This window comes from Streptomyces sp. HUAS TT11 (genome assembly GCF_051553595.1).
Lineage (GTDB): Bacteria > Actinomycetota > Actinomycetes > Streptomycetales > Streptomycetaceae > Streptomyces.
Window position 1 is genome coordinate 5,017,595 of sequence record NZ_CP196184.1, and the last position, 112,584, is coordinate 5,130,178.

At 72.0% G+C, this 112,584-nt stretch carries 103 protein-coding genes, 1 tRNA gene, 1 pseudogene and 1 riboswitch (2 of these 106 only partly in view); of the genes and pseudogenes, 59 read left to right on the plus strand and 46 right to left on the minus strand.

Annotation, left to right across the window (positions count from 1 at the left end; translation table 11 throughout):
- The 3 genes from cysS to ACSHXN_RS22505 form a co-directional block, all read left to right on the plus strand.
- On the plus strand, positions 1–1,140 hold the 3' portion of the coding sequence (gene cysS, locus ACSHXN_RS22495; RefSeq protein ID WP_355132054.1) for a cysteine--tRNA ligase. 261 nt of this gene lie to the left of the window's left edge; the window shows 1,140 of its 1,401 coding nt (coding positions 262–1,401); its start codon lies off the left edge, out of view; its stop codon occupies positions 1,138–1,140.
- Between the two features lie 95 nt (positions 1,141–1,235).
- Positions 1,236–2,177, plus strand: coding sequence for a 23S rRNA (guanosine(2251)-2'-O)-methyltransferase RlmB (gene rlmB, locus ACSHXN_RS22500; RefSeq protein ID WP_355132053.1), 942 nt, complete (start codon positions 1,236–1,238; stop codon positions 2,175–2,177).
- A 138-nt stretch (positions 2,178–2,315) separates the two neighbouring features.
- Entirely contained in the window at positions 2,316–4,061 is a 1,746-nt protein-coding gene (locus ACSHXN_RS22505; protein WP_355132052.1) for a DoxX family protein, read from the plus strand.
- Positions 4,062–4,159: 98 nt separating this feature from the next.
- Here ACSHXN_RS22505 and ACSHXN_RS22510 read toward each other — a convergent pair whose 3' ends face one another.
- The 3 genes from ACSHXN_RS22510 to ACSHXN_RS22520 form a co-directional block, all read right to left on the minus strand.
- Positions 4,160–4,891, minus strand: a complete 732-nt coding sequence (locus ACSHXN_RS22510) for a nucleotidyltransferase family protein (protein WP_355132051.1) — start codon at positions 4,889–4,891, stop codon at positions 4,160–4,162.
- 52 nt (positions 4,892–4,943) lie between these two features.
- Positions 4,944–5,390, minus strand: a complete 447-nt coding sequence (locus tag ACSHXN_RS22515; RefSeq protein WP_355132050.1) for a hypothetical protein — start codon at positions 5,388–5,390, stop codon at positions 4,944–4,946.
- 237 nt (positions 5,391–5,627) lie between these two features.
- Positions 5,628–6,764: an ABC transporter ATP-binding protein gene (locus ACSHXN_RS22520; RefSeq protein WP_355132049.1), complete on the minus strand. Its 1,137-nt coding sequence runs from the start codon at positions 6,762–6,764 to the stop codon at positions 5,628–5,630.
- A 227-nt stretch (positions 6,765–6,991) separates the two neighbouring features.
- Here ACSHXN_RS22520 and ACSHXN_RS22525 point away from each other — a divergent pair.
- A tRNA-Thr gene (locus ACSHXN_RS22525) sits at positions 6,992–7,065 on the plus strand.
- Positions 7,066–7,398: 333 nt separating this feature from the next.
- Here ACSHXN_RS22525 and ACSHXN_RS22530 read toward each other — a convergent pair.
- Positions 7,399–8,157 carry a GNAT family N-acetyltransferase gene (locus ACSHXN_RS22530; RefSeq protein WP_438303601.1) on the minus strand — a complete coding sequence of 253 codons (759 nt, stop codon included), beginning with the start codon at positions 8,155–8,157 and terminating at the stop codon, positions 7,399–7,401.
- 137 nt (positions 8,158–8,294) lie between these two features.
- Between ACSHXN_RS22530 and ACSHXN_RS22535 the strand changes: the two genes are divergently transcribed.
- On the plus strand, positions 8,295–8,537 hold the full coding sequence (locus ACSHXN_RS22535; protein WP_355132047.1) for a CPCC family cysteine-rich protein: 243 nt from the start codon (positions 8,295–8,297) through the stop codon (positions 8,535–8,537).
- Positions 8,538–8,590: 53 nt separating this feature from the next.
- On the opposite strand, the gene ACSHXN_RS22540 is transcribed toward ACSHXN_RS22535, so the two are convergent.
- The 5 genes from ACSHXN_RS22540 to ACSHXN_RS22560 form a co-directional block, all read right to left on the minus strand.
- Positions 8,591–9,163 (minus strand): DUF6368 family protein, encoded by a 573-nt coding sequence (locus ACSHXN_RS22540; RefSeq protein ID WP_355132046.1) that lies wholly within the window; start codon positions 9,161–9,163, stop codon positions 8,591–8,593.
- Between the two features lie 156 nt (positions 9,164–9,319).
- Entirely contained in the window at positions 9,320–9,646 is a 327-nt protein-coding gene (locus ACSHXN_RS22545) for a hypothetical protein (protein WP_355132045.1), read from the minus strand.
- 426 nt (positions 9,647–10,072) lie between these two features.
- Positions 10,073–10,648 (minus strand): hypothetical protein, encoded by a 576-nt coding sequence (locus tag ACSHXN_RS22550; RefSeq protein ID WP_438303602.1) that lies wholly within the window; start codon positions 10,646–10,648, stop codon positions 10,073–10,075.
- A complete protein-coding gene (locus ACSHXN_RS22555; RefSeq protein WP_355132043.1) occupies positions 10,641–11,159 on the minus strand; it encodes a SigE family RNA polymerase sigma factor in 519 nt (172 codons plus the stop codon). Before ACSHXN_RS22555 ends, ACSHXN_RS22550 begins: the two co-directional genes overlap by 8 nt.
- Before the next feature lie 183 nt (positions 11,160–11,342).
- Entirely contained in the window at positions 11,343–13,010 is a 1,668-nt protein-coding gene (locus tag ACSHXN_RS22560; protein WP_438303603.1) for an FAD-dependent oxidoreductase, read from the minus strand.
- A gap of 204 nt (positions 13,011–13,214) precedes the next feature.
- On the opposite strand from ACSHXN_RS22560, the gene ACSHXN_RS22565 reads away from it, so the two are divergent.
- The 7 genes from ACSHXN_RS22565 (at position 13,215) to ACSHXN_RS22595 (ending at position 18,582) form a co-directional block, all read left to right on the plus strand.
- On the plus strand, positions 13,215–14,357 hold the full coding sequence (locus ACSHXN_RS22565) for a SchA/CurD-like domain-containing protein (protein ID WP_355132041.1): 1,143 nt from the start codon (positions 13,215–13,217) through the stop codon (positions 14,355–14,357).
- 64 nt (positions 14,358–14,421) lie between these two features.
- Complete coding sequence (locus ACSHXN_RS22570; protein ID WP_355132040.1) at positions 14,422–14,889, plus strand: cupin domain-containing protein; 468 nt, start codon at positions 14,422–14,424, stop codon at positions 14,887–14,889.
- A complete protein-coding gene (locus ACSHXN_RS22575; protein ID WP_355132039.1) occupies positions 14,886–16,154 on the plus strand; it encodes a beta-ketoacyl-[acyl-carrier-protein] synthase family protein in 1,269 nt (422 codons plus the stop codon). The genes ACSHXN_RS22570 and ACSHXN_RS22575 overlap by 4 nt, the downstream gene beginning before the upstream one ends.
- On the plus strand, positions 16,151–17,395 hold the full coding sequence (locus ACSHXN_RS22580) for a ketosynthase chain-length factor (RefSeq protein ID WP_355132038.1): 1,245 nt from the start codon (positions 16,151–16,153) through the stop codon (positions 17,393–17,395). Before ACSHXN_RS22575 ends, ACSHXN_RS22580 begins: the two co-directional genes overlap by 4 nt.
- A 98-nt stretch (positions 17,396–17,493) precedes the next feature.
- Entirely contained in the window at positions 17,494–17,748 is a 255-nt protein-coding gene (locus ACSHXN_RS22585) for an acyl carrier protein (RefSeq protein WP_059126999.1), read from the plus strand.
- Between the two features lies 1 nt (position 17,749).
- Positions 17,750–18,229: an SRPBCC family protein gene (locus tag ACSHXN_RS22590; RefSeq protein WP_355132037.1), complete on the plus strand. Its 480-nt coding sequence runs from the start codon at positions 17,750–17,752 to the stop codon at positions 18,227–18,229.
- A gap of 20 nt (positions 18,230–18,249) precedes the next feature.
- Entirely contained in the window at positions 18,250–18,582 is a 333-nt protein-coding gene (locus ACSHXN_RS22595) for a TcmI family type II polyketide cyclase (protein WP_059127001.1), read from the plus strand.
- Between the two features lie 90 nt (positions 18,583–18,672).
- Here the strand turns inward: ACSHXN_RS22595 and ACSHXN_RS22600 are convergent, their stop codons facing one another.
- The 3 genes from ACSHXN_RS22600 to ACSHXN_RS22610 form a co-directional block, all read right to left on the minus strand.
- Entirely contained in the window at positions 18,673–19,725 is a 1,053-nt protein-coding gene (locus tag ACSHXN_RS22600) for a methyltransferase (protein ID WP_355797660.1), read from the minus strand.
- 32 nt (positions 19,726–19,757) lie between these two features.
- Positions 19,758–20,816 carry a right-handed parallel beta-helix repeat-containing protein gene (locus ACSHXN_RS22605; RefSeq protein ID WP_438303605.1) on the minus strand — a complete coding sequence of 353 codons (1,059 nt, stop codon included), beginning with the start codon at positions 20,814–20,816 and terminating at the stop codon, positions 19,758–19,760.
- Between the two features lie 204 nt (positions 20,817–21,020).
- Positions 21,021–21,911, minus strand: a complete 891-nt coding sequence (locus ACSHXN_RS22610) for an aminoglycoside phosphotransferase family protein (RefSeq protein WP_383351767.1) — start codon at positions 21,909–21,911, stop codon at positions 21,021–21,023.
- A gap of 10 nt (positions 21,912–21,921) precedes the next feature.
- Here ACSHXN_RS22610 and ACSHXN_RS22615 point away from each other — a divergent pair, with 10 nt between their 5' ends.
- The 3 genes from ACSHXN_RS22615 (at position 21,922) to ACSHXN_RS22625 (ending at position 24,587) form a co-directional block, all read left to right on the plus strand.
- On the plus strand, positions 21,922–22,587 hold the full coding sequence (locus ACSHXN_RS22615) for a rhomboid-like protein (RefSeq protein ID WP_355132033.1): 666 nt from the start codon (positions 21,922–21,924) through the stop codon (positions 22,585–22,587).
- A gap of 10 nt (positions 22,588–22,597) precedes the next feature.
- A complete protein-coding gene (locus ACSHXN_RS22620; protein WP_355132032.1) occupies positions 22,598–24,004 on the plus strand; it encodes an NAD(P)/FAD-dependent oxidoreductase in 1,407 nt (468 codons plus the stop codon).
- Positions 24,005–24,074: 70 nt separating this feature from the next.
- Positions 24,075–24,587 (plus strand): GNAT family N-acetyltransferase, encoded by a 513-nt coding sequence (locus ACSHXN_RS22625; RefSeq protein WP_355132031.1) that lies wholly within the window; start codon positions 24,075–24,077, stop codon positions 24,585–24,587.
- 91 nt (positions 24,588–24,678) lie between these two features.
- Here the strand turns inward: ACSHXN_RS22625 and ACSHXN_RS22630 are convergent, their stop codons facing one another.
- Positions 24,679–25,362: a pentapeptide repeat-containing protein gene (locus ACSHXN_RS22630; protein WP_438303607.1), complete on the minus strand. Its 684-nt coding sequence runs from the start codon at positions 25,360–25,362 to the stop codon at positions 24,679–24,681.
- 159 nt (positions 25,363–25,521) lie between these two features.
- Here ACSHXN_RS22630 and ACSHXN_RS22635 point away from each other — a divergent pair, with 159 nt between their 5' ends.
- The 4 genes from ACSHXN_RS22635 to ACSHXN_RS22650 all read left to right on the plus strand — a co-directional run bounded on the left by ACSHXN_RS22635 (position 25,522) and on the right by ACSHXN_RS22650 (position 28,614).
- Positions 25,522–26,682, plus strand: a complete 1,161-nt coding sequence (locus ACSHXN_RS22635; RefSeq protein WP_355132029.1) for an NAD(P)-binding protein — start codon at positions 25,522–25,524, stop codon at positions 26,680–26,682.
- Between the two features lie 45 nt (positions 26,683–26,727).
- Positions 26,728–27,702, plus strand: coding sequence for a zinc-binding dehydrogenase (locus tag ACSHXN_RS22640; protein WP_355797649.1), 975 nt, complete (start codon positions 26,728–26,730; stop codon positions 27,700–27,702).
- Between the two features lie 109 nt (positions 27,703–27,811).
- Entirely contained in the window at positions 27,812–28,135 is a 324-nt protein-coding gene (locus tag ACSHXN_RS22645) for an ArsR/SmtB family transcription factor (protein WP_355132027.1), read from the plus strand.
- A complete protein-coding gene (locus tag ACSHXN_RS22650; RefSeq protein WP_355132026.1) occupies positions 28,132–28,614 on the plus strand; it encodes an SRPBCC family protein in 483 nt (160 codons plus the stop codon). The genes ACSHXN_RS22645 and ACSHXN_RS22650 overlap by 4 nt, the downstream gene beginning before the upstream one ends.
- A gap of 114 nt (positions 28,615–28,728) precedes the next feature.
- On the opposite strand, the gene ACSHXN_RS22655 is transcribed toward ACSHXN_RS22650, so the two are convergent.
- Positions 28,729–29,241, minus strand: a complete 513-nt coding sequence (locus ACSHXN_RS22655) for a hypothetical protein (protein WP_355132025.1) — start codon at positions 29,239–29,241, stop codon at positions 28,729–28,731.
- A gap of 65 nt (positions 29,242–29,306) precedes the next feature.
- On the opposite strand from ACSHXN_RS22655, the gene ACSHXN_RS22660 reads away from it, so the two are divergent.
- Positions 29,307–30,707 carry a M1 family metallopeptidase gene (locus ACSHXN_RS22660; protein WP_438303608.1) on the plus strand — a complete coding sequence of 467 codons (1,401 nt, stop codon included), beginning with the start codon at positions 29,307–29,309 and terminating at the stop codon, positions 30,705–30,707.
- Here the strand turns inward: ACSHXN_RS22660 and ACSHXN_RS22665 are convergent.
- Both ACSHXN_RS22665 and ACSHXN_RS22670 read right to left on the minus strand, forming a co-directional pair.
- Positions 30,677–31,237: a GNAT family N-acetyltransferase gene (locus ACSHXN_RS22665; RefSeq protein WP_356108559.1), complete on the minus strand. Its 561-nt coding sequence runs from the start codon at positions 31,235–31,237 to the stop codon at positions 30,677–30,679. The two genes, ACSHXN_RS22660 and ACSHXN_RS22665, sit on opposite strands and share 31 nt — an antisense overlap.
- Positions 31,238–31,362: 125 nt before the next feature.
- Positions 31,363–31,938 carry a TerD family protein gene (locus ACSHXN_RS22670; RefSeq protein WP_059127012.1) on the minus strand — a complete coding sequence of 192 codons (576 nt, stop codon included), beginning with the start codon at positions 31,936–31,938 and terminating at the stop codon, positions 31,363–31,365.
- A gap of 205 nt (positions 31,939–32,143) precedes the next feature.
- Here ACSHXN_RS22670 and arfB point away from each other — a divergent pair, with 205 nt between their 5' ends.
- The gene (gene arfB / locus ACSHXN_RS22675) at positions 32,144–32,572 is read left to right on the plus strand and encodes an alternative ribosome rescue aminoacyl-tRNA hydrolase ArfB (RefSeq protein WP_355132022.1); all 429 of its coding nucleotides are present in this window, start codon (positions 32,144–32,146) and stop codon (positions 32,570–32,572) included.
- A gap of 576 nt (positions 32,573–33,148) precedes the next feature.
- Here arfB and ACSHXN_RS22680 read toward each other — a convergent pair.
- A complete protein-coding gene (locus tag ACSHXN_RS22680) occupies positions 33,149–33,787 on the minus strand; it encodes a flavin reductase family protein (protein WP_355132021.1) in 639 nt (212 codons plus the stop codon).
- Between the two features lie 471 nt (positions 33,788–34,258).
- Between ACSHXN_RS22680 and cdgB the strand changes: the two genes are divergently transcribed.
- Complete coding sequence (cdgB, locus tag ACSHXN_RS22685) at positions 34,259–35,929, plus strand: diguanylate cyclase CdgB (protein WP_355132020.1); 1,671 nt, start codon at positions 34,259–34,261, stop codon at positions 35,927–35,929.
- Positions 35,930–36,045: 116 nt separating this feature from the next.
- Positions 36,046–36,987, plus strand: a complete 942-nt coding sequence (locus ACSHXN_RS22690) for a CBM35 domain-containing protein (RefSeq protein ID WP_355132019.1) — start codon at positions 36,046–36,048, stop codon at positions 36,985–36,987.
- Between the two features lie 37 nt (positions 36,988–37,024).
- On the opposite strand, the gene ACSHXN_RS22695 is transcribed toward ACSHXN_RS22690, so the two are convergent.
- The 3 genes from ACSHXN_RS22695 to ACSHXN_RS22705 all read right to left on the minus strand — a co-directional run bounded on the left by ACSHXN_RS22695 (position 37,025) and on the right by ACSHXN_RS22705 (position 40,198).
- Positions 37,025–37,954: a 1-phosphofructokinase family hexose kinase gene (locus ACSHXN_RS22695; protein WP_438303611.1), complete on the minus strand. Its 930-nt coding sequence runs from the start codon at positions 37,952–37,954 to the stop codon at positions 37,025–37,027.
- A gap of 157 nt (positions 37,955–38,111) precedes the next feature.
- Entirely contained in the window at positions 38,112–39,254 is a 1,143-nt protein-coding gene (nagA, locus tag ACSHXN_RS22700; protein WP_438303612.1) for an N-acetylglucosamine-6-phosphate deacetylase, read from the minus strand.
- Positions 39,254–40,198 (minus strand): ROK family protein, encoded by a 945-nt coding sequence (locus ACSHXN_RS22705; protein WP_355132016.1) that lies wholly within the window; start codon positions 40,196–40,198, stop codon positions 39,254–39,256. The genes nagA and ACSHXN_RS22705 overlap by 1 nt, the downstream gene beginning before the upstream one ends.
- A gap of 168 nt (positions 40,199–40,366) precedes the next feature.
- Between ACSHXN_RS22705 and ACSHXN_RS22710 the strand changes: the two genes are divergently transcribed.
- From ACSHXN_RS22710 to otsB, 3 genes are all read left to right on the plus strand, one after another.
- Positions 40,367–41,593, plus strand: coding sequence for an ABC transporter substrate-binding protein (locus ACSHXN_RS22710; protein WP_361155685.1), 1,227 nt, complete (start codon positions 40,367–40,369; stop codon positions 41,591–41,593).
- 36 nt (positions 41,594–41,629) lie between these two features.
- Positions 41,630–41,857 carry a DUF3263 domain-containing protein gene (locus ACSHXN_RS22715; protein ID WP_355132014.1) on the plus strand — a complete coding sequence of 76 codons (228 nt, stop codon included), beginning with the start codon at positions 41,630–41,632 and terminating at the stop codon, positions 41,855–41,857.
- 61 nt (positions 41,858–41,918) lie between these two features.
- Positions 41,919–42,764, plus strand: coding sequence for a trehalose-phosphatase (otsB, locus tag ACSHXN_RS22720; protein ID WP_356108546.1), 846 nt, complete (start codon positions 41,919–41,921; stop codon positions 42,762–42,764).
- Positions 42,765–42,789: 25 nt separating this feature from the next.
- On the opposite strand, the gene ACSHXN_RS22725 is transcribed toward otsB, so the two are convergent.
- Together ACSHXN_RS22725 and ACSHXN_RS22730 are read right to left on the minus strand one after the other, a co-directional pair.
- A complete protein-coding gene (locus tag ACSHXN_RS22725; protein ID WP_355797631.1) occupies positions 42,790–44,220 on the minus strand; it encodes an alpha,alpha-trehalose-phosphate synthase (UDP-forming) in 1,431 nt (476 codons plus the stop codon).
- Between the two features lie 114 nt (positions 44,221–44,334).
- Positions 44,335–45,279, minus strand: coding sequence for a glucosyl-3-phosphoglycerate synthase (locus tag ACSHXN_RS22730; protein WP_355132011.1), 945 nt, complete (start codon positions 45,277–45,279; stop codon positions 44,335–44,337).
- 206 nt (positions 45,280–45,485) lie between these two features.
- A riboswitch (SAM riboswitch) is annotated at positions 45,486–45,640 on the plus strand.
- Positions 45,641–45,658: 18 nt separating this feature from the next.
- Between ACSHXN_RS22730 and thrC the strand changes: the two genes are divergently transcribed.
- The 6 genes from thrC to ACSHXN_RS22760 all read left to right on the plus strand — a co-directional run bounded on the left by thrC (position 45,659) and on the right by ACSHXN_RS22760 (position 52,822).
- Complete coding sequence (gene thrC / locus ACSHXN_RS22735; protein WP_355797627.1) at positions 45,659–46,939, plus strand: threonine synthase; 1,281 nt, start codon at positions 45,659–45,661, stop codon at positions 46,937–46,939.
- A 44-nt stretch (positions 46,940–46,983) separates the two neighbouring features.
- The gene (locus tag ACSHXN_RS22740; RefSeq protein WP_355132009.1) at positions 46,984–47,259 is read left to right on the plus strand and encodes a MoaD/ThiS family protein; all 276 of its coding nucleotides are present in this window, start codon (positions 46,984–46,986) and stop codon (positions 47,257–47,259) included.
- A gap of 449 nt (positions 47,260–47,708) precedes the next feature.
- Complete coding sequence (locus ACSHXN_RS22745; RefSeq protein WP_009339379.1) at positions 47,709–47,912, plus strand: cold-shock protein; 204 nt, start codon at positions 47,709–47,711, stop codon at positions 47,910–47,912.
- Between the two features lie 311 nt (positions 47,913–48,223).
- Positions 48,224–49,846 (plus strand): chaperonin GroEL, encoded by a 1,623-nt coding sequence (gene groL / locus ACSHXN_RS22750; RefSeq protein ID WP_329507133.1) that lies wholly within the window; start codon positions 48,224–48,226, stop codon positions 49,844–49,846.
- A gap of 184 nt (positions 49,847–50,030) precedes the next feature.
- Positions 50,031–51,155, plus strand: coding sequence for an NADH:flavin oxidoreductase (locus tag ACSHXN_RS22755; RefSeq protein ID WP_355132008.1), 1,125 nt, complete (start codon positions 50,031–50,033; stop codon positions 51,153–51,155).
- A 173-nt stretch (positions 51,156–51,328) separates the two neighbouring features.
- Entirely contained in the window at positions 51,329–52,822 is a 1,494-nt protein-coding gene (locus tag ACSHXN_RS22760; protein WP_355132007.1) for an MFS transporter, read from the plus strand.
- A 92-nt stretch (positions 52,823–52,914) separates the two neighbouring features.
- Here the strand turns inward: ACSHXN_RS22760 and murQ are convergent, their stop codons facing one another.
- Together murQ and ACSHXN_RS22770 are read right to left on the minus strand one after the other, a co-directional pair.
- Positions 52,915–53,850: an N-acetylmuramic acid 6-phosphate etherase gene (gene murQ / locus ACSHXN_RS22765; protein WP_438303614.1), complete on the minus strand. Its 936-nt coding sequence runs from the start codon at positions 53,848–53,850 to the stop codon at positions 52,915–52,917.
- A gap of 52 nt (positions 53,851–53,902) precedes the next feature.
- Positions 53,903–54,841, minus strand: a complete 939-nt coding sequence (locus ACSHXN_RS22770; RefSeq protein WP_355132005.1) for a MurR/RpiR family transcriptional regulator — start codon at positions 54,839–54,841, stop codon at positions 53,903–53,905.
- Positions 54,842–54,897: 56 nt separating this feature from the next.
- Here ACSHXN_RS22770 and ACSHXN_RS22775 point away from each other — a divergent pair, with 56 nt between their 5' ends.
- Complete coding sequence (locus ACSHXN_RS22775) at positions 54,898–55,281, plus strand: hypothetical protein (protein ID WP_355132004.1); 384 nt, start codon at positions 54,898–54,900, stop codon at positions 55,279–55,281.
- Positions 55,278–55,598 (plus strand): DUF4031 domain-containing protein, encoded by a 321-nt coding sequence (locus ACSHXN_RS22780; protein ID WP_355132003.1) that lies wholly within the window; start codon positions 55,278–55,280, stop codon positions 55,596–55,598. The genes ACSHXN_RS22775 and ACSHXN_RS22780 overlap by 4 nt, the downstream gene beginning before the upstream one ends.
- Here ACSHXN_RS22780 and ACSHXN_RS22785 read toward each other — a convergent pair.
- Entirely contained in the window at positions 55,546–56,613 is a 1,068-nt protein-coding gene (locus ACSHXN_RS22785) for a GNAT family N-acetyltransferase (protein WP_356108536.1), read from the minus strand. The genes ACSHXN_RS22780 and ACSHXN_RS22785 overlap by 53 nt on opposite strands.
- A gap of 115 nt (positions 56,614–56,728) precedes the next feature.
- Positions 56,729–57,373, minus strand: coding sequence for an HD domain-containing protein (locus tag ACSHXN_RS22790; RefSeq protein WP_355132001.1), 645 nt, complete (start codon positions 57,371–57,373; stop codon positions 56,729–56,731).
- Between the two features lie 46 nt (positions 57,374–57,419).
- Here ACSHXN_RS22790 and ACSHXN_RS22795 point away from each other — a divergent pair, with 46 nt between their 5' ends.
- Together ACSHXN_RS22795 and ACSHXN_RS22800 are read left to right on the plus strand one after the other, a co-directional pair.
- Positions 57,420–58,097 carry a maleylpyruvate isomerase family mycothiol-dependent enzyme gene (locus ACSHXN_RS22795; RefSeq protein ID WP_355132000.1) on the plus strand — a complete coding sequence of 226 codons (678 nt, stop codon included), beginning with the start codon at positions 57,420–57,422 and terminating at the stop codon, positions 58,095–58,097.
- A gap of 106 nt (positions 58,098–58,203) precedes the next feature.
- The gene (locus ACSHXN_RS22800; RefSeq protein WP_356291304.1) at positions 58,204–58,893 is read left to right on the plus strand and encodes a copper homeostasis protein CutC; all 690 of its coding nucleotides are present in this window, start codon (positions 58,204–58,206) and stop codon (positions 58,891–58,893) included.
- Positions 58,894–59,640: 747 nt separating this feature from the next.
- Here the strand turns inward: ACSHXN_RS22800 and ACSHXN_RS22805 are convergent.
- Positions 59,641–61,605, minus strand: coding sequence for a HelD family protein (locus tag ACSHXN_RS22805; RefSeq protein WP_438306490.1), 1,965 nt, complete (start codon positions 61,603–61,605; stop codon positions 59,641–59,643).
- A gap of 485 nt (positions 61,606–62,090) precedes the next feature.
- Here ACSHXN_RS22805 and ACSHXN_RS22810 point away from each other — a divergent pair, with 485 nt between their 5' ends.
- A complete protein-coding gene (locus ACSHXN_RS22810) occupies positions 62,091–62,279 on the plus strand; it encodes a hypothetical protein (protein ID WP_059127037.1) in 189 nt (62 codons plus the stop codon).
- A 128-nt stretch (positions 62,280–62,407) separates the two neighbouring features.
- Here the strand turns inward: ACSHXN_RS22810 and ACSHXN_RS22815 are convergent, their stop codons facing one another.
- Positions 62,408–64,051, minus strand: coding sequence for a DNA repair helicase XPB (locus tag ACSHXN_RS22815; RefSeq protein WP_355131997.1), 1,644 nt, complete (start codon positions 64,049–64,051; stop codon positions 62,408–62,410).
- A gap of 67 nt (positions 64,052–64,118) precedes the next feature.
- A complete protein-coding gene (locus tag ACSHXN_RS22820; RefSeq protein WP_438303615.1) occupies positions 64,119–66,740 on the minus strand; it encodes a helicase-associated domain-containing protein in 2,622 nt (873 codons plus the stop codon).
- 229 nt (positions 66,741–66,969) lie between these two features.
- Here ACSHXN_RS22820 and ACSHXN_RS22825 point away from each other — a divergent pair, with 229 nt between their 5' ends.
- Both ACSHXN_RS22825 and ACSHXN_RS22830 read left to right on the plus strand, forming a co-directional pair.
- Positions 66,970–67,956 carry a hypothetical protein gene (locus ACSHXN_RS22825; RefSeq protein ID WP_356108528.1) on the plus strand — a complete coding sequence of 329 codons (987 nt, stop codon included), beginning with the start codon at positions 66,970–66,972 and terminating at the stop codon, positions 67,954–67,956.
- A 73-nt stretch (positions 67,957–68,029) separates the two neighbouring features.
- Positions 68,030–68,665 (plus strand): HAD family hydrolase, encoded by a 636-nt coding sequence (locus ACSHXN_RS22830; protein ID WP_355131994.1) that lies wholly within the window; start codon positions 68,030–68,032, stop codon positions 68,663–68,665.
- 3 nt (positions 68,666–68,668) lie between these two features.
- On the opposite strand, the gene ACSHXN_RS22835 is transcribed toward ACSHXN_RS22830, so the two are convergent.
- Positions 68,669–68,920 carry a hypothetical protein gene (locus ACSHXN_RS22835; RefSeq protein WP_355131993.1) on the minus strand — a complete coding sequence of 84 codons (252 nt, stop codon included), beginning with the start codon at positions 68,918–68,920 and terminating at the stop codon, positions 68,669–68,671.
- 175 nt (positions 68,921–69,095) lie between these two features.
- On the opposite strand from ACSHXN_RS22835, the gene ACSHXN_RS22840 reads away from it, so the two are divergent.
- Positions 69,096–69,479 (plus strand): cold-shock protein, encoded by a 384-nt coding sequence (locus tag ACSHXN_RS22840; RefSeq protein ID WP_059127043.1) that lies wholly within the window; start codon positions 69,096–69,098, stop codon positions 69,477–69,479.
- Between the two features lie 6 nt (positions 69,480–69,485).
- On the opposite strand, the gene ACSHXN_RS22845 is transcribed toward ACSHXN_RS22840, so the two are convergent.
- The 4 genes from ACSHXN_RS22845 to ACSHXN_RS22860 form a co-directional block, all read right to left on the minus strand.
- Positions 69,486–70,340, minus strand: a complete 855-nt coding sequence (locus tag ACSHXN_RS22845) for a 1,4-dihydroxy-6-naphthoate synthase (protein ID WP_355131992.1) — start codon at positions 70,338–70,340, stop codon at positions 69,486–69,488.
- Positions 70,324–71,076 carry a futalosine hydrolase gene (locus ACSHXN_RS22850; protein ID WP_355131991.1) on the minus strand — a complete coding sequence of 251 codons (753 nt, stop codon included), beginning with the start codon at positions 71,074–71,076 and terminating at the stop codon, positions 70,324–70,326. Before ACSHXN_RS22850 ends, ACSHXN_RS22845 begins: the two co-directional genes overlap by 17 nt.
- Positions 71,046–71,513: a DUF2771 domain-containing protein gene (locus ACSHXN_RS22855; RefSeq protein ID WP_355131990.1), complete on the minus strand. Its 468-nt coding sequence runs from the start codon at positions 71,511–71,513 to the stop codon at positions 71,046–71,048. The genes ACSHXN_RS22850 and ACSHXN_RS22855 overlap by 31 nt, the downstream gene beginning before the upstream one ends.
- Positions 71,514–71,607: 94 nt before the next feature.
- A complete protein-coding gene (locus ACSHXN_RS22860; RefSeq protein ID WP_355131989.1) occupies positions 71,608–73,035 on the minus strand; it encodes an MFS transporter in 1,428 nt (475 codons plus the stop codon).
- A 451-nt stretch (positions 73,036–73,486) separates the two neighbouring features.
- Here ACSHXN_RS22860 and ACSHXN_RS22865 point away from each other — a divergent pair, with 451 nt between their 5' ends.
- The 3 genes from ACSHXN_RS22865 to ACSHXN_RS22875 all read left to right on the plus strand — a co-directional run bounded on the left by ACSHXN_RS22865 (position 73,487) and on the right by ACSHXN_RS22875 (position 78,676).
- Positions 73,487–74,413: a DUF3027 domain-containing protein gene (locus ACSHXN_RS22865; RefSeq protein ID WP_355131988.1), complete on the plus strand. Its 927-nt coding sequence runs from the start codon at positions 73,487–73,489 to the stop codon at positions 74,411–74,413.
- 120 nt (positions 74,414–74,533) lie between these two features.
- Entirely contained in the window at positions 74,534–77,653 is a 3,120-nt protein-coding gene (locus ACSHXN_RS22870) for a sacsin N-terminal ATP-binding-like domain-containing protein (RefSeq protein WP_438303616.1), read from the plus strand.
- 234 nt (positions 77,654–77,887) lie between these two features.
- A complete protein-coding gene (locus ACSHXN_RS22875) occupies positions 77,888–78,676 on the plus strand; it encodes a hypothetical protein (RefSeq protein WP_355131986.1) in 789 nt (262 codons plus the stop codon).
- Between the two features lie 93 nt (positions 78,677–78,769).
- Here ACSHXN_RS22875 and ACSHXN_RS22880 read toward each other — a convergent pair whose 3' ends face one another.
- The gene (locus ACSHXN_RS22880) at positions 78,770–81,163 is read right to left on the minus strand and encodes an HAD-IC family P-type ATPase (protein ID WP_355131985.1); all 2,394 of its coding nucleotides are present in this window, start codon (positions 81,161–81,163) and stop codon (positions 78,770–78,772) included.
- A 105-nt stretch (positions 81,164–81,268) separates the two neighbouring features.
- Positions 81,269–81,520 (minus strand): DUF2530 domain-containing protein, encoded by a 252-nt coding sequence (locus tag ACSHXN_RS22885; RefSeq protein ID WP_355131984.1) that lies wholly within the window; start codon positions 81,518–81,520, stop codon positions 81,269–81,271.
- A gap of 253 nt (positions 81,521–81,773) precedes the next feature.
- On the opposite strand from ACSHXN_RS22885, the gene ACSHXN_RS22890 reads away from it, so the two are divergent.
- A complete protein-coding gene (locus ACSHXN_RS22890) occupies positions 81,774–83,225 on the plus strand; it encodes an NCS2 family permease (RefSeq protein ID WP_355132084.1) in 1,452 nt (483 codons plus the stop codon).
- Between the two features lie 42 nt (positions 83,226–83,267).
- Here the strand turns inward: ACSHXN_RS22890 and ACSHXN_RS22895 are convergent, their stop codons facing one another.
- The gene (locus ACSHXN_RS22895) at positions 83,268–83,456 is read right to left on the minus strand and encodes a ribbon-helix-helix protein, CopG family (protein ID WP_355131983.1); all 189 of its coding nucleotides are present in this window, start codon (positions 83,454–83,456) and stop codon (positions 83,268–83,270) included.
- A gap of 187 nt (positions 83,457–83,643) precedes the next feature.
- Between ACSHXN_RS22895 and ACSHXN_RS22900 the strand changes: the two genes are divergently transcribed.
- Both ACSHXN_RS22900 and ACSHXN_RS22905 read left to right on the plus strand, forming a co-directional pair.
- On the plus strand, positions 83,644–84,081 hold the full coding sequence (locus ACSHXN_RS22900) for a MarR family winged helix-turn-helix transcriptional regulator (RefSeq protein WP_059127055.1): 438 nt from the start codon (positions 83,644–83,646) through the stop codon (positions 84,079–84,081).
- Positions 84,082–84,296: 215 nt separating this feature from the next.
- Entirely contained in the window at positions 84,297–85,574 is a 1,278-nt protein-coding gene (locus ACSHXN_RS22905) for an MFS transporter (protein WP_383351770.1), read from the plus strand.
- A 36-nt stretch (positions 85,575–85,610) separates the two neighbouring features.
- Here the strand turns inward: ACSHXN_RS22905 and ACSHXN_RS22910 are convergent, their stop codons facing one another.
- The gene (locus tag ACSHXN_RS22910) at positions 85,611–86,117 is read right to left on the minus strand and encodes a GNAT family N-acetyltransferase (RefSeq protein WP_355131981.1); all 507 of its coding nucleotides are present in this window, start codon (positions 86,115–86,117) and stop codon (positions 85,611–85,613) included.
- Positions 86,118–86,168: 51 nt separating this feature from the next.
- Here ACSHXN_RS22910 and thpR point away from each other — a divergent pair, with 51 nt between their 5' ends.
- Positions 86,169–86,741 (plus strand): RNA 2',3'-cyclic phosphodiesterase, encoded by a 573-nt coding sequence (gene thpR / locus ACSHXN_RS22915; protein WP_383351357.1) that lies wholly within the window; start codon positions 86,169–86,171, stop codon positions 86,739–86,741.
- Between the two features lie 238 nt (positions 86,742–86,979).
- Here the strand turns inward: thpR and ACSHXN_RS22920 are convergent, their stop codons facing one another.
- Entirely contained in the window at positions 86,980–87,969 is a 990-nt protein-coding gene (locus ACSHXN_RS22920; RefSeq protein ID WP_355131979.1) for an aldo/keto reductase, read from the minus strand.
- Between the two features lie 150 nt (positions 87,970–88,119).
- Entirely contained in the window at positions 88,120–88,803 is a 684-nt protein-coding gene (locus ACSHXN_RS22925) for a GDSL-type esterase/lipase family protein (RefSeq protein WP_356108630.1), read from the minus strand.
- A gap of 141 nt (positions 88,804–88,944) precedes the next feature.
- Between ACSHXN_RS22925 and ACSHXN_RS22930 the strand changes: the two genes are divergently transcribed.
- Positions 88,945–89,934 carry a WD40 repeat domain-containing protein gene (locus tag ACSHXN_RS22930; RefSeq protein ID WP_438303617.1) on the plus strand — a complete coding sequence of 330 codons (990 nt, stop codon included), beginning with the start codon at positions 88,945–88,947 and terminating at the stop codon, positions 89,932–89,934.
- A 72-nt stretch (positions 89,935–90,006) separates the two neighbouring features.
- Here the strand turns inward: ACSHXN_RS22930 and serC are convergent, their stop codons facing one another.
- Together serC and ACSHXN_RS22940 are read right to left on the minus strand one after the other, a co-directional pair.
- A complete protein-coding gene (gene serC / locus ACSHXN_RS22935) occupies positions 90,007–91,125 on the minus strand; it encodes a phosphoserine transaminase (protein ID WP_355131977.1) in 1,119 nt (372 codons plus the stop codon).
- Between the two features lie 128 nt (positions 91,126–91,253).
- Positions 91,254–92,470: pseudogene (locus tag ACSHXN_RS22940) on the minus strand (cytochrome P450 family protein).
- A 108-nt stretch (positions 92,471–92,578) separates the two neighbouring features.
- Here ACSHXN_RS22940 and ACSHXN_RS22945 point away from each other — a divergent pair.
- Together ACSHXN_RS22945 and ACSHXN_RS22950 are read left to right on the plus strand one after the other, a co-directional pair.
- Complete coding sequence (locus ACSHXN_RS22945) at positions 92,579–95,506, plus strand: FAD-binding and (Fe-S)-binding domain-containing protein (RefSeq protein WP_438303618.1); 2,928 nt, start codon at positions 92,579–92,581, stop codon at positions 95,504–95,506.
- A 187-nt stretch (positions 95,507–95,693) separates the two neighbouring features.
- The gene (locus tag ACSHXN_RS22950) at positions 95,694–96,821 is read left to right on the plus strand and encodes a lipid II:glycine glycyltransferase FemX (RefSeq protein ID WP_355131974.1); all 1,128 of its coding nucleotides are present in this window, start codon (positions 95,694–95,696) and stop codon (positions 96,819–96,821) included.
- A 3-nt stretch (positions 96,822–96,824) separates the two neighbouring features.
- Here ACSHXN_RS22950 and ACSHXN_RS22955 read toward each other — a convergent pair whose 3' ends face one another.
- From ACSHXN_RS22955 to ACSHXN_RS22965, 3 genes are all read right to left on the minus strand, one after another.
- Positions 96,825–97,775 (minus strand): EamA family transporter, encoded by a 951-nt coding sequence (locus tag ACSHXN_RS22955; RefSeq protein ID WP_355131973.1) that lies wholly within the window; start codon positions 97,773–97,775, stop codon positions 96,825–96,827.
- Positions 97,776–97,897: 122 nt separating this feature from the next.
- Positions 97,898–99,964 carry an ABC transporter ATP-binding protein gene (locus ACSHXN_RS22960; protein WP_355131972.1) on the minus strand — a complete coding sequence of 689 codons (2,067 nt, stop codon included), beginning with the start codon at positions 99,962–99,964 and terminating at the stop codon, positions 97,898–97,900.
- 140 nt (positions 99,965–100,104) lie between these two features.
- Positions 100,105–100,227: a hypothetical protein gene (locus tag ACSHXN_RS22965; RefSeq protein WP_355131971.1), complete on the minus strand. Its 123-nt coding sequence runs from the start codon at positions 100,225–100,227 to the stop codon at positions 100,105–100,107.
- A gap of 334 nt (positions 100,228–100,561) precedes the next feature.
- On the opposite strand from ACSHXN_RS22965, the gene ACSHXN_RS22970 reads away from it, so the two are divergent.
- From ACSHXN_RS22970 to ACSHXN_RS23010, 9 genes are all read left to right on the plus strand, one after another.
- Positions 100,562–101,359, plus strand: coding sequence for a TIGR03084 family metal-binding protein (locus ACSHXN_RS22970; RefSeq protein ID WP_356108510.1), 798 nt, complete (start codon positions 100,562–100,564; stop codon positions 101,357–101,359).
- Positions 101,356–103,092 carry an acyclic terpene utilization AtuA family protein gene (locus tag ACSHXN_RS22975; protein WP_356108507.1) on the plus strand — a complete coding sequence of 579 codons (1,737 nt, stop codon included), beginning with the start codon at positions 101,356–101,358 and terminating at the stop codon, positions 103,090–103,092. The genes ACSHXN_RS22970 and ACSHXN_RS22975 overlap by 4 nt, the downstream gene beginning before the upstream one ends.
- A gap of 37 nt (positions 103,093–103,129) precedes the next feature.
- On the plus strand, positions 103,130–104,728 hold the full coding sequence (locus ACSHXN_RS22980) for an acyl-CoA carboxylase subunit beta (protein WP_356108504.1): 1,599 nt from the start codon (positions 103,130–103,132) through the stop codon (positions 104,726–104,728).
- A 5-nt stretch (positions 104,729–104,733) separates the two neighbouring features.
- Entirely contained in the window at positions 104,734–106,575 is a 1,842-nt protein-coding gene (locus tag ACSHXN_RS22985) for an acetyl/propionyl/methylcrotonyl-CoA carboxylase subunit alpha (protein ID WP_355131967.1), read from the plus strand.
- A 55-nt stretch (positions 106,576–106,630) separates the two neighbouring features.
- A complete protein-coding gene (locus ACSHXN_RS22990; RefSeq protein WP_355131966.1) occupies positions 106,631–107,791 on the plus strand; it encodes an acyl-CoA dehydrogenase family protein in 1,161 nt (386 codons plus the stop codon).
- Between the two features lie 46 nt (positions 107,792–107,837).
- Positions 107,838–109,403, plus strand: a complete 1,566-nt coding sequence (locus ACSHXN_RS22995; RefSeq protein WP_355131965.1) for a 4-coumarate--CoA ligase family protein — start codon at positions 107,838–107,840, stop codon at positions 109,401–109,403.
- Positions 109,400–110,137, plus strand: coding sequence for an enoyl-CoA hydratase family protein (locus ACSHXN_RS23000; protein ID WP_355131964.1), 738 nt, complete (start codon positions 109,400–109,402; stop codon positions 110,135–110,137). The genes ACSHXN_RS22995 and ACSHXN_RS23000 overlap by 4 nt, the downstream gene beginning before the upstream one ends.
- Complete coding sequence (locus ACSHXN_RS23005) at positions 110,125–110,724, plus strand: TetR/AcrR family transcriptional regulator (RefSeq protein WP_355131963.1); 600 nt, start codon at positions 110,125–110,127, stop codon at positions 110,722–110,724. Before ACSHXN_RS23000 ends, ACSHXN_RS23005 begins: the two co-directional genes overlap by 13 nt.
- A gap of 241 nt (positions 110,725–110,965) precedes the next feature.
- Positions 110,966–111,982, plus strand: a complete 1,017-nt coding sequence (locus ACSHXN_RS23010) for an isopenicillin N synthase family dioxygenase (protein ID WP_356108496.1) — start codon at positions 110,966–110,968, stop codon at positions 111,980–111,982.
- Positions 111,983–112,065: 83 nt separating this feature from the next.
- On the opposite strand, the gene ACSHXN_RS23015 is transcribed toward ACSHXN_RS23010, so the two are convergent.
- On the minus strand, positions 112,066–112,584 hold the 3' portion of the coding sequence (locus tag ACSHXN_RS23015) for a citrate synthase 2 (RefSeq protein ID WP_355797574.1). 582 nt of this gene lie beyond the right edge of the window; the window shows 519 of its 1,101 coding nt (coding positions 583–1,101); its start codon lies beyond the right edge, outside the window; it ends in the stop codon at positions 112,066–112,068.

A 112,584-nucleotide genomic window follows, 5' to 3' on the forward strand; every position in this document is an offset into this window, starting at 1 on the left:
GCGATCGGGTACGAGAACGAGCGCGCGTTCAACGATGCCTATCGTGCGCTCGGTTGCCTTCCGCCGACCTACGAGCCCCGCGCCACCGGGCATGTGCCCGAGATGGTCGAGATGATGCGCGGGCTCATCGAGCGCGGACACGCCTACGAGGCCGACGGCAACGTCTACTTCGACGTGCGCTCCCTGCCGGGTTATCTGTCGCTGTCGAAGCAGGACCTCGACGATCTGCGCCAGCCCGCCGACGAGGGCGAGACCGGCAAGCGCGACCCGCGTGACTTCGCCATGTGGAAGGCGGTGAAGCCGGGCGAGCCCAGCTGGGAGACGCCTTGGGGACGCGGCCGTCCGGGCTGGCACCTGGAGTGCTCGGCGATGGCCCACAAATACCTGGGGTCCGCCTTCGACATCCACGGCGGCGGCATCGACCTGATCTTCCCGCACCACGAGAACGAGATCGCCCAGGCCAAGGGCTTCGGTGACGCGTTCGCCCAGTACTGGCTGCACAACGCCTGGGTCACCATCGCGGGCGAGAAGATGGCCAAGTCCCTCGGCAACTCGGTGCTGGTCTCCGAGATGGTCAAGCAGTGGCGGCCCATCGTCCTGCGCTACTACCTCGGCACCCCGCACTACCGCTCGATGATCGAGTACAGCGAGGAGTCCCTACGCGAGGCGGAGTCGGCGTTCGCCCGCATCGAGGGCTTCATGCAGCGTGTCGTCGAGAAGGCCGGCGGGGTCGTCGAGCCCGCCGACGAGGTGCCCCCGGCCTTCGCCGAGGCGATGGACGACGACCTGGGCGTGCCGCAGGCGCTCGCCGTCGTGCACACAACCGTCCGGCAGGGCAACAGCGCGCTGGCAGCCGACGACAAGGACGCCGCCGTCGCCCGGCTCGCCGAGGTGCGGGCCATGCTCGGTGTCCTGGGCCTGGACCCCCTCGACGCCGGGTGGGCCGGGGAGGGCGACCGCGGCGAGGATCTGCACGGTGCCGTCGACACCCTGGTGCGCATGGTCCTCGACCAGCGCGAGGCGGCCCGCGCCCGCAAGGACTGGGCGACCGCCGACGGAATCCGCGACCAGCTCAACCAGTCGGGGCTCGTCATCGAGGACAGTCCCCAGGGTCCGCGGTGGTCGCTCGGCCCGCGCTGAGCCGGCACCGGATCCGATGATCGATTGTGCCGCCCGGCCCTCCGGGCGGCACACTGCATAGACATACGTACGACGCTTCAACAGACGGGTAGGTCATGGCCGCGAACAACCGCCGCATGTCCGGCAAGAAGGGCGCGCAGGTCGGCAGCGGCGGCAAGCGGCGCCGCGGCCTGGAGGGCAAGGGCCCGACACCGCCGGCCGAGATGCGCAAGGGGCACGCCAAGCAGCGTGCCGCCCAGGCGAAGTCGCGCCGCGGGCAGGGGCGTCCGCAGCAGCGTCGTACGGGTGGCAAGTCCTCGTCCGAACTGGTCGTCGGGCGCAACCCGGTCACCGAGGCGCTGCGCGAGGGCGTGCCCGCCTCCACGCTCTACGTCCAGCAGTTCATCGACAACGACGAGCGTGTGCGCGAGGCGCTGCAGCTCGCTTCCGAGCGCGGCGGGATCAACCTCATGGAGGCCCCGCGCCCCGAGCTCGACCGGATGACCAACGGACTCAACCACCAGGGGCTCGTCCTTCAGGTCCCGCCCTACGAGTACGCCCACCCCGAGGACCTCGCCGAGGCCGCCTACGACGAGGGCGAGGACCCGCTGATCGTCGCCCTGGACGGGGTCACCGACCCGCGCAACCTGGGCGCCGTCGTCCGGTCCGTCTCCGCCTTCGGCGGGCACGGGGTCGTGGTGCCCGAGCGGCGCGCGGCCGGAATGACGGCCGGCGCGTGGAAGACCTCCGCGGGCACGGCGGCCCGTACGCCCGTCGCGCGCGCCACCAATCTGACGCGTGCCCTGGAGGCGTACCAGAAGGCTGGCATCATGGTCGTCGGGCTGGCCGCCGACGGGGACGTCGAACTCGGCGAGCTGGACGCCCTGGGCGGGCCGGTCGTGATCGTCGTCGGCAGCGAGGGCAAGGGGCTGTCGCGACTGGTCGGCGAGACGTGCGACGTCCGGGTGCGGATCCCGATGCCGGGCGGTGCCGAGTCGCTCAACGCCGGTGTCGCGGCGGGCATCGTGCTGTACGAGGCGGCCCGCCGACGGGCCTGACACCCGGGGCCGAGGGCGCGAACAGCCGTTCGCTCCCTCGCTCGTACGGGGTCATTCGGTCGTACAGGGCGAGCTTGACGGGGTCCGGACAGATCCGCGCGGTCGGAGCAGTGTCCTAATCACACCTCACTCGGTTAGATGAGTGTGGAGACCAGAACGCCCCGCACACCCACGGGGGACCGATCGTCGGGATTCGACGACACCCCCGTGCTGAGCATGGTGAAGGTGCCGAGCGATCCGGCGCAGGTCATCGTCAATCACGCAAGCTTCCGCGTGCGGTTGGGCGCGTCCACGCGGCGCGGCCCGTCCCCACGGCTCATCCGGTACTCGGGCATCGCCCGGAGCGGCCTGCACCTGCCCGCCGCCGGTTCGGCGGGCGGAACCGCAGAGGCCGACGGCCGCCGCAGGCCCGTCGTCTGGAGCGGCAGGTCCGCACCCGACGACACCGGCGCCCACCGGCTGCTGCAGGCCGTACGGAGCTCGAGCGTGCGCCACGGCGACGACCCGACCGTCGACGCGCACGCGACCCGGGTCATCCCGCGCATCGGAGTCGAGGGCCTGCCGGGTGCCGGCGGCTACGGCGACGACCGGACCCTCCCGTCCCCGGTCATCGGTGCCCCCCGCGGTCACGGTCGCGGCGAGACCCGGCTGCTGCCGCAGATGCGGAGCGCCGGCAGCGCGTACGACGACCCGGCCTACACGGCACCCGGCTACGACGACCCCGGGTACGACGCCCCTGCCTACGGCGGACCCGATCAGCCCCGATCCGCTGACGACGACGCCCGGTTCGCGGACGGCGTGGAGACCAGGGGCCGGGGGCCGCGGGCGCGGCGGCACGGCGGGGATCATGTGCGGCACGCCTATTACCCCGGCCGTCGTATGAACCTCGGCGTGGTGCTGCTGCCCCTGCGCGTCTTCCTCGGTTCCATCTCGGTCTACTCGGGCATGGGCAAGCTCTGCGACCCCGTCTACTTCGACGGTGGCAGGCGCGGCTCCATGACCACATGGCTCAACTCGCTGCACCCCTGGGAAGCGGCCGAGCCGCTGCGGCAGTTCGCACTCCACCACCCCGTCGGCACGGGGCTTGTCATCGCCTTCCTCCAGGTGATCGTCGGCGTGCTCACGGTCCTCGGCCTGTGGCAGCGGGTCGCTGCCTCGGCGGGGGCGCTGCTCGCGGCCGCCCTGATCGTCACGGTGAGCTGGCACACCACCCCGTCGTACGACACGCCCGACATCATCTATCTCGCCGCCTGGTCACCGCTGATCATCGCCGGGGCGCCCGTGTACTCCGTGGATGCCCGGCTCGCCGGCGGCGCGTGGCGCAGGCTCGGGCCGCGGGCGGACATCTGGGAGCTGCGGCAGTACGTACTGCGGCGCGGGGCGCTCGTGACGGCGCTCGTGGCCGGGGTGACGCTGCTGGTCGGATCGCTCCTCGGCGGGGCGGTGCGGGACGCGGGCCGCGTGGTCGTGCCAGGACCCGGCGACGCGCCGCGCAACGAACTGCCCGGTTCGCCGCTGCCCGAGACGCCGGGCGAGCAGCAGCACAAGGCCAGCCCCTCGGCCTCGCAGCCCCCGGCGTCCTCGCAGGGCACGACGTCGTCGCCGTCAGGGCCGGCCCGGACCCCGGACGCGCCCGGTGCGACCGGCACGGTCTCGGGCGGTCGGCCGAGCCGGACCCAGGGCAGCGGTGGCCAGGTCCCGCCGCGCCACTCGGCGCCGGCACAGCAGGCCCCGAGCACGAGCGCGGGCCCGTCGTCCTCGGGCGGCGGCGGCACGGGCGGCCCCTCGGGCGGAGCGAGCGGCGGCGGAAGCAGTGGTGGAGGCCACGGCGGGGGGAGCGGCTCGGGAGGCTCCGACCACCTGGTGGGCGGCCTGCTGGGGTAGTTGGGCCGGTTCCTTCAAAAGGGGCCCCCGCACACTCGGTGTGCGGGGGCTCCTTTCGGGTGAGGACGTGCGGTGCGGGCGACGCGTCCGGCGGAGCGTCAACGCACCAGCGCGGCCAGCTCCTTCGCCGCCTCGGTGAGGTCCTTCGCGGTGTCGATGGCCCGCCAGTACGCGCCCTGAGGGATCGGGAAGCCGGCCAGACGGCGCTCCCTGGCCAGGCGGGGGAAGGTGGTGCGCTCGTGGTCGCCGCGCTCGGGGAGCATCTCGGCGAACCCGGCGGAGAAGACGTAGACACCCGCGTTGATCTCGAACGTGGACGGCGGGGCCTCGATGAAGTCGGTGACGTGGCCGAAGCCGTCCGTCTTGACCGCGCCCCACGGGATGCGCGGGCGTGCCAGGGCGAGGGTGGCGACCGCATCGCGCTCGGTGTGGAAGTCCGCCATGTCGCGCAGCGAGAACCGGGTCCAGATGTCGCCGTTCGTCGCGTACCAGGGCCGGTCGGGGTGCGGGAGGTGCCCGGCGGCGTACCGCAGGCCGCCACCGCGGCCGAGCGGCTCCGATTCGACGACCGTCGTGACGCGCAGGGGCAGGTCCGCCGTGTCCAGCCACTTCTGCAGGACGTCGGCGAGATGGCCGCAGGAGACGACGACGTCGGTGACGCCTTCCTCGGCGAGCCAGGTGAGCTGGTGCCCGATGATCGGGGTCCCGGTGCCCGGGATCTCCACCATCGGCTTCGGCCGGTCGTCGGTGTACGGGCGCAGCCGGGAGCCCTGGCCACCGGCCAGGATGACGGCTTGGACGGGGCGCGCGGCGGCGTTCGGATCGGTCATGACCGAACTGTACGTCGCGCGTCCCGTCCTCAACCGGGGCCGTCGACGGCCCTCAGCCGTGCTGCGCGGCCACTCCCGAGGCGAAGGAGGTGTCGCATACCGGGCGGGCGTAGGACTGGGCGCGTGAGGGGCCGTACACGCGGACGGCGGCGCGCCCCAGCGCGCGGGCGATGGCCACGCAGTGCTTCGCGAGCGAGGGGCGGCCGTTGACGGCCTGCTGGAGGTGGGTGAGCGCAGTGCCCGGGTCCTTCTCCTGAAGCTCCAGCAGCAGCCTGTCGCGCAGCATGTCCTGCGGCGCACGGGAGGAGGCGCGTGTCGAGACGTCTCCGGAGGAGGCGGCGAGCACCGAGTTTGAAGGGGCTCCCGACCAGTTGACGCGGGCGACCGCGAGGGTCCCGGACAGCACCAGGACGACGGGCAGTACGAGGGCGAGGGTGCGCCCGATGCGGCGGGCGGGGCCACGGCCGCGCCGTGTCCGTGGAGTAGTGGTGTGCTTCACGCGAGTGAGGGTAGCGCGGGGTAGTGATTTGGCGACAATTAGTCACCGGTTCGGGGGATGAGGAAGCGACGATTTTTGGGTAGGGGGTTGACGCACTCAGGTGAAATGCCTCTTATGTTGGGGTATTTATCGACAACGAAGAGGGCCCCGCAGTGGTCTGCGGGGCCCTCTTCGTCAGTGCCGGGAGGCGTGACCCGCCGTGGGGCGGATCGGTGCGGTGCGTGCGGTGGGCGGAGCTCAGTCGGAGAGGCGCTCGCCGGTCGAGGTCGAGAACACGTGGATCTCGCCCGGACGCGGCACGACGTGCAACTGCGCGCCCTTCTCGGGAACCTGGCGGCCGCCGACGCGCACGACGAGGTCCTTGGTCTCGCCACCGACCTCGGCGGCGCCGTAGACGTAGCCGTCGGCGCCGAGCTCCTCGACGACGTTCACGGAGACGGCGAGGCCCGCCGGGGCGTCCTCGGTGTGCTTGGACAGGGACGCGGCGGCGTCGCCGTTGTGCTCCACCACGTCGAAGTGCTCGGGGCGGACGCCCACGGTCACCGTGCGGTCACCCCTGTCGGAGGCGGCCTTCAGCGCCTCGCGGTTGACCGGCACCACGCTGTTGCCGAACTTCACGCCGCCGTCGGTGATCGGGACCTCGACCAGGTTCATGGCGGGGGAGCCGATGAAGCCGGCGACGAAGAGGTTGGCCGGGCGGTCGTACATGTTCCGCGGCGAGTCCACCTGCTGGAGGAGACCGTCCTTGAGCACGGCCACGCGGTCGCCCATCGTCATGGCCTCGACCTGGTCGTGGGTGACGTAGACGGTGGTGATGCCGAGGCGGCGCTGCAGCGACGCGATCTGCGTACGGGTGGAGACACGGAGCTTGGCGTCGAGGTTGGACAGCGGCTCGTCCATGAGGAACACCTGCGGCTCGCGCACGATGGCGCGGCCCATGGCGACACGCTGGCGCTGACCACCGGAGAGCGCCTTCGGCTTGCGGTCCAGGTACTCGGTGAGGTCGAGGATCTTCGCGGCCTCCTCGACCTTCTTGCGGATCTCCGCCTTGTTCACACCGGCGATCTTGAGCGCGAAGCCCATGTTGTCGGCGACGGACATGTGCGGGTACAGCGCGTAGTTCTGGAACACCATGGCGATGTCCCGGTCCTTGGGCGGCAGATGCGTGACGTCGCGGTCACCGATGTGGATGGTCCCGGAGTTCACGTCCTCGAGCCCCGCCAGCATGCGGAGCGAGGTGGACTTGCCGCAGCCGGACGGGCCGACCAGGACGAGGAACTCCCCGTCCTCGATCTGGATGTCGAGCGAGTCGACGGCGGGCTTCTCGGAACCCGGGTAGATCCGGGTCGCCTTGTCGAACGAGACAGTGGCCATGGTGAATGGGCCCCCTTCACCGGCAGGAACGTGCCGGACGATCCGTTGTAAAGGTGGTTGCCACTACGGGGTTCCGTCGTGGTGGTGTAGTCCACACGGGTGAACTGGTTCAGGACCGTACCTGGCGTTCACCGCTATGTCAGTACCTGGGGGACTGTGAACTTCGCGGAAATTTTCGACGGGCCCGGTCCGGGACCTGGGTACACTGCTCGGGCACACCCGTGCGCGCCTCCTTAGCTCAGCTGGTCAGAGCGCCGCTCTTGTAAAGCGAAGGTCGTCGGTTCGAATCCGACAGGGGGCTCCTCTGCCCAGCAGTACCAACGCCCCGGACCATGAGCGGTCCGGGGCGTTCGACGTCCTCGGGTGCCGTCGGGCGGGGCGGTCACCCATGGTCGAGGCGGCGCCCGCACAGGCGGTCCATGGGGCTGACGACCTGGCGCTGTGTGTCCGATGTCACGTGGGTGCGGGCATCCGTCGTGACCCAGGCCCGCAACGAGCGCGGTCCACCCCCGACCGGCGGAGCACCGGGATCTCGCCGCGCGGCGGGCCCGTGGACGGGCGTGGCATTCCGAGAAGCACCTGGCGTCGGGGCATCGTGATGACCGCTGATCGACTCACCGGCGGACGCCACCGCTCAGGGCACAACCGCGACACCGGCGGAGGCCGCCCCCGTACCGGCGAGCCTGATGCTGAGCTGGGCACCGAGTTCCCGGAATCCCAAGGCGGCCGCAACCCGCCGAGACGCGAGTGGCCGGGCTCGCCATTGCGGCAGCAGTCGGGCCGCGAACGCATGCGTGACGGCTGCCGATGCCGCCACCCGGGCGAAACCTCGTCCCCGCCAGGCGGGATCGGTCAGCACGCTGAGATGCGCGACCCTCCCCGGCCAGGATCGGTATCCGGCAGCGGCGACCACCCTGCCGCCCGCACGCAGCACGAAGGCCGGCGAGGTGATCTCCCCGAGAGCGGCCTCTCCCGCGTCCTCGCCCGCGGCCTCCTCAAGGCTTCGAAGTGCAGGGTGGTCACCAGGAAGTTGCTGCGCAGCCAGGGGTCCCGGCGAGGCCGGGAGGAATGCGTCCGGGGACGCGTAGGACAACGTCGCCGGACCGAGCACCTCGGCCACGGGCAGGACCCTACGGACCGCGTCGGCATCGGCAACCGCCGCCATGGGCAGCGCCGCCAGTCCATCCCGAACCAAGGCCGCCGATCGCTCGGTGGGAGTGGTGACGACGGCGGCACCGCCCAGGGACACCACGCCCACCCAGCCGGCGGGGCACAGACTCGACGTGGGCGAGGCGACAACGCTGACCCCGCCCCCCGACGCGAAGGACACGGGCGCGGCCGCCAGGCCCTCCCACAACCCGCGGGCCCTGGCCGGCAAGGGGTCTATCGGCATGGTCGGATCCTGCCGGCTCTGCGTGAGGCATCCCGGAGGTCCGGTCGACCCGGCCCGGTTGAGAGCCTGCTACACCCTGACATCGGCAAACCTTCCCGCTTCCGTCTTATCCCGCGGGCATCGGCGCTCTGCCGGGCGTGCAGGCAGGTGAACGGATCTGTACGCAGCCGAGCCGGACAGCCCGCGCGGACGAGCACGACGTCGATGAGGTGCGTGGAGGCCCCGACCACGGCCTCAGCCTTCGGCAGGCGCGCCGCACCTTCGAAGCGATCGGCGCAGGCAACGAGTACCGCACCCGGTTCGTGCGCGCACCGCGGCCCGAGGAGCACCCGGACAGCGGCACGCCGCACGGAACGGGCACGCTCTCCTCGAGGCCGTGATGTCCAGAGGTCCCTGCGTGCCATGGCGGTGACCGGCATGTCGCCCCCTTCCCTCACTTGATCATTCGGAAGTCGGGGTGGTCGAGCCAGGCGGTCAGGAACGCCCGGTCACCGACGTGGCTGTATCCGCAGCCGCCTGCCTCCGTGGTGTACGGCATTTCCCGGATGCGGCCGGGGAGTGACGACACCAGGGCGCGGGACTCGGCCAGGCGGTCCGCTTCCTCCTGGCCGGAGGGGTCGTGAAGGAAGGAGCGGTACTCGAGCAGTCCGCCGAAGTCGATCAGTGCGTCGTAGCGTTCGGCCAGGTACCGGGTGAGGTGGCCGAGGAGCCGGTGGTCGTCCGGCCCCGAGCAGTAGGAGAGCACGGCCAGTTCGGCGGCGGGGGCACGCTCGAGTCCGGGGAAGCCGAATTCCTGATAGTCCTCCAGGGATTCCGGTCCGAGGTGGAAGGGCTGGGGGGAGGACCACTCGAGCTCTTGAAGGCCGATCGCCGACGGCCGGTGGACCTCGAACTCGAGTGAGTCGTCACTCTGGATCCGCACCTCGCAGAAACCCTCCAGCCAGGGCACGGCGTCCAGCGCGCTACGCCGTACCGGCAGCCACAGCCCGGCCGCAGGTCCGCCCATCCCGGCCTCCCGGAGGTGATCGTGTCGCCCAGCGTGGCGGTGGCGGGGCACGGGCGCCAGCGGTTTGTTCACGCAGGGTGGGGGGACATGCCAGGTCGCTTTCCCTCGAGGGTCCGGCTCGCGGTCCGGCGACACGAGAGGCGACCCTCTCGGCTGTCAGGGGGTGTACAGCGACTGCAGCCGGGTCACCCGGCCGTTGCCGTCGAAAGTGAGGTCGAAGCCCAGTCCTTCGAGGAACGCCGGGGACTGGCGCTTCATCCGTCGGACGAACTCGGCCTGGGAGTAGGGGTAGGGGACCGAGTTGTCCCCCAGCGGGACGGACAGCAGTATCCGGCTGTCCGCGGCCATGGACACGGTGCTGTAGGGCCCCCGGCCCGGAATGATCAGCCAGGCCTCGATGTCGCCGGTGGCGGGCTGCTTCCTGGCCGATCGGACCGACAGGTAGGTCCGGCCGCCGCTGATCCAGGCATCGGTGATCTGCATGAACTGCTTGGTGTCCGCCCAGCGCCCCGGAACTCCCGGTGTCGCATTCGGGTCCGGTGCCGTTGTCGGGGCTGCCGCGGAGGCCGAGGCGGACACCGAAGCCGAAGCCGAAGCCGAAGCCGATGCCGTCGCCGAGCTCGGCGAAGTGGCCGGTGTCGTCGCCGAGGCCGGCGGGGTGGCCGGTGTCGTCACCGGGGCGGGAGCCGAGGTGTCCGCCCGGCCTTCGGCGCCGCCCTCCGAACAGGCGCTGAGGACAAGGGCGGCGAGGGCGAGGGCGGTGGCTCCGGCGACGCTTCGGCGGCGTGAGGTGAGCATGGTCGGCGTCCCATCGGGTCGGGTGCGGTCGAGATACACGGGCACTACGCGGTGCCGCACCCTGCGGGTTACACCGGGAATGTCATGAAGGCGTAACAGCTCATCGGGGGATCACCCGGCCTCCCGCAGCGACTCCACACGCCCTTCGTTGTCGTAGTCGATCCAGAACGTCCATCGCGGGCCGTCCGCCAGCCGGCCCACCAGTTGACCGAGCTGCATGTCCGTGGGGTGCCCGCCGGAGAGCCGTCGTGTCTCGACGAGAGTCGCACCCGACAGCGTCAGTGTGTGCACGACGCCGGTGGCGGCGGCGGTGCCCCGGATCGCGCCGCGGAGCTGCCGGACCGTGACGCGTACGGTGTCGCCGTCGGCCACTGCGCCGTAGACATAACCCAGTTCGCTGGCGTACTCCTCGCCCGGGCCGGGCGACGGGCGGACGAAGGGAGGCGGAGCCGGCACCGGCGTGGCCGTGGGCGGCTGCGGCCCGTGGGCGGATCCGGCCAGCGCCAGTCCACCCGCCACCAGCGCGGCGGCCAGTGACGCGACGACGGTCACCACAGTCGTCCGCCTGCGGCGCAGCCGCTGCTCGCCACGGGCTCGCACCCGGTGCGCGGCAAGCGGCACTGTGTGGCTCTTTCCCGACTCGGCGAGTTCGGCGAGGCGCCGTCCCAGCTCGGTGTCGTCAGCCATGCTCCCCCTCCGGCAGTCGCCCCGCCCGGGGATCCAGCTCCGTATCGGACAGCAGGCGGGCCAGAGTTGCCCGTCCGCGGCTCAGGTGCACCTTGACCGTACCGACCGGAGAGCCGGTCTCGGCGGCAACCTGCTCCACCGACATATCGCACAGGTGGTGCAGGACCACGGCACGCCGCTGTGCCTCGGGAAGTCGCCGCAGCGCCTCGACCAGCACCACGTGGTGCGGCTCGGGTGGTGGTGCGACGGGAGGCGGGCCCTGCCGGCGGGCCAGAGCGAGGGCGGTGCGGACCCGCCTCCACCGGCTGACCGCCAGTCGCCACGCCACGGTGCGCACCCACGCCTCGGGTGCGCCGTGCAGATCCAGCTGCGCCCGGCGCTCCCAGGCCCGGGCGAAAGCCTCGTGCACCACGTCCTGCGACTCCGCGAGGTCGCCCGTCATCGCGTAGAGCTGGCCTATGAGACGGCCGACACTTGCGGTGTAGAAGGCGTCGAACTCACGCTCATCCATGCCCCGTTCCGGCGGATACTCGGGCTGCCGCATGCCTCTTCCCGTTTCGGACCCCGGTGGATCCCAGGCACCCAGGCACCCAGGTGCTCGACGGTGCGCACCTTATCGTGCCGTCCGGAACCGGCGCCCTCGCACCGATGCGATGCCGGCGCGGTACCCACCCGGAGCGTGAAGGCCACCTGATCAGGTGACGGCCCGGTCCGTCCGGAGCACCGTCGTCAAGACCGCCCGCAACGTCGCCTCCGGGTCCGCCGTGGTCCGCTCCGCACGCCACGCCACGAACCCGTCCGGCCGCACCAGGACCGCGCCCCCGGGCGTGGTGCCGTGGACCCGCGCCCAGTCGGCCCGCTCCTCGTCGTCCTCGTCGCAGATCAGGTCCGCGTCCTCGGGATGCGTGCCGATCCGGTGGGCGACGAGCCGCACGGGGCCGCGGTCCGCGACACGGCGGGCGGCTTCGTGCCACCCCGCCCCGCCCCGTGCGTCGCTGAGCAGCACCATCGAGCGCTCGTACAGGTCGAGCGTGGACAGCCGTGTGCCGGAGCGGCGCATCCACATATGGGGTGCGCGGCTTCCCGGTTCACCGGTCAGCCGTGCCGTGGCGGGCACAACCGTTCGGGCCGGATCGGTGCCCACGACCCCGCCGTCGGGGTAGCGGTGGCCCAGGACGAGGTCGAGGAGGCCGCTCGGCCTCTCGCCCGCCCCCACGCTGCGGGCCGGTGCGAAGCCCGGGTGGCCGTGTTCCACGGACCGGGCCGACGCGCGGGCGCCGGTGGCCAGCGCGACGGGCCGGCGCTCGGTGTCGTAGGTCTCCAGCAGTCCGGGCCCCGCCCAGCCGCCGAGGACGGCGGCCAGCTTCCAGGCCAGGTTGTGGGCGTCCTGGATGCCGGTGTTGGAGCCGAACGCCCCGGTGGGGGACATCTCGTGGGCGGAGTCCCCGGCGAGGAACACCCGGCCGGCGGCGAACCGCTCCGCGACGCGTTCGGCGGCGTGCCAGGGTGCCTTGCCGGTGATCTCCACATCGAGGCCGGGGACCCCGGTGGCCCGGCGGATGTGCCGCGCGCACCGTTCGTCGGTGAACTCCTCGGGCCTTTCGCCCCGCTCCGGGTGCCAGGGGACGTGGAAGACCCAGTTCTCCTTGTTGTCGACGGGCAGCAGGGCCCCGTCGGCGTCGGGCCCGATGAGGTAGCAGCAGAGGAAGCGCCGGTCGCCGACCGCGTCCGCGAGCAGCCGGGAGCGAAAGGTGACGCTCACGTTGGCGAAGAGGTCACCGGGCCCGGTCTGCGCGATGCCGAGGCGCCGCCGGACCGGGCTGCGCGGACCGTCGGCCGCGACGAGATAGTCCGCGCGGACGGTGTACCGCCGTCCGGTGGTCCCGTCGAGCACGACCGCGCTCACTCCTTCGGGGTCCTGTGCGAAGGACTCGAGTTCATGGGAGTACCTGAGGTCGCCGCCGAGTTCGCGGGCGCCGTCCAGCAGGGCGGGCTCCAGGTCGTTCTGGCTGCACAGGCACCAGGCGGCGGGGCTCAGCCGGGCGAGTCCGCCGTCCGGGTCGATGTGTCTGAACAGCCATGCGCCGACGTCGCCGACGAGTGACGGGGCCCGGAGGATGCCGTGGTTGTCCGCCAGCACCGACGCCGCCGTCCTGACGTCCGGTTCGATGCCGGCCACCCGGAACAGTTCCATCGTTCGTGCGTTGTTGCCTCGTCCACGCGGGTGGGCGGAGGTTCCCGGGTGGCGCTCGACGAGGGTGTGCCGTACTCCGTGACGGCCCAGGAACAGGGATGCGGACAGGCCCACCAGGGAGCCCCCGACGATCAGGACCGGAACCCGGTGGTCGGCTTCTTCACGCATCGATGCCTCCCGGAGCAGAGGAGCGGGTGCGGGGGCGCCCCGCAGTTTCCATGCCCTTCGGGGAGCGGGTCCGTGTGCCCAGTCACCCACGTGGTTCATCCGAGTCGCGCACTCTCTGCGACCGGCACACGATCGAGGAACGCTGACGTCGCGTCACCCGCGGCTCGACGTTGACCTCTGCCCCGAGAAGGAGAAGTGCTCAGGATGACCACAACGTCTGAACGTGTCTCAGAACCGCTGACGCGACAGGTGTCGAGACGGGTCTCCCAGTCCGTCTTCGACGGCTCTCCACTCCGTGTCGTGCTGCTCGTGAACGTCTACGACGGAGCCCAGCAGCAGTTCCTTGAAGCGTACGAACAGCTGTGCAGTCAGGTCGCGTCCGTCCCCGGACACGTCAGCGACCAGCTCTGCCAGTCGATCGAGAACCCGTCCCAGTGGCTCATCACCAGCGAGTGGGAGAGCGCTCCGCCCTTCCTCGACTGGGTGAACAGCGAGGAGCACGTGCAGATGGTGCGGCCGCTGCACAGCTGTGTCCGGGACACCCGCTCGCTGCGTTTCCACATCGTGCGCGAGACCGGGCGCCAGGCGCCGTCCGCCTCCGCCACGCGCCGGCTCCAGGCGGCACCCCGGATCGGCGACGGCAAGATCCGCCATGCGCTCACCTTCACCGTCAGGCCGGGCAGCGAGCGGGAGGTCGCCAAGATCCTCCAGGGCTATGCCTCCCCCGAGGCGCGGGTCGACGACACCACCCGGCTGTGCCGTACCTCGCTGTTCATGCACGGCAACCGGGTCGTGCGGGCCATCGAGGTGGAGGGCGACCTGCTCGCGGCGCTGCGCCATGTCGCCCGGCAGCCCGAGGTGCGTGCCGTCGAGGAGGCGATCAACCCGTACCTGGAGGAGGAGCGCGACCTCAACGACGCCGAGGCCGCCAGGGTGTTCTTCACCCGTGCGGCGGTCCCCGCCGTACATCATGTGACGGGTGGTCAGGACTGTCCGGAGGCGGAGCGGTACGCCCTCCACTACCCGGCCAAGGACGGCCGCGGGATGGAGCTGGCCCGGCTGCTGGCCCGGCAGGACGAGGCGGCGGCGGAGGACCCGCGCAGCCCGATCTGCGGCAGCACGATCTTCCATCGCGACGACATCGTGGTGCGCCTGATCGATGTGAAGGACAGCCTCGAGTCCGAGCCCGCGCTGTCCCTCGGCCTGACGGACACCGCACAGGTGTCCCAGCTGACGACCCTTCTCGACGGCGCCGCCGCCGGCACCGGGGGCGGCGATCTCGCGCGCTTCCTCACGCTCGCCCGTATGGACCTCATCACCGACCGCCGGTCGTCGCCCGAAGCCTGACGGCACCCGCCGGGTACGGCGCTCACGCCCAGGTCGGCGCAGCACACCAACGGAGGAAACCGACGTGATCAAAACCCGTCCCAAGATCGTGGATCTCAGCGAGACCGAGCACAACCGCAGACGCGGCGGCGATCTGCGCGCCATGCTCACCCCGGCCACGGTCGGCTCCACCAGCGGCTTCATGGGCGTGGCCATCGTGCAGCCCGGCGACCGCATCGGCGAGCACTACCACCCGTACTCCGAGGAGTTCGTCTACGTCATCTGCGGGAAGCTGGAGGTGGACCTGGACGGCGAGCCTCACCCGCTGCGGCCCGAGCAGGGACTCATGATCCCCGCCTTCATGCGGCACCGCTTCCGCAACGTCGGCGACGAAGAGGCCCGTCTCGTCTTCCATCTCGGTCCCCTGGCCCCGCGGCCGCAGCTCGGCCACGTGGACACGGAGGAGTCCGACTCCGTCGCGGTGGCGGCGGGCGCGGAAGGTGCCGGGGCGGCCGGTGCCGGGCAGGCCGACCGAGGTCAGGTCCGGTCATGACCCGGCGCGTGGCGGTCACCGGCATAGGCGTCGTGGCACCGGGCGGCATCGGCGTACCGGCGTTCTGGGATCTGCTCGCCAACGGCCGTACCGCGACGCGGGGCATCACCTTCTTCGACCCGACCGGTCTCCGTTCCCGGATCGCCGCCGAGTGCGACTTCGACCCGGCGGCCCACGGGCTGGACGCAGAGCAGATCGAACGTTCCGACCGGTACATCCAGTTCGCCCTCGTCGCCGGCGAGGAAGCCGTACGGGACGCCGGCCTCGACCTCGCCCGGGAGAACCCCTGGCGGGTCGGGGTCTCCCTGGGGACCGCGGTCGGCGGCACCACCCGGCTGGAGCACGACTACGTCCTGGTCAGCCATGGCGGGCAGCGCTGGGACGTGGACCACCGTGAGGCGCAGCCCCAGCTGCACCGGGCGTTCTCTCCGAGCACGCTCGCCTCGGCGGTGGCCGAACGCTTCGGCGCCCATGGACCCGTGCAGACCGTCTCCACGGGTTGCACCTCCGGGCTCGACGCCGTCGGATACGCCTTCCACACCGTCGAGGAGGGCCGGGCCGACGTCTGCATCGCCGGTGCGTCGGACTCGCCGATCTCGCCGATCACCATGGCCTGCTTCGACGCGATCAAGGCGACGTCGCCGAACAACGACGATCCCGCACACGCCTCCCGTCCCTTCGACAACAACCGTGACGGGTTCGTCATGGGCGAGGGCGGCGCGGTGCTCGTCCTGGAGGAGCTGGAACACGCGCGCGCCCGCGGAGCGCATGTGTACTGCGAGATCAGCGGCTACGCGACCTTCGGCAACGCCTACCACATGACCGGTCTGACCAGCGAGGGCCTCGAGATGGCCCGGGCGATCGAGGACGCCCTCGGCCACTCCCGTCTCGACGGCTCGGCGATCGACTACGTCAACGCGCACGGCTCGGGCACACGGCAGAACGACCGGCACGAGACCGCCGCGGTGAAAAGGGCGCTGGGCCACCACGCCTACGACACACCCATGAGCTCCATCAAGTCCATGGTGGGTCACTCCCTCGGGGCGATCGGCGCGATCGAGGTCGTGGCCTGCGTACTGGCCCTGAAGAACCAGGCCGTACCGCCGACCGCGAACTACGAGACGCCGGACCCCGAGTGCGACCTGGACTACGTGCCTCGGGTCGCCCGCGAGCGGAAGCTGAACAGCGTGCTCTCCGTGGGGAGCGGGTTCGGCGGCTTCCAGTCCGCGGTCGTCCTGACCCGGCCGAGGGAGAGGACAGGATGAGGGCATTGAACCGAAGGCGCGCCGCCGTCACCGGAATTGGCGTCGTCGCGCCCAACGGAACGAACACCGACACCTTCTGGAAGTCCACCCGGGAGGGAATGAGCGTTCTGGACCGGATCACCCGCGAAGGCTGCGATCATCTGCCGCTGCGGGTGGCCGGCGAGGTCCGTGCCTTCGAGCCGTCGGCGGCGGTCGAGGAGCGCTTCCTCGTCCAGACCGACCGGTTCACCCACTTCGGGATGGCCGCGGCCGACCTGGCGCTGGAGGAGGCCCGGATCGGCCGGGACACCGTCGCGGACGCGCCGTTCTCCCTGGGAGTGGTCACCGCCGCCGGGTCCGGCGGCGGTGAGTTCGGCCAGCGCGAGCTGCAGCAGCTGTGGGGCAAGGGAAGCCGCTTCGTCGGTCCCTACCAGTCCATCGCCTGGTTCTACGCGGCCAGCACCGGCCAGATCTCCATCCGGCGGGGGCTCAAGGGCCCCTGCTCGGTCGTCGCCGCCGACGAGGCCGGAGGCCTGGACGCCCTCGCGCACGCCGCGCGGGCCGTGGAGCGGGGCACCGATGTGATGGTCGCCGGTTCGACCGAGGCACCGCTGGCGCCCTACTCGATGGTCTGCCAGCTCGGCTACGAGGAACTCAGCACGTCCGACGACCCGGCGCGGGCCTACCGCCCGTTCACCACCGGGGCCTGCGGGTTCGTACCCGCGGAGGGCGGCGCCATGTTCGTCGTGGAGGACGCGGCGTCGGCCCGTGAGCGGGGCGTGCAGGTGCGGGCCACCGTCGCCGGACACGCGTCGACCTTCACCGGGGCCTCCCGCTGGGAGCTCTCCCGGGAGGGACTCGTCCAGGCGATCCGCGGTGCCCTGGACGAGGCCGGCTGTGCGCCCGAGGAGATCGACGTGGTCTTCGCGGACGCCCTCGGTGTGCCGGCGGCGGACCGCGCCGAGGCGCTGGCCATCGCCGACGTCCTCGGTGCGCACGGCAGACGCGTGCCCGTCACGGCGCCCAAGACGGGCACGGGCCGTGGTTATTGCGCGGCGCCCGTACTGGACGCCGCGGCGGCGGTGCTCGCGATGGAGCACGGCCTGATCCCGCCCACGCCCAACGTTTTCGACATCTGCCATGACCTCGACCTGGTGACCACCCGTGCCCGTGCCGCGGAGCTGCGCACGGCGCTGATCCTCAGCCGGGGACTCATGGGGTCGAACTCGGCGCTCGTGCTGCGGCACGGCGCCGCCGAGTGAGTCGGCTCTCGGCACCGGCCACGGTGCCCCGTAGGCGAACGACAGAAAGAGGCGACGTCTCGCAGTGAGGCCGCCCTGAAGCAAAGGAGAGGAACCGAATGAGCCGAATCACCCTGGAAGAACTGTCCGAACTGATGAAGAAGGCGGCCGGAGTCACCGTCGCCCCGCAGGAACTCCAGCAGCGCTACGACTCCGGCTTCGACAGTCTCGGCATCGACTCCCTCGGCCTGCTCGGCATCGTGGGCGAACTGGAGAACCGGCACGGCACGCAGATGCCTCCGGACGCGGAGCGCTGCAAGACCCCCCGGCAGTTCCTCGATCTCGTCAACAGCACCCTTATGGCAGGAGCCTGACATGGCCGGACACACGGAGAACGCCATCACCATCGCCGCACCGGTGGACCTGGTGTGGGACATGACCAACGACCTGGAGAACTGGCCGCAGCTGTTCAGCGAGTACGCGTCCTGCGAGGTGCTCTCCCGCGAGGGGAACCGGACGACCTTCCGGCTGACCATGCACCCCGACGAGCAGGGCACGGTGTGGAGCTGGGTCTCCGAGCGGGAGACGGACCGCGACGCGCTCAGCGTCAAGGCCCGTCGCGTCGAGCCCGGGCCCTTCGCCTACATGAACATCCGTTGGAGTTACGAGGAGACCTCCGAGGGCACCCGGATGACGTGGACCCAGGACTTCGAGATGAAGCCGGAGGCGCCGGTCGACGACGCCTGGATGACCGACAACATCAATCGCAACTCCAAGGTCCAGATGGCCCTGATCCGGGACCGGATCGAGCAGGCCGCCCGCAGCCACCGGCCCGCGCCGGCCCTGGCCGACTGAGCCGGACGGAGGACAGGCTGATGCATCAGGCCCTCATCGTCGCCCGCATGGCCCCGGGGTCGGCCCCGGATATCGCCAAGGTGTTCGAGGACTCCGACCGGGGAGAACTGCCCCACCTCGTCGGGGTCACCCGGCGCAGCCTCTTCCAATTCGGTGATGTGTACATGCACCTCGTCGAGTCCGAGCGGGAGCCCGGTCCGGCCATCGCCAAGGTGGCCGAGCACCCCGCCTTCCGGGACATCAGCGAGCAGCTTTCGGCGTATGTGAGTGCGTACGACCCCGCGACCTGGCGCTCTCCGAAGGACGCGATGGCGCAGCGCTTCTACCTCTGGGAGCGGGACGCCGCGAGGTGAAGCGTCCGCACAGCCGTCGGTCGCCGGGTCCGCGTCAGCCGCGGACCCGGCGACCGATGGTGTGCGGCCCGGGTGATCCGGCCGCAGCGCTCACGCGGGGACGGTGCAGTCGAAGGCGTGCAGATAGGCGTTGACCGGGCGGATCGAGTCGACGACCAGGCCGGCGCCGGTCAGCCGCTCGACCATGCTCCCGGTGGTGTGCTTGGCCCCGCCGACGTTGAGGAGCAGCAGCAGGTCCATCGCGGTGCTGAACCGCATCGAGGGGGTGTCGTCGACGAGGTTCTCGATGACCACGACCCTCGCCTTGGGGCCGCCCGCCTCGATGACGTTGCGCAGTGTCCGGGCGGTGCTGCCGTCGTCCCACTCCAGGATGTTCTTGATGATGTAGACGTCGGCCCCGACCGGGACGGTCTCGCGGCAGTCCCCGGGCACGATGGTGACCCGGTCCGCGAGTGAGCCTCCCGGGCGCAGCCGCGGGTCGGCCTTCTCCACCACGCGGGGCAGGTCGAGAAGGGTTCCCCGCATCGACGGGTACTTCTCCAGCAGGCTCGCCACCACATGTCCCTGGCCGCCGCCGATGTCGGCGACGGAGGAGCTCCCCGACAGGTCGAGGAGTTGTGCGACGTCCCGTGCGGACTGGGTGCTCGAGGTCGTCATGGCCCGGTTGAAGACGTCGGCCGACTCCGGGGCGTCCTCGTTGAGATAGACGAAGAACTCCTTGCCGTACAGCTCCTGGACGACGTTCCGGCCGGAGCGTACCGCCTCGTCCAGCCGCGGCCACGCCTCCCACGTCCAGGGCTCGGTGCACCACAGCGAGATGTTGCGCAGGCTGTTCGGGTCGTCCTCGCGCAGCAGCCGGGACATCTCGGTGTGCGTGAAGGTCCCGTCCTCCTGCTCGGCGAAGACGCCGTAGCAGGACAGGGCACGCAGCAGCCGGCGCAGTGTCCGGGCCTCGGTCCCGACGGTGGCCGCGAGGTCTTCCACGCGGGTCGGTCCGTCGCCCAGCGCGTCGGCGACGCGCAGCCGGGCGGCGGCGCGCAGGGCGGCGGCGCACGCCGCTCCGAAGACGAGTTCCCTCAGCCGCATGGACGGTGGTGGTGCCGGGGCTTCGGCCGTCGCGGCGGCCTGCATTGCGGTCGTCATGTGCTGCCTTTCCTCTCTGGGTCCGCGGTCGGTCAGCACAGCCCCGCGGGCTTGGAGGCCCGGCAGGAGTTGCCCTGGAAGGTGTTGCCCGTGCCGGTGTCGGCGTTGACGAGGTCCGCCGGGCCGTTGCGCATCAGCGTGTTGGCGGTGATCTGATTGTTCTCGTTGGGGGAGCCGACCATGCTCTTGAAGAGCACGATGCCGCCCGCGAACGGGGAGGAGCCGGCGTTGTCCGTGATCACGTTCCGCGTGACGACGGTCTTCTCGACGCCGGTCAGGACGATGCCGGCACCCTGGATGACGGGCAGCCGGTCGGCCTTGGGGCAGACCTTGTTGTTGCCGTGGATGAAGTTGTCGCTGACGGTCAGCGCCCCACCGCGCGGCTTGTTCTCGTCACCGACGAGGAACACCGCCGCGCAGTTCGCGGTGAAGTCGTTGCCCGTGACGCTGAGGTCCCTGAGCCGTCTGACGGTGACCCCGACCCGGTTGCCCTGCAGCCGGTTCCGTGCGATCACCGCGCCCTTGGTGTCCAGGGCCGCCGCCTCCTCGCTGGAGGTGTTGGCGAGGAAGATGCCCGCGTTGCCGCTGTCGCGGACGGAGTTGTCCAGGAGCACGCCACGGGTGGACTGCTCCTGTGCGATGCCCCACTGGCCGTTCTTCTCGGCCGTCACCTGCCGGACGATCAGTCCGTCGGTCCACGACGACCACACCCCGTTCTTGGGGAAGCCGGTCACGGTCAGCGATTCGACGGCGGCGTTCTCGACCGGGTGACCGTCCTTGCCCTCCACGCAGATGCCGCTGCCGGCCTTTGCGCAGGCGTTCGAGGACGAGCCGGTGGCCGGCGTGATCACCGTGCTCCGGCCCGTGCCGCGCAGGGTCAGCGGCTTGGTGATCCGGACGCTCTCACGGTAGGTGCCCGCGGAGACGAGGACGGTGTCTCCGGAACCGGCGGCATCCACCGCCTTCTGGATCGAGTCCCCCTGATGCACCAGGTGGGTCGAGGGACCCGCGGCGGTCGCGGCCGCGCAGCTGAGTGCCGAGCCGAGCAGCGCCGTGGTGCATACGAGGTAGGCGATATGGCGTTTCGTCATATTCTGTACGCTATGACCGGATGCGCCTCCGCAAGCCGGATCGGCCATTCGGTGGCGTGTCTGGTGGGGCGTCGGGCCGGTCGCCGCTTCCGGCGTCCGTGGTCGACGCCCCCGTGGGCCACCACGAACGGCCTACGGCGGTCGCGGCCGTGCGGGTGCCCCGTTCCTCCGGGTGGCCGCACCGCCCCGGAGCCCGCCTCGCGGTCACCCGCGCAGTGTGCGGCCGATCTCCAGCTCGTCCCGTGACAGGCGGTGGCCGCCGCCGGCCTCCCAGAGGGCGTACTGCAGGACGCGGCCCAGGGTCCAGGCGCGTGCGCGCTCCCGGTCCAGGCCCAGGACCTCGGTCATGGCGTCGAAGCGCCAGCGGGTCTCGTCCGGCTCGAAGCGGTTGCGCAGGGCCGGGAAGAGCTCGAACCCCGGGTCGCCCGACAGCGGTTTGGGGTCGATCGCGAGCCAGGGCTCCCGGTCGGCGGCCAGGACGTTGTCGTAGTGCAGGTCCCAGTGCAGGAGACGGTCACCCGGCTCGGCGGCCACCTCGCGTACGGCGGCGACGCAGTCCGCCATCAGCCGGCGGTCGCTCGGGTCGGGGATCGTCGGCAGGATCCGCGGTGCCGCCTCCAGCATGGTCCGGGCGCTGTCACCCAGCTGCCGCATCCCCTCCGGTGCCGGTACGGACGTCAGCCGGGCCAGCAGCCGGGCGAGGACCAGAACGGCCGCGCGGGAGTCGGGCATGTGCGTCAGCGCGCGGGCCGCATCGAGGCGTTCCAGCAGGAGGCTGCCCGTGGCGGGGTCCTGCTCCAGCAGCCGTACGGCCCCCTCGCCGTCCCAGACGCGCAGGGCGACCGGTTCACCCGCGCTCTCCTCGTCAAGGAACTGGAGCTTGAGCACGGCCGGCGTGCCGTCCGCCCGCACCACCGGCAGGACCAGGGCGCACATGCCGTACATCGAGGGCCCGTCGATCCGCAGCCGCCAGCGCCGCAGGAACTCCGCCGTCCGCCGCGGCAGGCCGGCGACGAACGCCCGCCCCGCGGCCCCGTTGAACCTCTCCTGTGCGGCGGCCAGCTCGCCAGGCACGTCTATCACGACCCCGACCATACTTGCGTATGTGAGCGGGGTCATACGGGCAAGGCGACGGCTCGGGGCGGCGGCGGCGTACGTCCGCAGCGCCCCGGGCACCTATCTGTGGCTGCTCGTCCTGTTCGTCACCACCGTCGCCCTGCACCACATGCCGCCGCAGTTCGAGCAGGACTTCCTGCGGCAGCGGTCCACCAACCTCAACGAGCTGTCGTCCAACCCCGTGCGGGTGTTCATCACGAGCGCCATGTGGCTGGACGGTGGCCGCTGGCTGCCGTACGCCGTGCTCTACACGGTCCTTCACGCACCGGCGGAGCGCTGGCTGGGCACCGCGCGCTGGCTGGCCGTGTGCGTCGCCGCGCATGTGCTGGCCACGCTGGCCGGTGAGGGTGCCCTGCTGCAGGCGATAAGGGACGGGGCCGCCCCGAGGTCGGCGGCCGGCACGTTGGACATCGGCGTGAGTTACGCGCTGGCCGGGGTGGTGGCCGTACTCGTGTACCGGATCGCGGCGCCCTGGCGCTACGCGTATCTGGCGGTGGTCCTGTGCGTGTACACGGTCCCTCTCATGGCCGCGCCCACCTTCACCGATTTCGGGCATTTCATGGCGCTGATGGTCGGGTTCGCGTGCTATCCGCTGACCCTCGGCCGCGGAAAACCATGGAATCCGAAGGAGACACCGGCCGCCCTCAGAAGCTAACGTCCGGCCCATGAGCAGCGCAGTCAGCGGCGCCGTCAACGGCGGTGTCTCGTTCTGGTACGCCGACGACGGCCTCCCCCCGCAGCGCGAACCCCTGTCCGGGGACCGGTCCGCCGATGTCGTGATCGTCGGCGGCGGCTACACCGGACTGTGGACCGCGTACTACCTGAAGAAGGCGGCGCCCTTCCTGCGCATCACCGTGCTGGAGCAGAAGTTCTGCGGGTACGGCGCCTCCGGACGCAACGGGGGCTGGCTCTACAACGGTGTGGCGGGCCGCGACCGGTACGCGAAGCTGCACGGCCATGAGGCCGCCGTCCGGCTGCAGAAGGCGATGAACGACACCGTCGCCGAGGTGGTACGGGTCACCCGGGAGGAGGGCATCGAGGCGGACGTGCACGTCGGCGGCGTCCTGGAGGTGGCGTACACGCCCGCGCAACTGGCCCGGCTCAAGGCGTTCCACGAGCACGAGCTGTCGTTCGGCGAGCAGGACCGCGAGCTGTACGGCGCCGGTGAGACCGCAGAGCGGATCCGGGTCGCGGACGCGGTCGGCTCCACCTGGACCCCGCACGGGGCGCGGCTGCACCCGGTCAAGCTGGTCAAGGGGCTCGCGGCGGCCGTCGAGGCGCTCGGGGTGACGATCCACGAGCGGACGCCGGTGACGGAGATCCGCCCGAAGCACGCGGTGACGCCCTACGGTACGGTGCGGGCGCCCTACGTCCTGCGCTGCACCGAGGGCTTCACGGCGTCGCTGAAGGGCCAGCGGCGCACCTGGCTGCCCATGAACTCGTCCATGATCGCGACCGAGCCGCTGACCGACGAGCAGTGGGCCCGGATCGGCTGGGAGGGACGGGAGACGCTCGGCGACATGGCGCACGCCTACATGTACGCGCAGCGCACCGCCGACGGACGGATCGCGCTCGGCGGCCGCGGGATCCCCTACCGATTCGGTTCCCGCACGGACAACGACGGCCGTACGCAGCCCGCCACCATCGAGGCGCTGTACGACATCCTGGTGCGCTTCTTCCCGTCGCTCACCGGGGTGAAGGTGGCCCATGCCTGGTCGGGCGTGCTGGGGGTGCCCCGCGACTGGTGCGCCACGGTCACCCTGGACCGGTCGACGGGCCTCGGCTGGGCGGGCGGATACGTCGGCTCGGGCGTGGCCACCACGAACCTCGCCGCCCGCACACTCCGCGATCTGGTGCGGCAGGACTCGGGTCAGGCCGGGTCGACGGACCTGACCGCGCTGCCGTGGGTGAACCACCGGGTGCGCAAGTGGGAGCCGGAGCCGCTGCGCTGGCTCGGTGTGCACGGCATGTACGCCACATACCGCACGGCGGACCGTCGCGAACTGACCACGCACTCCGCCGGGTCCTCACGGCTCGCGCGGCTGGCGGACCGCGTCGCGGGGCGCCACTGAGGCCGCCGCCGTTCGTACCGGCCGGACGTGATCGACCGCTCTGACCAGCGGCGGAGAACGACGGCAGGAGGTGTCGGGCCCGCGGCGCCTGTGTGACACTGCGGTGGTGATACGTACCGCGACAGCCGCCGACGTGCCCGTCATCCACACGCTCGTCCGAGAACTGGCCGAGTACGAGAAGGAGCCCGACCAGGCGCGGGCGACACAGGACCAGCTCCACGAGGCGCTGTTCGGCGAGCGCCCCGCGGCGTTCGCGCACATCGCCGAGACGGAGGACGGCGAGGCCGTCGGCTTCGCACTGTGGTTCCTGAACTTCTCCACCTGGCGCGGTGTGCACGGCATCTACCTGGAGGACCTCTATGTCCGTCCCGGGGCCCGCGGCACCGGGCACGGCAAGGCGCTGCTGACGGAGCTGGCCCGGATCTGCGTGGACCGGGGCTACGAGCGGCTGGAGTGGTCGGTCCTCAACTGGAACCGGCCGTCCATCGACTTCTACGAGGCCCTCGGCGCCCGCCCGCAGGACGAGTGGACGGTCTACCGGCTGACGGACGAGGCCCTCACCAAGCTGGGGCGGCGGGCGTAGCCGGACAGAGGTCCGGGGACGCCCCCCGGATCTCCGCCGTGGCTTCGGACGTCCCCCGCGCCGGTATCCCGCGCCGCCCGGGCGTCGCACCTCAGTCCTCCGGGGCCACCCGCACACCGATCTCGGCCGCCAGCACGGCGGCCAGGTCCAGGAGTTGGGTGTGGCTGATCACCGCACCGGACAGACGGCCCACCCCGCGGGCGATGTCCAACTGGGCCGCGCGGCGCAGATCCACGTCCACCAGCGTCGCCGCCGTGAGGTCGGCACCCTTCAGCACGCAGTCCACGAACTCGACCCGCTCAAGTCGCGCACCCCCGAAGTCCGGCTCGACCAGGACGCAGCCCTGGAAGACGACGTCCTTGAGCCGCGCCGTGCGCAGGTTCGGATAGTCGATCTTGCCGCCGCGCACCAGCACCCGCTCCAGGACCGCGCCGTGCAGCTGCACACCGCCGAGCCGGGCGTCCACCAGCTCGACATCGCGCAGGCTCGCCTCGGCCAGATCGGTGCCCACGCCCCGTATGCCGGTGAGGACGGAGTCCAGTACGCGCGCGTGGTGCAGCCGTGTCTCGTCCAGGGCACAGCCCGTCAGCGCGCAGTCCATGAAGCGGGCGCCCGCGCCGTCCTGCCCGGCGAAGTCCGCTTCCTGGAACTCCAGCCCGTCGTAGTCCCCGTCCGGCTCCAACTCGCCGATCGAGGCGGCCACCAGCTCGGGCAGCCGCACCTCGGGGCGCCGCGCCGCCTTCACCACCCGATTGCTCCGCGTCATGCCCCCCATGGTGCATGTCGCCGGTGACAATCGCCCTGACCTGCGCCTTCTCCGGCGATGTCACATTCGGGGTGCCTTCCGGCGTCGTACAGGCGACGCGACTCGCGACGTGGCTCTGCGCACCGTGCTCTCGAGCCAGGGCCTGCGCCAGGAGGGAGAACCACACCCATGCACCGCATCACCGTCGTCGGCGGCGGATTCGCCGGGCTCATCGCCGCGATCACCGCAGCCGAGGCCGGGGCCAAGGTCACCGTGTACGAGGCGCACCACACCCTCGGCGGTCGCGCGCGGACCGACGAGGGCCCCTACCGGACCAACGAAGGGCCGCACGCCCTCTACAGCGGCGGCCCGCACTGGACCTGGCTCGGGCAGCGGGACCTCATCGGCCCGCTCGCTCCTCTCCCGCCCCTGGAAGCGGCCCGTCTGCGCCTCCACCACAAGGGCGCTCTGCGCCGCACCCCGCCCTTCGCGATGCTCAAGCTGTTGCGCCGGACCTCCGTACAGGCGCCCGTGGACGTCGACTTCCTGACGTGGGCGAGCGAGGAGGCAGGTGAGGAGGCCGCGCGTGCCGCAGCCCACTACTCAGGGATCGCCGTCTTCCACCACGATCCCGGATCGCTGTCCGCCGCCTTCGTCCAGGAGCGTCTGCGCCGGACCACCCGGCTCCCGACCGAGGCGCACCAGCCGAAGGGCGGCTGGGCGAGCGTCATCGACCGGATGGCGGCCCGCGCCTGGAACCTCGGCGTGCGCATGGAGACCCTGTCCCGCGTCGACACCGTGCCCACGGGCACCCCCGTGATCGTCGCCACCTCCCTGGACGCGGCCCGCCGCCTCCTCGGGGACGACTCCCTGGTCTGGGACGGCGGCCGGACCGTTCTGGTCGACCTGGCTCTGCGCACCCGCAGGGGCGACGCCTGGGCCGTGTCCGACCTGGACGCACCCGGCTGGATCGAGCGCTTCACCGCGAAGGACCGCTCGCTGGCGCCCGCGGGGCAGCAGCTGATCCAGGGCCAGATCCCGATCGCGCCCGACGAGTCCCGGGCCGACGGCGTGGCACGTGCCGAGCGACTGCTCGACCTCGCCTACGAGGGCTGGCGCGAGCGGGTCCTGTGGCGGCGGGAGGCGGTGGCCCGGGGGCGTACGGGCGCCGTGGACCTGCCGGGCACCAGCTGGCGCGACCGGCCCGCCGTCGACCGCGGCGGCGGTGTCTACCTCGCGGGCGACCAGGTCGCGGCACCCGGTGTGCTCTCGGAGGTCTCCTTCAACAGCGCCCTCGCCGCCGTGTCCCTGGCCGTCGGCCGACGCGGCCTTGACCTCAAGCGCGCTTGAGGCCGAAGGGTGGGTCCTCCGACAGCGACGACGAGGAGCCCGCCCATGCACGCCATCCGTCTGCACACCTTCGGCCCGGCGGAGAACCTGTCCTACGAGCGGGTCGAGGACCCCGAGGCCGGTCCGGGGCAGGTCCGTATCGCGGTGGCCGCGGCCGGTGTGCACCTGCTGGACACGGCGCTGAGAGAGGGCGCGACGGGTCCGGCGCCCGGCCCGACCCCCCTTCCCACCGTCCCGGGCCGCGAGGTCGCCGGCACCGTCGAGTCGCTCGGCGAGGGGGTCGACGCCCGCTGGCTCGGCCGACGGGTGGTCGCCCACCTCGGGTTCACGCCGGGCGGCTACGCCGAACTCGTGGTCACGGACGCCGAGCGCCTGCACGAGACCCCACGGAACCTCGACCATGCCCAGGCGGTGGCCATGATCGGCACGGGGCGTACGGCGATGGGGATCGTGCAGTTCGCCGACCTCGGACCCGGTGCCGTGGTCCTCGTCCCGGCGGCCGCGGGCGGCATCGGCACCCTCCTCGTGCAGCACGCCCGGCACGCGGGTGCCACCGTGATCGGGCTCGCCGGAGGGGCGGAGAAGGTGGCGCGGGTGCGCGAGAACGGTGCCCACCTCGCGGTCGACTACACGGACCCCGCGTGGGCGGCGCGCCTGGACGGTCACCGGGGCGCGGTCACGGTCGTCCTCGACGGCGTGGGCGGCACCGTCGCGCGCACGGCGGTGGACCTGCTCGCTCCGGGCGGCAGGCACATCGTCTTCGGCTGGTCCGCCGAGGGCATCGGGGGCGGCGCGCCGTACCTCGTCGAGGGCGTCTCCGAGCAGGTGCTCGGTCCGGTCATGCTGCGGAAGGCGGGCGGCCCCGACCCGCTGCGCACCCTGGAACAGCGCGCTCTCGCGGAGGCCGCGGCCGGGCGCCTGGTGCCGGCGGTCCAGCGGTTCCCGCTCGCGGCGGCGGCCGCGGCCCATCGGGCCCTGGAGACACGGGCGACGGTCGGGAAGGTCGTGCTGGAGCCGTGACGCCGAGGCGCGCTCCGGCGGGCGCGGTCCTCGATCGCCCGCCTGTGGACAGCGGCCTTCCTCGACGGTGCTTGACCCTCCCTTATGGGTAAGTCCACACTTACCGTTCGTGGGTACTTACCAAGCCGGCGATGCACTGGGTGCCCTGGGGGACCCCACCCGGCGCGCCATCGTCGAGCGCCTGGCCGACGGGCCGCGCGCGGTCGGTGAACTCGCCGACGAGCTCCCGGTCAGCCGGCCTGCGGTGTCGCAGCACCTGAAGGTGCTGAAGAGCGCCGGACTCGTGAGCGAGCGTGCGGAAGGCACGCGCCGCATCTACCGGCTCGACCCGGCGGGCGTGGCCGCGCTGCGCGATCAACTGGAGACGTTCTGGAACCGGGCGCTGGCCGGCTACCAGGACGTCGTCGAAGAACGGGAAGAGGGAAGCTCATGACCCAGGAAGCCGGCACGGTGGTCCGTCGGCGGATCGTCGTCGAGGCGCCGCTCGAGCGGGCGTTCAGCGCGTTCACGGAGCGCTTCGGCGATTTCAAGCCGCCGGAGCACAACCTGCTCGCGGTGGAGATCGCCGAGACCGTGTTCGAGCCGAAGGCCGGCGGTCACATCTACGACCGCGGCGTGGACGGCAGCGAGTGCCGCTGGGCGCGTGTGCTCGCCTACGAGCCGCCGGACCGGGTGGTGTTCAGCTGGGACATCGACCCGCAGTGGCAGATCGAGACCGAGCCGGAGAACACCAGCGAGGTCGAGGTCCGGTTCGTCGCCGAGACCCCGCAGCGCACCAGGGTGGAGCTGGAGCACCGCAACATCGACCGGCACGGCCCCGGCTGGCGGGCCGTCGCCGACGGTGTCGGCGACGACGCCGGCTGGCCGCTGTATCTGGCCCGCTTCGCCGCCCTGTTCGCGTCCGGCGGCTGAGGGCCGTCCGGCACCACGGGCACGGGGTGGGTCGGTTCCCCGGCGCCGGGCCGCGGGTGTGGCTCCGCCGGGGGCGTGCGACAGGGGAGGCGGTGGCCGCGCCGGAGAGCGCGGTCACCGCCGCTTCTGGGCCACCCTGGGGAAACGGGCCTGGAGAGTCCAGATCGCCGGGTTCTCGCCGAGGTCCTCGTGCAGGTCGGTGAGGTCGGCGATCAGGTCCTGCAGGAAGTCCCGGGACTCGCGGCGCAGTTCGGCGTGGGAGAAGGACAGCGGTGGCTCCGACGGCGGCAGCCACTCCGCCTCGATGTCCACCCAGCCGAAGCGTCGTTCGAAGAGCAAGCGGTCGGTGGACTCGGTGAAGTCCAGTTCCGCGTGCAGGGGCCGGGCGGAACGGCTGCCGAGGGGGTCGCGGTCGAGTCGCTCGACGATGTCGCACAGCGCCCACGCGAAGTCGAGCACCGGCACCCATCCCCAGGCTGTGGACAGCTCGCGGTCCGCCTCGGTGTCGGCGAGGTAGACGTCTCCGCAGAACAGATCGTGTCGCAGCGCGTGGACGTCCGCGCGGCGGTAGTCGGTCTGCGGCGGGTCGGGGAAGCGGTTGGAGAGGGCGTATCCGATGTCGAGCACGGGGGCGATGGTGTCACGCCGCTGCCGGCTCCACCTTCGCGGCCTGCCCTCATAGGATCGTGGTTGTGTCCAGACATGTACGCATTGTCCCAGCCGCCCTCCTGGCACTCGTCCTCGGTGCGTGCGGCGGCGCCGTGCACGGGACCCCCGGTGGATCCGGCCTGCGCGACCCCTACTTCCCGGGGATGGGCAACGGCGGCTACGACGTCGGGCACTACGGCCTGACCCTCGCCTACGACCCGGCCGACCGCCGTCTCACCGGCACGGCGGTCGTCACGGCACGCGCGACCAAGGACCTCTCCGCGTTCGACCTGGACCTGAAGGGGCTGGAGGTGGCCGCCGTCGCCGTCGACGGGCGCGCCGCCCGCTGGAGCCGGTCCGGCCAGGAGCTGACCGTGCGGCCTTCCGGTGGGCTCGACAGGGGTGAGACGTTCAGCACGACGGTGCGCTACTCGGGCACGCCGGGGACGATCACCGATCCGGACGGCTCGAAGGAGGGCTGGCTGAGGACCGCGGACGGGGCACTGGCGCTCGGCGAACCGACGGGCTCGATGACCTGGTTCCCCGGTGACCACCATCCGTCCGACAAGGCGACCTACGACATCAGGATCACGGTTCCCCAGGGCCTCGAGGCAGTCTCCAACGGCGAGTTGCGGAGCCGGACGACGAAGGGCGGCCGTACCACCTACGCCTGGCACACGGTGCAGCCCATGGCGAGTTATCTCGCCGTGCTCGCGATCGGCCGGTACGAGATCACCCGCTCGACGCTGAAGAACGGCCTGCCCGTGTATGTCGCCGTGGACCCGGCCGAGGCGCGGACGAGCCGGGAGGTGCTGGCGAAGCTCCCGGAGATCATGGAGTGGGCGGAACGCGTCTTCGGCCCCTACCCCTTCTCCTCCGTCGGCGCGGTGGTCGACCGGCCGCACGACGCCGGCTACGCACTGGAGACCCAGACGCGCCCCGTCTTCCCCGGGGCCCCCGACACCGAGATCCTCGTCCATGAACTCGCCCACCAGTGGTACGGCGACTCCGTGACACCGAAGAGCTGGCGGGACATGTGGCTCAACGAGGGCTTCGCCACGTACGCGGAGTGGCTGTGGCAGGAGGGCCACGGCGGCAGCACGGCCCAGCAGACCTTCGACGCGCTCTACCGGGGCGACTACTACGACGACCCGGCGGACGACGCGGCGATCTGGGCGTTCCCGCCCGCCAGGCCGTCCGGCGCCGCACAGATCTCCGAGAGCCCCGTCTACGAACGCGGCGCCATGGTCCTGCACAAGATCCGGCAGACCGTCGGCGACGACGCCTTCTACGGCATCGTCCGGGGCTGGGCGGCCACCCACCGCCACGGGAACGCGGACACCACCGACTTCACCGACTACGTCGAGAAGACGGCACCGGGCAACGACTTCCGCGCGCTCTGGCGGGACTGGCTCTACGGGCAGGGGAAGCCGGAACGTCCCTGAAGCCGCGGGAACCGCTGGTGCAGCGCCTTGCGCAGCACGGTGCAGGGGCGGCCCCGGCCGCGGTCGGGGCGGTGGTCGATCGTCTCGTAGCCGAGGGCGGTCCAGAAGGCCAGGGCCTTGGGGTTGTTCTCCAGCACCGCCAGACGCACGGCGGCGCGGCCCGCGGAGCGGAACCGGTCCTCCACCAGGGAGACGAGCCGCCTGCCGTGCCCCTGCCGCTGGAGTCCCGCGTCCACCATCAGCAGGCCGATCCAGGGGTCCGGGTCGGTCGGGTCGGGATGGTGCGCGAGGGTGATCACGATGCCCGCCAGCCGTCCCGCGCTGCGCGCGAGCAGCACCTCGGCGTCCGGGTTCGCCAGTTCGTCGGCCAGCTCCGCCGCCACCTGTTCGGGGCGGATGCCGTCCGGGTCCGGGAAGTCGCCGCTCAGTGCGTGGAACTCGCGGTTGGAGACGTAGAGCGCGGTGAGTTCGACGAGCAGCGGACCGGGGATGTCGTGGTCGGGGGTGAGGGGCAGGGACTCGAGGATCACGGTGCTCAACGTATCGCGGCGGGACCCCGGGGCAGGAGGTGTGCCGAGCGCCGGTCAGCGGGCATGGGCGAGCCCCCGGCCGCGGCGCACCGCGGCCGGGGGCTTCACGCCGAAGCGCCCCGGGGTCAGACGTTGACGCCGAAGTCCTGGGCGATACCGACCAGACCCGAGGCGTAGCCCTGGCCGACCGCGCGGAACTTCCACTCGGCGCCGTTGCGGTACAGCTCGCCGAAGACCATGGCCGTCTCGGTGGCCGCGTCCTCCGACAGGTCGTAGCGGGCGATCTCCTGACCGCCGGCCTGGTTGACGATGCGGATGTACGCGTTGCGCACCTGGCCGAAGTTCTGCGAGCGGGACTCCGCGTCGTAGATGGAGACCGGGAAGACGATCTTGTCGATGTCGGCCGGGAGGGCCGCCAGGTTGACGTTGATCGCCTCGTCGTCGCCCGCGCCCTCACCCGTGCGGTTGTCACCGGTGTGGACGATCGAGCTGTCCGGGGTCTGCTTGTTGTTGAAGAAGACGAAGTGCTGGTCGGAGTAGACCTTGCCCTGGGTGTTGACCGCGATCGCGGAGGCGTCGAGGTCGAAGTCCGTGCCCGTGGTGGTGCGGACATCCCAGCCGAGGCCCACGGTGACGGCAGTCAGGCCCGGAGCCTCCTTGGTGAGCGAGACGTTGCCGCCCTTGGACAGGCTTACAGCCATTGTTGGGAGTCCCTTCCCTCGGTCGCGTACGCGGTGCGGTGTATGTGCGCTTCGTACGGCACGAAGCTACAGCTACCCGTCTCAACGCCAAGGGGGGTCCCGATGGTTCCGGATCGCTTTACTTTCTTTACCCGGAGTCTTCCGCGGCGGCCGCACGGGTGATATTCGCGTGACGTGGACCGGACAGTCGCGCGACCATGGACTCATGTCCGGTCCCCATGTCATCCGCGGCTCCGTCTCGCTTCCCGAGGCCGAGCTCCTGTGGCGTTTCTCGAGGTCCTCGGGGCCGGGCGGGCAGCACGTCAACACCAGCGACACCCAGGTGGAGTTGCGCTTCGACCTCGAGCGGACCGAGGCCCTGCCCCCGGTGTGGAAGCAGCGGGCCCTGGAGCGGCTGGCGGGACGGCTCGTCGACGGAGTCGTCACCGTACGCGCGTCCGAGCATCGTTCGCAGTGGCGCAATCGCGAGGCCGCCGCGGTACGTCTGGCCTCCCTGCTCGCCGAGGCGACGGCTCCGCCGCCGAAGCCCCGGAAAGCGACCCGCATCCCCCGCGGCATCAACGAACGCCGGCTGCGGGAGAAGAAGCAGCGCTCGGACACCAAGCGGGGCCGGTCCGGGCGGGACTGGCACTAGCCGCGTCGCGGGGCGCGGTCGCTCTCCGTCGTCGCCTCCCGAACGCGACGGGAAATGCCGAGAACGCCGGAGCGGAACGGTTCTTCGGGACCGGTGGGGCTCCGCCGCCCCGTGGGCGTGAACATCGGGTGTCCGGATGGAAAAATCTTGGACAAGTCGGGTGTTCGGGGGGTGAGATGCAGCCACGGAATTCGGTGGCGCGACCGCCGGTGCGGCGACGGCCGGCGGCGTCCGTCCGGTGCCCCGGCCGCTCCGTCGCGCCGGGCGCGAGCGTCGTACCGAGTGACCTGCGCGGCTCCCTCGCTCCCGGCCGGGCGGAGGGTGCGGGGTCACTCGTGGGCGGGCCTTGCGGAAGTCGTCGTGGCAATAGCGCAAAAACAGCCGCGCGTTCTTGCCGCGGACGGGGCTGACCAATTTTCAAAAACGGCTCTTCGGGAGGCGGGCGGAATTCCTGAATGCGTGGGAAAGGCCCGTCCGCTCCGGGAGAAAGGCGTACGCCTCGATTCCGGCGTGACGCCCGTCGAAAGGACGGCGGCCGGCCCGGTTCCCCGGCGCCGCGCCCCGTACCCGCACCCTTCAGTCCAGGTGCCGGTAGCGCCCCCGGAAGTACATCAGCGGCCCGCCCTCCGCGCTCGGCACCTGTGCGCTCAGCACCCGCCCGATGACCAGCGTGTGGTCGCCCGCGGGAACGCGCCGCTCCGTGCTGCACTCCAGGGTCGCCAGGGCGCCGCCGACCAGGAGCGCTCCGGAGGCCTCCCCGCGCGCGTACGGGATGTCCTCGAACAGGAGCCGGTCGCTGATGCGCCCCTTCATCGCGAAGCGGCCCGCGATGTGCCGTTGGCTCTCCGCGAGCACGGAGACGCCCCACAGCGGCTGCTCGGCGAGCAGGTCGTCCATGCGTGAGCCCTCACGCAGGCTGACCAGGACCATCGGCGGGTCCAGGGACACCGACATGAAGGCCGTCGCGGTCATGCCCACGTCCTCGCCCCGGGTGATGTCGCGGCGCGCGGGGGATCCCCCCGGGCCGACGGTCCCCGGGGAACCGGTGGCGGAGGGGCTCTCGGCGTCCAGCGGGGGCTCGTGCGAGGTCACCAGGACCACCCCGGCGGCCAGCCGGGACAGGGCGGCACGGAACTCGTCGTTGCTCACCCCTTCAGGATGCCCGGACGCGGACGGGGCGGCGGGCACGGGCGGGGAAGGGGGGGTCTTCAGCACGCCCGGAACGCTAGCCGGAGCCGCCGGACGCGCACATCGGCCCCGGGCCCGAAGCGCGACCTAGGACCATCGGCGGACGCCGTGGGCGGATGCGGGCCGGCCCGCAGGGGGCGGGGACGTCTCCGGGCGCCGGCGCGGATGATCGGCCCGTACACTCAACGTGGCTCTGCCGTCATGGAGTTGGCACGTATGATCACAGCTTCTGCACGAGGCGTTAATTGCGGGCCGTAAACGCACAGGAAAAACGCGGAATCCCCACTCAATTGTTCATGTTCTGCTGTGACTTGAGTCACAGGGGCCGTATTTTGTTGACCCTGTGTACCTAGTGGGCAGCGCGCTGTGATTCAGTGGCGGGGGCGCTGCACGACGCTACGCATGGAGTACGCCGAGTAGCGCACCGAGGAAAACCGGGAGAACCGTAGTACGCCGACGCGTCCCTGGAGTTGCTGCGAGACCTCGAGGGGAGGGCGAGTGGACACCGAGTCGGAGCCGTATGTCCGTCTTGCGTCCCTGCGGCAGCTGCATCAGGTCATGGCGGACATGAACACCGCGCGGAGCCTGGCGGACACGCTGCAGACCGTCGCCGACGGCATCGTGGGCGGCCTCGGCTACGAGCTGGCGGCCGTCAACCTCGTGCGACAGGACGGTGACCTCGTCGTCGCCGCGTTCGCCGGCAACTCCGCGGCCGAGTCGCTGATCACCGGGCGGGTCGGCTCCCGTGCCTCCTGGGACCGCCGGCTGAACATGGGCGAGACCTGGGGCGATCTGCGGTTCATACCCCACACCGAGGGCTGGGTGCTCGACGAGGACGACGTGCCGCAGTGGCACACCGACGGTCCCGAGCCCCGCTTCGAGGACGAGTGGCACCCCGCCGACCGCCTCCTGGCACCCATGTACACACCGAGCGTCCAGGGCAGCTGCGGTGAACTGATCGGGGTCATCTCGGTCGACCGGCCGCGCAACGGGCGGCGGCCCGGTGCCTGGGGCCGCGAGGCGCTCCAGATGTACGCCTTCCAGGCGGCCATCGCCATCAGCAACGCCCGCCTCAGGGCGAACATGCAGCGGGCCCTCGTCCGTCTCGAGCGGGAGCAGCAGGCCCTGCGGGCCAGCGAGGAGTCCTTCCGCCAGGCCTTCGAGTACGCCCCGTCCGGCATGGCCATCGCCGAGATGGGCGGCGACCAGCACGGGCGGATCCTGCGCACCAACGACGCGCTGTGCCGGCTGCTGGGCAGGCCCGCCTCCGCCATGCGCCGCTACTCGTTCTCCGATCTCGTCCATCCCGAGGACATCGGCACGCTCCTGCGGACCTCCGCCGAGGGCGGGCGGGCGGAACTGCGGCTCGGGCGCCGCGACGGCACGTACGTCTGGGTGTCGCTGCGCAACTCCGTCGTCGCCGACGCCGCGGACGGGCCCCGCTTCCTCCTCACCCATGTCGAGGACATAGAGGAGCGCAAGCGCCGCGAGCTGCAGCTCGCCCACCGGGCCTCGCACGACTCGCTCACCGGACTGCCCAACTCCGCCGAGCTGCGCTCCCGGCTGTCCGCCCGCCTCTGCCAGCGCCCGCAGTCCCTTCCGCCGGGCGCGGCCGACGCCCTGGACGCGGCCTACGGCGATCACGCGGCCGGCCACCCGGCGGCCTTCGACGGGGCCGGGCCCACGTTCGACGTCCACTCCCGGGGGCCGTACGACGCCTTCGACCACCATGTGCACACCGTCGCCCCCGAGGTCGACACCGACGACGGCACCAAGGGGCTCGCGGTACTCTTCTGCGACCTCGACGGCTTCAAGTCGATCAACGACCGCTTCGGCCACAACGCGGGCGACGCGGTCCTCATCGAGGTGGCCCGGCGGCTCAGCCGCGGAGTGCGCGACGGGGACACGGTGGCCCGGCTCGGCGGCGACGAGTTCGTCGTCCTCGCCAACGGGCTGGGCAAGGCCGACGCCCAGGACCTCGCGGTGCGCCTGCGCAACGAGATCATCCAGCCCATCCGGGTCGACGGCCGCGCCATGCGGGTCGGCGCCAGCTTCGGCATCGGCTGGGCGCACTGCGGTATGACGGCGGACGAAGTGTTGAAATCCGCTGACGAACGGATGTACGTAGAGAAACGTTCTCGTCCCAAACAACACAGGCGAGCTGGATAAACGCAGGTCATTGCCTGGGTGATGGGGAGAACAGCAGTTTGGGGCCCGGGGAACGGGTAGGCTCGCCATTCAGCCACGTATGCATCTGGACCCGCACCTGTTGAGGAGACCTAGGGATGACGCCCGGCAACAACGGCGCGAGCACGCCCGAGGACGAGGACCCGTTCGGCTATCTCTATGCCGACGGCCAGGCCAACGGCGCACAGCCTCCCACCGGCGGCGGTTACGGCTACCCGGGCACCGTCAACAGAGTGCGCCCGGTCGGCGAGCGCCAGTACGGCCAGCCGCAGGCCCCGACGGCCGCCTACGGCCAGGTGCCCCAGCAGCAGGCGTACGGGCAGCCGAACGCGCACTACGCCGCGCCCGAGACCGTGCCCGGCGGTGCCGCCACCACTCGCCAGACGTCGGTCGGCACGGGCGGCGGTGGCCGTGGCCGGGGACCCAACACCAAGGGCCTCCTGATCGGCGCGATCGCGGTGGTCGCCGCGGTCGTGATCGGCATCGGCATCGCCATGATCGGCGGCGACTCGGACGACGGCAAGGGCGGCACCGAGGCGGGCTCCAGCCCGTCGACGGCCCAGAGCGCGGACCCGAGCCAGTCCTCGACCCAGCAGGCCACGGACGACAGCCCGCTGCCGACCGTCGACGCCAAGGCGCTGCGCCTGGAGGGCGGCACCAGCACCGCGTCCGACGTGAAGGGCGCCAAGGCGGACGGCGGTGTCTACGTCCAGGGCTTCAACACCGTCGGTGCCGCCGTGACCTGGAGCGTGGACGTTCCGTCGACCGGCAAGTACACGCTGCACACCGGCTACGGCGTCCCCGGCGCCGACGCCACGGCCACCCTCGCCGTCAACGGCACGGCCCAGACCACCCCCATGTCCCTGAAGAACTGGGCGAACGCGCCACAGGGCGACTGGGAGAAGGGCTGGACGAAGACGTTCAACTACGTCCAGCTCAACAAGGGCACCAACACCATCAGGATCTCCTGCGAGCAGGGGAACCAGTGCAACGCCAACTTCGACCAGCTCTGGCTGACCAAGGGCTGGGCGAACAAGTAGCCGCGCGGGGCCGGTGAAGCCCCGCGCCGAGCACGTCTCACGCCGCGGCGTTGTGCGGGGTGACGATCACCCGCTCCAGCAGCTCCTCATAGGTCCGGCGGTCGAACTCGCCCGCGACCGGGGCCAGTACGGTCGCCGCGGACACGGCCACGGCCCGCGCGAGGCGGGCCGGCCACGGCAGCAGGTCCACCAGGCCGGACAGCAGGCCCGCGACCGCCGAGTCGCCCGCTCCCGTCGGATTGCCCCGGACCCGGCTCGGTGGGACGGCGCGCCAGCGGCCCTCCGCGTTCACCGCGAGCAGGCCCTCCGCGCCCAGCGAGGCGACCACGGTGTGCGCGCCGCGTCGTCGAGCGTCCCTGGTGGCCTGCAACGGTTCGTGGGAGCCGGTGAGTTCGGCAAGCTCGTCGGCGTTCGGCTTGACCACGTCCGGGCGGGCGGCGACACCCCGGCGCAGCGGCTCGCCGCTCGTGTCGAGCAGCACGGGAACGCCCGCAGCCCGTGCGGTGCGCACCAGTTGGGCGTACGCGCCCACCGGCACCCCCGGCGGCAGGCTGCCGCACAGCGCCACCGCCGCGGCCGAGGACACCAGGTCCCCGTACGACTCCAGGAAGGCGGACCACTCGGCGGGGGCTATCACCGGGCCCGGTTCGTTCAGTTGGGTGGTGTCGCCGGTGGTCTGGTCCACGACCGCGATCGTGCGCCTGGTCGCCCCCGCCACGGGGACGAGCGCGTCCACCACCCCCGAGGTGTCGGCGAGTTGGTCCCGGAGCGAGCGGCCCGTCGTGCCGCCGGCGAATCCCGTGGCGGTCACCCGGTGGCCGAGCGTCGCGAGCACGCGGGCCACGTTCAGCCCCTTGCCGCCGGGGCGTTCGATCACCTCGGTCACCCGGTGCGAGGCGTGCGGTCGCAACGCCCGTACCCGATAGGTGATGTCGAGAGCGGTGTTCAGCGTGACCGTGAGGATCACCTGGGGGACCTCCCTCGAAGTCAGGCGGCGTGATCCGTGGAAACGGGATTCCAGAATGCGCTTGCCGGCGGCGTGTGCGGAGGCTCGATCATGCCAAAAGAGTCGGCGGTCGGCCCAGTCCCCCGAGCCGACCGCCGTATGCCAACATGCGGATGAATCACCCCAGTTGGGGATCGACCACCCACTCGCCGCGGCGCATCACACCCTTGAGCTCGAACTCGGCGTCCAGCAGTACCAGGTCGGCGTACTTGCCCGGCTCCAGCGAGCCCACCCGGTCGTCGATGCCCAGCAGCTTCGCCGGGTTGGCCGAGATGGCCGCCACCACGTCCTGCACCGGCAGCCGGTCGACGGTGACGGCCCGCCGGAACGCGCGATCCAGGGTGAGCGTCGAGCCCGCGATCGAACCGCCCTCCACCAGCCGCGCCACACCCTCACTCACCTCGACCTCCAGCGGGCCGAGCAGATAGCGCCCGTCGCCGCTGCCGGCCGCGTCCATCGCGTCCGTGATGAAGGCGACCCGCCCGGCGCCCGCATGGTGGAACGCCAGCTGGACGGTGGCCGGGTGCAGATGTGTGCCGTCGTCGATCAGCTCGACCGTGATCCGCTCGTCCTCCAGGAGCGCAGCGATGGGGCCGGGGGTGCGGTGGCCGAGCGGCGGCATGGCGTTGAAGAGGTGGGTGGCGACGGTGGCGCCGGCGTCGATGGCCGCCACCGTCTGCTCGTAGGTGGCGTCCGTGTGCCCGATCGCCGCGATCACGCCGTGTTCGGCGAGCAGTCGCACGGAGTCGAGGCCGCCGGGCAGCTCGGTGGCGAGCGTGACCATTTTCGCGTGGCCGCGGGCGGCGTCGACGAGCTTGCGGACCTCGGCCGGATCCGGGTCGCGCAGCAGTTCCTCGGAGTGCGCTCCCTTGCGGCAGGGGGAGATGAACGGCCCCTCGAAGTGGATGCCGGCGATGTCCCCCTGCTCGGCGAGTTCGGACAGCAGCCCGGCCTGCCCGACGAGGAAGTTCATGTCGTCGGTGACGGTCGAGGCGACGACGGTGGTGGTGCCGTGCAGCCGGTGGGTGCGCACGGCCGTCAGGGCCTCGTCCGCCGTGCCCGAGAAGGACGCGCCGCCACCGCCGTGGTTGTGGATGTCGACGAAGCCGGGGACCAGCCAGTGCCCCCGCACGTCGACGCTCTGCGCGTGCGCGGCGCCCTGCGCGGCGATCCGCGTGCCCTCCACGGCGACGCGGCCGTTGTCCACGATCCCGGTGGGCAGCACCACCCGGGCACCGGCGAGAACCTTGCTAGTGGCCATCAGGTGGTTACCTCCGAAGGGTCGGTGGATTCGAGGAGATCCCAGGCGAGGAGTCCCGCGCCCAGGCATCCGGCGGTGTCCCCCAGCGCGGCGGGGACGATCGACGGCAGCTTCTGGAAGGTGAGCCGCCGCCGGACGGCGTCCCGCAGCGGTGTGAACAAGGTTTCCCCCGCCTCGGCGAGCCCGCCACCGATGATCAGGGTGCGCGGGTCCAGCAGGGTGAGCGCGGTGACCAGACCGTCCGCGAGCGCGTCCACGGCCTCCTGCCACACTCGAACGGCGTTCGGCTCCCCGGATGCGACGGCCTTCGCGCAGTCCGCGGCGTCCGCATCCGGCTGCCCGGAGGCCGCGGCCCAGGCCTCGCTCACGGCCGCCGCGGACGCGTACCGCTCCAGGCAGCCGCGCTGGCCGCACGGGCACGGGGCCCCACCGGGCCGTACGACGACATGGCCGATCTCTCCGGCGAAGCCGTGGGCCCCGGCCTCGACGCGGCCGCCGATGCCGATGGCGCCCGCTATGCCCGTGCCGAGCGGCACGAACAGGAAGCGGTCCGCTCCCTTGCCCGCGCCGACACGACCCTCCGCGAGACCGCCGGTGCGCACATCGTGGCCGAGGGCGACGGGCGCGCCGTCGAGCCGGCGGCTGAGCAGATCGCGCAGGGGTACGTCGCGCCAGCCGAGGTTCGCCGAGTAGGCGGCGACACCGCGCTCGGCGTCGACGATCCCGGGCACGGCGACGCCGGCCGCGGCGGCGGGCACACCGAAGTGCCGCTCACCGTGGGCGCTCAGCCCGGCGGCGAAGTCGAGGATCGACTCCACCACGGCCTCCGGCCCGCGCTCGCGCCCGGTCGCGCGGCGTGCCTGGTGGAGCAGCTCACCCCCGGCCCCTACCAGGGCGGCCTTCATCCCGGTGCCGCCCACGTCGAGCGCGATGACATGTCTCACGGAGACAGTGTGGCTCCTGGACCCGCAAGAGGTCTAGTCCACTTACATGGTGTAGACCTTATGTCGATATTCCACATGGCGAGACAGCAAGGTTGGTCAAGAGCAGTGCAGCGGGGCAGGACGTGCAGGCCGGCATGGCGAAAGGGACTGATCGCGGGGGTGTCCGCGATGGGTGTGACAGGGGCGCTGGCCGGCTGCGGAGGGCCGGCCGGCTCGGATGATGTGACGTTGCGGCTGGTGGCCGCGGACTACGGGCAGTCGTCGGCGGACAGCTCCAAGAAGTACTGGGACGGTCTGGTCCGGGGCTTCGAGGCGCGGCACCCGGGGACCAGGGTCGACGTGAGCGTCTACTCGTGGAACGACGTGGACCGCAAGGTCAAGGACATGGTCGCTTCGGGCCACGCACCCGACATGGCGCAGATCGGGGCGTACGCGGACTACGCGGCGGCGGGAAAGCTGTACCAGGCCGAGGATGTGCTCTCGATCCCGGTCCAGGCGGACTTCGCCTCGGAGCTGAGCGACGCGGGAAAGGTGAACCGGGTCCAGTACGGCATGCCGTTCGCGGCGTCCACCCGGCTCCTCTTCTACAACAAGACGCTGTTCGCGCAGGCCGGCATCACCGCGCCGACGACCTGGCGCGAACTGGCGGCGGACGCGCGGGCGCTGAAGGCCAAGGGGGTGAAGTTCCCCTACGCGCTCCCGCTGGGGCCGGAGGAGGCCCAGGCGGAGACCATGCAGTGGCTGCTCAGCGGCGGTGACGGATACCTGGACGGTTTCGGCTCCTACAACCTCGACTCCACGCAGAACGTGGCGACCTTCACCTGGCTGAAGGACGAACTGGTCGACAAGGGGCTGACAGGGCCCGTGGAGCCGGGGAAGCTGAACCGTGCCGACGCCTTCGCCGCCTTCACCCGCGGTGAGGTCGGCATGCTGAACGGCCACCCCTCCCTGATGAAGGCAGCGGCGGCCAAGGGCGTGAAGTTCGGCATGGTGCCGATGCCCGGCGTCGGTGGCCGGGCGAAGTCCACGATGGGCGTGGCCGACTGGATGACGGCGTTCAAGCAGAACGGCCACCAGGACCGGATCCGCGACTTCCTCGACTACGTTTACAGCGAGAAGAACGTCCTGGCGTTCTCGCGCGAGTACGACCTGCTGCCGGTGACCAACTCCGCGCAGGAGACGATGTCGGCGTCGCACCGGGACGCGGACCTGGCGCCCTTCCTCGAGGAGCTGCCGAGCTCCGAGCTGTACCCCGTGGGCAAGACGTCCTGGGCCGCCGTCAGCGCCGACATCAAGAAGCAGGTGGGCAAGGCCGTCGGTCCGGGAGGCAGCCCGGCGGTGACCCTGGGCGCGCTGCAGCGGGAGGCCGTGACGGCGGACGGGTCCGCCGGCTGACGGGGCGGTGTCGGCCCTTCCGGCTACGGTTCCCCCATGGACGACCTCACTGCCCGGGACAAGGCCATCCTCGCGCTGGAGGGGCGCAGTTTCACCGGGCCGGGGGCCAAGGAGCGCGTCATCCGTGAGCAGCTCGGCCTGGCCCCCGTCCGGTACTACCAGCTGCTCAACGCCCTCCTCGACGACCCGAGAGCCCTCGCGCACGCCCCCGTCACCGTCAACCGGCTGCGCCGCATCCGCGCGTCCCGCCGCGCCGAGCGCTGAGCGGGACGCGCGGGGCGGCGCGCCAGGAGTGAGGCCGGGCCCGCGTGGATAGGGTCGTCCCATGGGCAGCCACACGGACTCCTTGCCGACGCCCGCCACACCGGCCGGGCGGGACGGACTCGACGCGATCCTCACCCGGCCCGGGCGGGCCGTCCTCGCCTTCGACTTCGACGGGACGCTCGCGCCGATCGTCCCCGACCCCGACCAGGCCCGTGCTCACCCGGACGCGGTGCCCGCCCTCGCGGCCCTCGCCCCGAAGGTGGCCGCCGTCGCGGTCGTCACCGGGCGCCCCGCCGACGTGGCCGTCCGCTACGGCGGCTTCGCCGAGGTGCCCGGACTCGAACACCTCGTGGTCCTCGGCCACTACGGCGCCGAACGCTGGGACGCCCGCACCGGCACCGTCGACGCTCCCGCCCCCCACCCCGGTGTCGCCGCCGCCCGTGCCGAACTCCCCGCGCTCCTCGAGGCGATCGGACCCCGTGAGGGGACGTGGATCGAGGAGAAGGGGCGGGCCGTCGCCGTGCACACCCGTCGTGCCGGGGATCCGCAGGCCGCATTCGAGGCCCTCCGCGATCCACTGACCGGTCTCGCCGCCCGCCACGGACTGATCGTCGAACCCGGCCGGTTCGTCCTGGAACTGCGCCCACCGGGCATGGACAAGGGAGTGGCCCTGCTGGAGTACGCCCGTGAGATCGGCGCCGGGGCGGTCATGTACGCGGGCGACGACCTCGGCGATCTCTCCGCCTTCGCCGCGGTCGACAAGCTCCGCTCCGACGGCGTCCCCGGTCTGCTGGTCTGCAGCGGCAGCGACGAGGTCACGGAACTGGCGCAGCGAGCGGACCTGGTGGTCGACGGGCCGCCGGGGATCGTACGGCTCGTGCGGTCACTGGCAGACGGGATCGCGTGAACGAGCCCGGCCGGTGGCGGCCCCGTCACGTCTCCAGGGCGGCCAGCTGATCGAGGAACCACCGTGCCGGCGGAAGTGCCGTGGCCTGCGCGGCGAGCCGCTTCGTCCGCTCGGCGCGCTCGCCCGTCCCCATCGACAGCGCCTCGTGCAGCGCGGTCGCCATGCCCCCGATGTCGTACGGGTTCACGGCCACCGCGTCCTCGGACAGCTCCTCGAACGCCCCGGCCTCCCGGGACAGCACCAGCGCGCAGCCCTCGTCGGAGACCACCGGGACCTCCTTGGCGACCAGGTTCATGCCGTCCCTGATGGGGTTCACCAGTGCCACGTCCGCCAGCCGGTAGGCGGCCAGCGAGCGTGCGAAGTCGTCCTTCACATGCAGCTCGACGGGGGTCCAGTCCGGCGTCCCGTAGCGTGAGTTGATCTCCGTCGCCACTCGCTGGACCTCGGCCGTGTAGTCGCGGTAGACGGCCAGGTCCTGGCGGGAGGGGTAGGCGAAGGCGATGTGGACGACCCGTTCGCGCCACTCCGGACGCGATTCCAGCAGCTCCTGGTAGGCCAGCAGTCCCCGCACGATGTTCTTGGACAGCTCGGTGCGGTCCACCCGCACGATCGTCCTGCGCGGGCTGCCGTCGGGGGCCGAGCCGATCTGCTTCCGCAGTGCCGCCATCCGCTCGTCCACGTCCGGCCGGTGGGCCCGCTGCCGCAGGAAGTCGGCGTCCGCGCCCAGGCCGTGGACGCCGATGCGGGTGCCGGAGGGAATGCCGGGACCGAGGACCGCGTGACAGCAGTCCGTGAACGCGTCCGCCCAGCGCTGCGTGAGGAACGCCGCCCGGTCCGCGCCGAGGATCCCACCGAGCACCTGCGCCGCGATGTCGTCGGGCAGCAGACGGAAGTACTCCGGCGGCGCCCACGGCGTGTGCGAGAAGTGGCCGATCCGCAGATCGGGCCGCAGACCGCGGAGCATCCGGGGGGCCAGGGTGAGGTGGTAGTCCTGGATCAGCACCGCCGCTCCCTCACCCGCCTCCTGCGCCAGTGCCTCGGCGAACGCGCGGTTGTACGCCTCGTATGCCGCCCACTGGCGCCGGAACTCCGTTCCGAAGGCCGGCTCGAGCGGCGTCTGGTAGAGCATGTGGTGCACGAACCACAGCACCGAGTTGGCGATGCCGTTGTACGCGTCCGCGTGCACCTGCGGGTCGATGTCCAGCATCCGGACACGCCGGTCGCCGGTGTCGGCCGTGTCGAGCGCGCCGCCCGTCCGCCGCACGGCCTCGCGGTCACCGGCGCCCAGGGCGGAGCAGACCCAGACCGCGTCCGTGTCCGGGCCGATGGCCGAGAGCCCGGAGACCAGCCCGCCCCCGCCGCGCTTGGCGGTGAGCCCGCCGGACTCGTCCAGCGCGTACGAGACCGGGCCGCGGTTGGAGGCGACGAGTACGGATGCCGCATGCGTGGAAGCCATGCCTCGAAACCTAGCCCGAGCTCAAAACGCTCAAACGTTCCCGTCGGCCGTATGCGGAGCCGTATACAAGGGGTTCTGCCGCGGTCGCGAACCGTCGCCGGCGGAGCGGGTTCCTCAGGCCGCCTTGTGTTCCACGTACTCCTCGATCTCCGCCATGGGCGGCCGCTCCTCCGTGTCCACCCGATACGTGCGCGGCTCGAAACCGCCGTCGCCCCGCTCGAACTGGATGAGGGCCGGACGGATCAGATGGCCGCGGGCCAGGCGCAGCTGTGCGGTGCGGTAGATCGAGGCGGCCATACGGCCCAGCGCCTGCCCGTCCTGGTGGCGGTGCTTGCGCACGCCCACGTCGACCTGGGCCAGGGCGTCGAGCCCCACCAGGTGCAGGGCGTCCACCAGGATGCCGAGCTCCACCCCGTACCCGACCGGGAACGGCAGCCGTTCCAGCAGCGAGCGCCGGGCCGCGTACTCGCCGCCGAGCGGCTGCACGAAGCCGGCCAGTTGCGGCCAGTGCATGTTGAGCAGCGGGCGGGCCATCAGTTCGGTGACACGCCCGCCCTGTCCCGCCGCGCCGCCGAGCGGACGGTCGTACATCGCCTTCACCAGGTCCACGCCCGGGTCGGTGAGCAGCGGGCCCACGATCCCGGAGACGAAGTCGGACGAGAACTCCCTGAGGTCCGCGTCGACGAAGCAGACGATGTCCCCGCGGGTGACGAGCAGGGAGCGCCACAGGACCTCGCCCTTGCCGGGCACGGCCGGGATGCGCGGCAGGATCGTGTCGCGGTGCACCACCTTCGCTCCGGCCGCAGCGGCGACCTCGGAGGTGCGGTCGGTGGAGCCCGAGTCGACGACGACGATCTCGTCGACGAGCGGAACCCGCAGCACGAGGTCGCGGCGGATGGCGGTGACGATGTCGCCGACCGTCTCCTCCTCGTTGAGCGCGGGCAGCACGACACTGACCGTCGAGCCCGAGGCGCGCTTCGCGGCCAGGATCTGGTGGAGCGGGCGCTCGGTGACGGACCAGGAGCGGGTGCTCAGCCAGCGCTCGACTTCTTCCAGCACAGTCTGCTGCTCCTCACGTTCGGACGGCGGTGGTGGCAGTAGAGATCTTCGAGCGGTGTGTTCCCGTCGGTGCGGGTGGGTGTCCATCTCGCGCTTCGGACGACTCTCTCAACTGTCCTGGCCTTCGGTTACAGTCTTGAACAACGCCGGTGACCAACGCATGTCGGGGGTCGCGGTGGCTCATAACAGGTAAAACAACCGCATACAGCTCATCCAGAGGGGCAGAGGGACACGGCCCGATGAAGCCCCGGCAACCCTCCAGCCGGTCTCGTAGATCAGTGTTGATCACTGCGCGAGGCTCCCGGCTCGGGAAGGTGCCAATTCCGTCTTACGGCGAGATGCGTCGTGAGGAAGATGAGGAGAAAGGGCCTCGCCTGACATGGCTGTGCAGACAGTTGCAAGCAGCACCGACTCTGTGAACCTCGGACCCGCAGCGGCGCTGTCCTGCCGCGAGTGCGGTCACCGGGTGCCGCTCGGCCCGGTCTTCGCCTGCGAGGAGTGCTTCGGCCCGCTGGAGATCGCGTACGACTTCTCGGGTTACGACACCGAGGAATTGCGCAAGCGGATCGAGGCGGGTCCCGCGAACATCTGGCGCTATGCGCCGCTGCTGCCGGTCCCGGCGGACGTCGCCGACAAGCCGAACCTCAACCCCGGCTGGACCAAGCTCGTCCAGGCCGACAACCTGGCGCGCGAGTTGGGCGTCACCGGCGGGTTGTACGTGAAGGACGACTCCGGCAACCCCACGCACTCCTTCAAGGACCGTGTGGTCGCCCAGGCGCTGGAGGCGGCGCGAGCCTTCGGCTTCACCACGCTCTCCTGCTCCTCGACCGGCAATCTCGCGGGCGCGGTGGGCGCCGCGGCGGCCCGTGCGGGCTTTCGCTCCTGTGTCTTCATCCCGCACGACCTGGAGCAGGGCAAGATCGTCATGGCCGCGATCTACGGCGGCGACCTCGTCGGCATCGAGGGCAACTACGACGACGTGAACCGCTTCTGCTCCGAACTGATCGGCGACCCGGCGGGCGAGGGCTGGGGCTTCGTCAACGTCAACCTCCGTCCCTACTACGCGGAGGGTTCCAAGACGCTGGCGTACGAGATCGCCGAGCAGCTGGGCTGGCGGCTGCCCGACCAGATCGTGGTCCCGATCGCCTCCGGCTCGCAGCTGACGAAGATCGACAAGGGTCTGCAGGAGCTCGTCAAGCTCGGGCTCGTCGAGGACAGGCCGTACAAGATCTTCGGTGCGCAGGCCGAGGGGTGCTCGCCGGTGTCGGTGGCGTTCAAGGCGGGCACCGACGTGGTACGGCCGCAGAAGCCGGACACCATCGCCAAGTCGCTCGCGATCGGCAATCCGGCGGACGGCCCGTACGTCCTGGACATCGCCCGCCGCACGGGCGGCGCCGTGGAGGACGTGACCGACGCGGAGATCGTCGACGCCATCAAGCTGCTGGCCCGCACCGAGGGCATCTTCGCCGAGACGGCGGGCGGCGTGACCGTCGGCGTCACGCGCAAGCTCATCGAGAACGGCGTCCTCGACCCGGCGAAGACGACGGTCGTCCTCAACACCGGGGACGGCCTCAAGACGTTGGACGCCGTGGCCGGAACCGGGCTCACCGCCACGATCCGCCCGAACCTCGACTCCTTCCGCGAGGCCGGGCTCGCGTAAGCGCCCGTCCCCGCCAGCCGCACCCCGACCGGAGGTCACACCCCATGAGCGTCAACGTCCGCATCCCCACCATCCTGCGCACCTACACCGCCGGCCGGGCCGAGGTGACCGCCGAGGGCCGGACCCTCGCGGAGGTCATCGCCGACCTGGAGAAGAACCACGTCGGCATCGCCGCCCGGGTCCTGGACGACCAGGGCAAGCTGCGCCGTTTCGTCAACGTGTACGTCAACGACGACGACGTCCGCTTCGAGCAGGGTCTCGAGACGGCGACGCCGGACGGCGCCGGCGTCTCCATCATCCCGGCCGTCGCGGGTGGCTGACGGTGGTTCAGCCGACCGATCGTTACCCTCGGTAATGCGCGTCACCGAGAGTTCATCGAATTGCCCTCTCCGTGAGACAAGCGGAGGGGGCAATTCTGCATGGTTGAGCGAGGTACAGTTGGGGAACGCGTTCCCGCTCTCTCCGCCGGGCGCCTCCGGTCGCTGCCGCGCACCCGATAAGAAGTAGCCAAAGTGCGCAGGGCTTTTGCGCCATTCATTCCTTTTGTAGGGCCCGACTTGCCCTGAATTCGGACGAATTCTTCGTACATTCCCGACCGGTCATGCCCTGAATTCTCGTCCGATTGACCTGTTGCAGACGGCAGTTGGACAGATACATTCAGCCGCGGTCGACGCGTTCCGGCGCACGCCCCCAACCGTTGGGGGGTGAGGTCTGACCCGGATCCGCGAAGTGTGGATCTGTGCAAGGGCCAGTAATAGGGGAGTTAGGCATGGCTCAGGGCACCGTCAAGTGGTTCAACGCGGAGAAGGGGTACGGCTTCATCGCGGTCGACGGTGGTGCGGATGTTTTCGTCCACTACAGCGCGATTCAGATGGACGGCTACCGCACCCTCGAAGAGGGCCAGCGGGTCGAGTTCGAGATCTCGCAGGGTCAGAAGGGGCCGCAGGCGGACATGGTCCGACTGGCCGGCTGAAGCACGCGCCGACGACTGAACTGATCGACGTGTCGAGGGGCTCGCATCCCGTTGGGGTGCGAGCCCCTCGGTCTGTCCGGCGGCGTGCCGGGGCGCAGGGACCTGCTTCACAGGGCCGCGCCTTGCACTCGGACGGGGCGAGTGCTAATCATTGGCGTTAGCACTCTGAAGGTGAGAGTGACAAAAAAAGAAGGACCGGGTCGGTGAGGCCGCGGACCGGGTGGGGCAGGGAACCTCCGGCCGAGGCCGTCCGTCGCGGGCGCGGGCGCGGTCCGAAGTAATCACCCCCAGTCCTGGGAGGACCACTTCACATGGCCAAGATCATCGCGTTCGACGAGGAGGCGCGGCGAGGCCTCGAGCGCGGCATGAACCAGCTCGCGGACGCCGTCAAGGTGACCCTCGGCCCGAAGGGCCGCAACGTCGTCCTCGAGAAGAAGTGGGGTGCCCCCACGATCACCAACGACGGTGTCTCCATCGCCAAGGAGATCGAGCTCGAGGACCCGTACGAGAAGATCGGCGCCGAGCTGGTCAAGGAAGTCGCCAAGAAGACGGACGACGTCGCCGGTGACGGTACGACCACGGCGACCGTGCTCGCTCAGGCGCTGGTCCGCGAGGGCCTGCGCAACGTGGCCGCCGGTGCCAACCCCATGGCCCTGAAGCGCGGTATCGAGAAGGCCGTCGAGGCCGTCTCCGCCGCCCTGCTGGAGCAGGCGAAGGACGTCGAGACCAAGGAGCAGATCGCCTCCACGGCCTCCATCTCCGCCGCCGACACCCAGATCGGCGAGCTGATCGCCGAGGCCATGGACAAGGTCGGCAAGGAAGGCGTCATCACCGTCGAGGAGTCGCAGACCTTCGGTCTCGAGCTCGAGCTCACCGAGGGCATGCGCTTCGACAAGGGCTACATCTCGGCGTACTTCGCCACCGACATGGAGCGTATGGAGGCCGCACTCGACGACCCGTACATCCTGATCGCCAACCAGAAGATCTCCTCGGTCAAGGACCTGCTCCCGCTGCTGGAGAAGGTCATGCAGTCGGGCAAGCCGCTGCTGATCATCGCCGAGGACGTCGAGGGCGAGGCTCTGTCGACCCTGGTCGTCAACAAGATCCGCGGCACCTTCAAGTCCGTCGCCGTCAAGGCCCCGGGCTTCGGTGACCGCCGCAAGGCCATGCTCGGCGACATCGCCATCCTCACGGGTGGCGAGGTCATCTCCGAGGAGGTCGGCCTCAAGCTGGAGAACGCGACCCTGGACCTCCTGGGCCGCGCCCGCAAGGTCGTCATCACCAAGGACGAGACCACGATCGTCGACGGCGCCGGCTCCCCGGAGCAGGTGCAGGGCCGCGTGAACCAGATCCGCGCGGAGATCGAGAACAGCGACTCCGACTACGACCGCGAGAAGCTGCAGGAGCGCCTGGCGAAGCTGGCCGGCGGCGTGGCCGTCATCAAGGCCGGTGCCGCCACCGAGGTCGAGCTCAAGGAGCGCAAGCACCGCATCGAGGACGCCGTCCGCAACGCCAAGGCGGCCGTCGAGGAGGGCATCGTCGCCGGTGGTGGCGTGGCCCTGCTCCAGGCCTCCCAGGTCTTCGAGAAGCTGGAGCTGAACGGCGACGAGGCCACCGGTGCCGCCGCCGTCAAGCTGGCCCTCGAGGCCCCGCTGAAGCAGATCGCCGTCAACGCCGGCCTCGAGGGCGGCGTCGTGGTGGAGAAGGTGCGCAACCTGACCCCGGGTCACGGCCTGAACGCCGCGACCGGCGAGTACGTCGACCTGGTCAAGGAAGGCATCATCGACCCGGCGAAGGTGACCCGTTCCGCTCTGCAGAACGCCGCCTCCATCGCCGCGCTGTTCCTCACCACCGAGGCCGTCATCGCCGACAAGCCGGAGAAGGCCGCCGCGCCTGCCGGTGGCGGCATGCCGGGCGGTGACATGGACTTCTGAGCCTGATCCCAGGCTCGGACCCGGTCCGATCACACCGAGGGCGGTACTCCCTGGAGACAGGGGGTGCCGCCCTCGGGCGTGTCCAGGGTCACCCTAAGGCCGACCGACCGTTGGGTATGCTGCTCGATGCGTGTGCACATACCGCACGGTTTCCCGTCGACCCCCGGCCGAGGAGCTCCCCCACGTGACCGTCACCGCCTCCGCATCCCGCGCGGCCCGCATCCTGTCCCGTCCCGTCACGCTGAACGGCCTGACCGTTCCCAACCGGATCGTCATGGCGCCCATGACCCGCCAGTTCTCGCCGGGAGGCGTCCCCGGTGAGGACGTGGTCTCGTACTACGCGCGCCGCGCGGCCGCCGGGGTCGGGCTGATCGTCACCGAGGGCACCTACGTCGGCCACGAGTCGGCCGGTCAGAGCAGCCGCGTCCCGCGGTTCCACGGCGAGGAGCAGCTGGCGGGCTGGGCCGGGGTGGTCGAGGCGGTGCATGCGGCGGGCGGCACGATCATGCCCCAGCTGTGGCACATCGGCATGGTGCGGCGGCAGGGCCAGCCGCCGTTCGCGGACGCCCCCGCCGTCGGTCCCTCCGGGCTGCGCCTCGACGGAACCGAGGGCACCGGCAAGGCGATGACACGGCAGGACCTGGACGACGTCGTCGGCGCCTTCGCCGCCGCGGCCGCCGCTGCCGAGCGGATCGGCTTCGACGGTGTCGAACTGCACGGTGCCCACGGCTATCTGCTCGACCAGTTCCTGTGGGCCGGCACCAACCGCCGCGCCGACGCGTACGGCGGAGACCCGGTGGCCCGTACGAAGTTCGCCGCCGAGATCGTCACGGCCGTGCGTGAGGCGGTCTCCCCCCACTTCCCGATCGTCTTCCGCTACTCGCAGTGGAAGCAGGAGGCCTACGACGCCCGGCTCGCACAGACGCCGCAGGAGCTGGAGTCGATCCTGACCCCGCTGGCCGCGGCGGGTGCGGACGTCTTCCACGCCTCCACCCGCCGGTACTGGCTGCCGGAGTTCGAGGGCTCCGACCTCAACCTCGCCGGGTGGACCAAGAAGCTGACGGGCAAGCAGGTCATCACCGTCGGCTCGGTCGGCCTCGACGGCGACTTCCTCAGGGGCTTCCAGGGCGAGGGCGCTCCGGTCAAGGGGATCGACAACCTCCTGGACCGCCTCGAGCGCGACGAGTTCGATCTGGTGGCCGTCGGCCGGGCACTGCTCCAGGACCCCGAGTGGGCGGCCAAGGTCCTGACCGACCGTTTCGACGAGGTGCAGCCCTACGACGCGGTGGCGCTGAAGACGCTGAGCTGAGAGGACACCCGACGGCACCGGGGCGGCGCTCGCCGAGGGGAGCGCCGTCCGCCGTCTTCCCGACACCTCCGGACTCCTGGGCGGTCGTCCGCAATTTAACTTGCTTAAGTCAATCAAACGGGACTAAGGTTGCCTGAGTCAAGCACACCTGCACTCCCACGGAGGCTCCTGCCATGCCCGACGCACCCGCCCGGCCCGCCGGGGACGGAACAACCGTGGCGCCGAGATCGAACGCCCTGGTCGCGGTGCTCGCCTTCGGTGGCATCGTGGTCTCGCTGATGCAGACCCTGGTGATCCCGATCGTCCCGGAGCTGCCGAAACTCCTGCAGGCCTCGCCGGCGGACGCCGCCTGGGCCGTCACCGCCACCCTCCTCGCCGCCGCCGTGGCCACCCCGGTGATGGGCCGGCTCGGCGACATGTACGGCAAGCGCCGCATGCTGCTGGTCGGCCTGTCCATGCTGGTGATCGGCTCGGTCGCGGTCGGCCTCAGCGACGCCCTGGCGCCGGTGATCGTGGGACGCGCCCTGCAGGGCACGGCCGCCGGCGTGATCCCGCTCGGCATCAGCATCATGCGCGACGAGCTGCCCGCCGAGCGGCTGGGCTCGGCGACCGCGATGATGAGCGCCTCGCTCGGTGTCGGCGGCGCCCTCGGCCTGCCCGCCGCCGCGGTCATCGCCGAGAACTTCGACTGGCACATGCTGTTCTGGACCTCGGCCGCGCTCGGCGCCGTCGCCGCCGTCCTCGTCCTGGTGTTCGTGCCGGAGTCGGAGGTGCGCACGGGCGGACGGTTCGACGTGCTCGGCGCCCTCGGCATGGCGGCCGGTCTGGTGAGCCTCCTGCTGGCGATCTCCAAGGGCGCCGACTGGGGCTGGGGCAGCGGCACCACCCTCGGTCTGTTCGTGGCCGCCGTCGTGATCCTGCTGGTGTGGGGTGTCTTCGAACTGCGCGTGCGGGAGCCGCTGGTGGACCTGCGCACCACCGCCCGTCGTCAGGTGCTGGTCACCAACCTCGCCTCGGTGGCGCTCGGCTTCGGCATGTTCGCGATGTCCCTCGTCCTGCCGCAGCTGCTGCAGCTGCCCGCCGCCACCGGTTACGGCCTGGGCAAGTCACTGCTGACGGCCGGCCTGGTCATGGCCCCGTCCGGTCTGGTCATGATGGCGACGGCACCGGTCTCCGCCGCCGTCTCGCGCGCCAAGGGCCCGAAGGTGACGTTGATGATCGGTGCGCTGATCGTGGCCGCCGGCTACGGCATCAACATCGTGCTGATGGACCAGGTCTGGCACTTCGTGCTCGTCTCCTGCGTCATCGGCTGCGGCATCGGCTTCACGTACGGCGCGATGCCCGCGCTCATCATGGGCGCCGTCCCCGCGTCCGAGACCGGGGCCGCCAACAGCCTCAACACCCTGATGCGGTCCATCGGCACATCGACGGCGAGCGCGGTGGCCGGCGTCATCCTGGCCAACATGACCACGACCCTCGGTCCCGCCACCCTGCCCTCGGAGAACGGCTTCAAGACCGTCCTGGCCATCGGCGCGGGCGCCGCGCTCCTCGCCTTCGTGGTGGCGTCCTTCATCCCGCGCCGCACCCCGCCCGCCGAGCAGGGCTCGCCCGCCGAGGGGGCGGGCGAGCACGAGCCCGCAGGCAAGGTCTCCGGGGCCACGGCGTAGGCCCGGCTCGTGTGGTGCGCGGCGCGCGCGGTCCCGCTTCGACGGGATCGCCCGCCGCGCACTGCGTACGGCTGGGGGCAGCCGCCCCGGGGTCAGCCCGCCGCCTTCTCCAGCGCCGCGCGCAGGTATCCTCCGCTCTCCGCGAGCAGCCGTGCCGCGGACGGTCCGTCCACGCCCCCGAGGATCGTCAGGATGGCGTTCTTCACCTCGCCGTCCGTGGCCGCCAGGGCGCGTTCGATCTCCTCGTCGCCCGCTCCCGTCGCCAGCGCCACGATGCGGTGGGAACGGGCGCGGAGCTTGTCGTTGGAGGCGCGGACGTCGACCATCAGGTTCCCGTAGGTCTTGCCCAGACGGATCATCGTGACCGTGGAGATCATGTTGAGGACCAGCTTCTGCGCCGTGCCGGCCTTCAGGCGCGTGGAGCCGGTCAGCAGCTCGGGGCCGACCACGATCTCGATGCCGTGGTCGGCGGCGGCCGCGAGGGGGCTGTCCGCGTTGCACGACAGGCCGACGGTGAGCGCGCCGCACGCTCGGGCATGCTCCACCGCGCCGACGGCGTACGGCGTGCGGCCCGAGGCCGAGATGCCGACCACCGAGTCGCGGTCCGTCAGCACCAGCGCGTCGAGGTCCCGCGCCGCCAGTTCCCTGGAGTCCTCCGCGCCCTCGACCGACGTCACCATCGCGCCGGGGCCGCCCGCGATCAGGCCCGTCACCTGCGACGGGTCCGTGTTGAAGGTCGGCGGGCACTCGGACGCGTCGAGGATGCCCAGCCGGCCGGCCGTGCCCGCGCCCGCGTAGACGAGCCGGCCGCCCCTGGCCATCCGCTCGGCGATGCCGTCGATCGCGGCGGCGATCTGCGGCAGCCGTGCGGCGACGGCGCCCGGCACGGTCGCGTCCTCACCGTTCATGATCTTCGTGATCTCCAGCGTCGGCAGCTGGTCGATCTCGGCCAGCTCGGACCGGAACGCCTCGGTGGTCAGCGTCTCCAGCTCTGCTCGAAGACCATGGGGGTGGCGCGAGGTGGTCATGGGTGACGGCTCTTTCCGGTGCGGCGCAGCTCTGGAAGGAAGACGGGCGGCGCTATCGCTTTGTTCCGCCCCGTGGGCTGTGCCGGTGCGCCAGGGCCTCGTACGAGGCGGACAGAGCGGGTGCCGCGGTCTCGTAGGTGCGCTGCGCGATGCCGACGAACAGGCAGTCCACGACGAGGAGCTGGCTCGTGCGGGAGGACATCGCAGCCGGCCGCAGTTCGCTCTCGCGCGCCGTGGAGGTCGTGAGGATGTGGTCGGCGTACTGCGTCACGGGTCCGTCGGGGCGGCCGGTGACCGCGACGGTCGTCGCGCCGTGCTCGAAGGCCACCCGCAGCGGTTCGATGACGTCGCCGGTGGAGCCGGAGTGCGTGATCGCGATGGCCACGTCCTTGGCGCGCAACTGCACGGCGTTGGTGACGGCGAGGTGGGGGTCGCTGTGCGCATGGGCTATGAGCCCTATCCGCAGCAGCTTCTGGACCAGGTCCTGGGCGACGAGGCCGGACGCCCCGATGCCGTACACGTCGATGCGCCGTGCGGTGGCGAGCGCGGCGACGGCCGCGCCGAGCTGCACTGTGTCGAGCCCGGCCGCCGTGTCGGCGAGGGTCTGCTGCTCGTCGTAGGCGAGCTTGGCGACGACGTCCGCGATGGGGTCGTCGACCGCGATGTCGGCGGTGACGGCGGGGGCGCGGCCGGACTGCTGCTGGGCGGCGAGGCCCGCGAGGGCGAGCCGCAGATCGCGGTAGCCGGGATAGCCGAGGAGGCGGGCCGTGCGCACCACGGTGGCCTCGCTGGTGCCGGTAAGCTCGGCGAGCCCGGTGACCGTGAGCGCCGCGCATCCGGCCGGGTCACCGGCGACGGCCTCCGCGACGCGCTGCATGGACCGGGTCATGGAGGGTGCGAGGGTCCGCACCTTGGCCGCGAGCGCGGCGGGGGCGGGCGGAGCGGCCAGGCGCGTCGACCCCGCGAAAATTTCCTTCACATCCTGGGTCACACCCTGAAAGATATTTTCCATTCGGAGGCCAGGTCAAGAGTGCGCACAATAGGGGCATGGATCCCATCAGTCCCCTGGAGCAGACGCTGCACGCCGCACGCGCCCTCGTACTGGCCGACCTGGTCGCGGGTGAGGTCGCCGAGGCGGACGTCGTCTCGCTGGTCGAGGACTCCGTCACCCAGCGGCGCTGGTGGGTCGAGCAGTGGCCCGACGGCGCGGCCTACGTGGCGGGACTGGTGGCGCAGGACGTCCAGGACGCCCTGCTGGAGCGGTACGGACGCTGGCCGCTGTGCCCCGTCTGCGGCTCCGGTGACCCGCACGCCCTGGACGTCGAGCCGGAGCTCGGGCCGGACCCGCACTGGGTGTGCCACAAGGCCGGCGTGAAGGTCGCCGCGGTGGGGGCGCTCGGGTGGGCCACGGGCGGGAAGCCGTCCTCGTGACGATCTACATCGACCCGCCGTCCTGGCCCGGCCACGGCCGTATGTGGTCGCATCTGATCAGCGACGTCTCGTACGACGAACTGCACGCCTTCGCCGAGAAGCTGGACGTGCCGCGCCGCGCCTTCGAGCGCGACCACTACGACCTGCCCTCCCACCGGTACGCCGACGCGGTCCTGGCCGGAGCGGTGGAGGTCCGCAGCCGTGAGGTGGTGCGGCTGCTGCACGCCTGCGGACTGCGCCGACGCAAGCAGCGGCCCCTCGGGGTCAGCGCCTCAGCGCGTAGGCGTACATCCCCTGATCCTCACCCACCCGGGTGAATCCGGACCGTGTGACGACGCCCTGCGAGGGGATGTTCGTCCTGTCGACGGTCGCGACGAGTTCCCTCGCGCCGTCCCCGGCCAGCGTCCGGGCGGCGAGTGCGCGCAGCGCCTCGGTCGCATAGCCGTTGCCCCGGGCACCCTCCACCAGGTCGTAGCCGACCTCCACGCGTCCGTCCGCGTCGGGGGCACCGTGGAAGCCCATGCCCCCGACCGCCCTGCCGTCCTCGGACCGCACCAGGACGAAGACGCCCCACTCCGGCCGCAGCACGCCCGCCTCGTAGGCCTTCACGAGCATCCCGGCGGCTTCGCGGGTGCCCTCGTAGGGGCCGCCGTCGATCCACTCGTAGCCGCCTGCGCCGCCCGTGCGCAGATCGATGGCGGCCGCCGGGGTGACCCCCTGGAGAGTGAGCCGTTCGGTGGGGATCACCGGGTTGTTGCTCCAGTGCCACCGGGTCACCGGGGCACGCCCCGGCAGATCGCCGCGGCCCGTGGCCCACAGCAGGGTGCGCCACGGGCCGGGGCCGGGTCGCACATGGGGGAAGATCCGGGTCAGGACGTCCTCGCACAACTCGGCAGGGGGCTCGTACGCGAGGCCGAGGCCCTGCGCCATGTCGTGCGTGTGCAGCAGGACCTCGGCGACGCCCATCGCCGCGAACCCCTCGCGGTCCGCGCTGCGGAAGGGGTACGGGTGGAAGGCGCGCACCTCGCGGGGCGTGGTGGCGACGGCGGCGGCGAGCAGCGCCCCCGCCGTCTCGATCACGTGCAGGGCCCCCTCGTTGTCGGCGCCGTCCTCGAGAGTGATCTCGAAGGGCACGTACGCGTCCTGCGCGCGTCCCGTCAGCTGCCCCGCGTAGGCGATGAGATCGCCCGCCACATGCTCGGCCGTGCGGCGGCAGCTCCACTCCAGGCGCCCCGCCCCGACCTCGCTCCAGTCCTGGTCCACGCCTGCCCGCAAGGCCCCCACGGCACCCGCGACGGCTTCCCTCACCCGTTCCCCGCCCATGCTCCGCATGCGGGCGAGGATAGGCCGGTGGGTGCATCCCGCCCCACCGGATTTCGCGGCGGCTCGAGGGCCGGTCCCCGGCCGGTGGCGCGACGGCGCGGCCCGGACGTGCGACGGACCCGGATCAGGCGTCGAGGAGTTCCAGTTCGGCCCCGATGTTCCAGCGGGCCGTCGCCTCCCACTCCCGCTGCCCGTAGGGCGTACGGAACAACCGGGGCAGCTCCAGGAGCCCGCGCAGCACGGCCGCCCGGCCCTCGCGGAACGCCTCGTCGGGGACGAAGCCGTACTCCTGACGGACCGCGGCCGTGTACGCGGCGTACGTGTGCGGGGCGGCCGCCAGGATCGCCAGGTCGGCGTCGCACAGCACGGCGCCGTTGGCGTCGCCGGGCTCCGTGGCGTGGCCGACGGTCAGGCGCACCAGACGGGCGACCTCGGCCGTCGTGCGCTGCGGCACCCCCGCCTCGGGCAGGGCCCGCTCGGCCAGGCGCGCGGAGCGCTCCTCGTTCGTCGAGCGGTCGGGCAGGTAGACCGCGTCGTGGAACCAGGCCGCGAGCCGCACCGCGTCCGGATCGTCCGCGTACTCCTCGAGGACGTCGACGTGGTCGAGGACCGCCGTCAGATGCTCGGCCGTGTGGTAGCGACGCTGGGGCTCCGACCAGCGGCGCAGCAGGTCGTCGGCGTACAGGCGGGGATCGGGGTGGCCACTGCCCTCCCGGGCCGCGAGCAGGGTGCGCTGCCAGCGGGAGCGCAACGCGTCGAGGTCGGTCATGCGCGCATTCTCCCGTGCCGGAGGGCCGGCCCCTAGCGTGGCTCCCATGACGACTGCAGACCTGCACGACGACGTACGGGACCCCGAACTGCCCGGGCGGCTGCTGGCCGTCGAGCGCGACACCCTGATCCCGCTGCTGCGGGGCCGGCCCGACACCGACTTCGCGCTGCCGGCCGCCGCATGTCCGGGCTGGTCGGTGCGGCATGTGCTCGCACACTGCTCGGCGGCTCTGATGCGCGTGGTGGAGAACCGCTTCGAGAAGGACGTGTTCAGTCCCGAGGCGAACGAGCGGGACATCGCCGAACGGGCCGGGTGGACGAACGCCCGGGTCGTGGACGAGCTGGAGCGCGGGATGACCGAGGCGGGGGCGGTGATCGCCGAGTCGGGCGGCCCGCTCGACATGATCGCGCTCGGTGAGTGGGTGCACGCCGGGGACGTCCGGGACGCGTTCGGGGAGCCGGGAGCGTACGGCGGCGACGGACTGCCCGACGCGCTGACCCTGCTGGCCCGTGTCTGCCGCGAGCGCAAGCACGTCCCGCTGCACGCGGACCTGGACGACGTCGACGAACCGCTGCGCCTGGGCGACAGGAACGGCGAGCGGCCGCCGGCCCGGTTCCTCGGCGGCTCCGCCACGCTGGTGCGGCTCTACGCGGGCCGCCCGCCGACGGGCGCGCCGTACGAGCTGGTGGGGGTGGCGGAGAAGGAGTTGAACCTCTTCCGCTGAGCCGTCCCCGGAGTGATCTTCTCGCGCGCGGGCGCCCCGCCGTCGTACCCTTTGGATTGGACTAGACCTGTAGTCGCTCCAGGGGAACACCAAGGAAAGGGGTCCTATGAGCACGCGTGCAGTCCTGGAGGTGATCGCCCTCGGGGTCGAGGACGCGCTCGCCGCCCAGGCCGGAGGCGCGGACCGCCTCGAGTTGGTCACCGACATCGCCGCCGACGGTCTCACCCCGGCGGTGGAGACCTTCGCCGGGATCCGCGCCGCCGTCGGCATCTCCCTGCGCGTGATGCTCCGCCTGCGCGACGGGTTCGCGGCCGGTGACGTCGAGGCGCTCGTCCGTACCGCGGGCGAGCTGCGCGCGGCCGGGGCCGACGAGTTCGTGTTCGGTTTCCTCGGCGAGGACGGCGGGCCGGACCTCGGCGCCGTGGAGCGGCTGGTCACGGAGCTGGACGGCTGCCGCTGGACGTTCCACCGCGCGATCGACCGTGCCACTGACCGCGACGCCCTGCGCAAGCAGCTCGCCGAGCTTCCGGGCCTGGACACCTACCTCACGGCGGGCTCGCCCGACGGGGTGGACGACGGACTGCCCACCCTGATCGCCGAGGCCGCACGGCACGGGGAGCCCGGCTACACACAGCGGCTCCTCGTCGGCGGCGGCCTGCGCCTCGAGCATGTGCCGCGGCTGCGCGCGGTCGGCGTCGACGCCTTCCACATCGGCGGGGCGGCCCGCCCGCACGGCTGGACCGCGCCGGTCTCGCCGGAGGCCGTACGAGTGTGGCGCACAGCCGTCGACGCCTAGCCGGCGCGGCGGCCGGGCTGGGTGCCGGCGCGGACCGTCCTTTCCCGGGCGGCCGGCGGGCGGGTGTGGACGCCTGGTCGGCGCCGCCGGGGTTGGCAGCTCCTTGGCGTGGACGTTCTTTGCCGGTCGGTTGCCGTTCGGGCGTGGTCGTGGCCGTTCGGCCGGGGGCGGTGGCGCTTCGGCGCGGGCCGTTCATCGTCGGTCGGTCGGCGGGCGGGTGTGGCGCGCGGTCGTGGGCGTTCGGCCGGGGGCGGTGGCGCTTCGGCGGGAGCCGTTCTTCGTCGGTCGGTCGGTGTGCGGGTGTGGCGCCCGGTTGTGGACGCCTGGTTGGCGTCGCCGGGGGTGATGGCGCCTTGGCGTGGACGGTTCTTTGCCGGTCGGTCGGCGGACGGGTGTGGCGCGCGGTCGTGGACGTCCGGCCGGGGGCGGTGGCGCTTCGGCGCGGGCCGTTCTTCTGGCCGGTGTCGTCGGGATGGGTGCCGGCTCGGCGTGGACGGTTCTTTGTCTGGCGGCCGGCGGCCGGGTGTGGACGCCTGGCCGGTGTCGTGGCGCTTCGGCGCGGGCCGTTCTTCGCGTGCGCCAGGCGTTCGGGTAGGGCGTACGGCCGACGACGTCCGGCCGGGGGTGGTGGCGTTTCGGCGCGTGGGCCGTGCTTCGTCGGGCGGCTGCCGTGGGCCGGTGGGCTCTCGACGGCCGCCCGGCGAACCCGGGCGTGCCGGGGGCCGCGCCGCGGCGGCCCCGGTCGTCTCAGCCCAACTGGGGCGGCAGCGGGGCCGCGTGGGTGACGATCAGGCCCGAGACCGCACGTGTGAGCGCGACATACAGGCGGCGCAGACCCGTCCGTTCGTCCGGTTCGCCGTCGACGACCGCCTGCGGCTCGTCGAGGACCACGTAGTCGTACTCGAGACCCTTGGCGAGTGACGCCGGGACCAGGGTCAGCCGGGTCTCGTGGGTCGTCTCCTCGCCGGGGCCCAGATGGCCGATGCCCGCCGCGGTGAGCGCCTCGGCGAGCACCGGGATCCGGGCGTCCGCCGCGATCAGACCGGTCGAGCCCTCGTTGCGCAGCAACTCCGCGCAGGCGGCGACCACTTCCTCGGACGCGCTGATCGCACGCACCTGGAAGAAGCCCGGGTTCTCCCGCACCGACGCCACCGGGGTCAGGCCCGGCGCGATGTGCGGCAGCAGCCGGGAGGCGTACGTGATCACGTCCGTCGGCACGCGGAACCCGGCCGTCAGCTCCTCGACCATCGCGTCCGACTTGCCGAGGTGCGCGAGCGCCTCCTGCCAACTCCGCGTCGCCCAGGGGGTCGTGCCCTGCGCCAGGTCGCCGAGCACGGTCGCCGAACCGGTCGTGCAGCGCCGGCCGACCGCCCGGTACTGCATCGGGGACAGGTCCTGGGCCTCGTCCAGGACCACGTGCCCGAGCGAATGGGTGCGCTGGACCAGGTCGGTGACCTCGTCGATGAGAACCGCGTCCGCGGGCGACCACTTGGCGGACTTCACGGACCGCGCGGGCTTCGCCCAGAGGATCTCCTTCTGCTCCTCCTGGTCGAGGATCCCCTCCGCATGCGCGGCGAGGAAGTCCGCGTCGGCGAGCAGACGCAGCACCAGCTTCGCCGGGTCGACCGGCGGCCAGACCGCCTTGACCGCCGCCTTCACGGCGCTGTTGCGGGCGACGGCGTCCTGCACACGGTCGTCCGGGGCCTCCCCGGACCGCTCCATCTGGACGAGCACGGCGTGCGCGATCCGCTGCGGCAGGGCCTCGCGGGCGGCGCCGTAGCGGATGTCCCGCTGGAGCAACTCGCGGACGATCTCCTCGAGTTCGTACGCCGGCACCCGCCAGCGCCGGGAGCCGCGCACCACCATGACGGGCTCGGTGGGCATCGTCACGTGCGAGCGCACCGCCCGCCGGAGCACCTCCGCCATACGCGCGTCGCCCTTGATCACGGCGGCGGCCGCGGTGTCCGTGCCGCGCACCTCGACGTGCGCGACGAGGTCGTCGACGGTCGCCTGCTTCACCGCGAGCTCACCGAGCGCCGGCAGCACCTGCTCGATGTAGTGCAGGAAGGACGCGTTCGGCCCGATGACCAGGGTGCCGGTGCGGGCGAGCCGCTCGCGGTGCGCATAGAGGAGGAACGCGACCCGGTGCAGGCCGACGGCCGTCTTCCCGGTGCCGGGACCCCCCTGCACGCAGACGGTCCCCGACAGCCCGGACCGCACGATCTCGTCCTGCTCGGGCTGGATGGTGGCCACGATGTCGCGCATCGGACCGACACGCGGGCGCTCGATCTCCTGCTGGAGCAGTTTGCTGGTGGCGGCGGCCTCGGCGGGGTCGGAGAGGTGCTCGTCCTCGTACGCGGTGAGATCCCCGCCGGTGTACCCGAAGCGCCGCCGCAGGGCCACGTCCATCGGGTCCTTCTTCGAGGCCCGGTAGAACGGCTGGGAGACGGGGGCGCGCCAGTCGATGACCATCGGGTCGCCGTCGGCGTCGTGCACATGCCGCCGTCCGATGTAGAAGCGCTCGCCGTCCGCACCCTCGGCCCGGTCGGCGCCGGGCGCGTGGAGGTAGTCGAGGCGGCCGAAGAACAGCGGGGTGTGGCTGAGGTCGGCGAGGGCCTTGATGCGCTCGTCGATCTGACGGGCGAGGACCTCGGCGTTGACCCAGTTCGCGGTGACGTCGCTGATGTCGAGGTTCTCCACGTCCTCGCGCATCGTGCGCAGCGCGGCCCGGGACCGCGTGAGGTGGGAGCGCTCGCGGGTGAGCGGGTCGGGCGCGGACCGGTCGGAGAGAGGATCGGGGGCGGACGGTGCTGACGGGCTGGACACGGAAAGGTGCCTCCGGGGCGGTGGGCTCCCCTGTTCGCGCGGTGCCGGGAAGACAGGGGAGGCGGGCCGATCGGGGCGCGTGCGCGCGCCGGGCGGCTCCTCGCGATGACTGGTGGCGGTCGTGCCGACCGGTTTCCGTCCGGACGGCGGCTCTCCGTGAAGGGAGGCGGGCAAGAGAGGGGATTCTAGGTGACGGGTGGATGTGGTGGCCAACTGATTTTCCGGCGTCTCGGGGGTGGCGACCCCCGTGCCCTAAGGGACGGCGTCCCTCCGGAGTACGACACGGGAGCGACCGGAGGGGTACGGGGAGGCGCGGAAGGTTACGCCCTTGGTCCGACGCCGTTCGGGGCATGCGGTTCCACCATGGAGACATGAGCGCAGCAAGCTTCACACCCGCCCGGCACGGCCCTCCGCCCGGCGCGACCGCCCTCGACGGGGACCACCGTCGCCATCGCCTCGGTAACGCCCTGCGTGCCGTCAAGGTGTTCGTGGGCGCCACGATCGACGTGGTCCTCCTCGGTGAGTACGGCGAGGAGTCCGGGGTCCGCAGCCGCCGCTGACGGGCGTCCCGCCGGGCGCCCGCATCCCCACAGCCGGGCGGCGGCACCGCCCGGGTGCGCGGGCCCGGTCGGCCCCGCGACGGACCGCGACCGCGCGGACCCCTTCCGCGCCTGCCCCCGCCGGTGACTCAGCTCTCGGCCAGCAGCTCGTCGGCGTCCATGATCCGGTAGGCGTACCCCTGCTCCGCCAGAAAGCGCTGGCGGTGGGCGGCGAAGTCCTGGTCGATGGTGTCGCGCGCGACGACCGAGTAGAAGTGGGCCTGATGGCCGTCGGCCTTGGGGCGCAGTACCCGTCCCAGCCGCTGGGCCTCCTCCTGCCGGGACCCGAACGTGCCCGACACCTGGATGGCGACGGTCGCCTCCGGCAGGTCGATGGAGAAGTTGGCCACCTTGGAGACGACGAGCACGCTGATCTCGCCCTCGCGGAAGGCGCCGAAGAGCTTCTCGCGCTGGGCGTTGGTGGTCTCGCCCTTGATGACGGGCGCGCCCAGGTGCTCACCCAGCTCGTCCAGCTGGTCGATGTACTGCCCGATGACGAGGATCTGCTGCCCGGCGAAGCGCCGCACCAGGGCCTCGGTCACCCTCCGCTTGGTGTCGGTGGTCGCGCAGAACCGGTACTTCTCCTCCGTCTCGGCGGTGGCGTAGGCGAGCCGCTCCGCGTCGGTGAGGTTGACCCGCACCTCCACGCAGTCGGCGGGCGCGATGTACCCCTGGGCCTCGATCTCCTTCCACGGCGCGTCGAAACGCTTGGGGCCGATGAGGGAGAACACATCCGATTCGCGGCCGTCCTCGCGTACCAGCGTCGCCGTCAGCCCGAGCCGCCGCCGTGCCTGAAGGTCCGCCGTGAACTTGAAGACGGGCGCGGGCAGCAGATGCACCTCGTCGTAGACGATGAGGCCCCAGTCGCGGGAGTCGAACAGCTCCAGGTGCGGATAGACGCCCTTCCGCTTGGTGGTGAGTACCTGGTAGGTGGCGATGGTGACCGGGCGGATCTCCTTGCGCGTGCCGGAGTACTCGCCGATCTCGTCCTCGGTGAGCGTGGTCCGCTTCACCAGCTCGTGCTTCCACTGCCGGGCGGAGACGGTGTTGGTGACCAGGATCAGGGTGGTGGACTTGGCCTGGGCCATCGAACCGGCGCCGACGAGCGTCTTGCCGGCGCCGCAGGGCAGCACCACGACACCGCTGCCGCCGTGCCAGAAGTTCTCCACGGCCTGCTTCTGGTAGGGCCGCAGCGCCCAGCCGTCCTCGCGCAGTTCGATCGGGTGCGCCTCGCCGTCCACGTAGCCCGCGAGATCCTCGGCCGGCCAGCCCAGCTTGAGCAGCACCTGCTTGATCTGCCCGCGCTCGGAGGGATGGACGGCGACCGTGTCCGGGTCGATCCGCGCACCGACCAGCGGGGCGATCCGCTTGGACCGGAGCACCTCCTCGAGCACCGGCCGGTCGGTGCTGGTCAGGACCAGGCCGTGCGCGGGGTGCTTGCTGAGGGTCAGCCGCCCGTAGCGGTCCATGGTCTCGGCGATGTCGACGAGCAGCGCGTGCGGCACCGGATACCGGCTGTACTGCACCAGGGCGTCGACGACCTGCTCGGCGTCGTGACCGGCGGCCCGCGCGTTCCACAGTCCGAGCGGGGTCACCCGGTAGGTGTGGATGTGCTCGGGAGCGCGCTCCAGCTCGGCGAACGGAGCGATGGCGCGACGGCAGTCGTCGGCCTGCTCGTGATCGACTTCAAGAAGCAGGGTCTTGTCGGACTGAACGATGAGCGGACCATTCACGCGCGGCACCCTTTCCATGTGGCCTGATCGTGCGGCCAAACGTCCAGTGTGCCTCATACGGGGGTGATCACAGCTGGTCGTCCGCCAGCTCGGCCACCCCGGTGACCCTGTGCAACGGATAGGTGCGTACTTCGTCGGCCGTGTGGTCGTACGCCGTGACGAAGCCGCCCTCCACGCGGATGGGAGCGATGACCCGCTGGCTGGCAGTGCCCTCGGCGTTGACGTAGCCGATCCACAGGGACTCGCCGGTGAGGACGGCGGCCTGCATGGTGGCGAGGGTCTCGGCCGAGGTCGTGCGGGGCAGATCGCCGCCCGTGGCGGGGGCTCCCGTCGACTTGCGCGGCGCCGTGGAGGCCAGGTCGCCCGCGCGTACGGCGCGGAGGGCCGCGGTCAGCAGCGTGGCGTCGGGGGCCGGGGGGCCGTCCGGGACCGGCTCGGGCGGGGTGCGGTGCGGGGTGCGGTGGGCATGGGCCCGAGTGATCAGGACGTCGCCCTCCGCGGACTCGGCCGCCGGGGCGAAGCCCATCGCGCGCAGGCCCTCCAGAAGCACCGCCGGATCGGACTGGGCGGCCAGGACCGTCGGGGCCAGCCGGCGCAGGCGCAGGCCGGCCGAGCGCCTGTCGGCGAGGATCTCGCTCAGCAGGGCGTCGTCGTCGCAGCGCAGGTACGCGGAGGCGGCGCCGACCCGAAGGTGCCCGTGCCGGCGGGCCACGTCGTCGATCAGGTAGGCGAGCGGCTGCGGGACGGGGGTGCGTGCGTGGGCGGCGAGAAAGGCGTGCAGATCGGAAGCCGTACGGCCCGCGTCGAGCGCGCGGCGCACGGAGGCCGGTGTGAAGCGGTAGACCGTCGCGCCGCCCTTGGACTCGACGTCCGCGAGCACGTCCAGCATGTCGGCGAGGGGCCGCTGGAGCGGGCCGGGCGCCACCGCCGTCAGGTCCGCCTGGAGCAGGACGTGGTCCAGGGGTTCGGGGAGCAGGGGCGCGAGCAGACGAGCGGCGCGGGCGGCGGCCGCCGTCCGTTCGGCGGCCGTGAGGGGCTCGTGCGGGGCGGGGCGGTGGTGGTGCCGGTGGACGGGCAGCTTGTCGCCCGGACCGGTCGGCTCGGAGGGCGGGGTGCGGTCCGGGCGCTCGCCGAGCAGGGCGCGGCCGTGCGCGGACAGGGCGCCGCGGCCCGTGACGCCCAGCTGTTCCGCCTCGGACAGCGTCCACTGGGCGAGCCGGGTGCGCAGGTCGTCGGCCGCGGGCCGGTCGCCCCGCAACGGGCGCTCCCAGCGGAGCCGGGCCAGTACGGATTCCTGCGTGGCGGAGACGCCCTCGGGGAGAGTGGCCAGCAGCGTCAGGACGCGGTGGCGGACCTCGGGCGCGGCCGAGCGGTCCAGGCCGGGGCCGAGCGCGGAGAGCGCACGGTCCTTCGCGTCCCGGCCGCCGACGAGCCCCGCGGTGCGGGTCGCGGTCAGCCAGGCGGTGGTCAGCCGGGTCCAGCGTCCGGCGGGGGGCAGCTCCGTCCACTCGTCGTACGCGGGGGTCGCCGCGTAGCGCTCGTCCGCCTCGCCGTCGGACGCCAACAGGCCCGCCGCGTAGCAGAGTTCGACCCAGAAGGCGGCCACGGGCTCGGACACGTCGAGTGCCACGGCGGTCCGCTTCAGGTCCCGTACGCTCAGGCCGCCCGCGCGCAGCACCGACGGGCCGCCCTCGTCCCAGTCCTTCAGGAGTTCCTCGACGGTCGCGAGCGCGGTGTAGGCCTGACCGGCCGCGGTCGCGTCCACCATCTGCGCGGAGTGGGTGGCGGCCGCCTCCACGACGGGGGGCAGTGGCTCCGTGTGGTGGTGCGCGCGACCGGACCGCAGATGCAGGGCCGCTTCACGGGGCAGGACGACCGTGCCCGGGGAGGGAGGTCTGCCCTGGTCGAGTCCGGCCGAGAGCTTGGGGGAGGGCAGCAGCAGGCCGCGGTCCAGGAGCCAGCGCAGGCGCGGCGCGGGGTTGGGGGTGACCTGCCCGTAGGGCGGACCCCACACCAGCCGGGAGAGCACCTCGAGGGACTCGGCCGGAGCCTTCTCGAGGAGCGCGGCCATCCGGGTGCGGTCGCCGAAGAGCTCGGAGAGGGCGGTCATGGCGGACACGGCGTCGTGCGTGGTGGGCAGTCCGGCCGCGGCCAGGATCTCCTGGATCCGCCCCGGGGACATGCCGCCCGCGGCCTCCGCGACCGTGGGGCCGAGGCCCGTGGGCGAGGGGTGCTGCGGGGACGGGGCGAGCAGTTCCCGGGCCGTACGGACGAGCCGCAGCCGGTCGTCGGCGCCCCAGACGAGGGCCTGGTCGCGCAGCGTGGTGAGGGAGCGGGGCAGGGCCTCGGCGACCAGGGGATCGGCCTGCGGCCCGTCGTCACCGGCCATCAGGCCGAGGAGTTCGTCGTAGGTGGCAGGGTCCCCGGCGACGGCCAGGGCCTCCGCGGTCTGCAGGGCGAACCGGTCGAGGCGCTCGAGCGCGCGGACGACGCTCGCCCGGGTGGCGGCGCGGGTGGCGAGCTGGGTGAGGTCGGTGGGGACCGGGGTGATGAGGTCCGGGCGGGCGCGGAGGAGGGCGGACAGGGAGACGTCGTCCCGCGCGCGCAGGGACTCGGCCAGTGAGCGCGGTGCGGCGGCGCCGCTGCCCGCGCCCGGCGATTCCTTGCGTGAGCGCTCCTCGGGGGTCATCCGGTCCACGGTAGCGGGTGTTGTCGCGGTGGTGCGGAGGTGCACACCGTTCAGCCCGGTCGGGGTGCGACCGGGACGTCGCGGGGATCCCTCCGCCCGGGCGAAGCCGGGCGCGAGGAGCTCCAGGGCGGGGCCGGCCGGACCGATACAAGGTCCGGGGGCGGATCCCCCGGGGACGGTTCGCGGGGGATACGGTACGTCTCAAAGCGGCCCACCGCGGAGGGGATTCGTGGGGATCGAGAGCGACCAGCTGGTCTTCGACTACCTGAGCCGGGTCGGAGACCTGGCCCAGCAGCGTCAGCTGCCGTCGGTCGCACGTATGCGGCTCGTCTCCGAGCTGCGCAACGAGATCGACCGCCGGCGGGCGAAGTCCCCGGTGGACAGCCCGGCCGCGGTCCGCCGCATCCTCGACCGCCTCGGTACGCCCGACGAGGTGGTCGCCGCCGCGTCGGAGGGCGCCGCGGACGCCGGCTCCGCGAGCCGTCCGGCCGCCGTCCCCGTGCAGCGGGCGCGCGACGTCGAAGAGCGCCCCAAGGGCCTGCGGCGCGTGGTGCCCCGCCCCCGCCCCGCCGAGCCCCGTCCCGAGGACTCCTCCGGCAGTGCCGCGTCCCCTCCCCACCTGGCCGGCGCGCACGAACTCGGCGACAGCGCCACCCGGCCCGACTGGTGGCGGGTGGAGGGCGGGGCCGGTGCCGGGTTCGGACTCGGTGACAGCGTCCCCGGGTTCGTCGGCGGCGTGGAGATCCCCGAGCTGCTGAAACCGCCGCCGGGCACCCCACCGAAGCCGGAGGTGCCGAAGGACCCCGAGCCCGCGGTGGAGGCGGCTCCCGCCGCCGAGGAGCGGGCCGCCGCACCGCCCCGCCGGCTGTTCCGGCTCACCGGGCGGCGCAATCCTCTGCTGCTCCTGGCCGCCGTGCTCCTGATCGCGGGCGCCGTGCTCGGCAACTGGATCGCCCTCGGCCTCGGCTGGCTCATCGCCTGGGCGTCCCGCAGGCTGAGCCCCGCCGAGTCCAAGTGGGCGGTCATGGGTCTGCCCGGCCTGGCGGCGGTCGCCGGAATCGTCTGGCTGTGGGGCCGCACGAGCGGCCGCTGGGGCGCACCCGTCGCCGCGGGCCATATGACCGACGCGGTCGCCCAGACCTGGCCCTGGGTGGTCCGGGGTGCGGCCCTCGCCTCCGCCCTGTACCTGTTCTGGCGGGCACAGCGGGCCAGGTGAGCGACCCGGCGGTACCGCGCGGCGCGGGTGGCCCCTTGTCTCCCGGCCGACGCCACCTGGGACAATCGCCCATATGACCTCTCGCGCCCTGACCGTCGGCTTCGACCTCGACATGACGCTGATCGACTCCCGGCCCGGTATCCGCGCCTGCTACCAGGAGCTCTCCGCGCGCACCGGGACGTACATCGACGCCGATCTCGCCATCACCCGGCTCGGTCCGCCGCTGGAGGACGAACTGGTCAACTGGTTCCCCGCGGAGCGGATCGCCGCCACCGCCGACCTCTACCGCGGGATGTACCCCGGTGTCGCGATCGCCGCGACGCCCGCCATGGCCGGGGCCCGTTCGGCGATCGAGGCCGTGCGGGCGGCAGGCGGGCGCGCGATCGTGGTGACCGCCAAGTACGAGCCCAACGCCAAGCTGCACCTGGAGCACCTGGGCATCGAGCCCGACGCGGTCATCGGCGACCTGTGGGCGGAGCGCAAGGCCCAGGCGCTGATCGAACACGGCGCCGCCGTCTACGTCGGCGACCACATCGGGGACGTCCGCGGTGCCCGCGGCGCCGACGCGTTCTCCGTCGCCGTGGCGACCGGCCCCTGCACCGCCGACGAACTGCGGGCCGCGGGCGCCGATGTGGTCCTCACCGATCTCACCGAGTTCCCCGCCTGGCTGAGCTCCTACTCCGGTGCGGGCGAGAGCCTGCCGAGGTAGGTCCTAGGACCGGATCCCGCGCGCCCGCCTGCGGCCCTCCGCGATCGACCGGAGCACTCCCGCCCCGGCCACCAGGAAGCCCACGGCCATCAGCATGCTCATGCCGAACATGTACGTCGGGAAAGGTTTCGTCCCGAGCAGCAGCGGGGCCACGGTGACCAGTGTGGCCACAGCGCCGACGAAGAAGACGATGGCACCGGCACGGATCAGCCGGTCCCCGGCAGCGGTGGAATTCGCTTGGGTTTTGTCACGCACCGGACCAGGGTAGTTCCCAGCGCGAGGAACAACTCGGCGACGTCTTGTCACCGGCCCCCGGACCATTAGCCTTGGTTCCGGCGGGTCCAGGCGGCCCGCTGCAGTGCTATCCAGAGCAGTTTCCCGAAACACTTTGCAGACGCAGTTTCCGACGAGTACGAGGACGAGGACAGACGTGCCTACCGGCAAGGTCAAGTGGTTCAACAGCGAGAAGGGCTTCGGCTTTCTCTCCCGCGACGACGGCGGCGACGTCTTCGTCCATTCCTCGGTACTTCCCGCCGGAGTCGATTCCCTGAAGCCGGGACAGCGCGTGGAGTTCGGTGTCGTCGCGGGTCAGCGCGGCGACCAGGCGCTGTCGGTCAGCCTCCTGGAGCCGGCTCCGTCGGTCGCCGCCGCGCAGCGCAAGAAGCCGGACGAACTGGCCTCCATCGTCCAGGATCTGACCACCCTTCTGGAGAACATCACACCGATGCTCGAGAAGGGCCGCTACCCCGAGAAGGCCTCCGGCAAGAAGATCGCGGGTCTGCTGCGCGCGGTCGCCGACCAACTGGACGTCTGACCCCGGTCAGGGGAAGACGAGCGCGTCCGGGCCGAGGGGCGGTACGAGCCCCTCGGCCGCCGCACGCGTGAGCAGTCCGCGGACCGCCGCGTAACCGTCCTCGCCCAGGTCGGCCGTGAACTCGTTGACGTACAGGCCGATGTGCTGGTCCGCCACCGCGGGGTCCATCTCCTGCGCGTGCTCCATGACATACGCGCGCGACGCCTCGGGGTCGTCCCAGGCCGTGCGCACGGACGTACGGGCGGAGTCGGCGAGCAGCTTCAGCGTGGCCGCGCCCAGCGAGCGCTTGGCGATGATCGCGCCCAGCGGGATGGGCAGCCCGGTGGTGTCCTCCCAGTGCTCGCCCATGTCGGCGAGCTTGTGCAGCCCGTAGTTCTGGAACGTGAACCGCGCCTCGTGGATGACGAGTCCCGCGTCGACCTTGCCGTCCCGCACCGCCGGCATGATCTCGTGGAACGGCATGACCACGATCTCCCCGACCCCACCGGGCACGGTGTCCGCGGCCCAGAGCCGGAAGAGCAGATACGCCGTCGACTTCTCGCTCGGCACGGCGACCGTCCGCCCGGTGAGGTCGGTTCCCGGCTCCCGGGTCAGCACCAGCGGGCCGCAGCCGCGCCCCAGCGCGCCTCCGCACGGCAGCAGGGCGTACTCGTCGAGGACGTACGGCAGGACGGCGTACGACACTTTCAGGACGTCGAACTCGCCGCGCTCGGCCATGCCGTTGGTGATGTCGATGTCGGCGAAGGTGACGTCGAGGCCGGGGGCACCCGGTACCCGGCCGTGCGCCCAGGCGTCGAAGACGAAGGTGTCGTTCGGGCAGGGCGAGTAGGCGATCCGGAGGGGCTCATGGGTTGCGGTCATGCTGATTCCAACTCTCCAGTACGGGCGCGATCTTCCCGAAACCCTCGGTGAGGGCCGAGAGGGCGTCGCCGATGCGCCAGGCGGCGCGGTCGCGCGGGCCGACGGGATTGGAGACGGCGCGGATCTCCACGACGGGCGTGCCGTGCGCGGCGGCCGCCTCGGCGACGCCGAACCCCTCCATGGCCTCGGCGAGCGCATGCGGGTGACGGGCGCGCAGCTCCGTGGCGCGTGCGGCGCTTCCCGTCACGGTCGAGACCGTGAGCACGCCACCCGTGAGCGCACCGGTGGCGGCGGCGAGGTCTCGTACGAGTGATTCCGGTGGCCGGTGACCGGAGGTGCCGAAGCCGAGTTCGGTGACGGGCAGGAATCCGTTCGGGGTCTCGGCCCCGAGATCGGCGGCGACGATGTCGTCGGCGACGACGAGCGAGCCGACGGGCGCGTGTGGCGCGAAACCCCCTGCGACACCCGCGCAGACCACGAGGCCGTAGGGAGCGCCCCGCAGGGCGGCGGCGGTGAGCGCGCAGGCGGTGGAGGAGGCGGCGAGTGCGGGACCCACGCCGGCCGCGACGAGGTCCAGGGCGCCGGTGCGGTACAGGGTCACCCCGGGCAGCGGGACCTCCACGGCCGGTCCGGCGAACGCACCGGCCACCGCGTCCCGTTCGGCCGGGACCGCGGTGGCGATCAGGACATGTGCGCGGGACGTGATCAGGAAGCCTTCTCGAGCTTGAAGGACCACAGACCCGTCACCTTGCTCTCGCCCTCCTTGATGGAGACGAGGGTGGAGTTGCCGCTCGCGCCGTACTGCGCGTTGAAGAACACGCTGCCCGGGATCGTGCGGTAGGTCTTCTTGCTGGACTCGGTCAGCGGCTGACCGTTCATCAGGATCGTCCAGCCCTGGTCCGCGATGCTCGGGTCGACACCGAAGCGGACCGTGTCGTCGGGGTCGACCTTGATCGACTTGATGTCCTTGGACTTCTGGTCGAGGCACGGCGCCGCCTGCGCGGAGGTGATCGCCTTGCCGTCGTTGTAGCAGTCGGTCTCGGTGCTCACCGAGTCCGTACCGACCGTGACGGTGGCCAGCGGCGACGGCTTGCTGCAGGCGGACAGCAGGAGGAGTCCGGCGGAGACGGCGCCGAGGGCGGCTACGGCGCGGCGGGAACGCAGTGCGGTCATGGCCGAAGGCTATCGGGCACGTCCGGCACACTCCCCACGTGGGGTGTGCGACGTGCCGCGCACTCGTGCGATCAGGTGCCGCACGCCCCGCCGGTCAGGCCACCCGCGGTTTCGCGGCGCCGCCGCGGCGGGCCGAGGCGAGCAGGCCCCGGACGGTCGCCAGCCAGCCCAGGGCGACGATCGCGGCGCCCACCACGAGCCCGAGCACCCCGTTCAGCGGCAGCGCGATACCGACCGCCCCGCCCAGCACCCACGCGACCTGCAGCAGGGTCTCGGAGCGCGCGAACGCGGAGGTGCGGACCAGTTCCGGCACGTCCCGCTGGATCAGCGCGTCCAGCGACAGCTTGGCCAGTGCCTGGGCGAACCCGGCGACCGCCGCGAGGGACGCGACCAGGAACGCGCCGAAGAAGATCGCCGCGGTGATCGCCGCGCCCAGCGCCATCGCGACGACCGTCACGATGATCACTTCGGGAGCGCGGGATTTCAGCCAGGCGCCGACGGCCGTGCCCAGTGCGTTCCCCGCGCCCGCCGCGACGCCGACGATGCCCAGGGACACCGCCGCGCTCTCACCCGCGAGCGGGTGTTCGCGCAGCAGGAAGGCCAGGAAGAAGATCAGGAACCCGGACAGGCAGCGCAGGGCGGCATTGGCCCCCAGGGCGTGGGTGACGGCGGGGCCGACCGTGCGCAGCCCGGGGCGGCGCCCGGTGCTGCTGCGGCGCGGGCCGCGCAGGTGCTCGGCGTCGGCGGCGAGCAGCGCGACGTCCTCGCCCTTGGCGGAGTCGACCTTCGGCGGCAGCGAGAACGACAGGAACGTGCCCGCGATGAAGATCACGAAGGCGCCGTACAGCGGCCAGCCCGGGCCCACGGTCTGCAGCCCGGCGCCGATCGGCGCCGCCACGCCGGTGGCGAGGAGGCCGCCGAGGGTGACCCGGGAGTTGGCCTTCACCAGGGAGAAGCGGGGCGGCAGCAGCCGTGGCACCACCGCACTGCGGACGACGCCGTAGGCCTTGGACGCGACGAGCACACCGAGCGCGGCCGGATACAGCTCGAGTCCGCCGGCCGCGACCGCGCCCGAGATGATCAGCGCGAGCAGGGCGCGGGCGAGCATCGCGGCCGCCATCGCGGCCCGGCGCCCGTGCGGGAGACGGTCCAGGAGCGGGCCGATCACCGGGGCCAGGACCGTGAACGGGGCCATGGTGATGGCGAGGTAGAGCGCGACGCGTCCCCGGGCCTCGTCGGTCGGCACGGAGAAGAAGACGGTGGAGGCCAGGGCGACGGTGATCATCACATCGCCCGCGCCGTTCACGGCATGCAGTTCGATCAGCTTGCCGAGCCCGGACTCGCCCGCACCGTGCGCGTGGGTGGCCTTGCGGATGCCGCGGGCGGCGCCGGTCACCGGCAGGTGGAGGGCACGGCCGACCGCGCGGACGGACCCGCCGAACCGGCCCGAACCGCCACTTCGACCACGTCCCTTGACCCCGTTGACCCCGGCGGTTCCCTGGGACGACCTCGCGGCTGCCACCCCGTCATAGTGCCCCGAGAACGGCGGGGGTAGTGCGGTTACCGCGCGTACGTGACCGAGTGGCGTCCTGCGGGGGTGCGGGCGGCGGGGTGGGGGACCGGGCGGCGCGGCGCGCGCGGGCCGGACGGTCCGGGACACGGAACGGGCCCACCGTGTTCGAGGGCCGGAAGCCGTCGCTGCGGGGCCTTCGGCCGGTGTGCGGAGTACCGCGCTCCGGGAATGCCCGGCGACTCGGTGTGGGCGCAGCGGCCGGGAGAAGGTAGCGTGCGTAGCGCGCCGTGGCGATCGTTCTCGGCCGCGCGCCTCTCATCCATCCCGCAGAATGGGTGGTGTAGGTGTGCCCGAGCGCGATCGGGCGCGGACGTCGACGCGGCCCGCTGGTCCGCTCCGTCCGCACCCGCAGCCGAGGAAGGGCGCACCCGTGAGACGGCGTAGGAGAGAAGCGATACCCGTGAGCGCAGCGACAACGCGAAGCCGCACCCCCGACCGCCTGTGCGCCGAGGCGGTCGACCTCGCCCGCGCCGCCGCCGAGGAGACGGCCGCGCCCGGCGTGGTCGGCGAACATGTCGGGACGGTGTCCGAGGGCGACCGTGTTGTCACGCACTTCTTCGAGTGCAAGGAGCTCGGGTACCGGGGCTGGCGCTGGGCGGTGACGGTGGCCCGGGCCTCGCGCGCCAAGGTGGTCACTCTCGACGAGACCGTCCTGCTGCCCGGCCCCGACGCGCTGCTGGCCCCGGAGTGGGTGCCGTGGAGCGAGCGACTGCGCCCCGGTGACCTCGGCCCCGGCGATCTGCTGCCGACGGACGCCGAGGACCTGCGCCTGGAGCCCGGGTTCTGCGGCGAGGAGGAGCCGCCGCCGAACGCCGCGGTGTCCGGGGAGATGGCGGAGCTGGTCGAGGCGGAGGACGCGGAGGTCACCGGCGGAGTCCCGGCGAACCTGCCGATCGCGCCGATGCGTGGATCGATCGCGGCCGTGGCCGAGGAACTGGGCATGGGCCGGGCCCGGGTGCTGTCCCGCTACGGACTGCACACGGCGGCCGACCGCTGGGAGGACGCCTTCGGACCGAAGACCCCCATGGCCCAGGCGGCGCCGGCGACCTGTGTCAGCTGCGCCTTCCTGATGCCGGTGGGCGGCTCGCTCGGGCAGGCATTCGGCGTGTGCGCCAACGAGTTCTCCCCGGCGGACGGCCGCATGGTCTCCCTGTCCTACGGCTGCGGAGCGCACTCGGAGGCGGCGGTCATGCCCAAGACGCCGCGGCCCGCCCCTCCGGTGGTCGACGAGACGAGGGTGGAGCCGTTCCCGCTGCGGCCGTCGCCCGACTCGGGCTCGGTGCCTGCGGTGTCGGACGAGTCCGCCGCGGAGCTGGGTCACTCCTGACGCGATGCCCCGGGAGGGTCCGGGGCGGCGGTCACCTCGGCCGACGGCGTATTCCGCGGTCCGCGGGGCCCACGGCGCACGGTACCTTCGTCCCGCACGCGCTGAGAGGGAGAGTGAACCGTGAGCAAGTTCGTGCAGCCGGCGGCCGAGGGCGCGGACCCCTTTGGGACGGCGCGCCTGCGGCGCGGTGTGCTGGACGCCTGGGCCACCAGCTCCGCCCGGTTCCGCGAGGACGCCAACGCCGAGGAGGACCTGGTATTCGGCGGCTACCGCGATCGTCTGGTCGTCGAGCTCGCGCAGAACGCCGCCGACGCGGCGGCGCGGGCCGGTGTCCCGGGCCGGTTCCGTCTCACCCTCCGCGACGGGGTGCTCGTCGCGGCCAACACCGGCGCCCCCCTGGACGCCGCCGGTGCCGAGTCGCTGTCCACCCTGCGGGCCTCCGCCAAGCGCGACGGCGACGAGTCCACCGTCGGCCGCTTCGGCGTCGGCTTCGCAGCCGTCCTCGCCGTCAGCGACGAGCCCGCGGTCGTCGGCCGGCACGGCGGTGTCCGCTGGTCCCTGGCCGAGGCCCGGGCACTGGCCGAGGAGGCCGCCGGGCAGAGCCGGCGCCTCGGTGACGAGATCCGCCGCCGCGACGGCCATGTGCCGCTGCTCAGGCTGCCGTTCGCCGCCGAGGGCACGGCCCCCGACCCGTACGACACCGTCGTCATCCTGCCGCTGCGCGACACGGCCGCCGCCGACCTCGCCGAACGCCTCCTCCAGGGCGTCGACGACGCACTCCTCCTCGCCCTGCCCGGACTCGAGGAGGTCGTCGTCGAGATCGCCGGTGCCGGCCCGCGCACCCTGCGCCGGCGTATCGACGGCGCCGACACGATCGTGGAGGACTCCCTCGGGGGCGCCACCCGCTGGCGCACCGTCTCCCGGCACGGCACCCTCACCGCGGACCTCCTCGCCGACCGCCCGGTCGAGGAGCGGCTGCGCCCCCACTGGTCGGTCACCTGGGCCGTCCCGGTGAACGCCGACGGCACCCCGGCCAAGCCCCGCACCGCGCCGGTCGTGCACGCCCCCACCCCCAGCGACGAGGCGCTCGGCGTGCCCGCCCTGCTCATCGCCTCGTTCCCGCTGGACACCACCCGGCGCCATGCCGCCGCGGGTCCGCTGGCCGCGTACCTGGTGGAGCGCGCGGCCGACGCCTACGCCGAGCTCCTCGCCGCCTGGCGCCCGGTGACGCCCGGTGTCATCGACCTGATCCCCGGTCCGCTCGGCAAGGGGGAGCTGGACGGCGCGCTGCGCCAGGCCGTCCTCGAGCAGCTGCCGCGCACCGCGTTCCTGCCGCCCGCCAACGACGCGGGCGACGACTCCGAACTGCCCGAGGCGCTGCGTCCGCGGGACGCCGAGATCGTGGAGGGTGCCGGTGCGGCCACGGTCCGGGTACTCGCCGAGGTCCTGCCCAGTCTGCTGCCGGCGGGTCTGGAACGCCGGGTCGAACTGCGCACGCTGGGCGTGGCCCGGGTGCCGCTGACGGAGGCCGTCGACCGGCTCGCGGGGCTCGAGAGGGAGCCCGACTGGTGGTGGCGGTTGTACGACAGCCTGGCCGGGGTCGACCCGGACCGGCTCTCCGGACTGCCCGTGCCGCTGGCCGACGGACGTACCACCGTCGGGCCCCGGCAGATCCTGCTGCCCGGCGGGGACGGGCCGCCTGTGGCCCCCGACGTGCTCGCCCGGCTGGGCCTGAAGGTCGCCCACCCGGACGCGGCCCACCCCCTTCTGGAGAAGCTGGGCTCCCTTCCGGCGACCCCGCGCGCCGTGCTCACCACCCCGCAGGTCAGGGCCGCCGTCGCCGCCTCCCTCGACGACGAGGGCCCGGGCTGGGACCAGGAGGGCCTGGAGCCCGAGGAACTGGCCGACAGCGTGCTCGCCCTGGTCCGCGAAGCCGGGCTCGAACCCGGTGAGGAACCCTGGCTCGGCGCTCTGGCACTGCCCGACGAGGACGGCGAACTCGCTCCCGCCGGTGAACTCGTGCTGCCCGGAAGCCAGTTCGCGGACGTCATGCGTGAGGGCGAACTCGCCTTCGTGGAAGCCGAGATGGCCGAACAGTGGGGCGAACAGCCGCTGGCCGCCTGCGGGGTGCTCGCGAACTTCACCCTGGTCCGGGCCACCGACGTGGTGCTCGACCCGGACGAACTGGAACCCCGCGACTCGGAGTTCGCCGAGCCCGATGACGTCGGGCTGCTCGACGCCGTCGACGTCTGGTGCGAGGACGTCCTCGACCGGCTGCCGGACACACCGGTGCCCCCGGTGGCGACCGAGGTCGTCGCCGTGCGCGATCTCGACCTCGTCGACGACGACCGCTGGCCGCAGGCCCTGGCCCTGCTCTCGCAGCCCCCGCTGCGGGACGCGCTCACCCAGCCCGTGCGGATCCTGCTGCCGGACGGCACCCACGAGATCGTGCGGTCGTACACCGCCTGGTGGCTGCGCGGTCACCCGGTGCTCGGCGGGCGGCGCCCCGCCGGTCTGCGCGCCACGGGCGGCGACCCGTTGCTGCGCGGCCTGTACGACGAGGCCGACGCGACCGGCTTCGAGGACGAGCAGGTGCTGCGCGCCCTCGGCGTACGGACCTCCGTGGCCGCCCTGCTCGACGAACCCGGCGGTGCCGCCGAACTGCTCGACCGGCTCGCCGACCCCGATCGGCACGTCTCGGCAGCCCAACTGCACGCTCTGTACGGCGCCTTGGCCGGACTTGACCCGGAGCAGGTGACCCTGCCGGACGAGCTGCGCGCGGTCGTCGACGGCCGGGTGACCGTCGTGGACGCCGCCGAGGCGGTGGTGGTCGACTCGCCGGATCTGCTGCCGTTCACCCAGGGCGTCCCGCTGCTGCCGGTGCGGCCGGGGCGGGCCGCCGATCTCGCCGAGCTGTTCCAGGTACGGCGGCTGAGCGAGTCGGTGACGGGTGAGGTCACCTCGGAGGGCGTCGAGCACGACGTGCCCGAGCCCGTACGGGTGCTGCTCGGGTCCGCGACCCCCGCCTCGTACGTCGAGCACGAGGAACTCGTCGTCGGCGGGGTGGAGATCGACTGGCGGCTGGCCGCGGACGGTGCGCTGCACGCCGCCACCCTGGAGGGCGTGGCCGCGGGACTCGCCTGGGCGGCGGGGCAGTGGCCGCGCCGCTTCGAGGTCGCCGCCCTGCTGGAGGACCCCTCCCGTACCGAGGAGCTGGCGCGGGACCGCTGGTTCGACTGAGCCGCCCGGGCCGCCCGCCCCGGCGCCGCCGGTCCGTGACCGGGGCAGCGCGGCGGGCGGCCCGGTGGGCGGGCGAGCGCTGCGGTAAAGGAGAGAAAAAGGATTCCGGCCTCGCACAACCATGCGTTTCGCCCGTTGATCTGTTCCGGCGAGTCAACAGACTCCCCAGTCACTTGGGCCCCAGGGGCGGCGCAGCGCACCCCCCGGGGCCCCTTTCTCCTCGTGGAGAACGCAATGCGTATTCGTGCCACTGTGGCCGCCCTCACCGGCGCCCTGGCCCTCTCCGCCCTCGCCGTGCCGGCCGCCCACGCCGCCGGTACCGCGGGCCCTGCCGTCACCTTCTCGAACGTCAAGGTGAACAAGGGCAAGAACATCGCTGTCAGCGCCACCGGCAAGGTCTCCGTCGCCGCCACCTACACCGTGACGCACTCCGCGAGCCTCGACCCGAGCACCTTCGCGTCCGGCCCGGTCATCTACCGCGGCACCAAGATCACCGCGCCCAGCGCCCTCCTGGGCGGTGACAACCCGGGCACGTGCACCGCCGCGTCCTCGACCGTCCTCAACTGCAAGGCCACCATCGACATCCGCCCCGCCGACGGCGACCTGCTCAACTCCGACGCCGGTACCTGGACGGTCGGCGCCGTCGCGGTCGACAAGGACTACCACGCGACGTGGCAGGGCGACTTCGGGCACCTCAAGGTGCTGCGCGGCGGCAAGCTCACCGTGGACGCCTCGCCGGAGCCGGTGGCGAAGGGCAAGACCATCACGGTGACGGGCAAGCTGACCCGCGCCGACTGGCAGACCGGCAAGTACACGGGCTACGCGGGCCAGTCCGTCCAGCTCCAGTTCCGCAAGAAGAGCTCCACCACCTACACGACGGTGAAGACCATCAGGACGTCCTCGACGGGCAGCCTGAAGACCACGGTCAAGGCGTCGGCCGACGGGTACTTCCGCTACACCTTCGCGGGCTCCGCGACCGTCGCGGGCGTCAGCGCCGCCGGTGACTTCGTCGACGTGAAGTGATCTGACACGAGCGCCTGCCGGTCCCCGCGCCCCATCAGGGCGCGGGGACCGTGGCTCCGGCGACGACGGACGCGGTGGCCGCCCGCCACCGCGTCACGCCGGAAAGCGGCGGTCGACCCACTTCCACAGGAACTCCAGGACGACCGCCGCCACCGCGGCGATGCCGACCGCGAGCCAGGGGATCGCGATCCCGACCAGCCGCAGCGCGAAGAAGTGCTGCAGCGACGGCACGAAGAGGACGAACAGGAACGCCAGGCCCATCGCGGCCACCAGGAGCACTCGCCACCAGGTGTAGGGGCGCGCGACGATCGCCAGGACCCACATGGAGATCAGGAACAGGGTGAGGGTCGCCGCGCTGGTCTCCGCGTCCAGCGCGCCAGGGCCCGCGTAGTGGTGGCGGGCGACCAGGTAGGTGGCGAAGGTCGCGATCGCGGCCACGGCCCCGCCCGGGATCGAGTACCGCATCACCCGTCGTACGAAATGGGGCCTGGCCCGCTCCTTGTTGGGGGCCAGCGCCAGGAAGAAGGCCGGGATGCCGATCGTCAGGGTGGACAGCAGCGTCAGATGCCGGGGCAGGAACGGGTATTCCACCTGCCAGCACACCACCAGCACGGCGAGCAGTACCGAGTACACGGTCTTCACCAGGAACAGCGTGGCGACCCGGGTGATGTTCCCGATCACCCGCCGGCCTTCGCCGACCACCGAGGGCAGCGTCGCGAAGCTGTTGTCGAGCAGCACGATCTGGGCGACGGCCCGTGTCGCCTCCGAGCCCGAACCCATCGAGACGCCGATGTCCGCGTCCTTGAGCGCGAGTACGTCGTTCACCCCGTCGCCGGTCATCGCCACCGTGTGCCCGCGCGACTGCAGCGCCCCCACCATGTCCCGCTTCTGCTGCGGGGTGACCCGGCCGAACACGGTGCCCTTGTCCAGCGACTTCGCCATCTCGTCCTGGTTCGTGGGCAGCCGCCGCGCGTCCACGGTCTCGCCCGCGATACCGAGCTTTCCGGCCACCGCACCCACGGACACCGCGTTGTCGCCGGAGATCACCTTGGCGTGGACGTTCTGGTCGGCGAAGTAGCGCAGGGTGTCGGCGGCGTCGGAGCGCAGCCGCTGCTCGAGGACGACCAGGGCGGTGGGCCGGACACCGGACGTGACCCGCGGGTCGTCCAGGTCCCGCGAGGCGCGGGCCAGCAGCAGCACCCGCAGCCCCTGTTCGTTGAGGCGCTCGGTTTCGGCCAGGGCCGGGTCGTCGGGGTCCAGCAGGACGTCCGGGGCGCCCAGGAGCCACGTGCTGGAGTCTCCGTCGCCCTCGCTGAAGGAGGCGCCGCTGTACTTGCGGGCGGAGGAGAAGGGGAGCGCCTCGATGCAGCGCCAGTCCTCGCTGTCCGGGTAGGCGTCGATGATCGCCTGGAGGGAGGCGTTGGGGCGCGGGTCCGATTCGCCGAGCGCGCCCAGCACCTTGCGTACGTAGGTCTCGTCGGCGCCCTGGAGCGGCCGCAGTTCGGTGACGTCCATGCCGCCCTCGGTGAGGGTGCCCGTCTTGTCCAGGCAGACGGTGTCGACGCGGGCGAGCCCTTCGATGGCGGGCAGTTCCTGGACGAGGACCTGCTTGCGCCCGAGCCGGATCACCCCGATGGCGAAGGCGACGGAGGTCAGCAGCACGAGCCCTTCGGGGACCATGGGCACGATGCCGCCGACCGTGCGGGCTATGGAGTCCTTGAAGCCGTGCTGCTTGACCACCAGCTGGCTGATGACCAGGCCGATCGCGGTGGGGACCATCATCCACGTCACGTACTTGAGGATCGTGGAGATTCCGCTGCGCAGTTCGGAGTGGACCAGGGTGAAGCGGGAGGCCTCCTCGGCGAGCTGGGCGGCGTACGCCTCGCGCCCCACCTTGGTGGTCTTGAAGGCGCCGGCCCCCGCGACGACGAAGCTGCCGGACATGACGGGATCGCCGGACCGTTTGACGACCGGATCCGCCTCACCGGTCAGCAGCGACTCGTCGATCTCGAGACCGTCGGCCTCGAGGCAGGAGCCGTCGACCACGATCCTGTCGCCGGGGCCCACCTCGATGACGTCGTCCAGCACGATCTCGGAGGTGGCGACCTCGGCGGCCACTCCGTCCCGGCGCACCGTCGGCCTCGCCTCGCCGATCACGGCGAGCGAGTCCAGGGTCTTCTTGGCGCGCCACTCCTGGATGATGCCGATGCCCGTGTTGGCGATGATCACGTACCCGAAGAGGCTGTCCTGGAAGGGCGCCACGAACAGCATGACCAGCCAGAGCACACCGATGATCGCGTTGAAGCGGGTGAAGACGTTCGCGCGGACGATCTCGCCCAGGGTGCGACTGCTGCGGACGGGGACGTCGTTGACGTCCCCACGGGCGACCCGCTCGGCCACCTGGGTGGCGGACAGCCCCCGCGTCCGCCCCGGCACCGGGACGGGGTGCACGGGATCGAGCTCGGCGCCCGCGTCGATGTGCGTCATGCATTCGACGGTACGTGTGGATCTGCGCGTTCACCCGCCGAGCAGTCCAAAGATCCGACCAGGGGAGGACGGCTCTCGTGCGGCGGGTGTAGGGGGATCTCGGGGCTATTGCCGGGCCGCGGCCCGTTTGATGGCCGCGTCGCGCCTGCGGACGTACCAGATCCCGATGCAGCCGAGGCCCGCGCCGGCCAGGCAGGTCCACAACCACCAGGTGTGCCCGTGGTCGTCGAACCAGCCGTAGAAGGGGAGCTGGGCCAGGAAGAGGACGAACCAGAGGATCGTGCCGCCGGTGATGGTGGCGACCACGGGGCCCTCCAGGGGCTCCGGCGCCTCGTGTCTGGGGGTCCACTTCGCCATGCCCACAGCTTACGAGGAGCCCGGCCGGGGACGGCGGACACCCCGGGAACTGCGGAGGGCCCTTGCACGCCAAGGGTCTACGCGCGGAGATAGCGATCTACGCCTCATATGTTCATACTGAAACGGTTCGAGTCTGGCTGCTTCTGTTCGTATGAACCACCAAAGGAAGCGTTGAGGAAGATCCTTGGTGATCAGGCGACAGCCCGACTCGATCGCTTTTGTCACCGGTTCGCCCGCAGCATTGAGGTCCCGCATGCCCACCTCGGCTCCCGCCAAGGTCCCCGCCCCGCAGCAGCCGGGCACCACGCCCCCGTCCGGCGCCATCGACCGCTACTTCAAGGTCTCCGAGCGGGGCAGCACGCTCCCGCGTGAGATCCGCGGCGGTTTCGCCACGTTCTTCGCGATGGCCTACATCATCGTGCTGAACCCGATCATCCTCGGCAGCGCCAAGGACATGTACGGGCACCACCTCGACCACGGCCAGCTGGTCACCGCGACCGCCGTCACGGCCGCCTTCACCACGCTGCTCATGGGGGTCATCGGCAATGTGCCGATCGCGCTCGCCGCAGGCCTCGGTGTGAACACGGTCGTCGCGCTCCAGCTCGCCCCGCGCATGTCGTGGCCGGACGCGATGGGCATGGTCGTCCTCGCCGGAGTCGTGGTGATGCTGCTGGTGGCCACCGGTCTGCGCGAGCGTGTGATGAACGCGGTGCCGCTCGGTCTGCGCAAGGGCATCGCGATCGGTATCGGCCTGTTCATCATGCTGATCGGTCTTGTCGACTCCGGCTTCGTCACCCGCATCCCGGACGTCGCCCAGACCACGGTCCCGCTCCAGCTCGGCGGCGACGGCCATCTGAACGGCTGGCCCGTCCTGGTCTTCATCGTCGGCACGCTGCTCACCTTCGCGCTGATCGTCCGCAAGGTGCCGGGCGCGATCCTGATCTCGATCGTGGCGATGACGGTCCTCGCGCTCGTCCTCAACGCGGTCACGAAGATCTCGACCTGGGGCCTGACCGTCCCGGAGTGGCCCGGCAACCCGGTCGCCACCCCCGACTTCGGCCTGATCGGCAAGGTCAGCCTGTTCGGCGGCTTCGGCAAGGTCGGCGTGCTGACCGGAATCCTGTTCGTCTTCACGGTCCTGCTGTCGTGCTTCTTCGACGCGATGGGCACGATCATGGGCATCGGCGACGAGGCCAAGCTGACCGACGCCGAGGGCAACATGCCCGGCATCAACAAGGTCCTCTTCGTGGACGGCATCGCGGTCGCGGCGGGCGGTGCCAGCTCCTCCTCGGCCACCACCTGCTTCGTGGAGTCCACGGCGGGTGTCGGCGAGGGCGCGCGCACGGGCTTGGCGAACGTGGTCACGGGCGCGCTGTTCGCCGTGGCCCTCTTCCTCACACCGGTCGCCACGATGGTCCCGTCCCAGGCGGCCACCCCGGCGCTGGTCGCGGTCGGCTTCCTGATCCTGTCCAACTCCGTCAAGGAGATCGACTGGGCCGACCACACGATCGCCGTCCCGGCCTTCGTGACGATGCTGATGATGCCGTTCACCTACTCGATCACCAACGGCATCGGCATGGGCTTCATCACCTTCGTGGTGCTGCGCCTGGCCGCGGGCCGCGGTCGTGAGGTCCCGGTCCCGATGTACGTGGTGGCGGCGGTCTTCGGCTTCTACTACCTGATGCCGGCGCTGGGTCTGACCTGAGCCGCCGGGGCGAGGCCCGGCGGCGCCGGGGCCTCCGCCGGGTCAGGTGACCCCGTAGAAGCGTTCCGTCTCCTCGACGGCGGCGTGGAAGCGCTCGTCGAAGTCATCCCGAATGAGCGTCCGGACGACATAGTCCTGGACGCTCATTCCTCTTTTTGCGGCATGGTGCCGGAGCCGGTCGAGCAGCTCCCGGTCCACCCGCACGCTGAGCACGTCGGTCCCCATGGCCATGAGGGTTGCCGGACCGGGGCGCGCGATGTGTCACGTTCCGCTGCTGTATCACTCATATGGGTGATGGGTACCGCTCAGGGGTTTCACCGGAGGGTCCGAGGGCGTGGAGAGGGTGACGGCCGGTGTCGCCCGTACGGACGCACGCTCGAGTGGTCTTTAGAGAAGGTAATGAGTTACGCTAAAGAGCATGGCTGACCTGACCCATGGCGACGACGCAGCCGCCGTGAACGCTCTCCGCTCCGCCGTGATGCGGCTGTCGCGCCGACTCAAGCACCAGCGGGTCGACGAGTCGCTGAGCCCGACCGAGATGTCGGTGCTCGGCACCCTCGCCCGCTGTGGTTCCGCCACGCCCGGCGAGCTCGCTCGCAAGGAGCATGTCCAGCCGCCCTCGATGACCCGCATCGTGGCGCTGCTGGAGAGCAAGGGTCTGGTTCAGCTGGAGCCGCACCCCGAGGACCGGCGCCAGAAGGTGGTCACGCAGACCGAACGGGCCGAGGCGATGCTCGAGGAGAGCCGCCGGAAGCGAAACGCGTTCCTTGCGGGACTGGTCGAGGGTCTGGACGAGGACGAGTGGGCGAAACTTCGCGCCGCCGCCCCCGTCCTGGAGAAGCTCGCGCATCTGTGACACGCGGCCCCCACCCGCGGCCGTACGACAACCCCATCGCAAGGAGGCGAACCCTTTTGAGTTCGGGAACCGGAGCAGCTTCCGCCCCCGCACCAGCCGCCCACGACTCCCCGCCCGCCCACGACCCCACCGGTGCTCCCCGCAGCCCCGGACCCTCGCAGCCCCCCACGTCCACCACGAACGCCCCCGGGCGGGCCGAGCCCGCCAGGTCCTCGATGTTCAGCTCGCTGCGCGTGCGCAACTACCGGCTGTTCTTCCTCGGCCAGGTGGTGTCCAACACCGGCACCTGGATGCAGCGCATCGCCCAGGACTGGCTGGTGCTGAGCCTCACCGGTTCCTCCACCGCCGTCGGTGTCACCACGGCGCTGCAGTTCCTGCCGATGCTGCTCTTCGGCCTGTACGGCGGCGTTCTCGTCGACCGCCTGCCCAAGCGCCGGACCCTGCTGGTCACGCAGTCGGCCATGGGTGCCACGGGACTTGTCCTCGCCTTCCTGACCCTCACCGGTCACGTCCAGGTCTGGCACGTCTATCTCGCGGCCTTCGCCGTGGGACTCGCCACGGTCCTCGACAACCCGGCCCGGCAGTCCTTCGTCTCCGAGATGGTCGCCCCCGGGCAGCTGCAGAACGCGGTCAGCCTGAACTCGGCGAACTTCCAGTCCGCCCGGCTGGTCGGCCCCGCCGTCGCGGGTGTCCTGATCACCGGAGTCGGCACGGGCTGGGCCTTCCTGCTCAACGGCGTGTCCTTCCTCGCCCCCATCAGCGGGCTGCTGCTGATGCGCGCCCGGGAGCTGCACGTGGTGGAGCGCGCCCCGCGCGGCAAGGGCCAGCTCCGTGAGGGACTGCGCTATGTCGCCGGGCGCCCCGAGCTGATCTGGCCGATCGTCCTCGTCGGGTTCATCGGCACCTTCGGCTTCAACTTCCCGGTCTGGCTGTCGGCCTACGCCGACCATGTCTTCCATGCCGGCGCCGGTGCCTACAGCCTCTTCAACACGCTGATGGCACTCGGTTCGCTCACCGGCGCACTGCTCGCCGCCCGCCGCGGTACGGCCCCGCTGCGCCTGCTGATCGCGGCCGCGGCCGCCTTCGGTGTGCTGGAGATCGTGGCCGCCGCAGCCCCGTCCCTGTGGCTGTTCGCGCTGCTCATGGTCCCGATAGGGATCTGCGGCCTGACGGTGAACGTCACGGCGAACACCACCGTCCAGATGGGCACGGACCCCGCGATGCGCGGCCGCGTCATGGCCCTGTTCATGATGGTCTTCATGGGCGGTACGCCGCTGGGTGCCCCCGTGGTCGGCTGGATCACGGACACCTATGGTGCCCGGGCCGGTTTCGCCCTGGGCGGTCTGATCTCGGCCGCGGCGGCCGTGACCATCGGCCTGATCCTGGCGCGGGTCGGCGGCCTGCGGCTGGCCGTGGGCTGGCACCGCGGGTATCCGCGGCTGCGCTTCGTGCCGCGGGCCCAGCGGGAGCAGCCGGCGACCGCACCGGTGTGACCGGCGAGGGGCGCCCCGGCGGCGCCCCTCGCGGTGTCACACGCGCTGTGCCAGCACCTGCCCCGGCCACTGGTCCTCGCCGACGGTGAAGGTCTCCGTCCGGGTGAAGCCGTTGCGCTCGTAGTAGCCGACCAGCTTGCCGTCGTCCCCCGCGTAGCAGTCGACCCGCAGCAGACCGACGCCCGCACGCCGGGCCTCCTCGGCCGCGTGGGCGAGAAGGGCGCTGCCGACACCACGGCCCGAGAAGCGGTGGTCGGCGGCCAGCAGGTGGACATAGCGTTCGGGTTCGTCCGCGGGTGCCAGGTAGGCGCCGGGCCCGTCGGTGAGGGTGAGCGTGCCCGCCGGGACGCCGTCGATCTCCGCGATCCAGGGTTCGCCGCCCGTCACATAGGTGCGCACGGTCTCCTCGCCTCTCGGCAGCTCGGACCAGGGCCGGGTGCCCCACTGCCGGGTGCGTCCCTGTGCGACGAGCCATGCGACCGCGCCGTCGAGCAGACCGAGGATCACGGGGATGTCGGCGGTGGTGCCTTTGCGTATCAGCATCCCCCCATGATGACGGTGGCCGAGTGATCCGTTCCCTGGAAGGGTGAGGTCATGAGACTCTTCGCCGCGGTGCTGCCGCCTGACGAAGCGATCCGTGAACTCGCCTCCACCGTCCATGCGTTGGAGAGCCTGCCGGGGGCGGACGGGATGCGCTGGACGGCACGGCCCGGCTGGCACTTCACGCTCGCCTTCTACGGCGAGGTGGACGAGGAGTCCGCACCGGACCTGTCCGAGCGGCTGGCGCGAGCGGCCCGGCGCACCGAGCCGTTCCGGCTGTCCCTGCACAGAGGCGGCCGGTTCGGCGGCCGGGCGTTGTGGGTGGGAGCGTCCGGGGACGTCGCCGCCATGGGACGGCTCGCCGACCGGGCCGAGTCCGCGGGCCGGAAGGCGGGCGTGGAGACGGGGGAGCACCGCCCCTACCGCCCGCATCTGACGCTGGCGCGCAACAGCCGGGGGGCTGCGGACTTCCGGCCGTACGTCGCGGCGCTCGAGGTGTTCGAGGGACGGCAGTGGACGGTCGCGGAGCTGAACCTCGTCCGCAGCAGGCTGCCGAGGTCCGGGGTGCCGGGGGAGCAGCCGCGCTACGAGACGGTGGACCGATGGGGGCTCGGAGCGGACGGGTGACGGGGCCCGGTTAGTCTCGATACGTGGACCCGAAGACCCGTAACCGGATCATGGCCGGTGTGCTCGTGATGATGTTCGTGGTGGTGGCGATGGCCGCGGCGATCGGAAAGTAGCCTGCCGCGGCGCCCTCCCCACGACGACCCCTCCCCTGTGACGCACGACGTCCCGGTCTCCCGGAAGGACTCTTCCGGGAGACCGGGACGGCCTCAGGACCGGGACCGGCCGGGGCCGTGCCGGCCTACCAGGCGAAGGCCTCCGGCGAGGGGCCGGGACCCGGGAAGATCTCGTCGAGACCGTCCAGGACCTCCTGCGAGAGCTCCAGCTCGACGGCCCGCAGTGCCGACTCCAGTTGCTCGGCGGTGCGCGGGCCGACGATGGGGCCGGTGACTCCGGGACGGGTCAGCAACCAGGCCAGGGCGGCCTCACCGGGTTCGATCCCGTGCTTGTCGAGCAGGTCCTCGTAGGCCTGGATCTGCGCCCGGGCACCGGCGTCGGCGAGCGCCTCGGCCGAGCGGCCGGTGGCACGGCGGCCGCCCACGACCTCCTTCTTGACGACGCCGCCCAGCAGACCGCCCTGGAGCGGCGACCACGGGATGACACCGAGGCCGTAGTCCTGCGCGGCGGGGATGACCTCCATCTCGGCGCGACGCTCGGCGAGGTTGTAGAGGCACTGCTCGCTGACCAGGCCGATGGTGCCGTTCCGCCGGGCCGCGATCTCGTTGGCCTGGGCGATCTTGTAACCGGGGAAGTTGCTGGACCCGACGTAGAGGATCTTTCCCTGTTGCACCAGGACGTCGACGGCCTGCCAGATCTCCTCGAAGGAGGTCCGGCGGTCGATGTGGTGGAACTGGTACAGGTCGATGTAGTCGGTCTGCAGCCGCTTGAGGCTGGCGTCGACCGCCCGCCGGATGTTGAGGGCGGAGAGCTTGTCGTGGTTGGGCCAGGCGTCGCCGGCCGCCATGTTGCCGTACACCTTGGTGGCGAGGACGACCTTGTCGCGCCGGTCACCGCCCTTGGCGAACCAGTTGCCGACGATCTTCTCGGTACGGCCCTTGTTCTCGGGCCCGCCGTAGACGTTCGCGGTGTCGAAGAAGTTGACACCCGCGTCCAGCGCCGCGTCCATGATCGCGTGACTGTCCGCTTCGTCGGTCTGCGGGCCGAAGTTCATGGTCCCGAGGACGAGCCGGCTGACCTTGAGTCCTGTGCGTCCGAGCTGCGTGTACTTCATGACTGTCCAGCCAACGGCGTGGAGTGCGCTCTAGGCAAGAGGGAAGATCGCCGCTCGGGCCGGCCGCGGAGGAGCACGTCCGTTCCCGGGGTGAGGCCGCCGGGGTCCGGTTGCCCGGCCACGCGGTGACCGGCGCGTGCAGGGAGACGGTCAGACCCTTCCGGCGTCGTACTCCTCGCACAGTCCCCACCCCTGGCACATCGCGTCCGCGAACGCGGCCGCGATCTTGTGCTCGCCGCCGGCGTTCGGGTGCGTGCCGTCGTAGGTGTCGTGGTGGATGTCGTACGACGGCGGCACCGAGGTCAGCAGGAGCGGCGAGCGGGGCTCGTCCAGGTCCGCCACCGCCTTCGCCAGGAGTTCGTTGAAGAGGGCCACCTCGGTCCCGAACGCGGCGTCCTCCTGCGCCCGGATGTTGGGGATCACGGGGAGCAGGACCATGTGGATGCGCGGATCGGCGCTCCGTGCCCGGGCCACGAACTCCTCCACGTTCTTCGCGGTCTGCTCCGCGTTCGTGTAGAAACCCAGGTCGATCAGGCCGAGCGAGACCAGCAGGACGTCCGCCCGCGACGCGCTTACGGCGTCGGCGATCAGCGGCGCCATGTGGATCCAGCCCTCGCCCCAGCCCGCCAGGTGGGCGCGTGGGAAGCCGGGCTCGGCGTACTCGTACGACGTCGGCGCGTCCGCGACCTTGTCGTACAGCGTCTCGCGCGGTCCGACCAGCGTGAACGGGCCGTCGTACGTCGCGCACAGATGGCGCCACAACCGGTGACGCCAGGTGTGTTCGCCCGCGCTGCCGATCGTCATGGAGTCGCCTACGGGCATGAGCCTGAGCATCCGCTCATCATGGACGATCGCCGCGAGACGCAGGGCGGACGTATGGGGCGGCACCGTGTGAGGATCGACACGCCCGGCCGCGGGCCGCCGTCCGGATCAACCGGGCCCGTGGACCACAGGCTCGGATGGCAGGCTTGGGCCATGCGTCGATCGCTCGTGTTCCTCTCCGGGGCCCTACTCATCGGTGCGCTCGCCGCGCCCGCGTCCGCCGCCGACGACGGCGGTGGGGGCTTCACCATCAAGGACCCCCGGATCACCGAGTCCAGCGGGCTCGCCGCCTCCCGTCTGCACCCCGGGATCTACTGGACCCACAACGACAGCGACGACGGACCGTATCTCTACGCCGTCGACGGCCGCACCGGGAAGACCGTCGCCACCGTCACCCTGCGCGGGATCGGCACGCCCCGTGACGTCGAGGCCATCTCCATCGGGCCGGGGAACCAGATCTACGTCGGTGACATCGGCGACAACCTCGGCGGTTCCTGGCCGTACGTCTGGATCTACAAGCTGCCCGAGCCCAAGGTCCTCCAGGACCAGACGATCCGTGCCACCCAGTACGTGGTGAAGTACTCGAACGGGGCACGGGACGCGGAGTCGCTCGTGGTGCACCCCAAGACCGGGCGGGTGTACATCATCGACAAGAAGGAGGACGGCGGGCACCTCTACGCGGGCCCGGCGCAGCTGTCCCCCACCGGGACGAACGTCTTCCGGCCCGTCGCCACCGTCGATCTGTGGGCCACCGACGCCGCCTTCTCGCCCGACGGCGGCCAGCTCGCCGTACGCGGCTACTTCGGTGGCATCGCGTACGAGTGGAACGGCGGGCGGATCAAGCGGCAGGGCCGGCTCGACGTGCCCCTGCAGCCGCAGGGCGAGTCCGTCACGTACACCACCGACGGGTCGAAGCTTCTCTACGGCAGCGAGGGGACCGACAGCCAGGTGAAGGCCGGGAGCGTGCCCTACAGCGGGAGTGGCGACGCCAAGTCGCCGTCCGGGAAGGGGAGTCAGCCCGCCGGGACCGACGGCGGGTCGACCCCGAAGGCCGACTACAGGATCGGCGCACTGGTCCTCGTCGTCGCCCTCGCCCTCGTCTTCGGCATCAAGAGACTGCTGCGCCGCGATCCGCGCCGGTGACGGGACGCCGGTACGGGCGAGGGGCGCCCGGTGTGGACCGGGCGCCCCTCGGCGACGTGGACGGCGGGAAGGTCAGAGCTTCTCGATCACGTAGTCGACGCACTTCGTCAGGGCCTCGACGTCCGCCGGGTCGATCGCCGGGAACATCGCGATGCGCAGCTGGTTGCGGCCGAGCTTGCGGTACGGCTCGGTGTCGACGATGCCGTTGGCGCGCAGGACCTTGGCGACGGCCGCCGCGTCGACCTCGTCCGAGAAGTCGATCGTGCCGATGACCTGGGAGCGCTTGGCCGGGTCGGCGACGAACGGCGTCGCGAACTTCACGTCCTCGGCCCAGCCGTACAGCGTCCGGGCCGAGGTGGCCGTGCGGCGGACGGCGAAGTCCAGTCCGCCCTGTCCGACCAGCCAGTTCAGCTGCTCGTTGAGCAGGAACAGGGTGGCGAGGGCCGGGGTGTTGTACGTCTGGTTCTTGCGGGAGTTGTCGATCGCCGTCGGGAGGCTGAAGAACTCCGGGACATGGCGACCGGAGGCGTGGACGCGCTCGGCGCGCTCCAGCGCGGCGGGCGAGAACACGCCGATCCACAGGCCGCCGTCGGAGGCGAAGGACTTCTGCGGCGCGAAGTAGTAGACGTCCGTCTCGGAGATGTCGACCGGGAGACCGCCGGCACCGGAGGTGGCGTCCACGAGCACCAGGGAGCCGGAGTCCGCCCCCGCGACGCGCTCGATCGGCATCGCGACGCCCGTGGACGTCTCGTTGTGGGTGAAGGCGTAGACGTCGACGCCCGCCTCGGCCTCCGGCTGCGGGTGCGTGCCCGGCTCGGAGGAGATGATCGTGGGCTCGGCGAGCCAGGGGGCGAGCTTCGCGGCCTTCGCGAACTTGGAGGAGAACTCGCCGAAGCTGAGGTGCTGCGACTTGTTCTCGATCAGACCGTGCGTCGCGATGTCCCAGAACGCGGTGGAGCCGCCGTTGCCGAGGACGACCTCGTAGCCGTCGGGGAGTTGGAACAGCTCGCGGATGCCCTCGCGCACGCTGCCGACCAGGTTCTTGACCGGGGCCTGGCGGTGGGACGTGCCGAGCAGGGAGCTGCCCGTGGCGGCGAGGGCGTCCAGCGCCTCCACCCGCACCTTGGAGGGACCCGCGCCGAATCGGCCGTCAGCGGGCTTGAGGTCAGCAGGAATCTGGATGTCAGCCACGAGCCGGAGGGTATCCCGTCGGCGAAACCGGGCGGAAACGTGTCCGTTCGATGAGACGACGCCCGCCGGCCCGTGACCTGTAGGGAAATACGAGGATCCAGGTCCGGGATCCGTGACGTCCCTCCGCCCTACGGGGTCAGCCGCACCGGCAGCTCGAAGAGGTCGTTCTGGGTCACCACCGGCTTGTGGCGCAGTTCGCTCACCGGGACCGCCAGGTCCAGGGCGGGGAAACGTCCGTAGAGGGCCGGCAGCGCCACCGCGGCCTCCAGCCGGGACAGGGCCGCCCCGGGGCACGCATGCGGACCGTGGCCGAAGGAGATGTGCCGGTTCTTTGTTTCCCGGGTGATGTCGAAGACGCCCGCGGACGGTCCGTGCGCCTTCTCGTCCCGGCCGATCGCGCCGTAGGACACGATCAGCGCGTCGCCCGCCGGGAGGATCCGGTCGCCGACGGGGACGTCCTCGGTGGCGAACCGGATCAGGACGTGAGAGGTCGGGGTGGAGTGGCGCAGGGTCTCCTCGACCACCGCGGACCACTCGGCCGCACCGCTCAGCACCAGGGCGCGCTGCTCGGGGTGGGCCGACAGGTTGACCACCGCGTTGACGATCAGCGAGATCGTCGTCTCGTGGCCCGCGGCCACCATCAACTGGAGTGTGGAGACGATCTCCTGGTCGGTGAGGCGGTCGCCGTTCTCGGCGGCTCCGATGAGGGCGGAGGTCAGGTCGTCGCCCGGGACGGCACGCTTGGCCGCGACGGTGCCGGCCATGATCCCCGCGAGTTCGGTGAGGGTCGCGACGACCTCCTCGGGCGGCGTCTGCGTCGAGAAGAACTTCTCGAACAGCTCCTTGAGGCGCGGCAGCCGGGACTCCTCGATTCGGCGACGACGTACATCGGCAGCGGATAGGCGAACTCCGCCTTGAGGTCGACGACCGTGCCGCCGTCCGTGGGCAGCCGGTCGAGCAGACCCTCCGTCAGTTTCGTGATGCGCTCCCGCATCTCCTCCACCCGGCGTGGGGTCAGCGCCTGGGCGACCAGTGCGCGCAGCCGCCGGTGGTCGGCTCCGTCGACGGTGAGCATGGACCGGCCCGGATCGGCGAGGCCGATCAGCGGCCAGTCGGGTGCGATCTCACCGCGCCGCCAGGCGCCCCACACGGTGATGTCCTTGACCAGCCGCGGGTCCGTCAGCAGCTGCCTGGCCTCGGCGTGGTGCGCGACCGCCCACACGGGAACGCCGCCGGGCAGCACCACGGCGGCGAGCGGTCCCGCCTCCCGCAACCGGGCGCTCTCGGCGTCCAGATCGCGGACGAAGGGGTCCAGGGCTATGGGGGGTCTTTCGGTAGTGGTCATGCGGAGGGGCTTCCAGACAAGGGGGTGGGCGCAAACCTCCTCGGCGATGCCGACCGGCCCCGCGGCCAAGGGACCGGTCGGCGGGCCGTCCGGATGCATCCTGGGAGCATGACGGATCTCCAGGAGCCGCGGCCGGGGGCGGGCCACGGCGACACCGGTGGGTTGTACGCCGAGCTGCGCGCGGCGGTGCGGGGCGCGGTCGAGTTCGGCACGACCGCGAGGGCGCTGCACACCATGGACGCGTCCAACTACCGGCGGGAGCCGATCGGCGTGGTGGCGCCCCGCGACGCGGACGACGTGGCCGCGGTGCTGAGCGTGTGCCGGGAGCACGGCGTGCCGGTCGTCGCCCGCGGTGGCGGCACGTCGATCGCCGGGCAGGCGACGGGTACCGGCGTGGTGCTCGACTTCACCCGGCACATGAACGGGATCGTGTCCCTCGACCCCGAGGCGCGCACGGCGGTGGTGCAGCCGGGCCTGGTCCTGGACCGTCTCCAGGAGGCCGCCGCCCCGCACGGTCTGCGCTTCGGCCCGGATCCCTCCACGCACTCACGCTGCACGCTGGGCGGGATGATCGGCAACAACGCGTGCGGCTCCCACTCCGTGGCCTGGGGCACCACGGCCGACAGCGTGCGCGAGCTGTCGGTGCTCACCGCCCGGGGCGAGCCGCTGACCCCGGGCCGTGGCTGGCGGGGCGCACCCGACGGGCTGCGCCCCCTGGTGGAGGGCGGGTTGGCGCTGCTGCGCACGGGGTATCCGGTCCTGCCGCGCCGCATCTCCGGGTACGCGCTGGACGCGCTGCTCCCGGAGCGGGGCGCGGACGTGGCCCGCTCCTTCTGCGGTTCCGAGGGCACCCTGGGCGTGCTGACCGAGGCGGTCGTCGACCTCGTCCGGACCCCGCCCGCCCGTGTGCTCGCCGTGCTGGCGTACCCCGACGAGAGCGCGGCCGCCGAGGCGGCCGCCGGACTTCTGCCCTACCACCCGCTGACGGTGGAGGGCATGGCCGCCGATCTCGTGCCGCCGTCGGCCGGGCTGCCGCGGGGTGGCGCCTGGCTGTTCGTGGAGGTGGGCGGAGAGAGCGGGGCGCAGGCACGCGCGGCCGCGGAGGCGATCGTCCGGGCCGCGGACGTCACGGACGCGGTGGTGGTCGCGGATCCGGCCGGGCAGCGCGCGCTGTGGCGGCTGCGCGAGGACGCCAGCGGCACGGCGACGCGGACACCGGACGGTGCGGGAGAGGCCTGGCCGGGCTGGGAGGACTGTGCGGTGCCGCCGGCCCGGCTCGGCGACTACCTCCGGGACTTCCGGCGCCTGCTGGCCGACCACGGTCTGCGCGGCACTCCCTACGGCCACTTCGGGGACGGCTGCATCCACGTCCGCATCGACTTCGACCTCATGTCGGCGCGTGGCGTCGCCCGCTTCCGCCGCTTCTCCGAGGAGATCGCCGAACTGGTCGTCTCCCACGGCGGCTCGCTCTCCGGTGAGCACGGCGACGGCCAGGCGCGGGCGGAGCTGCTGCCGAAGATGTACGGACCGGACCTGGTCGCGCTGTTCGAGCGGGCCAAGGACATCTGGGACCCGGACGACCTGCTCAACCCGGGGATGCTGGTGCGCCCGGCCCGCCTCGACGAGAACCTGCGATTCGCGGTGCTCCCCCGCGAGCCGGTGGACGTCGTCTTCGGATACCCGGCGGACGGCGGCGACTTCTCGGCGGCGGTCCGCCGGTGCGTGGGCGTCGCCAAGTGCCGTACGACGGCGGTGGCCGGCGCGGGCGTGATGTGCCCCTCCTTCCGGGCGACCGGCGCGGAGGAGCACTCCACCCGCGGGCGGGCCCGGCTGCTGCACGAGATGCTGGCGGGCGAGGTGGTCACCGACGGCTGGCGTTCGACGGAGGTGCGGGACGCCCTGGACCTGTGCCTGTCCTGCAAGGGCTGCCGCACGGACTGCCCGGTCGGCGTCGACATGGCCACGTACAAGGCGGAGTTCCTGCACCACCACTACGCGGGGCGGCGCAGACCGGTCGCGCACTACGCGATGGGATGGCTGCCGGTGTGGCTCGGCGCGGTCGCCCGTACGAGGACCGCGCCGGTGGTCAACGCCCTCGCGTCCGCCGGGCTGCCCGCGGCGCTGGGCAGGCGACTGGGCGGGATCGCCCCCGAGCGGGGGATCCCGCGGCTCGCGCGGGAGACGTTCACCCGATGGTGGCGGCGGGAGTCCGGCGGGCCGGCGCGGAAGAGGACCGGGACGGACGGCGCTTCGCGTGTCGTGCTGTGGCCGGACACCTTCACGGAGCATCTGTCGCCGTCCGTGGGCAAGGCGGCCGTACGGGTGCTGGAGGCGGCGGGTCTGGACGTGGTCCTGCCGCCCGCGGTGCGCAACGGGCAGGGGTGGCCGGGCGGTGCCGGACCGAGGGCACGCCGCGGCCGGGTCTGCTGCGGTCTGACCTATGTCTCCACCGGCCAGCTGGACCGCGCCCGCACCGTCCTGCGCCGGACCCTCGACCTGATGGACCCCGTGCTCGCGGCCGGTCTGCCCGTGGTCGTCCTCGAGCCGAGCTGCGCGGCGGCGCTCCGCACCGACCTGCCGGATCTGCTGCACGACGATCCGCGGGCGGCCCGCCTCGCCTCCGCGGTGGTCACGTTCGCGGAGGCGCTGGAGCGCCTGGCCCCGGACTGGACTCCCCCCGGGGTGAACCGCCCGGTGGTCGGCCAGACCCACTGCCATCAGCACGCCGTCCTCGGCGAGGCGGCCGATCGCAGGCTGCGCGAGGCCGCGGGCCTGACCGGGGAGCTGAGCGGCGGTTGCTGCGGGCTGGCGGGCGACTTCGGATTCACCGAGGGCCACTTCGAGGTGTCGAAGGCGTGCGCGGAGGAGCAGTTGCTCCCGGCGGTGGCGGCGGCACCCGACGGCGCCGTGGTCCTGGCGGACGGCTTCTCCTGCCGCACCCAGCTGGAACAGCTCGCGGGCCGCACGGCGCGGCATCTGGCCGAGGTACTCGCGGAGGCGCTGGAACGAGCCCGGGGCGAGGGCACGAAGGAGTGACGACCAACGCGGTGAACTCCCGCCGATGGCGTGGCGGCACGGAAGGTCCTCGGAAGGATGGAGGTGCGGGGCCGAGCGGCCCTCGACCCGGCCGGTGAGCCGCGACACCCCGGCGCCCGGAGCCGGTCCCGGTCCGGCGCCCGTGACGGCGTCGGCCGTCACCCATCAGCACCCCAGGAGCACCCGCATGACCCTCCGTATCCGCCCCGTCTCGCGGGAAGAACACCTGGCCTTCATCGCCTCGTGTCCCTCCGCCAGCCATCTGCAACTGCCCTCCTGGGGCGATGTGAAGTCGGACTGGCAGGCGGAGAGCCTCGGCTGGTTCGAGGAGGACGGCGACGGGCGGCCGGTCGGTGCGGGCCTGGTCCTGCTGCGCCCGCTGCCGAAGCTCAAGCGGTACCTGGCCTATCTGCCCGAGGGCCCGGTCATCGACTGGTACGCGCCGGACCTCGACCGGTGGCTGCGGCCGCTGGTCGCCCATCTGAAGAGCCGCGGCGCCTTCTCGGTGAAGATGGGCCCGCCCGTGGTCGCGCGCCGCTGGAGCGCGGACGCCGTCAAGGCGGCGATCGCGGACCCGGGAGCACACCGGCTGCGCGACGTGCCGGCGACCGAGCACGAACCGCGCGCGGCCGAGGTCGCGGAGCGGCTGCGCCGCCTGGGCTGGCGGCAGACGGAGCCGGGCGGCTCGGAGGGCTTCGCAGCCGGCCAGCCCCGCTACGTCTTCCAGGTGCCGCTCGAGGGGCGGACGCTGGAGGACGTCCAGCGCGGTCTCAACCAGCAGTGGCGCCGCAATGTGAAGAAGGCCGAGAAGGCCGGCGTGAAGGTGGTCCGCGGTGGCTACGACGACCTGCCGGCCTTCTACGCCCTGTACACCGAGACCGCCCGGCGCGACCGTTTCCTCCCGCGCCCGCTGCCGTACTTCCAGCGGATGTGGACCGCGCTGACGGCCGAGGACCCGGACCGTATGCGGCTGTATCTCGCCCACCACGACGGCGAGGTCCTGGCCGCCGCGACGATGCTGAGGGTCGGTACGCACGTCTGGTACTCGTACGGCGCCTCCACCGGCCGCAGGCGCGAGGTCCAGCCGAACAACGCGATCCAGTGGCGCATGCTCACCGACGCCCACGAGGGGGGTGCCGCCGTCTACGACCTGCGGGGGATCACCGACACCCTGGAGGACTCCAACCACCTCCTGGGCCTGCTCCGCTTCAAGGTCGGCACGGGCGGGCAGGCGGTGGAGTATCTCGGCGAGTGGGACCTGCCGCTCAACCGCCTGCTGCACAAGGCGCTGGACCTGTACGTCTCCCGCCGGTGACGCTCATGCCTCCGGCTCGGCCACCGGGCCGCCCCGTCCGATCTGGGTCCGTACCGCGCCCATGCTCGCGGCGATGACCAGTGCGATGGCCGCCGCCTGACTCGCGTTCAGGGACTGGTCGAGCACCAGGAAACCGGCGGTCGCCGCGACCGCCGGCTCCAGGCTCATCAGGATGGCGAAGGTGGAGGCGGGCAGCCGGCGCAGGGCGAGCAGTTCCAGGGTGTAGGGCAGGACCGAGGAGAGGACCGCAACGGCCGCGCCCAGGCCGATCGTGGTCGGTACGAGCAGTTTCGCGCCCGACTCGGCGATCCCCAGCGGCACGAACACCACGGCCGCGACCGCCATCGCGAGTGCGAGCCCGTCGGCCTGCGGGAAGCGGCGTCCCGTGCGGGCGCTGAAGACGATGTACGCGGCCCACATCGCGCCCGCCGAGAGCGCGAAGCCGACGCCCGCCATGTCGAGGTCGCCGAAGCCCCCGCCGCCGAGCAGGAAGACGCCGGCGAGCGCGAGGCCCGCCCAGACCAGGTTCACCGCACGCCGGGAGGCGAGGACCGAGAGGGCCAGTGGGCCGAGGACCTCGAGGGTGACCGCGGGGCCCAGGGGGATGCGGTCCACGGCCTGGTAGAAGAGACCGTTCATCGCGGCCATGGTGACGCCGAAGACGACGACCGTGCCCCAGTCGGCGCGTGCGTGTCCGCGCAGCCGGGGCCGGCAGACCAGGAGCAGGACGACGGCCGCCACCACGAGTCGCAGGGCGACGACACCGAGCGCGCCGGCCCGCGGCATGAGGCTCACCGCGAGCGCCCCGCCGAACTGCACGGAGACACCTCCGGCGAGCACCAGACCCACGGGCCCGAGGGATCCCCGGCGGCGCGGTCCGCCGGACACCGGGTGCGCGGATGCCGGTCCGGTGACGACCGGGGCCGGGGTGGAGGGGGCGCTGGGCGTGTTCACGGGGCCTTCCAGTGCAGTTGACTCAGGGTTCGTTCAGCATCATGTACCTGCTGGTCCAGGGTAATGGACCACGTCAGGTGTGTGAACCCATGACGCGCCTGTACCGGACGGCCGGGCGTGGGTCAGCCGCCGTTCCGGGGAGTCCCGTCGTGGAACAGGGGTTCCTCGCCGCGGAGTTGGCCGCGCGGAGCGGCGCTGGGGCCGCCCGGCTCGAACGGGCCGGACGAGGGAGGGTGAGCAGTTCCACAGCGGCCGGTCGCCCGTGTGTACCCGCGGGGCACACCGCCGAGGGCGGCGTCCGCGTGGTCCGGCGGGAAGCCCGGGGGCGCCGCGTCCGTGGTCGGAGCCGCCCGGGTGAAGTGCGGCAGCCGCAGTTCCCCCGTGTCCGTCGGCGCGTTGTGCTGCGACCGGTGCAGCCGGGAGTACGCCCCGCCCCGGGCCAGCAGCTCGTCGTGCCGGCCGGTCTCGACGACGCGGCCCCGGTCGACGACGAGGACACGGTCGGCGTCCGGCGCCAGATTCAGATCATGGGTGATCATGATCGTCGTGCGTCCGGCCGTCAGCCGCCGCAGCGGTGCGAGGATCCGGCGCGCGGCCATCGCGTCCAGGCCCGTCGTCGGCTCGTCCAGGACCAGGACGGGCGCGTCGCGCAGGACGGCCCGGGCGATGCCGAGGCGCTGGAGCTGGCCCCCGGACAGACGGGCGGTGTGCGGATCGACCTCGGTGCCGTATCCCTCGGGGAGCCGCACGATGAACTCGTGCGCGTCGGCCGCCCGCGCCGCCTCGACGATCGCCCGGTCGCTCGCGCCCGGCCGGCCGCAGGCGATGTTCGCGCGGACCGTGTCGTGCAGGACGAGGGTCTCCTGCGGCAGGAGCGTGACGTATTCGCGCAGCCGGGCCAGCGGGAGGTCGCGGATCGGGGTGGAGTCGAGCAGGACCGAGCCGGAGTCGGGGTCGTAGAAGCGCAGCAGCATCTTGGCGACGGTGGACTTGCCCGCCCCGCTCGGTCCGGTGATGATCACCAGCTCCCCGGGGCGGACCGAGAAGGACAGCCCCTCGAGAACCGCCCGGTCCGCGCCGGGGTAGCGGAAGGTGATGTCGCGGACCTCCAGAGCACCGTCGGGCCGGCCGACCGCCGCCTCGCGGGAACGGGCCGGGTCGCCCACCGCGGGACGCGCGTCCAGGACCTCGATCAGCCGTTCCGCACCGGCCGTCGCCGCGGTGACGGTGAGCCCGAGCTGGGCGAGGCCGCGCACCGGCGGGTAGAGGTAGCCGAGGAAGGCGGCGAAGGCGAGGAGCCCGCCGAGCGTCATACGCCCGCTGGAGATCTCCCAGGTGCCCATGCCGATCACCGCGAGCACACACACCGTCTCGATGACCTGCACGAGCTGTTCGTACGCCTCGTTGAGGCGGGTGGAGCGGACGGAGGCGCGGAACCAGGCGGTCGCCTCCGCGGCCAGCCGCCTGCGCTCGGCGTCCCGGCGGTCGTACGCCTGGGTCAGCACGATGGTGCCGAGCGACTCCTCGACCACGGACGTGATCGCGCCGTCGGCGACCCGGCCGGCGCGTGAGACGTCCCTGACGGAGCCCGAGAAGCGGCGGGCCGCCAGCCAGAACAGCGGGGCGAGGACGAAGGCGGCCGCGGCCAGGTCCCACCGCAGCCAGAACGCGGCGACCGCGTAGAAGAGCGTGCTGAAGGCCGCCGAGGCGGCGCCGACGAGACCGGAGACGAGCATGGTCTCGATCGCCTCGACGTCACCCGTCAGCCGGGACAGCAGGTCGCCCTGCCGGTGCCGTTGGAAGAAGTGCGGCGGCAACTGCTGCACGTGGTCGAAGACATGCGCGCGCAGCCGCATCACGAAGCGCTCGGTCACCCACGCGGCGAGCGAGTTGCCCGCGTAGGTCACGACCGCGCCCGCGGCGGCGACGCCCAGCCATGTCAGGGCCGGGTCCCAGAAGGCGCTCAGCGAACCCTTCTGCAGGGCCCGGTCGGTGAGTTCACCGAACAGCAGGACGGCCCCGGTCTCGGCGAGCGCGGCCAGCACCGTGCACACCCACACGGTCACCAGCGCGGACCGCAGGCCCTCGGTCAGCGGCCAGAAGCGCCGGAAGGCGGTACGGGCGGGGATGGTGGGGATGCCGTCGTGCTGGTCGTCGTCCGCGTGTGCGCAGTGGTCCGTACCGGTCATGTCCACAAGGCTGTGTCAGCGGGATGTGGCGCCCGTCGGAAAACGGTCTGAAAATGCTGTGAAGTGCCGATCGAATCCGCCTCCTGTGATTGCGGGAGAGGGCCTGCGGTGCACCGCAGGCCCTCTCTCTCATTTCCTGATCAGTTGTGCCTGCCGGGCAGCGGCTTCGGTGCGTGCTTCTTCTTCGGCTTCGGCGACGGCGGGTGCGGAAGCTGCTTGGACTTGGGCTTGGAGGGCAGCGGGGCAAGCTTCTTGAAGCTCATTTCGACTCCTTGAGGGTTTTCCGTGCGGTGGTTCGAGAATTCTCTGCGGGCGGGTGAGTGAATTCCGGTTCGCTGTCCCGGGATTGTCTTCACCGCCCGATGTGGAAGAAACTACACGGCCCTGTTGGGGGAAATGGCGGAAAAAGGAGTGCGTGAGCTGTGAGTACCTGGGAGATCGCCGGCGTTCGGCGGGATCCGCTGGGTGTGCCCTGTGGCCGGGGGTGCCGGGCTGTGGGATCCCTGTGGCCCTGGATCCATGCAAGCGTGCTTGCTTGTTTCTTCGCCCGCTGCCATGCTCCCCACGCACATCGTCGTGCCCCGAGGGGAGCGCATCGTGTCCGACGCATCGTCCGTGATCGACGATCTGGGCCGGGAGAGTGAGGAACTCGACCGGCTCGTGGACGGGTTGGAGGAGTCCCGCTGGGCGCTCCCCACGCCCGCCCCGGGCTGGACCCTCGCCCACCAGATCGCGCACCTCGCCTGGACGGACCGGGCCGCACTGCTGGCCGTCACCGACCCCGAGGGGTTCGGCGCGGAGGTGGAGAAGGCGCTCGTATCCCCCGACACCTGGGTCGACGAGGCCGCGCGTGAGGGCGCGTCGTTGCCGCCCGCCCGGCTGCTGTCCGAGTGGCGCGAGGGCCGGGCCGCCCTCGACCGGGCACTGCGCACGGCGCCCTCCGGCACCCGCTTCCCCTGGTACGGGCCGCCCATGTCGGCCGCGTCCATGGCCACCGGCCGGCTGATGGAGACCTGGGCGCACGGACAGGACGTCGCCGACACGCTCGGCGTGGTGCGCGCTCCGACCGACCGGCTGCGCCATGTGGTCCGCATCGGGGTGCGGGCGCGCGACTTCGCCTTCGGGGTACGGGGGTTGAGCGCACCGACCCAGGAGTTCCGGGTGGAGCTGGTCGCGCCGTCGGGGAGCGACGTGTGGACGTACGGGCCGCAGGACGCCGTCCAGCGGGTGACCGGCCCCGCACTCGACTTCTGCCTGCTGGTGACCCGGCGCGCCCACCGGGCCGACCTCGCGGTCCGGGCCGAAGGGCCGGACGCCGACCGGTGGCTGGACATCGCGCAGGCGTTCGCGGGCCCGCCGGGTGCGGGACGGGAACCCAAGAGGTCGGGCCGGTGACCACCCGACCGCTGCGCATAGGCAACGCCTCCGGCTTCTACGGCGACCGCTTCGACGCGCTGCGCGAGATGCTCACCGGCGGCCCCCTCGACGTGGTCACCGGCGACTACCTCGCCGAGCTGACGATGCTGATCCTGGGCCGCGACCGCCTGAAGAACCCCGCGGGAGGCTATGCACGCACGTTCCTCGGCCAGTTGGAGGAGTGCCTGGGCCTCGCCCAGGAGCGGAACGTGCGGATCGTCACCAACGCCGGCGGCCTCAACCCGGCAGGACTGGCCGAGGCGGTGCGGGAGTCGGCCGACCGCCTGGGGATCCCGGTACGGGTGGCCCATGTCGAGGGCGACAACCTCACCCGCTCCTTCTCCCGGGACCCCGGCACGGGTCGGCCGGCGGCGCCCCCCGCGAGCCTCCTGGCCGCCCATGCCTACCTCGGCGGCCACGGCATCGCCGCGTGCCTGCGCGAGGGCGCCGACATCGTGGTCACCGGTCGTGTCACGGACGCCGCGCTCGTCGCCGGGCCCGCCCTCGCCCACTTCGACTGGGGGCCGGCGGAGTACGACCGGCTGGCGGGCGCGGTGGTCGCCGGACACGTCCTGGAGTGCGGGGCGCAGGCCACCGGGGGCAACTACGCCTTCTTCACCGCCCATTCGCCCGAATCACTGCGCCGGCCCGGCTTCCCGCTGGCCGAACTCCACGAGGACGGCAGCAGCGTGATCACCAAGCACGAGGGGACCGGTGGTGTCGTGGACGTCGGCACGGTCACGGCGCAGTTGCTGTACGAGACGGCCGGCGCCCGGTACGCGGGCCCCGATGTCACCGCACGCCTCGACTCGGTCCGCCTCACCCAGGAAGGGCCCGACCGGGTGCGGATCGAGGGCGTGCGGGGGGAGGCGCCGCCCCCGGCCCTGAAGGTCGGCCTGAACCGGATCGGCGGCTTCCGCAACGAGGTCGCCTTCGTGCTGACCGGGCTCGACATCGAGGCCAAGGCCGCGTTGGTGAGAGCGCAGATGGAGGCGGCTCTGGACGCGGCCGGGCGCCGCCCGGCACACGTGCGCTGGGACCTCGCCCGCACCGATCGCCCCGACGCCCCGACCGAGGAGACGGCGAGCGCCCTGCTCCGGCTGGTCGTGCGCGACCCGGCCGAGGAGACGGTGGGCCGGGCGCTCAGCGGCGCGGCGATCGAGCTGGCCCTCGCCAGTTACCCCGGCTTCCATGTGGTCGCCCCGCCGGGGAAGGGCTCCCCCTACGGAGTCTTCGAGTCGGCCCACGTACCCCGGGACACCGTGGACCATGCGGCGGTGCTCCACGACGGACGGCGGATCGCCGTGGCCCCGGCCGGCGACACCCGCGTCCTGGAAGAGGTGCCCGAGCCGCGCCTGCCGGAGCCGCCGGTCCCGGGACCGACCCGGCGCGCCCCCCTCGGCCTCGTCGCCGGGGCCCGCAGCGGGGACAAGGGCGGTGACGCCAATGTCGGGGTGTGGGTGCGCACCGAGGACGCCTGGCGGTGGCTCGCCCACACCCTGACCGTCGACCTCTTCCGTGAACTCCTGCCCGAGACGGCCGGTCTGAACGTCGTCCGTCATGTCCTGCCGAACCTGCGCGCCCTCAACTTCGTCGTCGAGGGGATCCTCGGCGAGGGCGTCGCCGCGCAGGCCCGATTCGACCCGCAGGCCAAGGGCCTCGGTGAATGGCTGCGCGCCCGCCACCTCGATCTGCCGGAGGCCCTCCTGTGACCGCCGCCCACCCGTCCGAGATCCCGGAGGCCCGCCCGTGACGGTCCTTTCCACCGCCGTGGACGTCGACGACCCCGACCATCGGGCCCATCGCGACGCCATGCTCGCCAAACTCGCCGAACTCGACGCCGAGCACGCCAAGGCGCTGGCGGGCGGCGGCGAGAAGTACGTCGAGCGGCACCGCGGGCGCGGCAAGCTGCTGGCCCGTGAGCGCATCGAGCTGCTGCTCGACCCGGACACCCCGTTCCTGGAGCTGTCCCCGCTCGCCGCCTGGGGCAGCGACTACACGGTCGGAGCCTCGCTGGTGACCGGCATCGGTGTCGTCGAGGGCGTCGAGTGCCTGATCACCGCCAACGACCCGACCGTGCGTGGCGGCGCCAGCAATCCGTGGAGCCTGAAGAAGGCGCTGCGCGCCAACGACATCGCGCTCGCCAACCGGCTGCCGTGCATCAGCCTCGTCGAGTCGGGCGGCGCCGACCTGCCGTCCCAGAAGGAGATCTTCATCCCCGGCGGGGCCATCTTCCGCGACCTCACGCGGCTGTCCGCGGCCGGAATACCCACGGTCGCGGTCGTCTTCGGGAACTCGACGGCCGGCGGCGCCTACATCCCGGGCATGTCCGACCACGTGATCATGGTCAAGGAGCGCGCCAAGGTCTTCCTCGGCGGCCCTCCGCTGGTGAAGATGGCCACCGGCGAGGAGAGCGACGACGAGTCCCTCGGCGGCGCCGAGATGCACGCACGGGTCTCGGGTCTCGCCGACTACTTCGCGGTCGACGAGCAGGACGCCCTGCGCCAGGCCCGCCGGGTCGTCGCCCGCCTCAACCACCGCAAGGCGTACCCCGATCCGGGTACGGCGATCCCGCCCGAGTACGACGCGGAGGAGCTCCTCGGCATCGTGCCCGGCGACCTGAAGGTGCCCTTCGACCCGCGCGAGGTGATCGCCCGGATCGTCGACGCCTCGGACTTCGACGAGTTCAAGCCGCTGTACGGCAGGAGCCTGTGCACCGGGTGGGCGAGCCTGCACGGCTATCCGATCGGGGTGCTGGCGAACGCCCAGGGGGTGCTCTTCAGCGAGGAGTCCCAGAAGGCGGCCCAGTTCATCCAGCTCGCCAACCAGCGGGACATCCCGCTGCTGTTCCTGCACAACACCACCGGCTACATGGTCGGCAAGGAGTACGAGCAGGGCGGGATCATCAAGCACGGCGCGATGATGATCAACGCGGTGTCCAACAGCCGGGTGCCGCATCTGTCCGTGCTCATGGGCGCCTCCTACGGGGCGGGGCACTACGGCATGTGCGGAAGGGCGTACGACCCGCGCTTCCTGTTCGCCTGGCCCAGCGCCAAGTCCGCCGTCATGGGGCCGCAGCAGCTCGCCGGCGTGCTCTCGATCGTCGCCCGGCAGTCCGCGGCGGCGAAGGGACGGCCCTACGACGAGGACGCCGACGCCGCCCTGCGCGCGATGGTGGAGCAGCAGATCGAGTCCGAGTCCCTGCCGATGTTCCTGTCCGGGCGACTGTACGACGACGGGGTCATCGATCCCCGCGACACCCGCACCGTCCTCGGCCTGTGCCTGTCCGCGATCCACACGGCGCCCTACGAGGGCGCGCGTGGCGGATTCGGCGTCTTCCGGATGTGAGGCCCGTGATTACTTCCGTTCTGGTGGCGAACCGCGGTGAAATCGCCTGCCGCATCGTCCGAACCTGTCGTGAGCTGGGTATCCGCACCGTCGCCGTGCACTCGGACGCCGATGCGGACGCGCTCCACACCCGGGTGGCCGACGCGGCGGTCCGGCTTCCCGGTGCGGCACCCGCCGAGACGTATCTGCGCGCCGACCTGATCGTGAAGGCCGCCCTCGCGGCGGGCGCCGACGCCGTCCACCCCGGGTACGGATTCCTCTCCGAGAACGCCGACTTCGCGCGCGCGGTGCTCGACGCGGGCCTGGTGTGGATCGGCGCCCCGCCGGAGGCGATCGAGGCGATGGCCTCGAAGACCCGGGCGAAGAAACTGATGGGCCTGGAACCACTGGCCGCGCCCACCGCCGAGGACCTGCCCGTCCTGGTCAAGGCGGCGGCCGGCGGCGGCGGGCGCGGCATGCGGGTCGTACGGGACCTTAACGCCCTGGACGCCGCGCTGACGGCGGCGCGCGCCGAGGCACTGGGCGCCTTCGGGGACGACGAGGTCTTCGTCGAGCCGTATGTCGAGGGGGGACGCCATGTCGAGGTGCAGGTCCTCGCCGACACGCACGGAACGGTGTGGGCGCTCGGCACCCGCGACTGCTCCCTCCAGCGACGACACCAGAAGGTGATCGAGGAGGCCCCGGCGCCGGGTCTGACGCCGGAACTCGCCGACCACTTGTGCGCGACGGCCGTACGGGCCGCCCGCGCGGTCGACTACGTGGGGGCGGGGACGGTGGAGTTCCTGGTCGAGGGCGACCGGGCGCACTTCCTCGAGATGAACACCCGGCTCCAGGTGGAACACCCGGTCACCGAGGCCGTGTTCGGGATCGACCTCGTGGCGCTGCAGATCCGGGTGGCCGAGGGAGCGGCCCTGGACGCAGAACCGCCGCAGGCACACGGACACGCGATCGAGGCCCGTCTCTACGCGGAGGACCCGGCACATCAGTGGGCCCCGCAGACCGGCACGCTGCACCGCCTCGCGGTCCCGGACGTGCGGCTGGACACCGGGTACGCGGACGGAGACACCATCGGCGTCCACTACGACCCGATGCTCGCCAAGGCCGTCGCGCACGCCCCCACGCGGGCGGAGGCGATCCGCAAGCTGGCAAGCGCCCTGGAGCGTGCGGACGTCCACGGCCCGGTGACCAACAGGGACCTGCTCGTCCGCTCCCTGCGGCACGGGGAGTTCACCACGGCCCGGATGGACACGGGCTTCTACGAACGGCACCTGCCCGAACTGACCGGGCCCGCGCCCGACCCGTACGCCGCCCTGGCCGCCGCGCTGGCGGACGCGCAGGGCCGCTCGCGGTTCGGCGGCTGGCGCAATCTGCCGTCGCAGCCGCAGACCAAGCGGTATCTGGTGGCGGGCGAGGAGCACGAGGTCCACTACCGGCACACACGGGAGGGCCTGTCGGCGGACGGGGTGCGCGTGGTGCACGCCGACTCCGGTCTCGTCGTCCTCGAAGTGGACGGGGTGCACCGGAGGTTCCGGGTGTCCCGGTACGGCGATCAGGTGTACGTCGGCCCGACCGCCCTCACTGCCCTGCCCCGCTTCCGGGCACCCACCACCGACCACGCCCCCGGGTCCCTGCTCGCGCCGATGCCGGGGACGGTCGTGCGGGTGGCCGAGGGCGTGAGCGTCGGAGCCGCCGTCGAGGCCGGCCAGCCGCTGCTCTGGCTGGAGGCGATGAAGATGGAGCACAGGATCACGGCGCCGGTCACCGGCACGCTGAGCGCTCTCCACGCCAGTCCCGGCCGGCAGGTCGAGGTCGGGACATTGCTGGCCGTGGTGGAGTCCGCCCCGTGAGGGGGCCGGGGAACCGCGCGAGCAACCACGTCAACTCCGCACTCGGGAGACCAGCATGAGTCCCGTCATCGAGACCGACGAACAGCGAGCCCTGCGCTCGGCCGTGGCCGCCCTCGGCAAGCGCTACGGCCGCGACTACCTCTCCACCGTCATCGCCGAGAACCGCCACCCCACCGAACTCTGGTCCGAGGCGGCCGAACTGGGCTATCTCGGCGTCAACCTCCCGGAGGCCTACGGCGGCGGGGGCGAAGGCATAGCCGAACTCGCCATCGTGCTTGAGGAGCTGGGCGCAGCGGGCTGCCCCCTGCTCATGCTCGTCGTCTCGCCGGCGATCTGCGGCACCGTCATCTCCCGCTTCGGCACGGAGGCGCAGAAGCGCCGCTGGCTGCCGGGCCTGGCGGACGGCACCCGCACCATGGCCTTCGGCATCACGGAACCCGACGCCGGCTCCAACTCGCACCGCATCACCACCACCGCACGCCGTGACGGCGCCGACTGGGTCCTCACCGGCCGCAAGGTGTTCATCTCCGGCGTCGACATCGCCGACGAGACCCTGATCGTCGGCCGCACCCAGGACGCCCGGACCGGACGGCTCAAGCCCTGTCTGTTCGTCGTCCCGCGGGACACGCCGGGCTTCGGGCGGCGCCGGATCGACATGGAACTCTCCGGCGCCGAGAAGCAGTTCGAGCTGACCCTGGACGACGTGCGGCTGCCCGCCGACGCGCTCGTCGGCGACGAGGACGCGGGACTGCTCCAGCTGTTCGCCGGGCTCAACCCCGAGCGTGTGATGACCGCCGCCTTCGCGATCGGCATGGGCCGCTACGCGCTTTCCCGTGCCGTCGAGTACGCCCGGGACCGCACCGTCTGGAAGCAGCCCATCGGCGCCCACCAGGCGATCGCGCATCCCCTCGCCCAGGCGCACATCGACCTGGAACTCGCCCGTCTGATGATGCAGAAGGCGGCATTCCTGTACGACTGCGGTGACGACGTCGGCGCGGGCGAGGCCGCGAACATGGCCAAGTACGCGGCGGGGGAGGCCTGTGTGAAGGCCGTCGACCAGGCCGTGCACACCCTCGGCGGCAACGGGCTGACGCGGGAGTTCGGACTGGCCTCGCTCATCACGGCGGCGCGCGTGTCTCGTATCGCACCGGTGAGCCGGGAGATGATTCTCAACTACGTCTCCCACCAGACCCTGGGGCTGCCGAAGTCCTACTAGCCCCGCAGCCGTACCGCAGTCGTACAGAGTCGTACGAGGAGGAACCGTGTTCCGAAGCCAGTATGCGGACGTGCCGGCCGTCGAGGTGCCCATCCACGACGCGGTGCTCGGCCGGGCCGCCGAGTTCGGTGAACTGCCCGCCCTGATCGATGGGGTGGACGGCACGATGCTCACCTACGAGCAACTCGACCGGTTCCACCGGCGGTTGGCCGCCGCTCTCGCCGAGGCAGGTGTGCGCAAGGGCGATGTCCTCGCCCTGCACAGCCCCAACACCATCGCCTTCCCGACCGCCTTCTACGCCGCCACGCGCGCGGGGGCCTCGGTCACGACCGTGCACCCTCTCGCCACTGTCGAGGAACTCGCCAAGCAGCTGCGTGACTCGGGCGCCCGCTGGCTCATCACCGTGTCGCCCCTCCTGGACACGGCACGCACGGCCGCCGACAAGGCGGGCGGAGTGCAGGAGATCTTCGTCTGCGACAGCGCGCCCGGGCACCGCTCCCTGATCGACATGCTGGCGACCGCCGCACCCGAACCCGAGGTCGACGTGGACCCGGTGGAGGACGTCGCCGTCCTCCCGTACTCGTCCGGGACCACGGGCATGCCCAAGGGCGTGATGCTCACGCACCGTCAGATAGCCACCAATCTCGCCCAGATCCGCCCGCTCATCGGGACGGGGCCGGGCGAGCGCATCCTCGCCGTGCTGCCCTTCTTCCACATCTACGGCATGACGGCCCTGATGAACGCACCCCTGCGGCAGGGGGCCACCGTCGTGGTGCTGCCGCGCTTCGATCTGGACACCTTCCTGGCGTCCATCCAGAACCACCGCATCACCGGTCTGTACGTGGCGCCGCCGATCGTGCTGGCCCTCGCCAAGCACCCGACCGTCGCGCACTACGACCTGTCGTCCCTGAAATACATCATCAGCGCCGCGGCTCCCCTGGACGCGAGCCTCGCGGTGGCCTGCGCCGAGCGGCTCGGCCTGCCGCCCATCGGCCAGGGCTACGGCATGACGGAGCTGTCCCCGTGCACCCATGTCGTACCCCTGGACGCCCGCGACGCTCCCCCCGGCACGGTCGGCAAGCTCGTCGCCGGCACCGAGATGCGCATCCTCTCCCTCGACGATCCCGGCAAGGACCTCGGCGTCGGCGAGACCGGCGAGATCGCCGTCCGCGGTCCCCAGGTGATGAAGGGCTACCTGGGACAGCCCGGAGCGACCGACGCGATGATCGACCGGAACGGCTGGCTGCACACCGGGGACATCGGCCATGTGGACGGCGACGGCTGGCTCTTCGTCGTGGACCGGGTCAAGGAACTCATCAAGTACAAGGGATTCCAGGTGGCGCCCGCCGAACTGGAGGCGCTCCTGCTGACCCACCCGAAGATCGGGGACGCCGCCGTCATCGGTGTCTACGACGACGACAACAACGAGGTCCCGCACGCTTTCGTGGTACGGCAGCCGGGCGCGGAGGAGCTCTCCGCGGGCGAGGTCATGATGTACGTCGCCGAACGTGTCGCCCCCTACAAACGGGTCCGGCGGGTCACCTTCGTAGACGGAGTACCGCGGGCCGCGTCCGGGAAGATCCTCCGCCGGCAGCTCAGGGAGCGCTCGTGAGCGAACTCGTCCACACCGCGGACGACCGCGGTGTCACCACCGTCACCCTCGACTCGCCCGGCAACCGCAACGCCCTGTCGGGCGCGCTCGTCGGCGCCCTGGCGGCGGCGCTCACCCGCTGCGGCAAGGACGACGACATACGGGCCGTCGTCCTCACCCACACCGGGAACACCTTCTGCGCGGGCGCCGATCTGCGCGACCCACCGCACCCGGACGCCCTGGTCGGACTGCTGCGCCAGATCGTCGAACTGCGCAAACCCGTGGTCGCCCGGGTGAGGGGGCACGTTCGGGCGGGCGGCCTCGGGCTGCTGGGCGCCTGCGACATCGCGGCCGCCTCCGCACAGGCCACCTTCGCCTTCACCGAGGTGCGCATCGGAGTCGCCCCGGCCGTCATCTCCCTGCCCCTGCTGCCGCGCACGGACCCCCGCGCCCTCGCCCGCTACTACCTCACCGGCGAACGCTTCGATGCCGCCGAGGCCGTGCGCACCGGGCTGCTCACCGCGGCGGGCGACGACGTCGATGCGGTGCTCGCGCCGATGCTCGACGGGCTGCGCAGGGCTTCGCCCCAGGGGCTGGCCGAGACAAAACGACTGCTCACGGCTAGTGTGCGGGAGACCTTCGACCGGGACGCGGCCGAACTGACCGCGCTCTCGGCCCGGCTGTTCTCCTCGCCGCAGGCCCGCGAGGGGATGACGGCCTTCCTCGAGCGACGGGACCCCGCATGGGTGGTGTGAACGCGGTCGAACGCGTTCCCAAACAGGACCGCAGCCGGGCCACCCGGCAGCGGCTCCTGGAGGCCGCCGTGGCCTGTCTCGCCGAACACGGCTGGGCGGGCTCCACGGTCCTGGTCGTCGCCGAACGCGCCGGCGTCTCCCGGGGCGCTGCACAACACCACTTCCCCACCCGTGAGGACCTGTTCACGGCCGCCGTCGAGTACGTCGCCGAGGAGCGCTCCACGGCGATACGGGACCTGTTCCCGCAGGGGGCGGCCGACCGCCGTGCGGTGGTCGCCGCCCTCGTCGACCTGTACACCGGGCCGCTGTTCCGTGCCGCTCTGCATCTGTGGGTCGCCGCCTGTGACGAGGACCAGCTGCGGCCGCGCGTGACGGAGCTGGAGGCCCGGGTCGGCCGCGAGACCCACCGCATCGCCGTGGACCTGCTCGGCGCCGACGAATCACGTCCCGGCGTCCGTGAAACCGTCCAGGGGCTGCTCGACATGGCCCGCGGCCTCGGTCTGGCCAACCTGCTCACCGACGACGGGGCCCGCCGGGACCGGGTGGTGGCCCAGTGGGCCGTGCTGCTGGAGGAGGCGCTGGGCTGAGAGCGGCCCACCCTCCGCGGCCGTTGTGCGCGGCCCGTCCGTTCCGCGCACCCCGCAGTACCCTTGCCCACATGCCTCCGATGCTCGTCCGACGCCGCCACGTGGACTACGTGCGCGTCACGAGCATGGGCTGTCGGCCTTCCGCCTGACCCAGCCCCCTCTTCCTCCCCCGGTGGCACCCAGGGCTCCGCCCCATCCCCCGCGGACGCTCCAGCCCCCGTAGACCCTGCGGACGCACCCCATGACGAACCCGTCGTACGACCAGCTCCCGATCATCGATCTCTCCGCCGCCGACCGCGGCCCCCAGGCGCGGGCGCTGCTGCACGCCCAGCTGCACAGCGCCGCCCATGACGTCGGCTTCTTCCAGCTCGTCGGGCACGGTGTCACCCGGGCCGAGACCGATGCCCTGCTCGACGCCGTGCACGCCTTCTTCGCGCTCCCGGCGGCCGACCGCCTCGCCCTCGACAACGTGAACTCGCCGCACTTCCGCGGCTACACCCGCATCGGTGACGAACGCACCGGCGGCACCCGCGACTGGCGCGACCAGCTCGACATAGGCGCCGAACGACCCGCCCGCGCACCCGGCCCGGGCGAGCCCGCCTACTGGTGGCTGCAGGGCCCCAACCAGTGGCCGGGCGCCCTGCCCGAACTGCGGACCGCCGTGCTCGCCTGGATCGACCGGCTCGGCGCGGTCGCCCGGCGGCTGCTGCACGAGCTCCTCACCGCGATCGGCGCGCCCGCCGGCTTCTACGACCCGGTCTTCGGCGACCGTGCGCACCCGCACCTCAAGCTCGTGCGCTATCCCGGGAGCGCCGGCGACGGCGCCGACCAGGGGGTCGGCGCCCACAAGGACTACGGATTCCTGACCCTGCTGCTCCAGGACCGGATCGGCGGACTCCAGGTGCAGCGCGCGGACGGACTCTTCCACGACGTTCCGCCACTGGAGGGAGCGTTCGTGGTCAACCTCGGTGAGCTGCTGGAGGTGGCGACCGACGGCTATCTGATCGCGACCAACCACCGGGTCGTCAGCCCGCCCGGCGCCGCCGAGCGGTTCTCCGTGCCGTTCTTCTTCAACCCTCGTCTGGACGCCCGCGTGGAGCCGCTGCCCTTCCCGCACGCCGCCACCGCGCCCGGCGTCACCGACGACCCGGCCAACCCGCTGTTCGCGGAGTACGGCTTCAACGAGCTGAAGGGCAAGGTGCGGGCGCACCCGGCGGCAGCGGCCCGGCATCACGCGGATCTGCTGAGCCCCGTGTGACGCGCCACGGCTCCGCGCCCCTTCCGGGGACGCGGAGCCGTGGCGCGTGCGGGTCGGCGAACGGGGTGCCCCCGCCCGGGGCGCTAGCGTGCGATGTCCGCGTAGCCCTCGATCTCCTGGGGGCCGCGCGGGCCGGGACCGACATAGCGCGCGGACGGCCGTACCAGCCGGCCCGTGCGCTTCTGCTCCAGGATGTGCGCCGACCAGCCCGCCGTACGGGCACAGGTGAACATCGACGTGAACATGTGCGCCGGGACCTCGGCGAAGTCCAGCATGATCGCCGCCCAGAACTCCACGTTCGTGGCGAGGACACGGTCGGGACGGCGGTTGTGCAACTCCTCCAGGGCCGCCTTCTCCAGCGCCTCCGCGATCTCGAAGCGCGGAGCCCCGAGCTCACGGGCCGTACGACGCAGCACACGGGCACGCGGGTCCTCGGCGCGGTACACCCGGTGTCCGAAGCCCATCAGCCGCTCGCCCTGGTCGAGGGCGCGCTTCACATAGGCCTCGGCGTCACCGGTGCGCTCGATCTCCTCGATCATGCCGAGCACCCGCGAGGGCGCACCGCCGTGCAGCGGACCGGACATGGCGCCCACCGCGCCGGA

What these genes read in the sequence shown, in the direction of transcription:
- rlmB (WP_355132053.1), top strand. Translation starts at nt 1,236, where the DNA reads ATGGCCGCGAACAACCGCCGCATGTCCGGCAAGAAGGGCGCGCAGGTC.
- ACSHXN_RS22505 (WP_355132052.1), top strand. Translation starts at nt 2,316, where the DNA reads ATGAGTGTGGAGACCAGAACGCCCCGCACACCCACGGGGGACCGATCG.
- ACSHXN_RS22510 (WP_355132051.1), bottom strand. Translation starts at nt 4,891, where the DNA reads ATGACCGATCCGAACGCCGCCGCGCGCCCCGTCCAAGCCGTCATCCTG.
- ACSHXN_RS22520 (WP_355132049.1), bottom strand. Translation starts at nt 6,764, where the DNA reads ATGGCCACTGTCTCGTTCGACAAGGCGACCCGGATCTACCCGGGTTCC.
- ACSHXN_RS22530 (WP_438303601.1), bottom strand. Translation starts at nt 8,157, where the DNA reads ATGCCGATAGACCCCTTGCCGGCCAGGGCCCGCGGGTTGTGGGAGGGC.
- ACSHXN_RS22540 (WP_355132046.1), bottom strand. Translation starts at nt 9,163, where the DNA reads ATGGGCGGACCTGCGGCCGGGCTGTGGCTGCCGGTACGGCGTAGCGCG.
- ACSHXN_RS22545 (WP_355132045.1), bottom strand. Translation starts at nt 9,646, where the DNA reads ATGCAGATCACCGATGCCTGGATCAGCGGCGGCCGGACCTACCTGTCG.
- ACSHXN_RS22550 (WP_438303602.1), bottom strand. Translation starts at nt 10,648, where the DNA reads ATGGCTGACGACACCGAGCTGGGACGGCGCCTCGCCGAACTCGCCGAG.
- ACSHXN_RS22555 (WP_355132043.1), bottom strand. Translation starts at nt 11,159, where the DNA reads ATGGATGAGCGTGAGTTCGACGCCTTCTACACCGCAAGTGTCGGCCGT.
- ACSHXN_RS22560 (WP_438303603.1), bottom strand. Translation starts at nt 13,010, where the DNA reads ATGCGTGAAGAAGCCGACCACCGGGTTCCGGTCCTGATCGTCGGGGGC.
- ACSHXN_RS22565 (WP_355132041.1), top strand. Translation starts at nt 13,215, where the DNA reads ATGACCACAACGTCTGAACGTGTCTCAGAACCGCTGACGCGACAGGTG.
- ACSHXN_RS22575 (WP_355132039.1), top strand. Translation starts at nt 14,886, where the DNA reads ATGACCCGGCGCGTGGCGGTCACCGGCATAGGCGTCGTGGCACCGGGC.
- ACSHXN_RS22580 (WP_355132038.1), top strand. Translation starts at nt 16,151, where the DNA reads ATGAGGGCATTGAACCGAAGGCGCGCCGCCGTCACCGGAATTGGCGTC.
- ACSHXN_RS22585 (WP_059126999.1), top strand. Translation starts at nt 17,494, where the DNA reads ATGAGCCGAATCACCCTGGAAGAACTGTCCGAACTGATGAAGAAGGCG.
- ACSHXN_RS22590 (WP_355132037.1), top strand. Translation starts at nt 17,750, where the DNA reads ATGGCCGGACACACGGAGAACGCCATCACCATCGCCGCACCGGTGGAC.
- ACSHXN_RS22595 (WP_059127001.1), top strand. Translation starts at nt 18,250, where the DNA reads ATGCATCAGGCCCTCATCGTCGCCCGCATGGCCCCGGGGTCGGCCCCG.
- ACSHXN_RS22600 (WP_355797660.1), bottom strand. Translation starts at nt 19,725, where the DNA reads ATGACGACCGCAATGCAGGCCGCCGCGACGGCCGAAGCCCCGGCACCA.
- ACSHXN_RS22605 (WP_438303605.1), bottom strand. Translation starts at nt 20,816, where the DNA reads ATGACGAAACGCCATATCGCCTACCTCGTATGCACCACGGCGCTGCTC.
- ACSHXN_RS22610 (WP_383351767.1), bottom strand. Translation starts at nt 21,911, where the DNA reads ATGGTCGGGGTCGTGATAGACGTGCCTGGCGAGCTGGCCGCCGCACAG.
- ACSHXN_RS22620 (WP_355132032.1), top strand. Translation starts at nt 22,598, where the DNA reads ATGAGCAGCGCAGTCAGCGGCGCCGTCAACGGCGGTGTCTCGTTCTGG.
- ACSHXN_RS22630 (WP_438303607.1), bottom strand. Translation starts at nt 25,362, where the DNA reads ATGGGGGGCATGACGCGGAGCAATCGGGTGGTGAAGGCGGCGCGGCGC.
- ACSHXN_RS22635 (WP_355132029.1), top strand. Translation starts at nt 25,522, where the DNA reads ATGCACCGCATCACCGTCGTCGGCGGCGGATTCGCCGGGCTCATCGCC.
- ACSHXN_RS22640 (WP_355797649.1), top strand. Translation starts at nt 26,728, where the DNA reads ATGCACGCCATCCGTCTGCACACCTTCGGCCCGGCGGAGAACCTGTCC.
- ACSHXN_RS22650 (WP_355132026.1), top strand. Translation starts at nt 28,132, where the DNA reads ATGACCCAGGAAGCCGGCACGGTGGTCCGTCGGCGGATCGTCGTCGAG.
- ACSHXN_RS22670 (WP_059127012.1), bottom strand. Translation starts at nt 31,938, where the DNA reads ATGGCTGTAAGCCTGTCCAAGGGCGGCAACGTCTCGCTCACCAAGGAG.
- arfB (WP_355132022.1), top strand. Translation starts at nt 32,144, where the DNA reads ATGTCCGGTCCCCATGTCATCCGCGGCTCCGTCTCGCTTCCCGAGGCC.
- ACSHXN_RS22690 (WP_355132019.1), top strand. Translation starts at nt 36,046, where the DNA reads ATGACGCCCGGCAACAACGGCGCGAGCACGCCCGAGGACGAGGACCCG.
- nagA (WP_438303612.1), bottom strand. Translation starts at nt 39,254, where the DNA reads ATGGCCACTAGCAAGGTTCTCGCCGGTGCCCGGGTGGTGCTGCCCACC.
- ACSHXN_RS22710 (WP_361155685.1), top strand. Translation starts at nt 40,367, where the DNA reads ATGGGTGTGACAGGGGCGCTGGCCGGCTGCGGAGGGCCGGCCGGCTCG.
- ACSHXN_RS22715 (WP_355132014.1), top strand. Translation starts at nt 41,630, where the DNA reads ATGGACGACCTCACTGCCCGGGACAAGGCCATCCTCGCGCTGGAGGGG.
- otsB (WP_356108546.1), top strand. Translation starts at nt 41,919, where the DNA reads ATGGGCAGCCACACGGACTCCTTGCCGACGCCCGCCACACCGGCCGGG.
- ACSHXN_RS22725 (WP_355797631.1), bottom strand. Translation starts at nt 44,220, where the DNA reads ATGGCTTCCACGCATGCGGCATCCGTACTCGTCGCCTCCAACCGCGGC.
- thrC (WP_355797627.1), top strand. Translation starts at nt 45,659, where the DNA reads ATGGCTGTGCAGACAGTTGCAAGCAGCACCGACTCTGTGAACCTCGGA.
- ACSHXN_RS22740 (WP_355132009.1), top strand. Translation starts at nt 46,984, where the DNA reads ATGAGCGTCAACGTCCGCATCCCCACCATCCTGCGCACCTACACCGCC.
- ACSHXN_RS22745 (WP_009339379.1), top strand. Translation starts at nt 47,709, where the DNA reads ATGGCTCAGGGCACCGTCAAGTGGTTCAACGCGGAGAAGGGGTACGGC.
- groL (WP_329507133.1), top strand. Translation starts at nt 48,224, where the DNA reads ATGGCCAAGATCATCGCGTTCGACGAGGAGGCGCGGCGAGGCCTCGAG.
- ACSHXN_RS22760 (WP_355132007.1), top strand. Translation starts at nt 51,329, where the DNA reads ATGCCCGACGCACCCGCCCGGCCCGCCGGGGACGGAACAACCGTGGCG.
- murQ (WP_438303614.1), bottom strand. Translation starts at nt 53,850, where the DNA reads ATGACCACCTCGCGCCACCCCCATGGTCTTCGAGCAGAGCTGGAGACG.
- ACSHXN_RS22775 (WP_355132004.1), top strand. Translation starts at nt 54,898, where the DNA reads ATGGATCCCATCAGTCCCCTGGAGCAGACGCTGCACGCCGCACGCGCC.
- ACSHXN_RS22785 (WP_356108536.1), bottom strand. Translation starts at nt 56,613, where the DNA reads ATGCGGAGCATGGGCGGGGAACGGGTGAGGGAAGCCGTCGCGGGTGCC.
- ACSHXN_RS22790 (WP_355132001.1), bottom strand. Translation starts at nt 57,373, where the DNA reads ATGACCGACCTCGACGCGTTGCGCTCCCGCTGGCAGCGCACCCTGCTC.
- ACSHXN_RS22795 (WP_355132000.1), top strand. Translation starts at nt 57,420, where the DNA reads ATGACGACTGCAGACCTGCACGACGACGTACGGGACCCCGAACTGCCC.
- ACSHXN_RS22800 (WP_356291304.1), top strand. Translation starts at nt 58,204, where the DNA reads ATGAGCACGCGTGCAGTCCTGGAGGTGATCGCCCTCGGGGTCGAGGAC.
- ACSHXN_RS22805 (WP_438306490.1), bottom strand. Translation starts at nt 61,605, where the DNA reads ATGCGCGAGGACGTGGAGAACCTCGACATCAGCGACGTCACCGCGAAC.
- ACSHXN_RS22810 (WP_059127037.1), top strand. Translation starts at nt 62,091, where the DNA reads ATGAGCGCAGCAAGCTTCACACCCGCCCGGCACGGCCCTCCGCCCGGC.
- ACSHXN_RS22820 (WP_438303615.1), bottom strand. Translation starts at nt 66,740, where the DNA reads ATGACCCCCGAGGAGCGCTCACGCAAGGAATCGCCGGGCGCGGGCAGC.
- ACSHXN_RS22830 (WP_355131994.1), top strand. Translation starts at nt 68,030, where the DNA reads ATGACCTCTCGCGCCCTGACCGTCGGCTTCGACCTCGACATGACGCTG.
- ACSHXN_RS22845 (WP_355131992.1), bottom strand. Translation starts at nt 70,340, where the DNA reads ATGACCGCAACCCATGAGCCCCTCCGGATCGCCTACTCGCCCTGCCCG.
- ACSHXN_RS22855 (WP_355131990.1), bottom strand. Translation starts at nt 71,513, where the DNA reads ATGACCGCACTGCGTTCCCGCCGCGCCGTAGCCGCCCTCGGCGCCGTC.
- ACSHXN_RS22875 (WP_355131986.1), top strand. Translation starts at nt 77,888, where the DNA reads ATGCGTATTCGTGCCACTGTGGCCGCCCTCACCGGCGCCCTGGCCCTC.
- ACSHXN_RS22880 (WP_355131985.1), bottom strand. Translation starts at nt 81,163, where the DNA reads ATGACGCACATCGACGCGGGCGCCGAGCTCGATCCCGTGCACCCCGTC.
- ACSHXN_RS22885 (WP_355131984.1), bottom strand. Translation starts at nt 81,520, where the DNA reads ATGGCGAAGTGGACCCCCAGACACGAGGCGCCGGAGCCCCTGGAGGGC.
- ACSHXN_RS22890 (WP_355132084.1), top strand. Translation starts at nt 81,774, where the DNA reads ATGCCCACCTCGGCTCCCGCCAAGGTCCCCGCCCCGCAGCAGCCGGGC.
- ACSHXN_RS22895 (WP_355131983.1), bottom strand. Translation starts at nt 83,456, where the DNA reads ATGGCCATGGGGACCGACGTGCTCAGCGTGCGGGTGGACCGGGAGCTG.
- ACSHXN_RS22900 (WP_059127055.1), top strand. Translation starts at nt 83,644, where the DNA reads ATGGCTGACCTGACCCATGGCGACGACGCAGCCGCCGTGAACGCTCTC.
- ACSHXN_RS22905 (WP_383351770.1), top strand. Translation starts at nt 84,297, where the DNA reads ATGTTCAGCTCGCTGCGCGTGCGCAACTACCGGCTGTTCTTCCTCGGC.
- ACSHXN_RS22910 (WP_355131981.1), bottom strand. Translation starts at nt 86,117, where the DNA reads ATGCTGATACGCAAAGGCACCACCGCCGACATCCCCGTGATCCTCGGT.
- thpR (WP_383351357.1), top strand. Translation starts at nt 86,169, where the DNA reads ATGAGACTCTTCGCCGCGGTGCTGCCGCCTGACGAAGCGATCCGTGAA.
- ACSHXN_RS22920 (WP_355131979.1), bottom strand. Translation starts at nt 87,969, where the DNA reads ATGAAGTACACGCAGCTCGGACGCACAGGACTCAAGGTCAGCCGGCTC.
- ACSHXN_RS22925 (WP_356108630.1), bottom strand. Translation starts at nt 88,803, where the DNA reads ATGCTCAGGCTCATGCCCGTAGGCGACTCCATGACGATCGGCAGCGCG.
- ACSHXN_RS22930 (WP_438303617.1), top strand. Translation starts at nt 88,945, where the DNA reads ATGCGTCGATCGCTCGTGTTCCTCTCCGGGGCCCTACTCATCGGTGCG.
- ACSHXN_RS22945 (WP_438303618.1), top strand. Translation starts at nt 92,579, where the DNA reads ATGACGGATCTCCAGGAGCCGCGGCCGGGGGCGGGCCACGGCGACACC.
- ACSHXN_RS22950 (WP_355131974.1), top strand. Translation starts at nt 95,694, where the DNA reads ATGACCCTCCGTATCCGCCCCGTCTCGCGGGAAGAACACCTGGCCTTC.
- ACSHXN_RS22960 (WP_355131972.1), bottom strand. Translation starts at nt 99,964, where the DNA reads ATGACCGGTACGGACCACTGCGCACACGCGGACGACGACCAGCACGAC.
- ACSHXN_RS22965 (WP_355131971.1), bottom strand. Translation starts at nt 100,227, where the DNA reads ATGAGCTTCAAGAAGCTTGCCCCGCTGCCCTCCAAGCCCAAGTCCAAG.
- ACSHXN_RS22990 (WP_355131966.1), top strand. Translation starts at nt 106,631, where the DNA reads ATGAGTCCCGTCATCGAGACCGACGAACAGCGAGCCCTGCGCTCGGCC.
- ACSHXN_RS23005 (WP_355131963.1), top strand. Translation starts at nt 110,125, where the DNA reads ATGGGTGGTGTGAACGCGGTCGAACGCGTTCCCAAACAGGACCGCAGC.
- ACSHXN_RS23010 (WP_356108496.1), top strand. Translation starts at nt 110,966, where the DNA reads ATGACGAACCCGTCGTACGACCAGCTCCCGATCATCGATCTCTCCGCC.